The 115,343-nt window shown below is 60.8% G+C and carries 104 protein-coding genes, 2 tRNA genes and 3 pseudogenes (2 of these 109 only partly in view); 64 read left to right on the top strand and 45 right to left on the bottom strand.

Features of this window, described 5'->3' with window-relative positions:
• Both M8997_RS08580 and M8997_RS08575 read left to right on the top strand, forming a co-directional pair.
• A protein-coding gene (locus M8997_RS08580; RefSeq protein ID WP_250019094.1) for a DUF11 domain-containing protein crosses the window boundary here: on the top strand, positions 1–385 show its 3' end. 4,724 nt of this gene lie to the left of the window's left edge; only the last 385 of its 5,109 coding nucleotides appear in the window; the start codon falls outside the window, past its left edge; it ends in the stop codon at positions 383–385.
• A gap of 213 nt (positions 386–598) precedes the next feature.
• On the top strand, positions 599–2,266 hold the full coding sequence (locus M8997_RS08575) for a calcium-binding protein (protein ID WP_250019093.1): 1,668 nt from the start codon (positions 599–601) through the stop codon (positions 2,264–2,266).
• Positions 2,267–2,303: 37 nt separating this feature from the next.
• Here the strand turns inward: M8997_RS08575 and M8997_RS08570 are convergent, their stop codons facing one another.
• The 9 genes from M8997_RS08570 to mepA all read right to left on the bottom strand — a co-directional run bounded on the left by M8997_RS08570 (position 2,304) and on the right by mepA (position 11,809).
• Positions 2,304–4,940, bottom strand: a complete 2,637-nt coding sequence (locus M8997_RS08570) for a GH92 family glycosyl hydrolase (protein ID WP_250019092.1) — start codon at positions 4,938–4,940, stop codon at positions 2,304–2,306.
• Between the two features lie 246 nt (positions 4,941–5,186).
• Entirely contained in the window at positions 5,187–5,504 is a 318-nt protein-coding gene (locus M8997_RS08565) for a PepSY domain-containing protein (RefSeq protein WP_250019091.1), read from the bottom strand.
• 161 nt (positions 5,505–5,665) lie between these two features.
• A tRNA-Leu gene (locus M8997_RS08560) sits at positions 5,666–5,750 on the bottom strand.
• Positions 5,751–5,827: 77 nt separating this feature from the next.
• Entirely contained in the window at positions 5,828–6,448 is a 621-nt protein-coding gene (locus M8997_RS08555; protein ID WP_250019090.1) for a 2,3-bisphosphoglycerate-dependent phosphoglycerate mutase, read from the bottom strand.
• A 22-nt stretch (positions 6,449–6,470) separates the two neighbouring features.
• Positions 6,471–7,277 carry a 4-hydroxy-tetrahydrodipicolinate reductase gene (gene dapB / locus M8997_RS08550; RefSeq protein WP_371929560.1) on the bottom strand — a complete coding sequence of 269 codons (807 nt, stop codon included), beginning with the start codon at positions 7,275–7,277 and terminating at the stop codon, positions 6,471–6,473.
• Between the two features lie 17 nt (positions 7,278–7,294).
• The gene (locus M8997_RS08545) at positions 7,295–9,121 is read right to left on the bottom strand and encodes an ABC transporter ATP-binding protein (RefSeq protein WP_250019088.1); all 1,827 of its coding nucleotides are present in this window, start codon (positions 9,119–9,121) and stop codon (positions 7,295–7,297) included.
• A 151-nt stretch (positions 9,122–9,272) separates the two neighbouring features.
• Positions 9,273–10,301: a glucokinase gene (locus tag M8997_RS08540; RefSeq protein ID WP_250019087.1), complete on the bottom strand. Its 1,029-nt coding sequence runs from the start codon at positions 10,299–10,301 to the stop codon at positions 9,273–9,275.
• Entirely contained in the window at positions 10,301–10,720 is a 420-nt protein-coding gene (locus tag M8997_RS08535) for a methylglyoxal synthase (protein WP_250019086.1), read from the bottom strand. The genes M8997_RS08540 and M8997_RS08535 overlap by 1 nt, the downstream gene beginning before the upstream one ends.
• 90 nt (positions 10,721–10,810) lie before the next feature.
• Positions 10,811–11,809: a penicillin-insensitive murein endopeptidase gene (gene mepA, locus M8997_RS08530; protein ID WP_250019085.1), complete on the bottom strand. Its 999-nt coding sequence runs from the start codon at positions 11,807–11,809 to the stop codon at positions 10,811–10,813.
• A 116-nt stretch (positions 11,810–11,925) separates the two neighbouring features.
• On the opposite strand from mepA, the gene M8997_RS08525 reads away from it, so the two are divergent.
• Positions 11,926–12,966 carry a zinc-dependent alcohol dehydrogenase family protein gene (locus M8997_RS08525; protein ID WP_250019084.1) on the top strand — a complete coding sequence of 347 codons (1,041 nt, stop codon included), beginning with the start codon at positions 11,926–11,928 and terminating at the stop codon, positions 12,964–12,966.
• Between the two features lie 4 nt (positions 12,967–12,970).
• On the opposite strand, the gene M8997_RS08520 is transcribed toward M8997_RS08525, so the two are convergent.
• From M8997_RS08520 to M8997_RS08510, 3 genes are all read right to left on the bottom strand, one after another.
• Positions 12,971–13,840, bottom strand: a complete 870-nt coding sequence (locus tag M8997_RS08520) for an SDR family NAD(P)-dependent oxidoreductase (RefSeq protein ID WP_250019083.1) — start codon at positions 13,838–13,840, stop codon at positions 12,971–12,973.
• Positions 13,840–14,982, bottom strand: a complete 1,143-nt coding sequence (queG, locus tag M8997_RS08515; protein WP_371929539.1) for a tRNA epoxyqueuosine(34) reductase QueG — start codon at positions 14,980–14,982, stop codon at positions 13,840–13,842. Before queG ends, M8997_RS08520 begins: the two co-directional genes overlap by 1 nt.
• Before the next feature lie 99 nt (positions 14,983–15,081).
• The gene (locus tag M8997_RS08510) at positions 15,082–15,774 is read right to left on the bottom strand and encodes a glutathione S-transferase family protein (RefSeq protein WP_250019081.1); all 693 of its coding nucleotides are present in this window, start codon (positions 15,772–15,774) and stop codon (positions 15,082–15,084) included.
• Positions 15,775–15,921: 147 nt separating this feature from the next.
• Between M8997_RS08510 and M8997_RS08505 the strand changes: the two genes are divergently transcribed.
• Entirely contained in the window at positions 15,922–16,728 is an 807-nt protein-coding gene (locus M8997_RS08505) for an undecaprenyl-diphosphate phosphatase (RefSeq protein ID WP_250019080.1), read from the top strand.
• A gap of 32 nt (positions 16,729–16,760) precedes the next feature.
• Here the strand turns inward: M8997_RS08505 and M8997_RS08500 are convergent, their stop codons facing one another.
• The 5 genes from M8997_RS08500 to aroA form a co-directional block, all read right to left on the bottom strand.
• A complete protein-coding gene (locus tag M8997_RS08500) occupies positions 16,761–17,729 on the bottom strand; it encodes a complex I NDUFA9 subunit family protein (protein WP_250019079.1) in 969 nt (322 codons plus the stop codon).
• A 188-nt stretch (positions 17,730–17,917) separates the two neighbouring features.
• Positions 17,918–19,618: a 30S ribosomal protein S1 gene (rpsA, locus tag M8997_RS08495; RefSeq protein WP_250019078.1), complete on the bottom strand. Its 1,701-nt coding sequence runs from the start codon at positions 19,616–19,618 to the stop codon at positions 17,918–17,920.
• A 129-nt stretch (positions 19,619–19,747) separates the two neighbouring features.
• A complete protein-coding gene (gene cmk, locus M8997_RS08490) occupies positions 19,748–20,404 on the bottom strand; it encodes a (d)CMP kinase (protein WP_250019117.1) in 657 nt (218 codons plus the stop codon).
• Positions 20,405–20,718: 314 nt separating this feature from the next.
• The gene (locus M8997_RS08485; protein WP_250019077.1) at positions 20,719–21,066 is read right to left on the bottom strand and encodes a hypothetical protein; all 348 of its coding nucleotides are present in this window, start codon (positions 21,064–21,066) and stop codon (positions 20,719–20,721) included.
• Positions 21,067–21,075: 9 nt separating this feature from the next.
• Entirely contained in the window at positions 21,076–22,431 is a 1,356-nt protein-coding gene (aroA, locus tag M8997_RS08480; protein WP_250019076.1) for a 3-phosphoshikimate 1-carboxyvinyltransferase, read from the bottom strand.
• 260 nt (positions 22,432–22,691) lie between these two features.
• Here aroA and M8997_RS08475 point away from each other — a divergent pair, with 260 nt between their 5' ends.
• Positions 22,692–23,075 (top strand): TIGR02300 family protein, encoded by a 384-nt coding sequence (locus M8997_RS08475; protein ID WP_250019075.1) that lies wholly within the window; start codon positions 22,692–22,694, stop codon positions 23,073–23,075.
• 144 nt (positions 23,076–23,219) lie between these two features.
• Positions 23,220–23,295, top strand: a tRNA-Ala gene (locus M8997_RS08470).
• 45 nt (positions 23,296–23,340) lie between these two features.
• Here the strand turns inward: M8997_RS08470 and M8997_RS08465 are convergent.
• Positions 23,341–23,721: a hypothetical protein gene (locus M8997_RS08465; protein ID WP_250019074.1), complete on the bottom strand. Its 381-nt coding sequence runs from the start codon at positions 23,719–23,721 to the stop codon at positions 23,341–23,343.
• Positions 23,722–23,910: 189 nt separating this feature from the next.
• Between M8997_RS08465 and M8997_RS08460 the strand changes: the two genes are divergently transcribed.
• A complete protein-coding gene (locus tag M8997_RS08460) occupies positions 23,911–24,882 on the top strand; it encodes a DMT family transporter (protein ID WP_250019073.1) in 972 nt (323 codons plus the stop codon).
• On the opposite strand, the gene M8997_RS08455 is transcribed toward M8997_RS08460, so the two are convergent.
• Positions 24,879–25,073: a glutathione S-transferase gene (locus M8997_RS08455; RefSeq protein WP_250019072.1), complete on the bottom strand. Its 195-nt coding sequence runs from the start codon at positions 25,071–25,073 to the stop codon at positions 24,879–24,881. The genes M8997_RS08460 and M8997_RS08455 overlap by 4 nt on opposite strands.
• 162 nt (positions 25,074–25,235) lie before the next feature.
• Between M8997_RS08455 and M8997_RS08450 the strand changes: the two genes are divergently transcribed.
• Positions 25,236–25,526, top strand: a complete 291-nt coding sequence (locus M8997_RS08450) for a Dabb family protein (protein WP_250019071.1) — start codon at positions 25,236–25,238, stop codon at positions 25,524–25,526.
• A gap of 10 nt (positions 25,527–25,536) precedes the next feature.
• On the opposite strand, the gene M8997_RS08445 is transcribed toward M8997_RS08450, so the two are convergent.
• The 3 genes from M8997_RS08445 to M8997_RS08435 form a co-directional block, all read right to left on the bottom strand.
• The gene (locus tag M8997_RS08445; RefSeq protein ID WP_250019070.1) at positions 25,537–28,023 is read right to left on the bottom strand and encodes a heavy metal translocating P-type ATPase; all 2,487 of its coding nucleotides are present in this window, start codon (positions 28,021–28,023) and stop codon (positions 25,537–25,539) included.
• 105 nt (positions 28,024–28,128) lie between these two features.
• On the bottom strand, positions 28,129–29,031 hold the full coding sequence (locus tag M8997_RS08440) for a bifunctional helix-turn-helix domain-containing protein/methylated-DNA--[protein]-cysteine S-methyltransferase (protein WP_250019069.1): 903 nt from the start codon (positions 29,029–29,031) through the stop codon (positions 28,129–28,131).
• Between the two features lie 69 nt (positions 29,032–29,100).
• A complete protein-coding gene (locus tag M8997_RS08435) occupies positions 29,101–29,607 on the bottom strand; it encodes a DUF2244 domain-containing protein (protein ID WP_250019116.1) in 507 nt (168 codons plus the stop codon).
• A 22-nt stretch (positions 29,608–29,629) separates the two neighbouring features.
• Between M8997_RS08435 and nth the strand changes: the two genes are divergently transcribed.
• Positions 29,630–30,403: an endonuclease III gene (gene nth, locus M8997_RS08430; protein WP_250019068.1), complete on the top strand. Its 774-nt coding sequence runs from the start codon at positions 29,630–29,632 to the stop codon at positions 30,401–30,403.
• 4 nt (positions 30,404–30,407) lie between these two features.
• Here the strand turns inward: nth and M8997_RS08425 are convergent, their stop codons facing one another.
• A complete protein-coding gene (locus M8997_RS08425) occupies positions 30,408–31,124 on the bottom strand; it encodes a sulfate transporter family protein (RefSeq protein WP_250019067.1) in 717 nt (238 codons plus the stop codon).
• Between the two features lie 142 nt (positions 31,125–31,266).
• Between M8997_RS08425 and M8997_RS08420 the strand changes: the two genes are divergently transcribed.
• The gene (locus tag M8997_RS08420) at positions 31,267–32,259 is read left to right on the top strand and encodes an adenosine kinase (RefSeq protein WP_250019066.1); all 993 of its coding nucleotides are present in this window, start codon (positions 31,267–31,269) and stop codon (positions 32,257–32,259) included.
• Here M8997_RS08420 and M8997_RS08415 read toward each other — a convergent pair.
• The 3 genes from M8997_RS08415 to hrcA all read right to left on the bottom strand — a co-directional run bounded on the left by M8997_RS08415 (position 32,251) and on the right by hrcA (position 34,885).
• A complete protein-coding gene (locus M8997_RS08415) occupies positions 32,251–32,904 on the bottom strand; it encodes a trimeric intracellular cation channel family protein (RefSeq protein ID WP_250019065.1) in 654 nt (217 codons plus the stop codon). The two genes, M8997_RS08420 and M8997_RS08415, sit on opposite strands and share 9 nt — an antisense overlap.
• 116 nt (positions 32,905–33,020) lie before the next feature.
• Positions 33,021–33,734, bottom strand: coding sequence for a nucleotide exchange factor GrpE (gene grpE, locus M8997_RS08410; protein ID WP_250019064.1), 714 nt, complete (start codon positions 33,732–33,734; stop codon positions 33,021–33,023).
• An 86-nt stretch (positions 33,735–33,820) separates the two neighbouring features.
• The gene (gene hrcA / locus M8997_RS08405; protein ID WP_250019063.1) at positions 33,821–34,885 is read right to left on the bottom strand and encodes a heat-inducible transcriptional repressor HrcA; all 1,065 of its coding nucleotides are present in this window, start codon (positions 34,883–34,885) and stop codon (positions 33,821–33,823) included.
• 117 nt (positions 34,886–35,002) lie between these two features.
• Here hrcA and rph point away from each other — a divergent pair, with 117 nt between their 5' ends.
• The 13 genes from rph (at position 35,003) to M8997_RS08340 (ending at position 45,724) form a co-directional block, all read left to right on the top strand.
• Positions 35,003–35,719, top strand: a complete 717-nt coding sequence (gene rph / locus M8997_RS08400) for a ribonuclease PH (protein WP_250019062.1) — start codon at positions 35,003–35,005, stop codon at positions 35,717–35,719.
• Between the two features lie 10 nt (positions 35,720–35,729).
• Positions 35,730–36,143 carry a VOC family protein gene (locus M8997_RS08395; RefSeq protein ID WP_250019061.1) on the top strand — a complete coding sequence of 138 codons (414 nt, stop codon included), beginning with the start codon at positions 35,730–35,732 and terminating at the stop codon, positions 36,141–36,143.
• The gene (gene rdgB / locus M8997_RS08390) at positions 36,143–36,787 is read left to right on the top strand and encodes an RdgB/HAM1 family non-canonical purine NTP pyrophosphatase (protein ID WP_250019060.1); all 645 of its coding nucleotides are present in this window, start codon (positions 36,143–36,145) and stop codon (positions 36,785–36,787) included. Before M8997_RS08395 ends, rdgB begins: the two co-directional genes overlap by 1 nt.
• Positions 36,787–37,962 (top strand): radical SAM family heme chaperone HemW, encoded by a 1,176-nt coding sequence (gene hemW, locus M8997_RS08385; protein WP_250019059.1) that lies wholly within the window; start codon positions 36,787–36,789, stop codon positions 37,960–37,962. The genes rdgB and hemW overlap by 1 nt, the downstream gene beginning before the upstream one ends.
• On the top strand, positions 37,959–38,885 hold the full coding sequence (rsmI, locus tag M8997_RS08380) for a 16S rRNA (cytidine(1402)-2'-O)-methyltransferase (protein WP_256473214.1): 927 nt from the start codon (positions 37,959–37,961) through the stop codon (positions 38,883–38,885). Before hemW ends, rsmI begins: the two co-directional genes overlap by 4 nt.
• A 31-nt stretch (positions 38,886–38,916) precedes the next feature.
• Positions 38,917–39,294, top strand: a complete 378-nt coding sequence (locus M8997_RS08375; protein ID WP_250019058.1) for a YraN family protein — start codon at positions 38,917–38,919, stop codon at positions 39,292–39,294.
• Between the two features lie 279 nt (positions 39,295–39,573).
• Entirely contained in the window at positions 39,574–41,025 is a 1,452-nt protein-coding gene (gene cysG / locus M8997_RS08370) for a siroheme synthase CysG (protein WP_250019057.1), read from the top strand.
• Positions 41,026–41,030: 5 nt separating this feature from the next.
• Complete coding sequence (locus M8997_RS08365; protein WP_250019056.1) at positions 41,031–41,345, top strand: DUF2849 domain-containing protein; 315 nt, start codon at positions 41,031–41,033, stop codon at positions 41,343–41,345.
• A 19-nt stretch (positions 41,346–41,364) separates the two neighbouring features.
• Positions 41,365–43,035, top strand: coding sequence for a nitrite/sulfite reductase (locus tag M8997_RS08360; protein WP_250019055.1), 1,671 nt, complete (start codon positions 41,365–41,367; stop codon positions 43,033–43,035).
• Complete coding sequence (locus M8997_RS08355) at positions 43,025–43,780, top strand: phosphoadenylyl-sulfate reductase (RefSeq protein WP_250019054.1); 756 nt, start codon at positions 43,025–43,027, stop codon at positions 43,778–43,780. Before M8997_RS08360 ends, M8997_RS08355 begins: the two co-directional genes overlap by 11 nt.
• A complete protein-coding gene (locus M8997_RS08350) occupies positions 43,777–44,313 on the top strand; it encodes a DUF934 domain-containing protein (RefSeq protein WP_250019053.1) in 537 nt (178 codons plus the stop codon). Before M8997_RS08355 ends, M8997_RS08350 begins: the two co-directional genes overlap by 4 nt.
• A 38-nt stretch (positions 44,314–44,351) precedes the next feature.
• Positions 44,352–45,377, top strand: coding sequence for an NAD(P)/FAD-dependent oxidoreductase (locus M8997_RS08345; RefSeq protein ID WP_250019052.1), 1,026 nt, complete (start codon positions 44,352–44,354; stop codon positions 45,375–45,377).
• On the top strand, positions 45,377–45,724 hold the full coding sequence (locus M8997_RS08340) for a 2Fe-2S iron-sulfur cluster-binding protein (RefSeq protein WP_250019051.1): 348 nt from the start codon (positions 45,377–45,379) through the stop codon (positions 45,722–45,724). The genes M8997_RS08345 and M8997_RS08340 overlap by 1 nt, the downstream gene beginning before the upstream one ends.
• A 15-nt stretch (positions 45,725–45,739) precedes the next feature.
• Here M8997_RS08340 and M8997_RS08335 read toward each other — a convergent pair whose 3' ends face one another.
• Positions 45,740–46,678, bottom strand: coding sequence for a nucleoside hydrolase (locus M8997_RS08335; protein WP_250019050.1), 939 nt, complete (start codon positions 46,676–46,678; stop codon positions 45,740–45,742).
• Between the two features lie 135 nt (positions 46,679–46,813).
• Between M8997_RS08335 and M8997_RS08330 the strand changes: the two genes are divergently transcribed.
• A complete protein-coding gene (locus M8997_RS08330; protein WP_250019049.1) occupies positions 46,814–47,236 on the top strand; it encodes an Hsp20 family protein in 423 nt (140 codons plus the stop codon).
• A gap of 54 nt (positions 47,237–47,290) precedes the next feature.
• Positions 47,291–47,548, top strand: coding sequence for a DUF1150 family protein (locus M8997_RS08325; protein ID WP_250019048.1), 258 nt, complete (start codon positions 47,291–47,293; stop codon positions 47,546–47,548).
• Positions 47,549–47,588: 40 nt separating this feature from the next.
• Here the strand turns inward: M8997_RS08325 and pncB are convergent, their stop codons facing one another.
• Positions 47,589–48,896 carry a nicotinate phosphoribosyltransferase gene (gene pncB, locus M8997_RS08320; protein ID WP_250019047.1) on the bottom strand — a complete coding sequence of 436 codons (1,308 nt, stop codon included), beginning with the start codon at positions 48,894–48,896 and terminating at the stop codon, positions 47,589–47,591.
• A gap of 265 nt (positions 48,897–49,161) precedes the next feature.
• Between pncB and M8997_RS08315 the strand changes: the two genes are divergently transcribed.
• From M8997_RS08315 to preA, 4 genes are all read left to right on the top strand, one after another.
• Positions 49,162–50,316, top strand: a complete 1,155-nt coding sequence (locus M8997_RS08315; protein WP_250019046.1) for an efflux RND transporter periplasmic adaptor subunit — start codon at positions 49,162–49,164, stop codon at positions 50,314–50,316.
• Positions 50,317–50,325: 9 nt separating this feature from the next.
• Entirely contained in the window at positions 50,326–53,460 is a 3,135-nt protein-coding gene (locus M8997_RS08310) for an efflux RND transporter permease subunit (RefSeq protein WP_371929538.1), read from the top strand.
• Between the two features lie 195 nt (positions 53,461–53,655).
• A complete protein-coding gene (locus tag M8997_RS08305) occupies positions 53,656–55,110 on the top strand; it encodes an NAD(P)-dependent oxidoreductase (protein ID WP_250019045.1) in 1,455 nt (484 codons plus the stop codon).
• 11 nt (positions 55,111–55,121) lie between these two features.
• On the top strand, positions 55,122–56,432 hold the full coding sequence (gene preA, locus M8997_RS08300; RefSeq protein ID WP_250019044.1) for an NAD-dependent dihydropyrimidine dehydrogenase subunit PreA: 1,311 nt from the start codon (positions 55,122–55,124) through the stop codon (positions 56,430–56,432).
• A gap of 12 nt (positions 56,433–56,444) precedes the next feature.
• Here preA and rutR read toward each other — a convergent pair whose 3' ends face one another.
• Positions 56,445–57,098: an HTH-type transcriptional regulator RutR gene (gene rutR, locus M8997_RS08295; RefSeq protein WP_250019043.1), complete on the bottom strand. Its 654-nt coding sequence runs from the start codon at positions 57,096–57,098 to the stop codon at positions 56,445–56,447.
• Positions 57,099–57,300: 202 nt separating this feature from the next.
• Between rutR and M8997_RS08290 the strand changes: the two genes are divergently transcribed.
• The 7 genes from M8997_RS08290 (at position 57,301) to M8997_RS08260 (ending at position 65,335) form a co-directional block, all read left to right on the top strand.
• Positions 57,301–58,626, top strand: coding sequence for an aspartate aminotransferase family protein (locus M8997_RS08290; protein WP_250019042.1), 1,326 nt, complete (start codon positions 57,301–57,303; stop codon positions 58,624–58,626).
• A gap of 17 nt (positions 58,627–58,643) precedes the next feature.
• Complete coding sequence (locus M8997_RS08285; RefSeq protein ID WP_250019041.1) at positions 58,644–59,891, top strand: Zn-dependent hydrolase; 1,248 nt, start codon at positions 58,644–58,646, stop codon at positions 59,889–59,891.
• Between the two features lie 58 nt (positions 59,892–59,949).
• Positions 59,950–61,404 carry a dihydropyrimidinase gene (gene hydA, locus M8997_RS08280; protein WP_250019040.1) on the top strand — a complete coding sequence of 485 codons (1,455 nt, stop codon included), beginning with the start codon at positions 59,950–59,952 and terminating at the stop codon, positions 61,402–61,404.
• Positions 61,404–62,243 carry an ABC transporter ATP-binding protein gene (locus M8997_RS08275; protein ID WP_250019039.1) on the top strand — a complete coding sequence of 280 codons (840 nt, stop codon included), beginning with the start codon at positions 61,404–61,406 and terminating at the stop codon, positions 62,241–62,243. The genes hydA and M8997_RS08275 overlap by 1 nt, the downstream gene beginning before the upstream one ends.
• A gap of 79 nt (positions 62,244–62,322) precedes the next feature.
• Positions 62,323–63,222 (top strand): ABC transporter permease, encoded by a 900-nt coding sequence (locus M8997_RS08270; protein ID WP_250019038.1) that lies wholly within the window; start codon positions 62,323–62,325, stop codon positions 63,220–63,222.
• Positions 63,219–64,316: an ABC transporter permease subunit gene (locus tag M8997_RS08265; protein ID WP_250019037.1), complete on the top strand. Its 1,098-nt coding sequence runs from the start codon at positions 63,219–63,221 to the stop codon at positions 64,314–64,316. The genes M8997_RS08270 and M8997_RS08265 overlap by 4 nt, the downstream gene beginning before the upstream one ends.
• Positions 64,317–64,342: 26 nt before the next feature.
• A complete protein-coding gene (locus M8997_RS08260) occupies positions 64,343–65,335 on the top strand; it encodes an ABC transporter substrate-binding protein (RefSeq protein WP_250019036.1) in 993 nt (330 codons plus the stop codon).
• 44 nt (positions 65,336–65,379) lie between these two features.
• Here the strand turns inward: M8997_RS08260 and ilvD are convergent, their stop codons facing one another.
• Together ilvD and M8997_RS08250 are read right to left on the bottom strand one after the other, a co-directional pair.
• Entirely contained in the window at positions 65,380–67,233 is a 1,854-nt protein-coding gene (gene ilvD, locus M8997_RS08255; RefSeq protein WP_250019035.1) for a dihydroxy-acid dehydratase, read from the bottom strand.
• Between the two features lie 172 nt (positions 67,234–67,405).
• On the bottom strand, positions 67,406–67,642 hold the full coding sequence (locus M8997_RS08250; protein ID WP_250019034.1) for an Lrp/AsnC ligand binding domain-containing protein: 237 nt from the start codon (positions 67,640–67,642) through the stop codon (positions 67,406–67,408).
• A 329-nt stretch (positions 67,643–67,971) separates the two neighbouring features.
• Between M8997_RS08250 and M8997_RS08245 the strand changes: the two genes are divergently transcribed.
• Both M8997_RS08245 and M8997_RS08240 read left to right on the top strand, forming a co-directional pair.
• Positions 67,972–69,900 carry an autotransporter assembly complex family protein gene (locus M8997_RS08245; protein WP_250019033.1) on the top strand — a complete coding sequence of 643 codons (1,929 nt, stop codon included), beginning with the start codon at positions 67,972–67,974 and terminating at the stop codon, positions 69,898–69,900.
• 140 nt (positions 69,901–70,040) lie between these two features.
• Positions 70,041–74,543 (top strand): translocation/assembly module TamB domain-containing protein, encoded by a 4,503-nt coding sequence (locus tag M8997_RS08240; protein ID WP_250019113.1) that lies wholly within the window; start codon positions 70,041–70,043, stop codon positions 74,541–74,543.
• Positions 74,544–74,612: 69 nt separating this feature from the next.
• Here the strand turns inward: M8997_RS08240 and M8997_RS08235 are convergent, their stop codons facing one another.
• From M8997_RS08235 to denD, 10 genes are all read right to left on the bottom strand, one after another.
• Positions 74,613–75,947: an MFS transporter gene (locus M8997_RS08235; RefSeq protein ID WP_250019032.1), complete on the bottom strand. Its 1,335-nt coding sequence runs from the start codon at positions 75,945–75,947 to the stop codon at positions 74,613–74,615.
• 155 nt (positions 75,948–76,102) lie between these two features.
• Entirely contained in the window at positions 76,103–76,942 is an 840-nt protein-coding gene (locus tag M8997_RS08230) for a fumarylacetoacetate hydrolase family protein (RefSeq protein ID WP_250019031.1), read from the bottom strand.
• Between the two features lie 31 nt (positions 76,943–76,973).
• Complete coding sequence (locus M8997_RS08225; protein ID WP_250019030.1) at positions 76,974–77,726, bottom strand: SDR family NAD(P)-dependent oxidoreductase; 753 nt, start codon at positions 77,724–77,726, stop codon at positions 76,974–76,976.
• Between the two features lie 13 nt (positions 77,727–77,739).
• Positions 77,740–79,542 (bottom strand): IlvD/Edd family dehydratase, encoded by a 1,803-nt coding sequence (locus M8997_RS08220; RefSeq protein ID WP_250019029.1) that lies wholly within the window; start codon positions 79,540–79,542, stop codon positions 77,740–77,742.
• Between the two features lie 39 nt (positions 79,543–79,581).
• Complete coding sequence (locus M8997_RS08215; protein ID WP_250019028.1) at positions 79,582–80,475, bottom strand: carbohydrate ABC transporter permease; 894 nt, start codon at positions 80,473–80,475, stop codon at positions 79,582–79,584.
• Between the two features lie 18 nt (positions 80,476–80,493).
• Positions 80,494–81,405: a carbohydrate ABC transporter permease gene (locus M8997_RS08210; protein ID WP_250019027.1), complete on the bottom strand. Its 912-nt coding sequence runs from the start codon at positions 81,403–81,405 to the stop codon at positions 80,494–80,496.
• Between the two features lie 159 nt (positions 81,406–81,564).
• A complete protein-coding gene (locus M8997_RS08205; RefSeq protein ID WP_250019026.1) occupies positions 81,565–82,881 on the bottom strand; it encodes an ABC transporter substrate-binding protein in 1,317 nt (438 codons plus the stop codon).
• Positions 82,882–82,993: 112 nt separating this feature from the next.
• Positions 82,994–84,058 carry an ABC transporter ATP-binding protein gene (locus M8997_RS08200; RefSeq protein ID WP_250019025.1) on the bottom strand — a complete coding sequence of 355 codons (1,065 nt, stop codon included), beginning with the start codon at positions 84,056–84,058 and terminating at the stop codon, positions 82,994–82,996.
• Between the two features lie 54 nt (positions 84,059–84,112).
• Positions 84,113–84,886 (bottom strand): SDR family oxidoreductase, encoded by a 774-nt coding sequence (locus tag M8997_RS08195; protein ID WP_250019024.1) that lies wholly within the window; start codon positions 84,884–84,886, stop codon positions 84,113–84,115.
• Positions 84,883–85,872 carry a D-erythronate dehydrogenase gene (gene denD / locus M8997_RS08190; protein ID WP_250019023.1) on the bottom strand — a complete coding sequence of 330 codons (990 nt, stop codon included), beginning with the start codon at positions 85,870–85,872 and terminating at the stop codon, positions 84,883–84,885. Before denD ends, M8997_RS08195 begins: the two co-directional genes overlap by 4 nt.
• Before the next feature lie 137 nt (positions 85,873–86,009).
• Between denD and M8997_RS08185 the strand changes: the two genes are divergently transcribed.
• The 15 genes and pseudogenes from M8997_RS08185 to M8997_RS08115 all read left to right on the top strand — a co-directional run.
• Positions 86,010–87,035, top strand: coding sequence for a LacI family DNA-binding transcriptional regulator (locus M8997_RS08185; protein WP_250019022.1), 1,026 nt, complete (start codon positions 86,010–86,012; stop codon positions 87,033–87,035).
• A 98-nt stretch (positions 87,036–87,133) separates the two neighbouring features.
• Positions 87,134–87,898, top strand: coding sequence for a DeoR/GlpR family DNA-binding transcription regulator (locus M8997_RS08180; RefSeq protein WP_250019021.1), 765 nt, complete (start codon positions 87,134–87,136; stop codon positions 87,896–87,898).
• 127 nt (positions 87,899–88,025) lie between these two features.
• Positions 88,026–89,552, top strand: a complete 1,527-nt coding sequence (gene glpD / locus M8997_RS08175) for a glycerol-3-phosphate dehydrogenase (RefSeq protein ID WP_250019020.1) — start codon at positions 88,026–88,028, stop codon at positions 89,550–89,552.
• A 49-nt stretch (positions 89,553–89,601) separates the two neighbouring features.
• The gene (locus M8997_RS08170; protein ID WP_250019019.1) at positions 89,602–90,684 is read left to right on the top strand and encodes an ABC transporter ATP-binding protein; all 1,083 of its coding nucleotides are present in this window, start codon (positions 89,602–89,604) and stop codon (positions 90,682–90,684) included.
• 8 nt (positions 90,685–90,692) lie between these two features.
• Entirely contained in the window at positions 90,693–91,757 is a 1,065-nt protein-coding gene (locus M8997_RS08165) for an ABC transporter ATP-binding protein (protein ID WP_250019018.1), read from the top strand.
• A 2-nt stretch (positions 91,758–91,759) separates the two neighbouring features.
• Complete coding sequence (locus M8997_RS08160; RefSeq protein WP_250019017.1) at positions 91,760–92,626, top strand: carbohydrate ABC transporter permease; 867 nt, start codon at positions 91,760–91,762, stop codon at positions 92,624–92,626.
• A gap of 82 nt (positions 92,627–92,708) precedes the next feature.
• On the top strand, positions 92,709–93,527 hold the full coding sequence (locus M8997_RS08155) for a carbohydrate ABC transporter permease (protein ID WP_250019112.1): 819 nt from the start codon (positions 92,709–92,711) through the stop codon (positions 93,525–93,527).
• Positions 93,527–93,808 (top strand): DUF2160 domain-containing protein, encoded by a 282-nt coding sequence (locus M8997_RS08150; protein WP_250019016.1) that lies wholly within the window; start codon positions 93,527–93,529, stop codon positions 93,806–93,808. Before M8997_RS08155 ends, M8997_RS08150 begins: the two co-directional genes overlap by 1 nt.
• A 61-nt stretch (positions 93,809–93,869) precedes the next feature.
• The gene (locus M8997_RS08145) at positions 93,870–95,594 is read left to right on the top strand and encodes an ABC transporter substrate-binding protein (RefSeq protein WP_250019015.1); all 1,725 of its coding nucleotides are present in this window, start codon (positions 93,870–93,872) and stop codon (positions 95,592–95,594) included.
• Between the two features lie 45 nt (positions 95,595–95,639).
• Positions 95,640–96,141, top strand: a pseudogene (locus M8997_RS08140) (aldehyde dehydrogenase family protein); the annotation flags it as partial.
• 98 nt (positions 96,142–96,239) lie between these two features.
• Positions 96,240–97,487: an ABC transporter substrate-binding protein gene (locus M8997_RS08135; RefSeq protein WP_250019014.1), complete on the top strand. Its 1,248-nt coding sequence runs from the start codon at positions 96,240–96,242 to the stop codon at positions 97,485–97,487.
• Between the two features lie 89 nt (positions 97,488–97,576).
• On the top strand, positions 97,577–98,455 hold the full coding sequence (locus tag M8997_RS08130; protein ID WP_250019013.1) for a carbohydrate ABC transporter permease: 879 nt from the start codon (positions 97,577–97,579) through the stop codon (positions 98,453–98,455).
• Entirely contained in the window at positions 98,452–99,333 is an 882-nt protein-coding gene (locus tag M8997_RS08125; RefSeq protein ID WP_250019012.1) for a carbohydrate ABC transporter permease, read from the top strand. Before M8997_RS08130 ends, M8997_RS08125 begins: the two co-directional genes overlap by 4 nt.
• Before the next feature lie 5 nt (positions 99,334–99,338).
• Positions 99,339–100,454, top strand: coding sequence for an ABC transporter ATP-binding protein (locus M8997_RS08120; RefSeq protein ID WP_250019011.1), 1,116 nt, complete (start codon positions 99,339–99,341; stop codon positions 100,452–100,454).
• Positions 100,455–100,557: 103 nt separating this feature from the next.
• Positions 100,558–100,889 (top strand): annotated as a pseudogene (locus M8997_RS08115) (GMC oxidoreductase); the annotation flags it as partial.
• A gap of 75 nt (positions 100,890–100,964) precedes the next feature.
• Here the strand turns inward: M8997_RS08115 and M8997_RS08110 are convergent.
• Together M8997_RS08110 and M8997_RS08105 are read right to left on the bottom strand one after the other, a co-directional pair.
• A complete protein-coding gene (locus M8997_RS08110; protein ID WP_250019010.1) occupies positions 100,965–101,222 on the bottom strand; it encodes a DUF982 domain-containing protein in 258 nt (85 codons plus the stop codon).
• Positions 101,223–101,358: 136 nt separating this feature from the next.
• A complete protein-coding gene (locus tag M8997_RS08105; RefSeq protein ID WP_250019009.1) occupies positions 101,359–102,267 on the bottom strand; it encodes a LysR substrate-binding domain-containing protein in 909 nt (302 codons plus the stop codon).
• Between the two features lie 113 nt (positions 102,268–102,380).
• On the opposite strand from M8997_RS08105, the gene argH reads away from it, so the two are divergent.
• The 5 genes from argH to M8997_RS08080 all read left to right on the top strand — a co-directional run bounded on the left by argH (position 102,381) and on the right by M8997_RS08080 (position 106,872).
• Entirely contained in the window at positions 102,381–103,829 is a 1,449-nt protein-coding gene (argH, locus tag M8997_RS08100) for an argininosuccinate lyase (protein WP_250019008.1), read from the top strand.
• Positions 103,823–104,722 (top strand): amino acid ABC transporter permease, encoded by a 900-nt coding sequence (locus M8997_RS08095; protein ID WP_250019007.1) that lies wholly within the window; start codon positions 103,823–103,825, stop codon positions 104,720–104,722. The genes argH and M8997_RS08095 overlap by 7 nt, the downstream gene beginning before the upstream one ends.
• Before the next feature lies 1 nt (position 104,723).
• Complete coding sequence (locus tag M8997_RS08090; protein ID WP_305884368.1) at positions 104,724–105,488, top strand: amino acid ABC transporter ATP-binding protein; 765 nt, start codon at positions 104,724–104,726, stop codon at positions 105,486–105,488.
• Positions 105,489–105,515: 27 nt separating this feature from the next.
• Positions 105,516–106,346, top strand: a complete 831-nt coding sequence (locus M8997_RS08085) for an ABC transporter substrate-binding protein (RefSeq protein WP_250019006.1) — start codon at positions 105,516–105,518, stop codon at positions 106,344–106,346.
• A gap of 106 nt (positions 106,347–106,452) precedes the next feature.
• Entirely contained in the window at positions 106,453–106,872 is a 420-nt protein-coding gene (locus M8997_RS08080) for an N-acetyltransferase family protein (RefSeq protein ID WP_371929559.1), read from the top strand.
• Between the two features lie 3 nt (positions 106,873–106,875).
• On the opposite strand, the gene M8997_RS08075 is transcribed toward M8997_RS08080, so the two are convergent.
• Positions 106,876–108,084 (bottom strand): MFS transporter, encoded by a 1,209-nt coding sequence (locus tag M8997_RS08075; protein WP_250019004.1) that lies wholly within the window; start codon positions 108,082–108,084, stop codon positions 106,876–106,878.
• A 124-nt stretch (positions 108,085–108,208) separates the two neighbouring features.
• On the opposite strand from M8997_RS08075, the gene M8997_RS08070 reads away from it, so the two are divergent.
• From M8997_RS08070 to M8997_RS08050, 5 genes are all read left to right on the top strand, one after another.
• Complete coding sequence (locus M8997_RS08070; protein WP_250019003.1) at positions 108,209–109,267, top strand: histone deacetylase family protein; 1,059 nt, start codon at positions 108,209–108,211, stop codon at positions 109,265–109,267.
• A gap of 23 nt (positions 109,268–109,290) precedes the next feature.
• Entirely contained in the window at positions 109,291–110,604 is a 1,314-nt protein-coding gene (locus M8997_RS08065; protein ID WP_250019002.1) for an MFS transporter, read from the top strand.
• Between the two features lie 111 nt (positions 110,605–110,715).
• Entirely contained in the window at positions 110,716–112,659 is a 1,944-nt protein-coding gene (locus tag M8997_RS08060; protein WP_250019001.1) for a DUF4139 domain-containing protein, read from the top strand.
• Between the two features lie 394 nt (positions 112,660–113,053).
• Positions 113,054–113,572: a DUF992 domain-containing protein gene (locus tag M8997_RS08055; RefSeq protein WP_250019000.1), complete on the top strand. Its 519-nt coding sequence runs from the start codon at positions 113,054–113,056 to the stop codon at positions 113,570–113,572.
• 120 nt (positions 113,573–113,692) lie between these two features.
• Positions 113,693–114,289, top strand: coding sequence for a DUF922 domain-containing protein (locus M8997_RS08050; RefSeq protein ID WP_250018999.1), 597 nt, complete (start codon positions 113,693–113,695; stop codon positions 114,287–114,289).
• A gap of 25 nt (positions 114,290–114,314) precedes the next feature.
• Here M8997_RS08050 and M8997_RS08045 read toward each other — a convergent pair.
• A pseudogene (locus M8997_RS08045) lies at positions 114,315–114,950 on the bottom strand (protein-L-isoaspartate(D-aspartate) O-methyltransferase); the annotation flags it as partial.
• A gap of 241 nt (positions 114,951–115,191) precedes the next feature.
• On the opposite strand from M8997_RS08045, the gene M8997_RS08040 reads away from it, so the two are divergent.
• Positions 115,192–115,343, top strand: partial view of a hypothetical protein gene (locus M8997_RS08040; protein WP_371929537.1) — the beginning only. It continues 832 nt past the right edge of the window; only the first 152 of its 984 coding nucleotides appear in the window; it begins with the start codon at positions 115,192–115,194; its stop codon lies beyond the right edge, outside the window.

Below are 115,343 nucleotides of genomic sequence, written 5' to 3'. Positions count from 1 at the left end.
CCAGATATTGTCGCTCGATGTCGATTATGAATTGCTTTCATGGCTTTCAGTCGGTGCCAAATATGGCTTTCGCATTGGCCAGACGCGGCAGCATGCACTTGCCGATGGCGCATCCCGCCTGTGGCAGCACTCTTCGGCGCATCTCGGCATTCTGCGTGCCGATCTCGATTTCGGCCACGGGTTCAGCTTGCTCGCGGAGGGGAGGGTGTTGGGCATGCCGGAGGCCGCAACGACCGACTACGGCGCCTTGCTGGCCCTCTACAAGGGCGTGGGTAACAATTTCAAGGTGGGGGCCGGATATAATTTTGGTCGTTTTTCGGATGATCTGCGTGACCAGACGCTCGATGACCGCGGTGCCTTTATCAATCTCGTCGGCAAGTTCTGACATGACCAATCGATTAGATGCTCGAAAAGCCCCATGTTAGAGGTGAATTACGTCAGTCGAAGTAAATTACTTCATGATTTGAAATATATTGCTTTGAGTTTACAGGAATAGTTCGCAATAAAAAATTCATTTGGAATTTGTCGTAAGTTGTAGTTCATTTTCGCAAATATTATGGAGCCGTTTTGCTCTGATCTCTGTTGGACGAGGACCGCCGTGGCTATAGATCAATCCCTGCTCGATCTCCTGAATGTGAATCCTGATAATGGAAAGGATCAAATCATCATCGGCAGCAATGCTGATGATACGGTCTTCGGAGGCAGCGGCAATGATTTTGTCGAGGCCAAGGGCGGTTCGGACCTCCTCATGGGAAATGAGGGGATCGATACCCTCGCCTATGCGGGTTCGTCCGAAGGGGTCATGGTTCGCCTCGGCGGCTATAATGGATCCGGCGCGCTCGGCAGCTGGAATGGCGATGCCGAGGGCGACAGGCTGGCGGTCGGCTTCGAAAACGTCGTCGGCTCGGTCTTCGATGATATCATTTCCGGAGATGCGGGCGACAATGTCCTTGTCGGTCTCGCCGGTGATGATGGCCTGTCGGGCGGTGCCGGCAATGATACCTTGGTCGGCGGCTCCGGCAATGACTGGATGGATGGCGGTTCCGGCAACGACCGGCTTCTTGGCGGCGAGGGCGAAGACCATCTCTTCGGCGGCAATGGCGACGATATCCTGGACGGTGGCGATGGAGCCGATCGTCTCGGCGGTGGCAATGGCAACGACAGATTGCTCGGCGGCAGCGGGGATGACTGGCTCAGTGGCGGCCGTGGCGACGATTATCTCAACGGCGGCGCGGGTGCCGACTATCTTCGCGGCGGCAATGGCAATGACACCCTGATCGGTGGCGACGGCGACGACCGGATCAATGGCGGTAACGGCGACGACAATATCAATGGCGGCGACGGCGATGACTATATCCTGGGCGGTCGCGGCACCAACTGGATCCTGGCTGGCGGCGGCGATGATCGCGTGGAGACCGGAGACGGTGCAAACTGGGCCTATGGCGGCGACGGTGGAGACACGCTGATCGGCGGCAGCGGCGAGGACCGTTTCAGCGGCGACGCGGGCAATGATCAATTGCTGGGCGGTGCAGGCTCCGACTGGCTCGACGGCGGCGATGGTGCGGACCATCTGCTGGGCGGCGACGGCGATGATTCCCTCGCGGGCGGCGCCGGCAACGACATCCTCAGCGGCGGCGCCGGTGAGGACATTGTCAATGGCGAAGCGGGCGATGACCTTATTTTCGCAGGCAATGGCGGCGATTGGATCGATGGCGGAGCAGGTATCGACACCGTGAGCTATGGCGAAGCGGTGGATGGAGGCACGATCGACCTGTCGACCGGCGAAAACTCCTTCGGCGATACGCTCCTCAATGTCGAGAACCTGACCGGCAGCCAATATGATGATTTCATCACCGGCAATGCCGGCAACAATGTCCTCGATGGCTATTGGGGCAATGACGTGCTGACCGGCGGCGCCGGCGCCGATCTTTTCACCTTCCATGCCGCTGAAAGAGCGTTTCAGGAAGGCGACGATCAGAATTACGCGGACTACATCACCGATTTCAGCGCTGCCGATGGCGACAAGGTCGATCTGAGCCGGGTCGACGCCAATACCAATACGGCAAGCAATGAACCGTTCCATTTCATCGGAGAAAGCGGCTTTTCGGGCACGGCTGGCGAATTGCGCGTGGTCGTGCCGGAAAATGTCTCCGAGCCGACCTATCTGCAGATCGAGGCCGACAACAATGGCGACGGCATCGCCGACCTGATCATAGCGGTCAACGATAGCGGCCATGACTGGGCGGCCGATGATTTCATCCTGTAAATGAGGAAGGGGCGGCAAAAGCCGCCCCTTTTATTCGTCATTGTACCATCTGCACCGATGAAGGCGGCTTGCCGGTCGCCTCGCCATAATCGGCCGCCGGCCCGGACGGCGGTGTCAGCGCGTCACCCGAGCCCCAATCCGTAGGCTGCGCGTCGAGGACATAAGACAGTTTTCCGCCATCCTTTATCTTGTTCAGCGGCAGCCAACTGCCCTTATAGGCTTCACCGTTCAGCTTCATGTCCTTGATGTAGCGGACATTATCGATCAGGGCTTGCACGCCCGTTTCCAGACGCAGGTTTTCGCCATTGCCCAGCCATAGCGTTATGCCGTCGAATTGCGGAGTTGAGACCGCAAAGCCAGGCTCCGAGGGGATCACGGGGTAGAGACCGAGCGCCGCCCAGACATACCAGGCAGAGGTGGCCCCCATATCGTCATTGCCCGGCAGCCCGTCCGGCCCCAACGAGAAATTCTTGTTCATGATCACTGGTATGATGTACTGGGCATATTTCGGCGCTCCGGCCCAATTATAGGCCCAGGGCGTCTGGAATGCTGGTTCGTTGCCTATATAGTAGTGTTCCGAACTCTCACCTCCGTTCAGGCTTTTCCCGCTTGGCTGGTCCCTCCTGGCGAATGATCTGAACGAGAACAGCGTGTTCAGGCGTGTTATCGCTGCCGCCTTGCCACCCAGCTTCTCGATGACAGCCGCCCAGTCATGCGCGATCGTCCAGATGTAGTTGGGCTCGGTCGATTCGTGGAAGTTAGACTTCCTCCAGTTACCGTCCACCCATTCACCGGTGCTATTCTTTGCCCGGAGAGCCTTCTTCTCGTCGTCGAAAATGTTGTTCCAGTTCTTCGAACGCTCGATGAGCGAGGCGATGAGCACGGAATCGGCTTCCCTGGTCGGCAGTCTGTTCAGGAAGGCTGCTGCCGAACGGTCGCTGGTGATCATCTCCAGCGTGCTCGACGAAGCATGCCAGCCATTCTCCTCAAAGGGGATATATCCAAGCTTCCGGTAATTATCGAGGTTAAGCTTTCCGACGCTCGGTTTATCATTGCATGCGCTCGCGGGATCATTAACGGACTGCATTGTGAATTTGCGCGCCTTCATCAGGTCGAACTTCGTCGCGCCAAACGCATGGGAACCGGCAATAACGTTGAGCGCGTGGTCGCCTTCCATTGGCGTCGTGTCCTCGCTTCCATCCACCCAGTGCGGAAACGCTCCGCATTGCTCAGCGTCGGCGACGAGCGACTGCATCATCTCGCTGGCTTCATCCGGCGCGATCAGGGCCAGCATTTGCGCCTGGGAGCGATAGGTGTCCCACATCGAGAAGCCGGAATAATGAGTCGTGTAACCGGCATCCTCGCCATTCACCTTGAACTTGTAGTCGGCGACATTCCTGGTTTCCCGTTGAGGCAATGTTGACTTGTCGAGCGCGAGGTCAACCTGTTTCAAGCTCCGATATTCACCGTTGACGTCGCTGAAAATCGTCGGGCCGCTGAAGACGCGGTAGAGGGCGGTATAGAACTTGGTGAGATTGGTCCGCTGGCTATTTGACAGTTGATCAGCGGGCGTCTTCGCCATATCGATCTGGATCGTATTCAACCGGCGGTTCCAGTCGTCTGACGCCTTGGCCTTCAAGGCATCGAACGACCAGTCCTTGTTCTCGGTTTCGAGGTTCAACCGCGCATTGGCCTCGCTCACCGAGGAAATACCGATCTTGACGAGCACTGTCGTTTCACCGGCCGGCAGGTCGAATTGCAACTGAGCTGCCTTGTCCACCGGCTGCGATATCGGTTTCAGCTTCTTGTCGAACGTCGCATGGAAAAAGACCGGCTGGTTCCATTTGCCGCTGCAGAAGTCGGACGCAATGGCTTTCCCGCTGACCGACTGTCTGTCTATGTTGATCGCTATTTCGGCGAGGGCGGCGACGGGACGCCTGAGGCCCGGGAGGCCGGTGTAGTCGTTCCGGTCGATCCCGGTCTGGAACTTGTTGTTTCTGGCCACATCGATGACGAGAAAGGCATTCTGCGCGTCCGTATAGGTGAACCGCGCCATTACTGACCGGGCAGTCGCCGTCAACTCGCTCTTGATGCCACTATCAAAGGTGAGGCTATAGTAGCCGGGCGTGGCGATTTCGTCTGGATGCGGAAATTCGGCTCCCTGGTCGCCGATGGCCCCTTTCCGGTCCATGGGCAGCAGTGCTACGGCACCTTGTCCACGGCAGCCCGGCCCATTGAGATGCGTAAGGCTGAAGTGGTTGATATTCGTGTCCTTGTGAGAATATCCGCCGGAGCCCTCACCCCATTCTCGTCCACTGCCTGTCGTGTCAGGACCGAAACTCACCATGCCGAACGGCGTCTGAGCACCCGGATTGACATTGCCCGCATGCCCGCTCCCCGTATCGCTCTCTTTGGTACCAACAAAGAGGTTGACGTAATCCGTCAACTTCATGTCGACACGGACAGGCTTGGTCGGCTCCTGCGGTGCCGGAACCGTGACCAAAACTTCCTTGGTTTGAGCAGGCTGTTCCACCGCAGCTACCGGCGGCGGCGCCGGCAGGGGCAGAACGCCTTGAACTGCGGCGCTTTTATCCGTCGTCGTATCGGACTCGTGGCAGCCGGCAAGCATGGTACAGCCGAGCATGGCTGTGAATATGGCATTTCTGAAATGCATCATCTCCTCCAATGGCATTTGTAAAAATCGAATAAAATATGGTCGCGTCGAAACGGCGCCCGGCCTTGCCCATATGCGAGGCCGGCTCTGATGATGATCCTCCCTGTTCATCAAGGTCAGGCGAATTATCGTTCGCAGGCTTGCTCTGTCAATTGGCCTAAAGTTTAGGCCTGAACACGCGTCGGCGCGTTCAGGCCTGCTGAGAATCTGTCCGGTTCATCCCGCTATTGCGGAAACGAAGCGTCGTTAGTCTACCGACAGGACGTCGCCGCTGCGCCGATCGATACTGACTTCGATATCGCGCCCCCTGCGGTCCATGCCCTCGACGATGTAGCGGGATCGTGTGCGCCGCACGTCATCCACCATTCGCACGCCTTCGGCACGCGCTATCCGAACCGCCTGCCTTTCGCTGATCTCGTCGCGTCGGCTCATCCGGTCGCGGCGGTCGGGCTCGACGAGCCTCACGCCCCCTGGGCCGATCTCGACCGACTGCGCGAATGTCTGCGGAACCGCGGTCAGCGACAAGACAGCCGCAGCTCCTGCTATTACCAATTTTCTCAACATGGCCTGCTCCTCCATATTTTTCTGTCACCCGCCGATGAAGGAAACGCCCGGCGAGCAATAGCGTTCCCTCGGCGGCGTCCGGGCGCTTGCTGCGGGTGGCGCCGAAGCAACAAAAAAGCCCGCTGGCGCGGGCTCTTTGGAGTTCTGTAATATAAAGGAAATGGTGCCCAGAAGAGGACTCGAACCTCCACGCCTTGCGGCACACGGACCTGAACCGTGCGCGTCTACCAATTCCGCCATCTGGGCAGCGCGTTCCATCTAAGGGGCGGCTTCGGCCCTGTCAATCCATTTGTGACGGATTTATCGGGGAAGCCGCCTGATGATTATCCTTCGAGCACGTCTTTCGACGCAACGGTGGAATCTGCGTTCAGCTTGTAGACGATCGGAACCCCCGTCGCGAGTTCGCGCGCAACGATTTCCTCGCCGCTCAGACCCTCGAGGGCCATGATCAGGGCGCGCAGCGAATTGCCATGGGCGGCGATGAGAACGGTTTCGCCGCGGAGCACATGCGGCTGGATGACATGCAGGTAATAGGGCCAGACGCGTGCACCGGTATCACGCAGGCTTTCGCCGCCCGGAGGTGGCACGTCATAGGAACGGCGCCAGATATGGACCTGGTCCTCACCCCATTTTGCCCGCGCATCATCCTTGTTCAAGCCAGAAAGATCGCCATAGTCGCGCTCGTTCAGCGCCTGGTCCCGCAGCGTCTCCAGTTCGGTCTGGCCGACCTCTTCCAGAATGTGCTGCAAGGTGATCTGCGCGCGCGACAGTACCGAGGTGAAGGCGATGTCGAAATGCAGTCCCTTCGCCTTCAGCCGCTTGCCGGCATCCTTCGCTTCCTGATGGCCAAGCTCCGTCAGCGCGGGGTCGCGCCAGCCGGTGAAAAGGTTCTTCAAGTTCCATTCGCTCTGGCCATGACGGACAAGCACGAGGGTTCCGGACATTTCAATGCTCCTTTGGGATGGATTATTCGCTGAGGCCGAGGACGTCGAGCATGGAATAGAGCCCGGGCTTGCGGCCCTTCGCCCAGAGCGCAGCCTTGACGGCTCCGCGGGCGAATATGGTCCTGTCTTCGGCGTGGTGGGAGAGGGTGATGCGTTCGCCCGATCCGGCAAGGATGACGGAATGATCGCCGACGACAGAACCGCCGCGTAACGTCGCAAAACCTATGTCGCCCGCATTGCGTGGGCCCGTATGGCCTTCGCGGACCCGCACATCATGGCCGGCGAGTTCGATCCCTCTACCCGCGGCGGCGGCCTGGCCGAGAAGAAGTGCCGTCCCGGACGGCGCATCCACCTTGTGCTTGTGGTGCATTTCGACGATCTCGATGTCGAAATCGTCGCCACCCAATGCGCGTGCCGCCTGCTTGACCAGAACGCCCAGCAGATTGACGCCAAGGCTCATATTGCCGGATTTGACGATGATCGCATGGCGGGCCGCAGCTCTTATCTTCGCGTCGTCTTCGGCAGAACAGCCGGTTGTGCCGATGACATGGACGATGCGCGCCTGCGCCGCGAGTTCCGCAAACTCGATCGTCGCCGCCGGCGCGGTGAAATCGAGCACACCCTGAACGTTGACGAAGACCGAGAGCGCATCATCGGTGATGGGAACGCCAAGCGTGCCGACGCCCGCGACCTCGCCCGCGTCCCGCCCGATATGCGGCGAACCGGAGCGCTCGATGGCGCCCGCAAGCATTGCGCCCGGCGTCTCGACGATAGTGCGGATAAGCGTTTGACCCATGCGCCCGGCAGCACCCACCACCGCCAGCTTCATCGCCGCCTGCTCATCCGTCATTGCGCTCTTCCTGTCAGTTCGCCATCTTCGCCTGCCATGTCGATGATGGGTGAGTCCTCGCGTCCTTGCAACTGGTAGAACCTGGCGTAAGTGCCATTCGGCCGTTTCAACAGCGTTGCATGCACGCCTTCTTCGATCACGCGGCCGGCTTCCATGACGACGATATGGTCGGCGTTGACGATGGTGGAAAGGCGGTGCGCTATGACGATGGTCGTGCGGCCCTGCATGATCCGGTCGAGTGCCTGCTGGACGCGTTTTTCCGATTCATTGTCCAGCGCCGACGTCGCTTCGTCCAGCAGCAATATCGGAGCGTTGCGAATAATCGCCCGCGCAATGGAAAGACGCTGCCGCTGGCCACCCGACAGGGTTGCGCCGTTCTCGCCGACTTCCGTCGCGTAGCCGTCGGGCTGCTGACGGATGAACTCGTCCGCATTGGCGAGCTTTGCCGCTTCGATCACGTCTTCGTCGGTAGCGTCGGGCCGGCCATAGCGGATATTGTCGGCGATCGTCCCTTCGAACAGATAGGGTTGCTGCGAGACATAGGCGATCGACTGGCGCAGCGTCCGCTTGCTGACATGGGCGATATCCTGACCGTCGATCAATATGCGCCCGTCATCGAGGTCGTAGAAGCGCTGGATGAGGCCGATGAGCGTCGATTTTCCGGCACCGGAGGCCCCGACGATTGCCGTCGTCTTGCCCGCTTGCGCCGTGAAGGTCACGCCATGCAGCACCTTTGCTTCGGCGCCATAGCTGAAATTCACATTGTCGAACTGCACTTCGCCGGTCGGCACGGTGAGCGGCACGGCGCCAACGCTATCGGCCTGGCGCGGCTCCACGTCGAGAATTTCGTAGATCATCCGGGAATTGACCAGCGCCCGCTCCACCCCGACCTGGACCCGCGCCAGCCGGCGCACCGGATCATAGGCCAGGAGCACGGCAGTGATGAAGCTGAACATTGCGCCGGGCGGCTCGGCATCGTTGACGGCCCTGTAGCCCGTATAGGCGATCATCGAAGCGATCGCGATGCCGGCGATGAGTTCCGTGACGGGCGTGAGCCGTTCGGACACGCGCGATATCTTGTTGGCGCGCCCCTCGGCACGCGAGATCAGAGTGCTGATCTTGTCGCGGAGCTGCCCTTCCATGGTGAAGGCCTTGACGATTGCGATGCCTTGCGTGGCTTCCTGCATCGCTCCGAGCAAATGGGAGTTGAGCGTGACGGATTCGCGGTGAATCACGCGCAGTCTTTTCGTCAGGTAGCGCACCGTCATGATAACGGGCGGGCCGATGAGCAGGGCAAAGAGAGACAAGAGCGGATCGAGCAGGATCATCGTTCCCACCAGCGACAGCAAGGTCGGGACGTCCTTGCCGATTGTCGTCACCACGATGTCGAGCAACTCGCGCACGCCGCCGATATTCTGGTTTATCCGGGCGGCAAGCTGGGCGGAGCGGGTATCCTGGTAGAAATCGAGGCCGAGCTTCATCAGGTGATCGAATATCCGGCGCTGGTAGCGCGCGACGATATTGTTGCCGACGCGGGCCATGGTGACCGACTGCACATAGGTCGCGACGCCGCGAAGGACGAATGCGCCGAAGATCGACAGGCTGATCGGCATGATCAGATCGCCGCGCCGTTCGTAGTAGATCTGGTTGATCACATCCTTGAAGACATAGGCGACATAGGCGGTCGAAAACGCCACCGCGAGCATGGCAATCACGGCAATGGCGTAGGACCCGCGATATTCCCGCAGATTTTCACCAAGGACCCGACCAACGACGCGCCGCGCTTCTGTAGAATTGATCTTCTTCTTGGATGCACCATTCATCAGGGCGGCAACTCGCTACTCAAATGGATATCGGGCAATGTCTTGCCGCTCAATCCTGTCCCTATAGCCTCATTGCGGCGGCTTGGCTATCGCTTTTGCCCGCAATGATGAATCCGCACCGACCGAAGCCGCCGTAGAAAATCGTGCCGTTTCAGGCACGCCGCCACCGCCGCCCTTCCGTTGCGACGCCGAAGCGGGCCGGGGTACGGGCGAAGGCAGACAAGCCGCTGAGCGCCGCCAGAGGATGGGTGATGACGTAGACCGGCGTTTCGCGCAGGATGCCGTTATGCGGCGCCTTGTCCTCGAAAGCCTCGCGGAATGACGGGTCCTTGAGCGGTTCCAGGATCTTCTGGACGATGCCTCCGGCAAGATAAACCCCGCCGCGAGCCATGAAAGTAAGGGCGAAATCGCCGGCCAGCCGCCCGAGATAGGTGACGAAGAGCGACAGCGTCTCGGCAGCTTCCGCCGATTCGCGCGACAGCCCTGCCGCAGTGATCTCTGCGGGCGTCGTCAGCACCGGTTCGGTACCGCCGACCTTGCAGATTGCACGGTAGATATTCTGCAACCCGCGACCGCACAGCAGCTGTTCGCCCGAGATCCTGCCTTCGATATGCTCGATATGCGGGAATATTTCGAGATCGCGCGCCGTCCGCGGTCCCATGTCGACATGGCCGCCTTCACCGGGAACCGGGACCCAGCTGTTGCGGGCGCGCACCATTCCGGCAACGCCGAGGCCGGTGCCGGGGCCAAGCACGGCGCGGCTGCCATGGGGATCGCCTGCGCCACCGCCGAGCTTTTCGAGGTGCTTTGCCTCCAGCGAAACGACGGCAAGGGCCTGGGCTTCGAAATCATTGAGGACGGTTATGTCGGAAAGCCCGAGCGTTTCCATCATCTTGCGGGGCTTCACGACCCAGGGGCAGTTCGTCAGGTCGATCTCGTCGCCCTCCACCGGGCCGGCAATGGCCAGGACCGCCGAGCGTGGCTGGATCGACGTATGGTCGAGGATCGCATTCTGGATGGCATCGTCGATCGTCTGGTAGTCCGCCGTCTGCAGGATGGGGAATTCCTTCGGTTCCGCATAGGCGTCGACGAGGATTGCAAAGCGCGCATTGGTGCCGCCGATATCGCCGACCAGAATTGGAAATTTCATGATGTGGTCGAGATCTGCCTGTGTCACCATTATCGCTTCCCTAACGTATTTTCCGCTGCGTCGTCCCGCAGCAAACCTCTTTTTTGCACCAGAACCTCGGCTGTGGCCCGGTTCAGCGCCATTGGTATGTCGTAGACACTTGCAAGGCGCATCAATGCCTTTACATCCACATCATGTGGTAAGGGTGACAGCGGATCGACAAAGAAGATCAGGCCGTCGATCTTGCCTTCCGCGATCAGGGCGCCGATCTGCTGGTCGCCTCCCAGCGGTCCGCTTTTCACGCGGCGTACCGTCAGGCTCGGACAGGCGTCCTGGATGAGCCCGCCCGTGGTGCCCGTTGCCACAATATCGCAAGGCGCGAGCAGCGCCTCATAGTTGCGCGTGAAGGCAACCATGTCATCCTTTTTCTGGTCGTGGGCTATCAAGGCAAGGCGAAATGGCTGTGTCATGAAACTCTATTTGGGTTTGAATCCCTAAATCGATTAAATCCCTATAGCCAATTCAAGGCAGCATGAAAAGGCCACGGCACAACAAAGCATTCACGGCCGCGGGCTCGGAACAGGCACGTCGCCTTCGGGCGCCGCAGGGCCTGCAACTGCCTGAACGGGCGCGGCGATGCGGCCGCCACCATCATAGGTCACTTCATCTGCCGTCTGGGGTCCCGGGGCCCGCAATATCATGGCGCAGGCGCGCGGCAGGTCGGAGAGCATGGTGATCTTCGGCTTCACCGGCTTGGTGGGTTTGGGGGCCTTGCGCCAGGGTTCGTCGGTGAACCACCAGGCCAGTGGCTTGCCGCAGCCGTCATCGGCGCCGATCGGCTCCTGCGGCTTGCACTGCGGCGATCCGGGCTGGCATTTGATACGCACGTGAAAATGGTAGTAATGGCCCCAATAGGGACGGACCTTCGCCAGCCAGCCGCGGTCGCCCTTTACCGTGTCGCAGAGCTTCTTCTTGATGCCGGGATGCACGAATATCCGCTCGACATCGGCATAGCTTGCGGCGCGCTTGAGCAGCGCGGTACGGCTCGGCGACCATTTGTCGGGATCGACATACAATGTATCGTCCTTGAGCATCGAGGTCGCCGCGAGGTTCTCGCGCTCCTCGTAGCTGAGGGGGCGTGCGGGCATGGGCGTCAGCCAGATATCGGCATCGAGGCCGACCTGATGCGATGCATGTCCCGTCAGCATCGGCCCACCGCGAGGCTGGGAAATGTCGCCGACAAGCAGGCCCGGCCAACCATCCTTGGCGGCCGCATCGCGGGCAAGCCGCTCCAGCAGGCCGATCATGCGGGGATGGCCCCATCGGCGGTTTCGCGATAGCCGCATCACCTGCCAGGCATCTCCATCCACCGGCAACGCGACGCCGCCGGCAAGGCAACCCTTGGCGTAGAAGCCTGCCGATACAGGCGCGCCGAGCGATGGCAGGGTCTGTGACCCGAACAATTGCTTGGCGGGGCCGTCTTCGGCCAGGGCCTGTGCACCGAGCGAGATTGCAATAAGCGCGCCGAGTGCGAGACGAAGCAGCGGTTTCGATATCATCGCGATCACCCACATGGATCGACGGCGACTAATTCGCCGATAATCAGCTTAATGATGGCCAGATTCGGCCGGAAGCCGCAATATGCAAAGATGATCCGATTCGGCGGAGGACAGGAATGAAAGCAGTTATTTTTGAGCAGTTCGGGCAGGCGCCGCAGCTGCGCGAGGTGCGGGATCCTTCACCCTCGCCACTTGGCGTTGTGATCAAGGTCGAGGCGACGGGCCTTTGCCGCAGCGATTGGCATGGCTGGATGGGCCATGATCCCGATATTCGCCTGCCGCATGTTCCGGGCCACGAACTCGCGGGCACGGTGCTGGCCGTTGGAAAACATGTCACCTCCTGGCGACCGGGGCAGCGAGTGACCGTGCCATTCGTTGGTGGTTGCGGCCGCTGTTTCGAATGCAATTCGGGAAATCATCAGGTGTGCGAGAACCAGTTTCAGCCGGGCTTCACCGCCTGGGGCTCGTTCGCCGAATATGTGGCTGTGGATTTCGCCGATACGAATCTCGTCGAGCTGCCGGATATGCTCGATTTTGCCACCGCCGCCAGTCTTGGCTGTCGCTTCGTCACCTCGTTTCGGGCTGTCGTCGACCAGGCGAAGGTGAAGCCGGGCGAATGGGTCGCGGTGCATGGCTGCGGCGGCATCGGATTGTCGGCGATCATGATCGCGGCAGCCATGGGGGCGAATGTGGTCGCGATCGATATCACGGCAGAAAAGCTCGAATTCGCCCGGACTTTCGGCGCGGTGGCAACGATCAATGGCGGCGCCGGCACCAATGTGATCGAAGCAGTTCGCGACGTCACGAAGGGCGGCGCCCATGTCTCGCTCGACGCGCTCGGCCATCCGTCCACATGCTTCAATTCCATCGCATGCCTGCGTCGGAGGGGACGGCATGTGCAGATAGGGCTGATGCTGGGCGATCATGCCCATCCGCCGATCCCGATGGACAAGGTGATTGCGCATGAGCTGGAAATCTATGGCAGCCACGGCATGCAGGCCTTCCGATACAAGGCGCTCATGAACATGCTCGAGACGGGCCGCCTCGAGCCGCAGAAGCTCATCGGGCGGCGGATTCGGCTGGATCAGGCTCCAGATGCGCTCATGGCGATGGACCGGTTCGAGGGCACCGGTATCGACGTGATCACCAGCTTCTGATGGCTTATTTCCAGCTCCCGTCGCGCCACATGGCGGCAAAGGCGGTGCCGTAATCCGGATAGCGGAAGGTGAATCCGAGTTCCTTTATCCGCTTGTTCGAGACGCGCTTGTTTTCCCCGTAGAACGAGCGCGCCATCGGTGTCAGCTGCGCAGTCTCGAAATCCGCCTCTTCCGGCGGCTCTATACCCATGAGTTCGGCGGCATAGGCGACCACGTCCTGCGGCGGCGCCGGCTCGTCATCGGTGATGTTGAATATGCCGCCCTGGTTGTTCTCGCCGAGGAACAGCAGCGCCCGGGCGATATCATCGACATGAATGCGATTGAAAACCTGGCCGGTCTTGTTGAGGCGGCGCGCCGTGCCATTGGAAAGATTGATGAAGGCATTGCGCCCCGGCCCATAGATGCCGGAAAGCCGCAATATCGCCAATGGAACCCGCCTTGCATCGGCGAGAGCCTGCCAGGCGGCTTCTGCCTCCGCGCGCTCCGTAGACCGCACCGACACCGGATGGCACGGCGTGCCCTCGTCGACCCAGGCGCCGCCATGATCGCCATAGACGCCGACCGTCGACAGGTAGCCGATCCATTGCAGCTTCGGCATGTGGCGCCTGATGGTATCGCCGAATACGCCGATGACGGGATCGCCCGATTTCGCGGGGGAGGTCGAGATGACGAGGTGGGTGACAGTCTCCAGCGCGTCTTCGATCTCCTGGGAAGTATGGCTGCCAAGAAAGAGGAATGGCGTGATCCCTTCGGCCTCCAGCGTTGCGAATTTCGTCGTGTCGCGGGTAGTTCCGCCGATAAAATCAGCCTTTTTGTTCGCCAGCCTTGCAAAAACGCGGGCCGAATAGCCCGCTCCGAAAAGGAAAATACGCATTATTGATTGTTTGCCCCATTGTGCCATTCGGTCAAGACAGCGGCGTCATTTTCTTGCGCCGCATGCGCAAGGCGGAGCTGTTCGAAAGAGGCTTCGTCGAGAAGCTGGCCGAGCGCCCAGACGGCCGCTCCGCGCACCAGGGGCGAGGGATCGAGAAGCTGCTGCCGGACTTGGTCGCAAAGCTCCGGCCGTCCGGAATTGCCGCAGGCGATCAGGACATTGCGCATAAAACGGTCGCGTCCGATGCGTTTGATCGGCGATCCCGCGAAAAACTGGCGGAATGCCCCGTCGTCGAGAGTAAGGAGGAACGCAAGCGAGGGGGAATTGAGATCGTCCCGAGCCTGGAGCTTCGTCTCCCGTGCCGCCTCGGCAAATTTGTTCCAGGGGCAGACGGCAAGGCAATCGTCGCAGCCATAGATGCGATTGCCGATCGCCTTGCGAAACTCCGGCTCGATCGGCCCCTTGTGCTCGATCGTCAGATAGGAAATGCAGCGGCGCGCATCCAGCTGATAGGGCTGCGGGAAGGCCCGTGTCGGGCAGGCATCGAGGCAGGCGCGGCAGGAGCCGCAATGGTCGTCTTCGCGCTCGTCCGGCGGCAGGTCCGCCGTCGTGAAGATAGTGCCGAGGAACAGCCACGAACCATGCGTCCGGCTGACGAGATTGGTGTGTTTGCCCTGCCAGCCAAGCCCTGCCGCCTCGGCAAGCGGCTTTTCCATCACCGGCGCGGTATCGACGAAGACCTTCACGTCCTCGCCGCTGGTGCGGGCGGCGAACCTGCCGGCTATGCCCTTGAGCTTGCCCTTGATGATATCGTGATAGTCCCGGTTCCTCGCATAGACCGAGATCGCGCCTTCGCCGGGCTTGTCGATCTGCGCCAGCGGGTCGGTCTCCGGGCCATAATTCATGGCGAGCACGACAATCGAGCGCACATCCGGCCATAAGTGCGCCGGGTCGGCGCGGCGATCCTCGGTCTCCAGCATCCAGTCCATGCTGGCATGCCGTCCGAGTTGCAGATATTCGTGTAAACGTTCAGCGGCGAGGGGAATGGCGTCCGGCCGGGTGATCGCAACGAGATCGAAACCGGCGGCGCGCGCCTCCTCGATTATGAACCGTTTCAGCTTCTCTTGCCTCGTGGCGTCCATCGCGCGTGAACCTCGCATGGGTTCGACAGAACTAGGCATGAAGGAAGGTATTGTCGGGCCGGATGTCAAGCGCTCGTAGCCCGGATGTCGCCACGGATGTCAAAAGTCGAGGTCGCTATAATGGGACGAAGGCGGCAGGCCGCGGACCCGGTCGCCAAGCAAGGGCCGGAAGGAGGGGCGAGATTTCATGCGCGTATACCAATCGCGCGCCGCCTTGTATTCGGCCCATTTGATCTCCCCGAGATAATCGAGGATCGAGAGCGATGCCCCAGCCGCCATGTCGGCATAGCTCGGAGCCGGGCCGGCCAGCCAGTTGCGGGTCGCCGTCAGCCAATCGATATATTTCATATGCTGCGTGATGTTGGAGCGTGCCGCACGGATGGCCGAGGAATCCGGCGCTCCGCCGCCCTGTTCCGGCGTCATATGCAGTTTGAAGATGCGCTCCCGCGCCATATGGCGGGTCACTTCATTCTCCAGTTTCACCAGGAACCATTCCACGAGGCGGCGAACCTCGGCACGATTGAGGGAATCCTCCGGGAACAACCTGCGGCTGCGCTTGAGGGCGCCACGCGTCTCGTCGATATATTCCGCGATGACGGAGGCGCCGGCAACGGGAACGTCGCCTTCGGCAAGGAGCACCGGCAGCGTGCCGGCCGGATTGAGCGAAAGAAACTCCTTGCGGCGTGCCCAGCTGTTTTCTTCGATCAACTCCACCTCAATATCGTATTCATTGAGGATAAGCCGGGCATAACGCGACCCGGTGGACATGGGATGATGAAAAAGCGTCAACATTTTTGCGGTTAAATCTTTCGAACTGGTATTTTGTCAACCGGCGGCGTATGGCACACGGGCTTCATGGTTGCGTCATCCTATAGGCGCAACTTTAGTCCGATACAAGAATTGCACCGCCACAGCCCGCCGACCGCCGAAAGTGATATCATGGAAACACAGACGATTGTCGAAGCCCTTATGCTCGGACTGCTGGAAGGGTTAACAGAGTTTATACCGGTGTCCTCGACCGGCCATCTCCTGCTGGCGGCGCACTTCCTCGGCTTCGAGACCAGCGGCAAGACATTCGAAGTTCTCATCCAGCTCGGCGCCATCCTTGCCATTCTCAGCGTCTATTCCGCGCGGCTTTTCAAGATCGCACGCGACCTGCCGACCGATCCTTCGGCACGGCGTTTCGTGATCGGGGTGCTGATAGCCTTCCTGCCCGCCGTCATCATCGGTGTGCTTGCCCATGGCATCATCAAGGCCGTGCTTTTCGAAACGCCCATGCTGATCTGCATCATGCTGATCCTTGGCGGTCTGGTGTTGCTGTGGGTGGATCGGCTCGATCTGAAGCCGCGTTATACGGATGCGATGAATTATCCGCTGCCGCTCTATTTCAAGATCGGCCTGGCCCAATGTTTCGCGATGATCCCGGGTACGTCCCGTTCGGGAGCAACCATCGTCGGTGCATTGCTGCTCGGCGCCGACAAGCGTTCGGCCGCCGAGTTTTCCTTTTTCCTGGCGATGCCGACGATGGCGGGAGCCTTTGCGCTCGATCTGTTTAAGAATCGCAACCTGCTGACGGCCGATGATCTATCGCTGATAGCGGTCGGTTTCGTCGCCGCCTTCGTAGCGGCCGTAGTCGTCGTGCGTTACCTGCTCGATTACGTTTCGCGCCATGGCTATGGCCTGTTCGCCTGGTGGCGGTTGATCGTCGGAACGATCGGGCTCATCGCCCTGATCGTGATGCGCTAGATCAGGCGAAACGCGCTGCAGGCGGATCGGGGTCAGGCCGGCTTCTGACTGGAATATTGCCCCTGGACGCGGAAGCGCCACAGATAGGATGGCAGGATCGCCTCGATGCTCTGAGGCCGGATGCCCATTCCTTCGAGCGTGCGTCCTTCGGCACTGGCTTCGTCGGAGACGATATTGTCGTGCTTGAGCTGGACGACCTGGTCGCTCGTCAGCAGCGGCTTGGGCAGGAGGCCAAGAATTGATCCCTGAATGGAAGCCAGCCAGAACGGAATCGGCAGGAACAGGCGCTTGCGCCCGATCACCCGCAGCATTTCCTCCATGCACTGGCGGAAGGTCAGGACTTCGCCGCCGCCCAATTCGTAGATCGTGCCCGGCTTCAGTGTGCCATCGACCGATCGCGCGATCGCCTCGGCCACATCGCCGACATAGACGGGCTGGAACTTCGTCTTGCCGCCGCCGATGGCGGGAAGGAAGGGCGAAATCCGCGCCATTGCGGCAAATCTGTTGAAGAAGCCGTCTTCCGGGCCAAATATGATCGACGGACGCATGACGATGGTTTCAGGAAGGATTTCGCGCACCGCGTTCTCTGCCCGTCCCTTGCTGCTCGCATAGCCCGATGCCGAATTGGCATCGGCGCCGAGCGCGGAGACATGCGTGAGAGGAACGCCGGCAGCGCGCGCAGCTTCTGCCACGGCGCGAGCGCCGAAATCATGAACGGCATTGAACCGCTGTCCACCGCCCTCATAGAGAATGCCCACGAGGTTGATGACGTGATCGGCGCCGGCAACAGCGCGGTCGATGGACCAGCGGTAACGCAGATTGGCCTGTACCGCCTGAATCTGGCCGACGCCGCCCAGGGGCTGGAGATGGGGTGCCAGATCGGGGCGGCGAACCGCGACGCGAACGCGATAGCCGCGCTTGGTCAGGGCCCGAACCACATGGCGGCCGACAAAGCCGGAGCCTCCAAAAACGGTAACAAGTTTGGGCTTCCTGATGGTCATGGTCGGTCTCCTGCAAGGTCCTGCGGAAATAGCGGTATTTGCATGCTGTTTACTGGGTTTTCGTCCTGCCGCAAAGTCCTCTTTTAGCGGCGCGTTGCCGCGTCGGGGCTCCGCATGAGAGTATCCCGGCAACGAAAAAGCCCGCCGGTTCGCACCGGCGGGCTTTCGATCTTCCAGTTGGAAGAAGCTTAGTTCTTCTCTTGCTTCTTCAGCGCTGCGCCGAGAATGTCGCCGAGCGACGCGCCGGAGTCGGTGGAACCGTATTGTGCAACGGCTTCCTTCTCTTCGGCGATCTCGAGTGCCTTGATGGAGACCTGCAGCTTGCGGGTCTTCTTGTCGAAGGCGATGACGCGGGCGTCAACCTTCTGGCCAACGGTGAAGCGCTCGGGACGCTGGTCGTCACGGTCACGCGACAGGTCCGCACGGCGGATGAACGTCTCGAGATCGTGATCGACAAGACGCACTTCGATGCCGCCATCGGTGATACCGGTGACTTCGACGGTCACGACTGCATTCTTGCGCAGTTCGCCGGACGAGGCTGCTTCGCCGACCTTGTCGCCGGTGAGCTGCTTGATGCCGAGCGAGATACGCTCCTTCTCGACGTCGACGTCGAGAACCTGCGCCTTGACCACGTCACCCTTGTTGTATTCCTCGATGACCTGTTCGCCGGGGCGATTCCAGTCGAGGTCCGAAAGGTGAACCATGCCGTCCACGTCGCCGTCGAGGCCAATGAAGAGACCGAATTCGGTCTTGTTCTTGACTTCGCCTTCGACGATCGTGCCGACCGGGAACTTGTCGGCGAAGGTCGTCCACGGATTGTCGAGCGTCTGCTTGAGACCGAGGGAGATGCGGCGCTTGACCGGATCCACTTCGAGGACAACCACTTCCACTTCCTGCGTCGTCGACAGGAGCTTGCCGGGATGCACGTTCTTCTTGGTCCACGACATTTCCGAAACGTGGATCAGGCCTTCGATGCCCGGCTCGATCTCGACGAATGCACCGTAATCGGTGATGTTCGTGACCGTACCGGTGATCTTCTTGCCGATCGGATACTTCGCGCCGATACCATCCCAGGGATCGCTTTCGAGCTGCTTCATGCCGAGCGAAATACGATGGGTTTCCTGGTTGATGCGGATGATCTGAACCTTGACCGTCTGGCCGATGCTCAGGATCTCCGAAGGATGGTTGACGCGGCGCCATGCCATGTCGGTAACGTGAAGAAGACCATCGATGCCGCCGAGATCGACGAATGCACCATAGTCGGTGATGTTCTTGACCACGCCCTCGACGACCTGACCCTCTTCGAGGTTCTGGACGATTTCGGAACGCTGTTCCGCACGGCTCTCTTCAAGAACCGTACGACGCGATACAACGATGTTGCCGCGACGCTTGTCCATCTTGAGGATTTCGAACGGCTGCGGATTGTGCATCAGCGGGGTCACGTCGCGGATCGGACGAATGTCCACCTGCGAGCGCGGAAGGAAGGCAACTGCGCCGTCGAGATCGACCGTGAAGCCGCCCTTGACCTGGTTGAAGATCACGCCGTCGACGCGTTCACCGCGGTTGAACTTCTCTTCGAGACGGACCCAGCTCTCTTCGCGGCGTGCTTTTTCGCGCGACAATACGGCTTCGCCGAGTGCGTTTTCGATACGCTCGACATAGACTTCGACGAGATCGCCCGGCTTCAGCGAGCCGTCCTTGGCTTTCGCGCCGAATTCCTTGAGCGGAACGCGACCCTCGACCTTGAGGCCTGCATCGATGATTGCCATGTCTTTTTCGATGGCAACGACACGGCCCTTGACGACATAACCTTCGGCGAGGTCATTGGTAGCAAAGGATTCAGCGAGAAGAGCTTCGAAATCTTCGCGCGTGGGATTGGCTTCAGACATAAATACTCCTGGGCGCCCGGCTATCAGCGATAGGAAAGGGGGCGCAAGCACCGGTGGTTCGTGTTTCGGATCGTCCGCTGTGAGCCCGCCCTTGCGGGCAATCCGGTGCAGGGGCTACGGCAGACGCTATCAGTTTGTTCGGCGCGCCAAGGCCTGGTCTATGAGGCTTTTGGCGTTAAGAAACGCGGTCTCTATATCCATTTCCGTCGTATCTATCAAGTGCGCGTCCGCCGCGGGCTTCAGCGGCGAGTCCGTGCGGTTCATGTCGCGGTCGTCGCGGCGCTTCAGATCGGCGAGCATTTCATCGAAATCGGCCGAGCCTCCGGCGGACCTTACCTCGTCAAAGCGCCGCTGCGCCCGCGCTTCCGCCGACGCCGTGATATAGAGCTTCACCTGCGCATCGGGGCAAACCACCGTTCCGATATCGCGCCCGTCTAGAACCGCGCCGGGCGGCGTCGCAGCGAAGCCTTGCTGCGCGGCGACAAGGGCCCGGCGGACAGCAGGCATGACCGCGATCTTCGAGGCTGCTTCACCCACATCATGGGCCGACAATACCGACCGGTCGAGCTTGGACAGGTCGAGCGATCGCGCTGCCTTCTCCGCCAGGAACTCGTCGTCGAGCGGCGCACCCTGGTCGAGCAGGCATTTGGCAACGGCGCGATAGGTCAGTCCGGTATCGAGATGGTGATAGCCATAGGCGGCGGCTATGCGCCGGGCGAGCGTTCCCTTGCCGGAAGCCGCAGGACCATCGATAGCGATGACGAGTTGCGGCGGCGTTGCCCGCACCTCGGCATCGCGGTCGAAAAACCATTGCCAAAGGGCGAAAAGCAGGTAGGCGGCGGCGAGGACGACCGTGATGAGCGGCGTGATCCCGAGCGTGACGAGCAGGAATCCGCCAAGCGTGGTCATGATCGAATCCAGCCAGACCGGGAGATATGCCGACAGGTTCTGAAGCAGCGTATCGACCGCCAGGATCATGGCGAACTGGAACAGGAAAAGCCAGAACAGCAATGCGAACAGCCCGAAACGGACGCGCAGGCCAATACGCTCTATCGCATACAAGATGACAAGGATGGCAAACGACGCCAGAAGGAAATACATCAGCGCTTTGTCCTCGTACCCATGAAGAAACCTATGACGTAGCCAGCCAGCGATCCAACCGCCGGCGGGAGCAGCAGAAACTGATACGGCGTCCATCCGCTGGCGCCAGCGGACACGATCGAGGGCGCACTTCTACCGCCAATGGTGTTCCAGGCATAGAGCAAGATGAGCGCCAAAGGAAGAACGACACGGAAAATCGTGCTGGAAACCCCGGGCCAGGCCCGAAGGCCGCTTTCGCCATGCGCCACCGTGCCGCGATAGGCGCTGCGCCCCGCCCAGACGATGAACGGCACGCTCGACATCGCATAAAGCCCATAGACGGTGATGACGGAAAACAGCGTTCCCATGGCTGAGGATCAGCTGGGCGCTGTCGATTGGCTGATTTCAGCACCCATCCCGGTCATCATGGCCATGAATTCGGGAAAGCTGGTCGCGATCATCGTGGAATCGTCGACCGTTACGGGCTTCTCGGCGACGAGGCCCATGACGAGGAAGCTCATGGCAATGCGGTGGTCGAGATGGGTTTCGACCAGGCCGCCGCCGAGCCCTTTGCCGTCGGGCCGGCCACGCACGCTCAATGTCTCCTTGCCCTCCGTGCAATCGACGCCATTTGCCTTGAGGCCATTGGCGACCGCCGACAATCTGTCGGATTCCTTGACGCGAAGTTCCTCGAGGCCGTTCATTATAGTCTCACCCTCGGCGAAGCAGGCGGCAACCGCCAGTACGGGATATTCGTCGATCATCGATGGCGCACGCTCCGGCGGGACATTGACGCCCTTGAGCGGCGAATGGCGGACGCGAAGATCCGCCACATCCTCGCCGCCTGCCAGCCGGGCGTCGAGGATATCGATCTCGGCTCCCATTTCCTGCAAGGTCAGGATGAGGCCCGTCCTTGTCGGATTCATCAATACGTTGCGGATGGTCACGTCGGAGCCGGGTACGAGCAGCGCGGCAACCAGCGGGAAGGCCGTGGAGGAGGGGTCGCCCGGCACGTCGATGGTCTGGCCGGTAAGCTGTCCCTGCCCCTCGATCCGTATATGGCGCACATTGTCCCTGTCGGTCTCGACCTCGAGCTTCGCACCGAACCCCTGCAGCATCTTCTCCGTGTGATCGCGGGTCATGATGGGCTCGATGACTGTCGTCACACCCGGCGTGTTCAAGCCGGCAAGAAGGACGGCGGATTTCACCTGCGCGGAGGCCATGGGCACCCGATAGGTGATCGGCGCTGCGGTCTTGGGGCCGCGCAAGGTGAGGGGCATGCGGTCGCCCTCCGAGGCTTCGACCTGCACGCCCATCTGCCGCAGCGGATCGAGCACGCGCCCCATCGGGCGCTTGGACAGCGACGCATCGCCGATGAAGCGCGTTTCCATCGCATAGGTGCCGACCAGCCCCATGGTCAGGCGCGCGCCCGTGCCGGCATTGCCGAAATCCAGCGGCGCCTCCGGCTGCAGGAGACAGCCATTGCCCGTGCCGTGGATGACCCAGACATCGCCCTCCCTGGTCATCTTCGCGCCCATCGCCTGCATGGCGCGGCCGGTATTGATAACATCCTCGCCCTCGAGCAGCCCCGTGATGCGGGTGACGCCGGAGGCGAGGCCGCCGAACATGAAGGAGCGGTGCGAGATGGATTTGTCGCCCGGAATGCGGATATCTCCGGTCAGGGCCTTGGAGCGGCTGGCGGTCGCTGGTTTGGGGACTGAAACATGGGACATGGCGGGTCAATCGTGATGATGGAGTGGGTGGCGAAATCGTGCCGATAGGTGGCCGACCTCCTAACACAGCTTCTCTGTGCGGTCATCTTGCAAATGCAATCCAAAAACACATTCAGCGCCACGGGATTTTTTCACTTTGACAAACGCTCAAAATTGCGTTTATGGGACCACGATTTTTTTTGATGAGCGCCAACCGCGGGGTTGCCGTTCCAATATGATGTCAGCAGAATGCAGGCTATCGCAGCAAGACGAGGCAAAACGTGGCAAATCCAAAACTTGGCACCAAGCGGGTCGATCCGGAAACCGGTCAGAAATTCTATGATCTGAACCGCGATCCGATCATCTCGCCGTACACGGGAAAAAGCTATCCGCTGAGCTATTTCGATTCCAACGCCAGCTCTGCCCTCGAGGACGAGGAAGAGGTCGAGACGGAGGAACTGGACGAGGCTCTCGAAAAACCGGAATTCGTTGCGCTTGAAGACGCGGATTCGGATGGCGATGCCGACGTTCCGGATCTGGGCGACGATGTTGAAGTCGACGATTCGGACGATGACGACACGTTCCTCGCCACGGAAGACGAAGATGAAGACGATGATGTGACCGACATTCTGGGCGGCGGCATCGGTGACGACGACGAGAATTGATAATCTGCCCCGAATGCTGAAAATAGCAGCTTTCGGGGCTTGATCTTCCCTTCGGCGGGGGCTAAGAACCCGCCCGTGCAAGCATCCAGAGCTTGCGCATTGTTAGCCGGACTATTCGGCGCGGTCGATGAGGCCGCTCGGTTTGGGGCCATAGCTCAGCTGGGAGAGCGCTTGCATGGCATGCAAGAGGTCAGCGGTTCGATCCCGCTTGGCTCCACCAAACTCTCCAAATCGTTCTACCGTCTGCCTGGTTGTGCCCGCTGTATCAAGCCGCCGGTGCGTCGCGTGAGAACACCACTGCCGCAAAGGCCAGTATTCCTGCAAAGACGATGATCGAGCCCACGCCGACGAGCGGCTCGAGCGCGGCATTGCCGAGGTTCATGAAATACAGCGCCGGTATCATGATGATCAGCCCGGTCGTAAAGACGAAGAAATGCGCTTTCGGCAGAACGCCCGCCGCCTTTGCCGGATTGAGCGCATAATAGATCGCGAAGATCGCGCTGCTGACCCAACCGAGAAGATTGAGATGCGCATGTGCCGGAAAGGGTGCGTGATTTCCGGTGATCCCCATGTAAAGCCCCATGCTGACGCCCAGCACCAGGAATATCGTGGCGCTCTTGAAGAAATGTCGTGCAATCCGCGGCATGATGTTCCCCTCCCCAGCCGCTGCCGAGATTAAGGCATTTCGCTCCGGGCTTCCAGCAGGCGACCATAATCACTTCGGCGGAATGAACCGGCCGAGGCCGGGGCTGCTATCGCGCATTTTTGCGTTTTTCCGCTGGATTGCGCGCTGAAAATGTCCCAAAGCAGAGCAAAACATACCGGGAAACGTTCAATGCCCACCAATTCGGCCTCTATTGCCCCCGCTCACGACAGTTCTGCGGGTCGTACCGGCGTCCTGCTGATGCTGCTCGGCATGCTGATGTTCGCGCTCAACGATGTGATGGGCAAATGGCTGGTCTCGACCTATTCCGTCGGCCAGGTCGTGCTGATCCGCAGCGCGGCGGCGCTGATCGTCCTCGCGCCGTTCATCTGGTTCAACGGGCCGCGCAAGATCGTGGCCGTCGATCGTCCCTGGACGCAGGCGGCGCGGGTGGTACTGTCGACGGCAGAGGTGTTCGCTTTCTATTTCGCCGTGGTCTATCTGCCGCTTGCCGATGTGATGACCTATTGGCTGGCCGCCCCGATCTATGTTGCCGCCATCTCGCCGCTTGTTCTCAAGGAGCCGGTCGGCTGGCGGCGCTGGACCGCCATCATCATCGGCTTCATCGGCGTGGTGATCGCGCTCGAGCCTTCGTCCCAGGCGCTGACGCCGCAGGCGGTGATCTCGGTGCTAGGAAGCATGGCCTTCGCCTTCATGCTCCTGCTCGGACGGACGTTGCGCGGCACGCCCGATACGACCCTGGTCTTCTGGCAGATCGTCGGCGCCGGCCTTGCGGGGCTGGTTTCGGTCAGCTTTGACTGGACACCCGTGACCATGCGCGACCTGGTGCTGCTGGCGTTGCTCGGCATCGTCGCCATGCTTGCCCATGTGCTCGTAAACCGGGCACTGAAGCTCGCCGACGCGGCAACGGTGGCGCCGCTGCAATACACGCTGCTTTTCTGGGCCATCATCTTCGGCTGGCTCGTCTTCGGCGATGTTCCGCGCCTGTCCATGCTCATTGGCTCGGTTTTCATCATCGCCTCCGGTCTCTTCATCTTCTTCCGTGAGCAGCAGTTGAAGCGGCAGGGCCGGCTGCTGGCACCGGCCGAAGCGGTCGTTACCGGCTCGGGCGACACTACTTACGCCGACGGCAACAAGGACTAGACTGCGTCGTGTCGGCGATGCCCTAGTTCGGCGTCGAAATGATTGATGGCTTTTTCGAACTTGTCGCGGCAGCCGGGATTGCAGAAGCCGACCACCGACCCGTTATAGAGCGTCAGGCTGTCCTCCCTGATCGGATCGCCGGACCACGGGCACGTGGTGTTTATCGCGTCACTGAGCTTGAGCTGTGTCATTGGGCCTGTCCTCCTTTGGTAGGGTCGATTCCGGTGCAGTACAAGCTTGTCAAAGCGCTACGCGAATGTCGATGGGGCAATGTGGTGCGACAGCACAGCTATTGACGTGAGTGGCCGGACGTGGAAAGTCCGCCCGAACGAAAGCATCAGGATTGTGTAACCGTGATACGCCATATCGTCTTCTTCAGCGCCCGCGACAAAGATAATGTCGAGGCAATTGTGAGCGGCTTGTGGAAACTGGGCGAGATTCCCCACTCCACCGTTTTCGAAGTGATGAAGAATACCAAGACCGATCCGATTTCCGACGAGATCGACGTTGTCGTCTATGCGGAATTCAAGGACGCCGAGGCCCTGGCCGCGTACAAGGCCCATCCGACCTACGCGGCGACGACGGCGCTGGTGCGTCCGATGCGCGAACTGCGCATCTCGGCCGACGTCGTCTCCACGCTGTAGATCGGGCGCCTCACAGGCGGATCGAGCGCAGCCGCAGCGCGTTGGCGATCACCGAGACCGATGAGAGGCTCATGGCCGCGGCGGCGATCATTGGCGACAACAGGGTTCCGAACAACGGGTAGAGCACGCCCGCCGCGACCGGAACGCCCAACACATTGTAGATAAAGGCGAAGAACAGGTTCTGCCTGATGTTGCGGAGCGTCGCCTCGGCCAGGTGCCGGGCCCGCACGATGCCGTTGAGATCGCCCTTGACCAGGGTGATGCCGGCGCTTTCCACGGCCACATCCGCGCCCGTGCCCATGGCTATGCCCACATCGGCGGCGGCGAGAGCGGGAGAGTCGTTTATGCCGTCGCCCGCCATGGCCACCCTGGCGCCTCTTGCCCGCAGGCTGTCGACCAGTTCCTTCTTCTTTTCAGGCAGCATGTCAGCCCGCGCATCGTCGATGCCCAGACGCTCGGCGACCGCCTTTGCCGTGGTGGCATTGTCCCCGGTCGCCATGATGATCCTGAGCCCGGCCCGGTGAAGGCTCTTGATGGCGTCATGCGTCGTCGATTTGATCGGATCGACCACGGCGATGATGCCGGCGGCTTTGCCGTCCACGCCGATGAACATGGCGCTCTTGCCATCGCGCCGGATTTTCTCCGCGCTCTGTTCCAGCGCCGAAACATCGATATCGGCGCCTTGCATCATGGTGCTGTTGCCGATCAGCACCGTATTGCCGTCGATAGTGCCGGATACGCCTTTTCCCGTCGCTGCCTCGAAATCAGAGACGTCACCGAGAGCAAGGCCGCGCTCCTTCGCAGCCGCCAGGATTGCTTCCGCCAGCGGATGTTCCGAGCCCTTCTCAAGGCTCGCCGCCAATGCCAGGACCTCGTTCTCATCGAAGCCTTCGCCGGTCACGATGTCGCTCAGTTTCGGCTTGCCTTCGGTCAATGTGCCCGTCTTGTCGACGATCAGCGTATCGACACCTGCAAACCTCTCCAGCGCCTCCGCATCCTTGATCAGAACGCCCGCATGGGCGCCGCGCCCCGTTGCCGTCATGATCGACATCGGCGTCGCGAGGCCGAGCGCGCAGGGGCAGGCGATGATGAGCACCGAAACGGCGGCGACAAGCCCGTGGATCATGCTCGGCTCCGGTCCGAACATGGACCAGACGATGAAGGAGAACACTGCGACGGCAACCACCGCCGGGACGAAAAAGCGGGATACGCGATCGGCGAGACCTTGAATGGGTGCCCGCGAACGCTGCGCGGAAGCCACCATGGCAACGATCCGGGAGAGCACCGTATCGGCCCCGACCTTCTCGGCGCGGACAAGAAGCGAGCCGTTGCCATTGAGCGTGCCGCCGGTCACCTTGTCGTCCTTGATCTTCTCGACAGGCACGGGCTCCCCGGTCAGCATGGATTCGTCGACCGCCGACCGGCCCTCCAGGACGATGCCGTCCACCGGCAGCCGTTCGCCCGGCCGCACCCGGAACTGGTCGCCGGCAACGACGCTCTCGAGCGGAACGTCGAGTTCCTCCCCGTCCGGGCCGATCTTGCGTGCGGTCTTGGGCGCGAGATCGAGCAGGGCGCGGATGGCCGAACCGGTCCGCTCTCTCGCCTTCAATTCCAGGACCTGGCCGAGGAAGACCAGCGTGACGATCACTGCTGCCGCCTCGAAATAGACCGGTACGCCGCCGTCATGCATGCGGAAGGAGTGCGGAAAGATGCCCGGGAACAGCGTCGCAGTGACGCTGAAAAGATAGGCCGCGCCGACGCCGATGGCGATCAGCGTCCACATGTTCGGACTGCGGTTGACGAAGGAGGTCCAGGCGCGCTCGAAGAATGGAATCGCCGCCCAAAGCACGACGGGCGTCGCGAGCGCGAACTCGATCCACCGGGCCAATCCTTCCCCGACCCAGGCGCCGATCGGCAGTCCGAGCATGGGACCCATCGCCATGATGAAGAGCGGGATCGAACAAAGTGCGCTCAACCGCAGGCGATGTGTGAAGTCGACCAGTTCGGGATTCGGCCCCTCCTCGCCGGTGGGGAGGCCCATGGGTTCAAGCGCCATGCCGCATAGCGGGCAGGAACCCGGCCCGTCGCTGACGATTTCGGGGTGCATGGGGCAGGTATATTGCGTGCCTGCGGGGGCAGGATTCGGCTTCTCGTCGCCGAGATAGACCTGCGGCGCGACTTCGAACCGGGACATGCACCCGGCCGAACAGAAGTAGTGATTATGACCCTGGTGCCTCAGCATGTGCCGGGCGGAAGCGCGATCGACTTTCATGCCGCAGACGGGATCGCTCGCCTCGATATAGCGCTCGGGTTCGGCCTGGAACCTGTCACGGCAACCGGCGCTGCAAAAATGGAAATGCCGGCCGCCATGATCATAGGCTGGCTTGCCCGCATCAGGGTCGACCAGCATGCCGCAGACCGGATCGCGGGTGATCGTCCTGTCGTGATCCGGAGTACCGTGATGGGCGTGATGAGCGTGGTCGTGTTGGTGGGTCATGATGTACCTTTCTTCAAGCACATCGGACCTTACGCCTTCCAACCGTTGGAAGGTCAACCCCCGTTGCTGCGCCGGGAAACGAAGCCGGGATCTGGCATGCGGGCTCTAACCCGCATCGCTCAAACTGGCGCTGCCATCGCCGATCTGGCCGGCTTCCCATCCGAGGATCGCCCGTTTCCGGGTCAAGCCCCAATGATATCCGGTCAAGGCGCCGGACTTGCCCACGGCCCGGTGGCAGGGCACGACGAAGCTGACCGGATTGGCGCCGACGGCGGCGCCCACGGCTCGGGAAGCCTTTGGTGCACCAATGTCGGCCGCGATGTCGGAATAGGAGACGCATTTGCCCATCGGTATCTTCAGCAGCGCCTCCCAGACCCGGAGCTGGAAGTCGGTTCCGATCGTAACGACCTTCAGCGGCCTGTCGGCCCGCCATTCGGAAGGGTTGAAGATGCGCGCGGCATAGGGCGCCGTGGCTGCCAGATCTTCCACATAGGTGGCGTTGGGCCAGCGCCCCATCATATCGGCGAGTGCATCCCGCTCCTTGCCTGCATCGGCGAAGGCCAGCCCAGCCAGGCCGCGATCGGTAACCATGACCAGCGCGAGGCCGAATGGCGAGATCAGAAAGCCGTAGCGGATCGTCAATCCGGCGCCGCGTGTCTTGTAGTCGCCGGGCGACATGCCCTCATGCGTGACGAACAGGTCGTGCAGACGGCCGGGGCCGGACAATCCGGTCTCATAGGCGGTTTCCAGCAACGGCATGCCCTCGTCGAGAAGCCGTCTCGCGTGATCGATCGTCACCGCTTGCAGGAAGCCCTTGGGCGACAGGCCTGCCCAGCGCGTGAACAGCTTCTGCAGGCCGGTCGGCGTCAGTCCGGTATCCCTGGCCAGTGTTTCAAGGGACGGCTGATCGCGATAGTCCTTGCTGATGCGCTCGATGATATGGCTGACGATGGCATAATCGTCGCCCGTGGGCGTGATGTCCTTTTTCAGTATTGCCTGTGGTTTCATAGCGCGTACCTCTCTGCTTGAGGGACATATGGCCATGATACTCCGCGTCTCGCCACCCGATTCTTGCCGTTACCGGCCCTTGGCCGTAGCCAGGGCCAGTTGGAACGCCGAGGCGAATGTTTCGCGGTCGTCCGGGTTGAGGAAGGAGCCGATGTTCACCGCTTTTCCCTGACCCTCGACACGCATCGAGGTGATGCCGATCTCGGAATGGCGGGCCACGCGAAACCGCGCCCAGAAGGGGTTGAACTCGTGCAGTTTTGCCCGGCCGGAAGGCGCAACCTGCCTGATATTGACCGCCAACCTCGAAATGCTGACTTCCTCATGGGCCTTGGCCGAGCGGTAGTTCAGGCGGAACGCGCCATATACCAACAGGACATCGAGGCCGAAGAAACCGAAAACGGGCCAGGCGCCGAGCGAGAGGAAGAAGAGCCCGGTGATCAGACTGCTCAGGCCGAGCGTTGCCATCAGAAGCAGGAACCCCGTTCTTCCCAATGAACGATGAGGCACGAGAAGCGCGCGGAAAATCTCTTCCTCGTTCTGCCTGCTCGCGTCAAATGGCTCGATTGTCTGGTTCATGGGGTTTGAGTATAGAAGCGTCATGGAAAATCCCAAGTCGAAAATCGATCAGAATGCCGTGAATTCGGTTGCCGTGTCGCGGCCACGCCGGGTTCGCGGCACACGCTATACGGCCGCCGAGATCCATGAGATTTTCAGGCGTTTCTCCATTCAGCGCCCCGAACCGAAAGGCGAGCTCGAACACGTCAACCCGTTTACGCTGCTCGTGGCCGTGGTCCTGTCCGCCCAGGCAACCGATGCCGGTGTCAACAAGGCGACGCGCGCATTGTTCAAGGTGGCGGATACGCCGGAAAAGATGCTGGCGCTCGGCGAGGAGGAAGTGGGCTCCCATATCCGCACGATTGGACTATGGCGCAACAAGGCCAAGAATGTCATCGCGCTTTCGCGCGATCTGGTCGAACACCATGGCAGCGTGGTGCCGAATGACAGGGACGAACTGGTGAAGTTGCCGGGTGTCGGTCGCAAGACCGCCAATGTGGTGCTCAGCATGGCCTTTGGCCAGGCGACGATGGCTGTCGATACCCACATTTTTCGGATCGGCAACCGTCTCGGCCTTGCACCGGGCAAGACTCCCGACGAGGTCGAAGCGAAGCTGATGAAGATAATCCCGGCCGAGTTCCTCTATCACGCCCACCATTGGTTGATCCTGCATGGCCGATACACCTGCAAGGCACGCCGGCCGGAATGCCCGGAATGCGTCATCGCGGATCTGTGCAAGGCAGCTGTAAAAACGGCCGATATACCAGCGCCGCTGGTTCCGCTGCCGCCGCAGATCATCGCAGCGGAGCAGGATTGACGATCTACGCCCTCCGCCCGGTCGCATCGCGGCGGGCAACCGCCTTGTGCAGGTGAACCATCATCGCCGCCGCGAAGAGGGGCGTGAGTAGGTTCAGGATCGGGATCGCCATGAAACCGGCGATGACAAGCCCGGCGAGAAAGACGGTGCCGGCATTGTTCGTCCGCAATGCCTTGGCATCCGCTTCCGGGTGAAAACGCATGGCGGCGAACTCGAAGAATTCCCGTCCGAGCAGATAGCCATTGACCATGAAGAACGCCATGATGTTGATGCCGGGAACGAGCAGCAGGAGCAGCGCGACGATATTTCCGGCAATCACCACGCCGAAAAACTTCACCGACAGCACGAAGGACCGGACGGTCGGCAACGGCTTGCCCGGCATATCGCTCGGATAGTCCTCTTTTTCGACAAGTTCAGCCACATCATCGAGGAATATGCCGGCAATCATGGCAGTTACCGGCGCAATGAGCAAAGCCAGGCCGATGGCGAGGCCGATGCTGGCGAGAATCCCTGCAACAAGGCCGACCCAGCCTGCCCATTGCGGCAGCGAGGCGACCATCTGGTCCATGAACGGCCAGGCCAGCGCCTCGAAGATGGCCCGCAGCCCGAACCAGGCGCCAATGAGCAGCAGCAGCGTCAAACCGAGCGATTTCCACAGGACGCTGCGGAACTCGGGACGGAAGAGGTGCCCCGCCGCGGCGCGGGCGCTTGCGAAGATCATCGGCTTGATACTCCATAGTTTTTTCAGTCGTGGACATAGGCGCGGCCGACGCCGCAGACAAGATGGGTGCAGAAATCGGGGGTGGCCAATTCCGGTTTGAAAGGCTAGAGCAGATCACCAGGCTCGACCAACCGGAGTTTTCATGTCCAGCTATGACGTGCTTTGCATCGGCAATGCTATTGTCGATATTCTTGCCCGCACCGACGAGGAATTCATCGTCAAGAACGGCATCATCAAGAACGCAATGAATCTCATCGATGCCGATCGCGCCGAGTTTCTTTACGAGCGGATGGGCCCGGCAATCGAGGCATCGGGCGGCAGCGCGGGCAACACGGCGGCAGGCGTCGCCAGCCTTGGCGGGCGTGCGGCTTATTTCGGCAAGGTCGCGGACGATCAGCTGGGCCACGTGTTCACCCATGATATTCGTTCCCAGGGCGTCGCCTTCGATACGAGGGTGCTGCAATCGCCCCCGCCGACCGCCCGTTCGCTCATATTCGTGACACCGGACGGTGACCGTTCGATGAATACCTATCTCGGCGCCTGTGTGGAGCTTGGCCCGGAGGATGTGGAGAGTTCCAAGGTTGCCGAAGCCAAGGTTACCTATTTCGAGGGTTATCTCTGGGATCCGCCCCGGGCGAAGGAAGCCATTCGCCTGGCCGCGAAGATCGCCCACGAATATGGCCGCGAAGTCTCGATGACTCTGTCGGACCCATTCTGTGTCGATCGCTATCGCGACGAATTCCTCGACCTGATGCGCTCCGGCACGGTCGATATCATCTTCGCCAATGAAGCCGAGCTGAAGTCGCTCTACCAGACCGATGATTTCGACAAGGCGCTGGACCTGGTCAGGAAGGATAGCAAGCTCGCCGCGGTGACCCGCTCCGAAAAAGGTTCGGTCGTGGTGCGCGGCGACGAGACGGTGGTTGTCCCCGCGATCGAAATTGCGGAACTGGTCGATACGACGGGCGCCGGCGATCTCTACGCGTCCGGCTTCCTGTTCGGCTACACCAATGGCCGCAGCCTCGGTGATTGCGGACGTCTCGGCTCGCTCGCCGCCGGCCTGGTGATCCAGCAGATCGGGCCGCGCCCGCAGCAAAACCTCAAGCTCGCCGCAGAGCAGGCAGGCCTAATCTGAACGGATGACGCCGTCACGCTTGAGTTCCTCGTCGTTCCGGCCGGGTCTATGGTAGTTCGGGAGCGTCCAGCCGAAATAGAGCGCACCGCCGCGCACGACGAACGCGGCGGCAAAAGCGGCAAGGGCAGCGAATGCCGGCGCCGCATCCAGCCGGAACAGCAGCGTATAGGTGGCGGAGCCGGCAAAGGCCGCCGTGACATAGATTTCCCGCCGCAACAGCACCGATGGCTCGCCCGCGATGATATCGCGCAATATGCCGCCGAACGTCGCGGTCAATATGCCCGTGACAATGGCAATGGTGGAATCGAAGCCCAGAGCCAGCCCTTTTGCGGAGCCCATGACGCTATAGGCGGCAAGCCCCATCGCATCCAGCCATAGCAGCAGGCGATAGCGCGATTCCACGAGATTGGCGGTGAAGTAGATGAGCAGCGCGGCTGCGGCACAAACGAGAAGGCTGCGCGGGTCCTCCACCCAGAATACGGGAACGTCCAGGATCAGGTCCCGCAAGGTGCCTCCGCCGACGCCGGTCGCAGCCGCCAGGAACATGAACGCGATGATGTCGAGCTGCCGGCGCGAAGCCGCGAGCGCTCCGGTGGCCGCAAAGACGAAGATGCCCGCATAATTGAGGAGCTGAATGGTCGACATCGACGTCCCCCCTTGGACGAATTGCGCTCAAGCAGGATTAAGCACGGGCCTTGCGAAATGAAAAGGGCCGCGTCCCGATCCGGGATGCAGCCCTCTATCCAGATATGCGCAGATTGTCAGGCGTCTTTTTCGGCCTGCGGATTGATCGGGCCGGGCTCCGGCTGGCCCTCGGCTGCCGCCTGCTTCGGACCGCCCTTCGATACGCCGACGAGAGCCGGGCGCAGCATGCGGTCGCCAATGACAAAGCCGCTCTGTGCTACCTGCAGCACCGTATTGTGCGGTACCTCGGCATTCGGGATTTCGAACATGGCCTGATGGAAATTCGGGTCGAAGCGCTGGTTGAGCGGCTCGATCTTCTTCACGCCGTGGCGTTCCAGCGCCGACATCATCGACCGCTCGGTCATTTCGACGCCCTCGGCGAGGCTCTTGAAGCCGGCCTCGCCATTTGCCAGGGCTTCGGCCGGAATGGCCTCGAGCGCGCGGCGCAGATTGTCCGAAACCGAAAGCATGTCACGGGCGAAATTGGCGACGGAATAGGAGCGGGCGTCATGAACATCGCGCGCCGTCCGCTTGCGCAGGTTCTCCATTTCGGCGGCAAGCCGCAGCAATTGATCCTTCAGATCGGAATTCTCCGCCCGCAATGCATCGAGTTCGGCGCTTCCAGCCGCCTGCGCGGCTTCGTCGTCTTCCTGTGCAAGCGCGTATTCCTCCGCCTTGCGCGCTTTCAGAAAATCATCCGCCGCCCGCTTCAATGCGTCGCGATCGCGCGGATTCTTCAGGTCCCGCTGATCGAGATCGGGCGCGTCCTGATTATTCTTGTCTTCAGCCATCGATACTGTCCGTCCTTATTGCGTAAGTTGGGCTGGATATCGAGCTTTAGCCACGGAAAATCAAGTCTTAATGCCGTGGATGCGGCTTATCGCAACAGCCGGGAGACGAGCTGCGCCGTATAATCGACGACAGGGACCACACGGGCATAATTCAGGCGGGTCGGGCCGATCACGCCAAGCGCGCCGATGATCCTCTGCTCGGAATCCCGGTAGGGCGCTATGACCAGCGACGAGCCGGAGAGCGAAAACAGCTTGTTCTCCGAACCGATGAATATCCGCACGCCGGGCCCCGCTTCCGCCAGATCGAGCAGTTGCAGCGTGCCTTCCTTGGTTTCAAGATCGTCGAACAGGTGCCTCAGGCGCTCGAGATCGGCTTCCGCATGCATCGACTCCAGGAGATTGCCGCGACCGCGCACGATCAATCGCGCCGGCTGGCCGCTGCCATCGCCGCCCCATACCGCAAGCCCCTGTTCGACGAGATGTTGCGAGAGCGCATCCAGCGCCTGCTGCGTCTCCTCCTTCAGCCGCGATACTTCATGGCGCGCCTCGGTAATGGTGCGCCCCTGGATATGGGCATTGAGGAAGTTTGATGCCTCGATCAGCTGCGAGGTGGTGACGCCGGCAGGCAGTTCGATGATGCGGTTTTCCACATCCCCGCTCTGGGTGACGAGAACGGCGAGCGCCCGCGAGGGCTCCAGCCGGACGAACTCGATGTGTTTGAGCGCGCCTTCGGCCTTTGCGGCCAGGACCACGCCGGCGCCGCGCGATATGCCGGAAAGGATCTGGCTGGCCTGCGTCAACACGCTTTCCGGCGTCTGCGCTTCAGCCCGAACCTGCGCTTCGATGGAATTGCGTTCCGAAGAGGTCAGATCGCCTACTTCCATGAAAGTATCGACGAAGAACCTCAGGCCCTGCTGCGTCGGCAGCCGCCCGGCCGAAATATGCGGCGCATATACGAGGCCGAGATGTTCGAGATCGCTCATCACGTTGCGGATCGTGGCCGGCGAGAGCGCCATCGGAAGGAGACGGGAAAGGTGGCGGGAACCGACCGGTTCGCCATCGCCCAGATAGCTTTCGACGATACGCCGGAAAATGTCTCGCGATCTCTGATCGAGCGATTGCAATGCTTCCGGGGTTACAGTCTTGTTCATTCTGCCTCACGTCTATTGTCGCCCGCAGATATAAGCATTCCCGATCGAATCATCAAAGCCTTTGCTTCGAACGTCCTTTCCTCTAAAAGACCGCAACATATCAAAAAGAGGTTTTCCATGCGTCACTCCAAACGGGCTCCCGACGAAATGCGCGCAATATCCTTCGAGCGCGGTATTTCCAAACATGCAGAGGGCTCGTGCCTGGTCAAATTCGGCGACACCCATGTCCTGTGCACGGCAAGCCTCGAGGAGAAGGTGCCGGGCTGGATGCGCAACACCGGCAAGGGCTGGGTTACGGCGGAATATGGGATGCTGCCCCGCTCTACCGGCGATCGCATGCGTCGCGAAGCCTCCTCGGGCAAGCAGGGCGGTCGCACGCTGGAGATTCAGCGCCTCATCGCGCGGTCGCTCCGGGCCGTGGTGGACCTGCAGGCGCTCGGCGAAGTGCAGATCACCGTCGATTGCGACGTGATCCAGGCCGACGGCGGAACCCGCACTGCGGCGATCACCGGCGGCTGGGTGGCCCTCCATGAATGTCTGACCTGGATGGAAAATCGCCAGATGCTGAAGGTCGACAAGGTGCTGAAAGACCATGTGGCTGCCATTTCCTGCGGTATTTCCAACGGAACGCCGGTGATCGATCTGGACTATCTCGAAGATTCCACGGCGCAGACCGATGCGAACTTCGTCATGACGGGCAAGGGCGGCATCGTCGAGGTCCAGGGGACCGCCGAGGGCGAGCCATTTTCGGAACAGGAACTATTGGCCATGATGACGCTGGCGCGTGCCGGGATTTCCCGGCTCGTTTCGCTGCAGAAGATGGCTGTCAGCTGAGGCAAGACAGATGCGACCGGCCGCGATACTGGAAACAGCGCTCTACGTCACCGATATAGAGGCGGCCGCGCGGTTCTATGGCGGGGTTCTCGGTCTCGAATGCATCTTGCGCGCCGGTGACGAGTCGGTGTTCTTCCGCTGCGGCGCCGGCGTTCTCATCCTTTTCGATGCGGAAAAGCTGAAGGCCCGGCCGGAGGGTGGCTTGCCCATTCCCTCGCATGGAGCCATCGGGCCCGGCCATGTCTGTTTCCGGGCCGACAGGCAGGAGATCGCACGCTGGAAGGCGCATCTCGAAGCCGAAGGCATTGCCATAGAGAGCGAGTTCGATTGGCCGAACGGCGCCCACTCGCTTTATTTCCGCGATCCGTCGGGCAATTCGATAGAATTCGCCGAGGCCGCGCTTTGGAACACAGGAACGAAATGATGCGAAAGCTCGAAAAAGGCAAGCTGCTGGTCGCCAGCCACAACAAGGGCAAGATCGGCGAAATGATGGATCTGCTCGGCCCGTTCGGATTCGAGGTTGTGTCGGCGGCGCAGCTCGGCCTGCCCGAGCCCGAAGAAACGGGCACGACATTCGAGGAAAACGCCTATATCAAGGCCTTTGCCGCCGCGAAGGCGACTGGTTTGGTGGCGCTTTCGGACGATTCCGGCCTTTGTGTCGATGCGCTGCACGGAAATCCGGGCGTCTACACCGCCAACTGGGCGGAACTGCCGGACGGAACGCGCGATTTTGCCCATGGCATGCGCAAGGTTCAGGACGCATTGCAGGAGAAGAACGCACTTGATCCGGGCCAGCGTCACGGCCGGTTTGTCTCCGTCATATGCCTCGCCTGGCCTGACGGCGAGGCGAATTACTACCGCGGCGAGGTCGAAGGCGAGATCGTCTGGCCACCGCGTGGTACGGCCGGTTTCGGTTTCGATCCGGTTTTCCGCCCGCATGGCCATGATCGCACCTTCGGCGAGATGACGGCGGAGGAAAAGCATGGCTGGAGCCCGGGCAAGCCCGATGCGCTTTCCCACCGCGCCCGGGCGTTTCAACGCCTGGCACAAGACTGCCTGGAAGCCTGATGACCGACCAGGGCATTCGTCCCGATAATGGCGAGGCCGGCTTTGGTGTCTATGTCCACTGGCCGTTCTGCATGGCCAAGTGCCCCTATTGCGATTTCAACTCCCACGTGCGTCACCAGCCCGTCGATCAACCGCGTTTCGCCGCGGCTTTCGCCCGGGAAATGGCGACGATGCGTGAACGGACAGGACCGCGCAGCGTGTCCAGCATCTTTCTCGGCGGCGGAACGCCATCCCTGATGCAGCCGGAAACCGTGGCTGCAATCCTTGATCAAGTAGCCCGGCAGTGGCATGTGCCGGATGGCATCGAGATCACTTTGGAGGCCAATCCGACAAGCGTGGAGGCCGATCGGTTTCGGGGTTATCGCGCGGCAGGCGTCAATCGCGTGTCGCTCGGCGTGCAGGCGCTCAACGATCCAGATCTGCGCCGCCTCGGCCGGATGCACAATGTCGATGAAGCGCTTGCCGCCATTAGGCTGGCGCGCGAGATCTTCCCGAGACTGTCGTTCGACCTGATCTATGCGCGGCCGGACCAGAGCGTCGAAGCCTGGCGCGAGGAATTGGGCAGGGCGATCTCCTATGCGGCGGACCACCTGTCGCTGTATCAACTGACGATTGAAGAGGGCACGCCCTTTTTCAATCTATGGAAGGCAGGAAAGCTCGTGACGCCCGAACCGGATCAGGCCGCCGCACTTTTCGACGAGACGCAGAATGTCACGGCGCAGCGCGGATTGCCGGCCTATGAGGTTTCCAACCATGCTGCTCCCGGTGCGGAATCCCGGCACAATCTGGTCTACTGGCGCTATGGCGAATATGTCGGCGTCGGCCCGGGCGCCCACGGCCGTTTCGTCGAGAACGGCACGCGTACGGTCACGATAACGGAGCGCCATCCGGAGCAATGGGTGGAGACGGTCGAGCGCACCGGGCACGGCATTGTCGAGGAGGAGCTTCTGACCAGCGAGCAGGAGGGCGATGAATTCCTGCTGATGGGCCTGCGGCTCGCCGAGGGAATCGATCTCGGCCGCTATGAAAGCCTCACCGGCCATGGCCTCAAGGAAAACCGTGTCGTGGCGCTGGCCGAACAGGGGCTGATCGAATATGTCGGCAATAGCCGGATACGCACCACGCCGGAAGGGGCGATCGTGCTCAACTCCGTCATCGCGGATCTCGCGGCATGAACGAGCGCATCACGGAAAAATCGCAGCCCAACGACCGGAATTACCAGATCGGCACGGCGTCGTTCCGCGCGCGGCCCATCGAACCCGGTCTTTATATCGTTGCGACGCCGATAGGAAACCTGGGCGACATGACATTGCGGGGCATCGAAGTGCTTGCCGCCGCCGATATCATCGCCTGCGAGGATACGCGGGTTAGCCGGGTCCTGCTCGATCGCTATGGCATTGCACGCCGCCCCTATGCCTATCATGAACATAATGCGGAAACGGTTGGGCCGAAGCTTGTCGAGGCATTGCTCGCCGGCAAGAGCGTGGCTCTCGTCTCGGATGCCGGAACGCCGCTGATATCGGATCCTGGCGGGCGGCTGGTACCGGAGGCCAAGGCGGCGGGAATCAGGATCGTGCCCATTCCGGGGCCTTCCGCCGTACTGGCTGCGCTGACGGCTTGCGGGCTCCTGAAAGACAGTTTCTTCTTTGCAGGGTTTTTGCCCTCGAAACAGGGTCAAAGGCGCACGAAGCTCGAACAGCTCAAGCCACTGGACGCTGCATTGGTGTTTTTCGAGTCGCCCAATCGCGCCGCGAATACGCTTCTCGACATGGTCGCGGTTTTCGGCGGGTCGCGAAAGGCGGCGCTATGCCGGGAACTCACCAAGACGTTCGAAACGATCGTAACGCTACCTCTTTCCGAACTGGCGGCGGAGTTCGATAGCGAAGACAGAATCCGCGGCGAGGTCGTTCTCGTCGTCGGTCCGCCCGAAGTCGATGCCCTTGCGCCGCGCTCTGATGAAGACGTCGACAATGTCCTGCGGGCGTTGAGCCTTGAAATGTCGCCGTCAAAGGCTGCGGGAGAGGCATCCCGTATGACCGGGCGGCCGAAGGCGGAGCTTTACCAGCGTCTGCTCTCCATGAAACAGGTAGGGCCATGAAGCAGTGTAGGGCCACGAAGCAGGGTAGGGAATGACTGGCTCCCCGCGCCGGCGAGCCTATTTTCGCGGCCATGCTGCAGAACGGCTTGCCGCCGCCGCGCTGATGCTGAAGGGCTATCGTATTGTCGCCCGCCGCTATCGCACGCGCCTCGGCGAAATAGATATCATTGCCCGGCGCGGCAGGCTTGTTCTGATCGTCGAAGTGAAGGCGCGCGCCAATCTGGCCCAGGCGATGGATGCACTCGGCACGGCGACGATGCGCCGTATCGAAGCCGCCGCAGATCTATGGCTGGCCCGCCAGCCCGACCATGCAGCGCTTTCCATCCGCTTCGATCTCGTGGCGATCCTGCCCTGGCGCTGGCCCGTGCATGTTCCTGCCGCCTATCTTGCGTCCGACAGGCTCCGCTGAGAGGTCGGAACGAGCGAGCCAAAAATCACTCGCGCCAAAAAACACTTGCAATGGAAGATAAACCCTATAAGAATAGTCGTGTATAAGTGGGCCGATCCGCGGAACCTGGGTTCCAGCGGAATGATTGGCCTGCCATGCGCGTTGTTGGAATTAAAAATTCGCGCACACCGGCTTTTTCAGAAATTCCATGCTCCCCGTTCCGATTTGACGCATTTCTGTTTCTTATAAACTTCGGCAAGATACCGGATAATCCTTCCGAGCCATCAGGATTGTCCCTATATGTCTGATAAAAAACACCTTCTGTCGGTCTTTCCCGCCTTCTTCCGCGTAAGCAACGAAGTGCTCGTTGTCGTGGGCGATGGCGAGGAGGCGCTGAACAAGGCCCGTTTGCTGACGCAGACGGAGGCGACAATCCGCGTCGTGTCGGCCGAACCCGAGTCGGAACTGGCTCGATTTCTCGAAAATTCACCCATCCAGCATGTGGCGGAAGCGTTTTCGCCCCATCATCTTCATGGTGCGAAGCTCGTCTTCGCTGCGACGGGCGACGCCGATCGCGACGCTGCCATTGCCGATGAAGCGCGGCGCCAGTCGGTTCCGGTCAATGTTGTCGACCGGCCCGAACTCTGCGATTTCTTCACGCCGGCGCTGGTCAATCGCGCCCCGATCGCCATTGCCATCGGATCCGAGGGAACGGGTCCCGTCCTGACGCAACTGATCCGGGCGAAGATCGACGCGATGTTTTCGCCGCGCCTCGGCGAGCTTGCACGGCTCGCCAATCTCTACCGCCCGGTGGTCGAGAATGCCGTGAGCAAGGGCCTGCCGCGCCGCCTGTTCTGGCGTTCCTTCTTTGCCGGCGACGTGGCCAGCAAGGTCTACAATGCCGATATTGCCGGCGCCCATGATGCAGCCGCCGATCTTCTCGGCGACCAGTCGCGGCCGCAGGGCTATGTGTGGCTGGTGGGCGCGGGCCCCGGCGCCGAAGACCTGCTGACGCTTCGCGCGCACCGGGTCCTTATGGAGGCCGATGTCATCGTCTATGATGCTCTCGTGCCTGAGGCCGTCGTCTCCATGGGCCGGCGCGATGCCGAGCGGCTCGGCGTTGGCAAGCGCAAGGGTTGCCATTCGAAGAGCCAGAGCGAGATCAATGCGCTTCTCGTGACGCTCGGGCGCCAGGGCAAACGTGTCGTTCGGCTGAAATCGGGCGATCCCCTGGTCTATGGCCGGGCGGGCGAGGAAATGGCGGCGCTTCGGGATGCCGCGATACCTTTCGAAATCGTGCCCGGCATAACGTCGGCATTCGCCGCCGCGGCCGATATGCAGCTGCCATTGACCCTGCGCGGCGTCGCATCGTCACTCGTATTCACCACAGGCCACGACATGTCGGGCGATATCCTGCCCGACTGGGCACGGCTTGCCATCTCTGGTGCAACGATCGCGGTCTATATGGGCCGCAGCGTTGCCGCCTCGGTTGCCGAACGGCTCATGGAGGCGGGTCTGCATGCCGACACCGGCGTTGCCGTGATCGAGAATGCAGGACGGCCGGAAAAACGCATGTTCCATGGCACGCTCAAGGATCTGCCGTCGCTCGAACGGCGAGACGATCTGACCGGGCCGGTCATGGTGGTGATTGGAGATGCGGTGGCCGGAGCCGCCGTCGAAAAGGCCGAGGCGCTCACCGCAGCCCGGCAGGACTCGCCACGCCAGGTCCAAACCGCAGAACTGGAAGGATGAAGCACATGACAGTCAAGGTTTTAACCGCCAACCGCCTGACAGACGGCGAGGCCGTCTGGCTCGGAGCCAATGGCGAATGGCTCGACCACATCGATGGAGCGCTGATCGCGCGGCATGCCGAAGCCGTAAGCGCGCTTGAGGAGGCTGGAAAGGCCGCGATCAAGTCGAACCTCGTGATCGACGTCAATGTCATCGATGTGGAAGAACGGGGTACCAGCCTTTATCCGATCCGCCTGCGCGAGCGCATTCGCCAGCTCGGCCCGACCATACGACTAGACCTTGGCAAGCAGGCCGAAAAGCCCAGCGCCAACGCCGCCTAAGACTGAAGGTTCGCATTCCATGTATCGTTATGACGAGTTTGACCACGCGTTCGTTTCTGCCCGCGTCGAGCAATTCAAGGATCAGGTAGAGCGCCGCCTGGCGGGAGAGCTGACGGAAGAGCAATTTCGTCCGCTCCGGCTGATGAATGGCGTCTACCTGCAGCTGCACGCCTACATGCTCCGCGTCGCCATCCCCTATGGCACTCTGTCGAGCCGGCAGATGCGCAAGCTCGCCCATATCGCCCGCCATTACGATCGCGGCTACGGCCATTTCACCACGCGGCAAAACCTGCAGTACAACTGGCCGGCGCTCGCGGATATGCCCAAGGTGCTGGATGAGCTCGCATCGGTCGAGATGCATGCCTTGCAGACGTCCGGCAATTGCATTCGCAATGTCACGGCCGACCATTTCGCCGGCGCTGCTGCCGATGAGGTAGCGGACCCGCGCCCCTATGCCGAGATCCTGCGGCAATGGTCGTCAATGCATCCGGAATTTTCCTATCTTCCCCGCAAGTTCAAGATTGCCGTGACAGGCGCCGAGCGCGACCGCGCGGCGATCCAGGTGCACGATATCGGTCTGCAGCTGAAGAAGAACGAGGCCGGGGAACTCGGGTTCGCCGTCTATGTGGGTGGTGGCCAGGGCCGCACCCCGATGGTGGCGAAGAAGGTGCGGGATTTCCTGCCGGTCGAGGATCTGTTGACCTATACGACCGCGATCGTCCGCGTCTACAATCTGAACGGGCGCCGTGACAACAAGTACAAGGCGCGGATCAAGATACTCGTCCACGAAACCGGCACCGAGGAAATCATCCGGCAGATCGAGGCGGAATGGGAAGCCATTCGCGACACGGACCTCAAAATGCCGCAGCGCGACATCGACGCGATCGACGAGTATTTCCGCGCTCCCAATCTGGCGCAGCGGCCGGAAGGCTGGTCCAAACTGGCAAGCGAGCGCAAGGCCGATCCTGCCTTTGCCCGCTGGGTCGACCAGAATGTCACGCCGCACAAGAACCCGGACTATGGCGTCGTCACCATCTCCCTGAAGCCGATCGGCGGCATCCCAGGCGATGCGACCGATGCCCAGATGGACCTCGTGGCCGAGATTGCCGAGAAGTTCTCGCAGGACGAGATTCGCGTCAGCCATGAGCAGAACCTCGTCCTGCCACATGTCGCCATCGCCGATCTGCGCATCGTCTACGATCTCCTGTTGACCGATGGCCTGGCGACGGCCAATGCCGGCTTGATTACCGACATCATCGCCTGCCCCGGTCTCGATTATTGCGCTCTGGCCAATGCGCGCTCCATTCCCGTGGCGCAGCGCATTTCGGAGCGCTTCGGTTCGCCCGAGCGGCAGTCCGACATCGGCGAACTCAAGATCAAGATTTCCGGCTGCATCAATGCCTGCGGTCATCATCATGTCGGCCATATCGGCATTCTCGGCGTCGAGAAGAAGGGCGAGGAACTGTACCAGATTTCGCTCGGCGGCTCCGGTGATGAAATCTGCACGATCGGTGACATCACCGGCCGTGGCTTCTCGTCGGAAGAGATTGTCGATGCGGTGGAAACCATCGTCGATCGCTATCTGGAAATAAGGGCGGACAAGGAAGAGAGCTTCCTTGCCACCTACAGGCGGCTTGGCGCGGCCCCGTTCAAAAATGCGCTTTATGGCGAGACCGCAAATGCTGCTTGAACTCACCGAGGAAAGCGTGGCCGACGAGGCGCGCGCGCTTCAGGCCCGTTACGGCAATCTGGAGCCGCTCGATATCATCGAACTGGCGATAGATCACCTCTTCAACGAGGAGATCGCCGTCGTTTCGTCGTTCGGGGCGGAGTCCTCCGTATTGCTGCATCTGATCGCAAGGGTCGATCGCGCGACCCCGGTCCTGTTTCTCGATACGGGCAAGCATTTTCCGGCGACGCTGCGCTACCGGGATGATCTGATCGCCGATCTGGGCATGACCGACGTGCACAATATCCATCCGCTCCAGCAGAGCCTGAAGCAGGAAGACCCCTATGGCGCCATGTCGATGACCGACAAGGACAGATGCTGCTATCTGCGCAAGGTCGAGCCCATGGCCCGCGCCGTTGCGCCATACCGCGCATGGATGACCGGCAGGAAGCAGTTCCAGGCCGCGACACGCACGGCGTTGCCGGTATTCGAGGCGGTTGGCGAGCGTATCAGGATCAACCCCCTGGCGCATTGGAACTCGGCCGATCTCAAGGCCTATATGATCGAGAACCATCTGCCGCCGCATCCATTGGTTGCCGAGGGCTATCTTTCCATCGGATGTATGCCCTGCACCCAGCCGGTCAGGGATGGCGAAGATGCACGTTCCGGCCGTTGGGTCGGCTCGGACAAGACCGAATGCGGCATCCACCTGACCGGACTGACCGACCAATTGAGCAATATTTCACTGACGGATTCCAACCTATGACCGAGACTACAGAACAGGCGAAGGAAGGGCTCTGGGGGCGCGAAGGCTTCCGCGAGGATCCCTATGTCACGGCCGAATCGCTGGAGGATGCCGGTGATGCCGCAGCGGTCATCCTGCCGCTGGCTGCGTGGCTCGCCCTGCCCGAGGATGTGCGCTTCGACACCAACCGCAAGATCGGTGTCAGCATTGCGCCGGGCGAAAAGATCGATCCGCTGTTGCCTTCGCTCGATCGCATCCCGCTTATTGCCCTGCAGTTCCCGGCCTTCAATGACGGCCGCTCCTACTCAAAGGCGGAACTGTTGAAGAGCCAGCACAATTTCAAGGGCGAGCTGCGCGCCGTAGGGGATGTTCTGATCGATCAGGTCGCCTATATGCTGCGCACCGGCTTCGATACGCTGAAGGTTGCCCACGCCGTCACGCTCTCCCGCCTCGCCGCGCATAATCTTCATGACGCGCCGGTCTATTATCAACCAGGCCGGGGTTCGCACACCGTCCCCGGCGCCTATAGCTGGCGCCGCATACCGGGCGCTTGAATTCAAAGCTCAGTCGATCTCGTTGGAAAAGCACGCACATGTCCGAAATCATTGAAACAGACGTTGTTATCGTGGGCGCAGGCCCGGTAGGCCTCTTTGCCGTGTTCGAGCTTGGATTGCTCGATCTGCGCGCCCATGTCATCGACATTCTGGATCGTCCCGGTGGACAATGCGCGGAACTCTATCCGGAAAAGCCGATCTACGACATTCCGGGGCTGCCGGAGGTCACCGGCCAGCAATTGACCGACAATCTCATGAAGCAGATCGCTCCCTTCGATCCGCAATTCCACTTCTCGACCATGGTGAATTCCCTGGAACGGCTGGAAGATGGACGGTTTCGCGTGCAAACCGATGCCGATGAAGTGTTCCTGACCAAGATCATCGTCATCGCGGCTGGTGGCGGCTCCTTCCAGCCCAAGCGTCCGCCGGTGCCCGAGATCGAGCATTACGAGGGAACGAGCGTTCACTACGCCGTCCGCAAGATCGAGGCTTTCCGCGACCATGACGTGGTCATCGTCGGCGGTGGCGATTCCGCCCTGGACTGGACGCTGAACCTCGAACCGGTGGCGAAATCCGTCACCCTCGTGCACCGCCGGCCGGAATTCCGTGCCGCTCCCGATAGCGTCAACAAGATGTGGGCACTGGAAAAGGAGGGTCGCGTCAAGTTCCGCATGGGGCAGGTTGCCGGCCTTGAGGGCGCGGATGGCCAGATCACGAAAGTCATCCTGAAGGGCAGCGATGGCGAAGAGGCGCTGGATGCCGGCCGGCTGCTGCCGTTCTTCGGCCTGACCATGAAGCTCGGCCCGATTGCCGATTGGGGGCTCAATCTCGACCAGAACCTGATCGCCGTCGATACCGAGAAGTTCGAAACCTCCGAGCCGGGCATTTTCGCCATTGGCGACATCAATACCTATCCCGGCAAGCTGAAGCTCATCCTGTCGGGCTTCCATGAGGCTGCCCTGATGTCCCAGGCGGCCAAGCGCATTATTGCGCCTGACGAACGGATCATCTTCCAGTATACGACCTCATCCACCTCCCTGCAGAAGAAATTGAAAGCGGCCTAGTGACTTCTGAAGCGTTATATATCCACGTTACCGATCAGCACGGCAAACGCCATACACTGGAAGCGCTCGAAGGCTTCCGGGTCATGGAGGTCATCCGCGACTGGGGATTGGACATCAAGGCCGAGTGCGGCGGCGCCTGTGCCTGCGGCACATGCCATGTCTATGTGGATCAGGATTGGACGGAGAAGCTCTTTGCCCCGCTCGACGAGGAAGTCGATCAACTCGACGTGACGTTTCACGTCGAGGAGAATTCGCGCCTGTCGTGCCAGCTGATCATGACCGAAGAGCTCAACGGGCTCGAAGTTACCCTGGCGCCGGGAACACAGAAGGACAGCGTCGCCGCCTGACGCCGCCCGGTTCCGTCAGGGCAGCGTCGCTATGCGCTCGATGAGCAGGTCGAAGAAACCTTCATCATCGATGTCGCGCACATAGATCGCGTTCTTTGCGCGGTCGGTAACGCCCCACCAGTCGACAACGGTCATGCCCAGCGTCAGCTCGTTCGCTGTTTCCACCTCGACATTGCATTTGCGCCAGCCATAAAGCTCCGGCCTCAGAATATAGGCGATGACGTTGGGATCGTGCAGCGGGCCGCCATCGCTGCCGTATTTTTCCTCGTCGAACCGTTCGAAGAACTCGAGCAGCGCGACGCAGGCATCGCCGCAACGGCTTTTCATTGCGCGGAACCGCTCGATTCGTGCGGCGGTGGTAAGCGCCTTGTGCGTGACGTCGAGCGGATGGATGACCACGGGGACGCCGGACTTCAAGACGAGCTGTGCGGCTTCAGGGTCCACATAGATATTGAACTCGGCGGTGGGCGTAATATTGCCGCCTTCGAAAAAGCCGCCGCCCATCAGCACGATTTCCTGGATTTTCGACGCGAGCTCGGGTGCGCGGATCAGGACCTGGGCAATATTGGTGAGCGGCCCGAGCGCGCAGAGCGTAACGCTACCCGCATCTTCCGTTTGCAGTGTGTCGAGGATGAAATCGACCGCATGCTGTTCTTCGAGCAGCATGACCGGTTCCGGCAGGACCGGTCCGTCAAGCCCGGTTTTGCCATGCACATGCTCGGCGGTGATCAGCGGCCGCATCAATGGCTTGCCTGCCCCCGCGAAGACGCGAACGTCGTTTCGCCCCGCCAATTCGCAGATCTTGCGCGCATTGACCTGTGTCAGCGGCAAGGGGACATTGCCCGCGACGGCTGTGATACCGAGAACCTCGAGTTCAGGACTGGCCAGGGCCAGCATGATCGCCAGGGCATCGTCCTGGCCGGGATCCGTGTCGATTATGATTTTGCGTGTCATTTTGTACTTTCATCAGGGCGCAGTGCGGGGATCACTTGAACTCTCGGCGCAGATTGACCATATCAGAAGGCAAAGGCGGGATGCCATTGTTCGACGGGTTTCGCTTTTAGGTCGCTTTGCTAAAGGACTGCTTAAATGACACGAATGACACCGTTTTCAAGCCCGTTGCTGCTTGGCTTCGATTCGATGGAAAAAACGCTGGAACGCATCGCCAAATCCGGCGATGGCTATCCGCCCTACAATATCGAGCGCGTCCGCAGCAATAATGACCGTGAGCAGCTGAGAATCATCCTGGCCGTGGCCGGCTTTTCGAATGACGATCTCGAAGTCACGACCGAAGATAATCAGCTCATCATTCGCGGCAGGCAAGCAGACGAAGAAGCACGCGAATATTTGCATCGCGGGATCGCTGCCCGTCAGTTCCAGAGAATATTCGTTCTCGCGGACGGCATGAGGGTAAGCGGCGCGACATTGAAGAATGGGCTTCTGTCGATCGATCTCGATCGCCCGGAACCCGAACGATTGGTCAAGCGTATCAACATAGCGGTACAGGACTGATCGTAGCTCTAACTGGACAGGGCTCGACGAGACTGTCCGATCATGGAGGCTGACATGCGTAACACAGTTGAAAAGAATCCTCTGAGCGAACTCGAATTCTCCCGTCTGGGCGCAGGGCAGGTTGCCTATCTGCGCAAGATGAAGACGGATGAACTTGCCACCAGCTTTCCGGCCCTCCCGCCGATGACGCCGGGGGTCGAGTTGTGGGCGCTCTTTGCCGCCAATGGTGATCCGATCGTTCTTTCGGACGAACGTGACAATGCGCTGGTCGGCGCCCGCGAGCATGAGCTGCAAACGGTAATGCTGCAATAGGTTTGATCCCGGGGCGGGCCTGCACGGCTCGCCCCCGATCCTAGACTTTGACGGCCTGTTCCACCCGGTCTTCCGCACCGAATATCTGCAGATATCGCTGAATCTCGGCGGGATCGCCGGTCGCCTTCTTCGGATTGTCCGAGAGTTTCACAGCCGGACGCCCATTCGCCTCGCTCACCTTGCAGACCAGTGAGATCGCATTGAGCCGGTCGTTGAAGCGCGGCGCGCAATCCTCGAAATCGTTGGTCAGGTTGGTTCCCCAGCCAAAGCTCATGCGCACCCTGCCGTCGAAATGGCGGTAGGTCGCCTCGATCGTATCGACGTCGAGTCCGTCGGAAAAGACCAGCAGCTTCTCCCTGGGGTCCTTGCCCTTGGAGCGCCACCACGAAAGGATCTTTTCACCACCTTCGATCGGGGGCGCGCTGTCAGGCCGGAATCCGGTCCAGTCGGCCACCCAGTCCGGCGCATCGCGCAGGAAAGCGGCTGTCCCGAAGGCATCGGGGAGGACGATGAGCAGATTGCCGCCATAATAGCGGTTCCAGTCCTGCAGCACCTTGTACGGCGCCGCGAGCAGTTCCTTTTCGTTTGTGGCGAGTGCAGCCAGGACCATCGGCAGCTCATGCGCATTGGTGCCGAGCGCCTCCAGATCATTGTCCATGGCCATCAGCACATTGCTGGTTCCGGTGAAGGCCGGCCCAATCCCTTCCTTGAGGGCCTCGACGCACCAGCGCTGCCACAGAAAGGAATGCCGCCGCCTTGTGCCGAAATCGGAAATGCGGATGTTCGGCAGCGCGCGCAGCCGTTCTACCTTGTCCCACATCTTTGCCTTTGCCCGCGCATAGAGGACATCGAGCTCGAACCGGCCCATCCGCTTCATGGCGGCGCGCGAGCGCAGTTCGTTGATGATCGTCAGCACCGGAATTTCCCACATGGTCGTATACATCCAGGGACCGTGGAAATTCAGTTCATACTGGCCGTCGCGCTTGATCAATTCATAGTCCGGCAGCTGGAAATTGGCGAGCCAGGCAAGGAAATCCGGTTCGAATATCTGCTTCTTGCCGTAGAATGTATTACCGCCAAGCCAGATCATCTCCTTCTTCGAGAAGCGCACGGTGCGGGCGTGATCCAGCTGCGCCCGCAATTCCTCTTCGTCGATTTCCTCGGCCAGCCGTACCCGCGTGGTACGGTTGATCAGGGTGAAAGTGGCGTCCACATCCGCATAGACCCCCCAGATCATCTGAAGCATGAGCAGCTTGTAGAAATCCGTATCGAGAAGGCTGCGCACGATCGGATCGAGTTTCCACGTATGGTTGAAAACGCGCCGAGCTATATCGGTTTTGGTCGCCATTCATCATGTCCCTGCGAAATTCTGCCTGCCATGTTGCACGTCAGGCCCGCTCCATCAAGAATGCTGCATCAAATTGCGCATGCCATAGGGGAGCATTGCTTCCATTAAATCTTTGTAATCTAACCAACTTGTCATTACCCAGGTCATAAATGCGTTCTATTCTGCTACTAAAGGCGAGTTGCGCCGCCTGCTATTCGCAGCGCGACCGATGAGCTAGTATCGCGATGATCCCGCTTCCGCGTAGGATCACCATCTGGAGTAGTGCATGAAGGTAATGAAGCAGCTGTTTCTCGCTGTGCTGGTATTGGCCCTGGCCGGGGCCGGCTGGTTGTACTTTGCGCCCGGCGGCAGCGAGGTGCTCAAGAAGGCAGGCCTGGACACAGCGCCGACGGCTGCAACTGCACCTACGGGCAACAATGGCGGTGAACGAAGTGCGGCGCTCGTCGTCGTGCGCGCCGCCGCGGAAGCGAAGATCAACGACAGGCTGTCCGCCATCGGGACGGGCAAGGCCAAGAGTTCCGTTTCGGTCACGCCCTATGCCGCCGGTCGCCTGATGGAGCTGCTGGTCACTTCGGGGACGAAGGTCAATGCGAACGATATCATCGCGAAGCTCGATTCAGAGGCGGAGATCATTACTGCCGACAAGGCGCGGACGACGCTGAAGGACGCGGAAACAAAGCTGGCGCGGGCGAAGAACCTGCGGACGACGAATACCGTATCCGCCGTGCAGGTTTCGGATGCCGAACTCGCGGTCGAGAATGCCCGGCTGGACCTGCGGGAGGCGGAACTTGCGCTTGACCGCCGCGATATCCGCGCCCCGATCAATGGCATAGTGGGCATTCTTCCGGTCAATGCCGGCAATTACATCACCACGTCCACGCAGGTTGCTACGATCGACGATCGCTCGGAAGTGCTGGTCGATTTCTGGGTGCCGGAAAAATTCGCGCCGTCCATCATGGTGGGGGCGCCGGTCTCGGCAACGTCGGTGGCGCGTCCGGGCGAAACGTTCACGGGCGAGGTCAGCGCGATCGACAACAGGGTGGACCCCGCCAGCCGCACATTGCATGTGCAGGCCCGCATCACCAATCCGAGGGATACGCTGCGCGAGGGCATGGCTTTCCAGATTTCCATGACCTTTCCAGGAAACACCTACCCGACCGTCGATCCGTTGGCGATACAATGGGGCACCGATGGCGCCTTTGTCTGGAAGATCGTCGACAACAAGGCCGAGCGCGTGCCTGTCCGCATCGTCCAGCGCAACACGACCAATGTGCTGGTGGATGCGAATATCAAGCCCGGCGATGAAATCGTAGCCGAGGGCGTGCAGTCGGTTCGCCCCGGCGGCACGGTGCAGATCATGGGCCGGCCGCAGCAGAATACCGATGCGGGCCCGTTGGCTTCCGTCGGCGAGTCTGGTTGAGGGCCGACCGTGAACAACGAAAAAGCCGATGCCAGCTTTACCGCCCTTTTCATCCGGCGCCCCGTCATGGCGCTGGTGCTCAATGCGCTGATCGTCGTCGCCGGCCTTGCCGCCTATTATGGCGTCGATGTGCGCGAGCTTCCCGATGTCGATCGTCCGGTGGTCACGGTCAGCACGATCTTCGAATCGGCAGCGGCCGAAACCGTCGACAGGGAATTGACCTCCGCCATCGAAGGCGCTGTCTCGCGCGTCTCGGGCGTGAAATCGATTTCGTCGAGCTCGTCCTTCGGCCAGAGCCGCGTCACCGTCGAATTCAATGATGGCGTCGATCTGAACGTGGCGGCGGCGGACATGCGCGATGCGATCAGCCGCATCACCAATACTTTGCCGGACGAAGCCGATCCGCCGCAGATCGTGAAGGCCGATGCCAATTCCGACGCCGTCATGCGTCTTGCCGTTACCTCGGATACGATGGCGGTGGAGGATATGACGGTGCTGGTCGAGGACCAGATCGAAGACGTCCTCGCCTCGGTGCCCGGGGTTGCCGACGTCCAGGTCAATGGCGACCGCAACAAGATCTTCCGCATTGACATCGATCAGGACAAGCTGGCGAGCCTCGGCATGAATGTTGCCGATGTCCGCAACGCCCTGACGACGATGGCGTTCGATACGCCGGCCGGGCAGCTCAACAGCAATACGCAGAGTATCGTCGTGCGCGCTACCGCGCCGGTGACGACGCCAGAGGAGTTCGAGGACATCTTCATCAAGGGGCAAACCCGCATCCGCGATGTCGCCACGGTGACGCTCGGCCCCGATATCGGCACGTCCAGCCTGCGCGCCAATGGCAAGACTGGTATCGGCCTCGGCATCATCCGCCAGGCGCAGTCCAATACGCTCGACATTTCCAAGGGCGTGCGTGCAGCCGTCGCGCAATTGCAGCAGACCCTGCCGGACGGTGTGGACATCCGGGTGACGAGCGACGACGCCGATTTCATCAATGGCGCCGTCCACGAGGTCGAGATCGCTCTCGGCGCCTCGGTCCTGATCATCATCCTCATCATCTATCTGTTTCTCTGGGATTTTCGCGCCACCCTCATTCCGGCGGTGAGCATGCCCGTGGCGCTGATCGGCACCGTCTCAGCCATCTACCTCGCCGGTTTCTCGGTCAATATCCTGACGCTGCTTGCCCTCGTGCTCGCCACCGGCCTCGTGGTCGACGACGCCATCGTCGTCCTAGAGAACATCGTTCGGCGGCGGAACCAGGGAATGGGACCGCGCGCCGCGGCAGTGCTCGGAACGGAAGAAGTGTTCTTCGCCGTCATCGCCACGACCGTCACCCTGGCGGCTGTGTTCGTGCCGCTGTCCTTCCTGCCCGGCCAGACAGGCGGGCTCTTCCGCGAGTTCGGCTTCGTGCTGGCGATCTGCGTGCTTCTCTCGGCTGTCGTCGCCTTGACGCTCTGCCCGATGCTCGCGTCGCGTCTTCTGAGTGCCAGCGAGGCGAAACATCATGATGTCGCGCATGCGCCCGGTATCGTCGGCCGCGTCGGCGCCAGCCTCGGCAATGCCTATAAGCATATCCTGCACGCATGTCTGGCGGCGCCATGGATCGTCATTCTCGTCTCCGTCCTGTTCGCAGGGGCGGCATTCGGGGCATTTTCATTGCTGAAACAGGAATTGACGCCGACCGAGGACCGTTCGGCCGCCTTCCTGCGCATAACCGCGCCGCAAGGCGTCAGCCTCGAATATCTGACCGACGAGATGCGCCAGATCGAAACACTGATCCAGCCGCTGCGCGATTCCGGCGAGATATCCAACACTTTCTCGATTGCCGGCCAGGGCGGCAATACCAATCGCGGCTTCATGGTTCTCAGCCTCGCATCCTGGAGCGACAGGACGAGGACGCAGCAGGAAATCGTCGCGGACGTGTCCAAGCGCGTGCGGGGCATTCCGGGAATCCAGGTCTTTGCCGCCCAACCGAATTCGCTCGGCATCAGAGGCGCCGGCAACGGGCTGCAATTCGCCGTCGTAGGAACAAGCTATGCGGAACTCGGTACCGCGGCCGCCAAAATCGTCTCGGAGCTGGAGAAAGACCGGCGGTTCGACCGGCCCCGCCTCACCAACGAGCCGACCCAGCCACAGCTCGCCGTCTCCATCGACCGCGAGAAGGCCAGCGATCTCGGCATAGAGATCACCGGACTTGCGGAAGCGCTGCAATCCGTGCTGGACGGCTACAAGATCGGCTCGGTCTATATCGAGGACCGCAGTTTCGACGTTAAGCTCGTCTCGACCACGAATCCCATCAACGACCCGACCGATCTGGAAAACGTCTTCCTGCGGACGCAGGACGGACGGTTCGTTCCGATGTCCACCATCGCCCAGCTGAAGGAAGTGGCGGTGCCGCCGGCATTGACCCGCGAACAGCAGATGCGTTCGGTGGCGATCACGGCCAGCCTTGCGCCTGATTTCGCCCTTGGCGATGCCTATGCCACGGCACAGGAAGTAGCCGCACCGCTGCTGCCAGCCGGTTATCGCATCATTCCGCTCGCCGAGGCGGCGACGCTCGGCGAAAACACTTCCAGCATGATGGTGACGTTCGGTTTCGCCATCCTCGTCATTCTGCTCGTGCTTGCCGCCCAGTTCGAAAGTTTCATCAGCGCACTGATCGTCATGGCCACGGTGCCGCTTGGCCTCGCCTGTGCGGTCTTCGCCATGGTGATGACCGGGACGAGCATGAACGTCTACAGCCAGATCGGGCTTGTCCTGCTCGTCGGCATCATGGCGAAGAACGGCATCCTCATCGTGGAATTCGCCAATCATCTCCGAGATCAGGGGCGCTCCGTGCGCCAGGCGATCGAGGAAGCCGCGACGATCCGGCTGCGTCCCGTTGTGATGACCATGCTCTGCGCCATACTTGGCGGCGTGCCGCTTGTGCTCGCCAGCGGCGCGGGCGCGGAAGCGCGTATCGCGCTTGGCTGGGTCATCGTCGGCGGATTGGGCCTGGCGACCGCATCCACCCTCTTCCTGACCCCCGTGGCCTACCTGCTCCTTGCCGGCTTCACCAAGCCGAAGATCGAGGAAGAAGCGCGGCTGCAGCGGGAATTGAAGCAGGTGGCCGATCAGGCGGCGGCCCTGCCAGCCGAATAGACTGCTGCGCCGCGCTCCATCACCGCCAATGCTCAGGCAAAGAGCGCGCCAGTTCTTGACCATTTGATAAAAAATTTGACCTTTTGAGAAAATATGCCATTCTTTTCTCAAGAGGAGCCGGACGAACCGGCCCGTCATGAAACGGTGGCGATCCATGGGAACTGGACGTCACCCTCATATGGGAGATGCCATTTCATGGGATCTATGGAGTCTGGTATCCGCGACGTCAGGGCCGGCCGGCTTGCGCCAGAGGCTTATGACGATGTGTTTTCCGATCTGCATCCGCCGCTGACGCGCCACGAAGCCTTCGTGGAGGCCGATCGCTGTTACTTCTGCTACGACGCTCCCTGCATGAACGCCTGTCCGACGGGCATCGACATTCCCCTGTTCATCCGGGAGATTGCCGCCGACAATCCCACGGGATCGGCCAAGACGATCCTTGCGGAGAACATACTGGGTGGAATGTGCGCCCGCGTCTGCCCGACGGAAACGCTGTGCGAGCAGGCTTGCGTGCGCGAGGCCGCGGAAGGCAAACCGGTGAAGATCGGGCTGCTGCAGCGCTACGCCACGGATCATCTGATGGCAAATGGCCAGCATCCGTTCAAACGTGCCGCTCCCACGGGGAAAACCGTGGCGGTGGTTGGCGCTGGTCCGGCCGGGCTCGCGGCCGCTCACCGGCTGGCCATGAATGGCCATGACGTAACGATATTCGAAGCGCGGCCCAAGGGCGGCGGTCTCAACGAATTTGGCATCGCCGCCTATAAGAGCGTCGATGACTTCGCCCAGAAGGAACTCGACTTCATTCTCCAGATCGGCGGCATCACCATTCAATATGACAAGGCGCTTGGCCGCGACGTCAGCCTTGACGCGTTGCGCGCCGGTTTCGACGCGGTGTTCCTCGGCATCGGCCTGCCCGGTGTCAATGAGCTCGGACTTGAGGGCGAGGACGCGGCAGGCTGCATCGATGCGGTCGATTTCATCTCGGTATTGCGCCAGAGCAACGACCTTTCGGAGATCGCCGTCGGGCGAGACGTCGTCGTCATCGGCGGTGGCATGACCGCCATCGACGTGGCGGTCCAGACGCGGCTCCTTGGCGCTGAGAACGTCATCATCGCCTATCGGCGCGGGCCCGAGCACATGAATGCCAGCGCCTATGAACTGGAGCTGGCGCTGAAACACGGCGTCATCATCCGGCATTGGTTGCAGCCGCGCGCCCTTACACGCAACGAGCGGGGCGAGGTCTGCGGCATCACCCTGGACTATACGCGATTGAAGGACGACCGTCTGGAACTGTCCGGCGAGAGCATCACCCTCGCCAGCGACCAGATATTCAAGGCAATCGGCCAGATGCCGGCCTCCATGCTGCTTGCCGAGACCGGCATCGCCCTGTCGCGCGGCCGCATCAGCGTCGATGAAGAGGGGCGCACATCCATTCCTGGTATCTGGGCCGGAGGCGATTGCGTGGCGGGCGGCCAGGACCTGACCGTTGCGGGCGTCCAGGACGGAAAAATCGCAGCCGAATCCATCCACCGCAAGCTGACGCAGCAGGCAGAAGCGGTACCCGGTTTCGCCGAGGCCGTGATGGCGGGCGGGAGCCAGCCAGCTTCGACGCCGAAACCAGTTGCCGATCAAAGCCATGTAACTGGCTGAAGGAACAAACCATGGCCGACCTCACATCGAACTTTCTTGGCATCAAATCTCCAAACCCGTTCTGGCTGGCCTCGGCGCCGCCGACAGACAAGGCCTACAATGTCGAACGCGCCTTCAAGGCCGGTTGGGGCGGAGTCGTCTGGAAAACGCTCGGCGAGGAGGGTCCGCCGGTCGTCAACGTCAATGGGCCGCGCTATGGCGCGATTCATGGTCCCGACCGTCGTTTGCTCGGCCTGAACAATATCGAACTGATTACCGATCGGCCGCTTGAAGTGAACCTGCGGGAAATGACGGAGGTCAAGAAGAGGTGGCCCGACCGGGCGATCATCGCTTCGATCATGGTTCCGTGCGAGGAGAATGCGTGGAAGGCGATCCTTCCGCGCGTTGAAGAAACCGGCGCGGACGGCATCGAGCTCAATTTCGGCTGCCCCCATGGCATGTCCGAGCGCGGCATGGGCGCGGCGGTCGGCCAGGTGCCCGAATATATCGAGATGGTGGTGCGCTGGTGCAAGCAATATTCACGGATGCCGGTGATAACCAAGCTGACGCCGAACATTACCGATATCCGCAAGCCGGCGCGGGCTGCCCGGGCGGGCGGCACGGATGCTGTTTCCCTCATCAACACCATCAATTCCATCGTGTCGGTCGATCTCGACAATTTCTCACCGACGCCATCCATCGACGGCCGGGGTTCCCATGGCGGTTATTGCGGCCCCGCGGTCAAGCCGATCGCGCTGAACATGGTGGCGGAAATCGCCCGCGACCCTGAAACGCGGGGCCTGCCGATTTCCGGCATCGGCGGCATCACGACATGGCGCGACGCAGCCGAGTTCATTGCTCTCGGTTGCGGCAATGTCCAGGTCTGTACGGCTGCCATGACCTACGGATTCAAGGTGGTCCAGGAGATGATCTCAGGCCTATCCGACTGGATGGATTCGCGCGGCTTGCGCACGATAGAGGATTTCCGCGGGCTAGCCGTGCCCAATGTGACGGACTGGCAGTATCTCAACCTGAACTACGTCACGAAGGCCCATATCGACCAGGACCTCTGCATCAAATGCGGCCGGTGCCATATCGCCTGTGAGGACACGTCCCACCAGGCCATTACATCGATGGTCGATGGCGTGCGGCATTTCGAAGTGATCGACGAGGAATGCGTCGGGTGCAATCTCTGCGTCAATGTATGCCCGGTGGAGAATTGCATCGACATGGTGCCGATGCTCGCCGGCGTCGATCCGCGCACCAAGCAGCCCATCACGCCCGATTACGCCAATTGGACGACGCATCCCAACAATCCGATGGCGAAGGTCGCGGCGGAGTAGTCCCGCCGCAAGCTAGCTGCGCGGCCGGATGCCGTTGAGGATGATGGTCAGGACTGCCTGCGCGGTCTGTTCGCGGAATCCCGGCCGGCCAACCTGGCTTCCCATGATCGCGCGCACCTGCACGTCGAAATCGGCATAGTGCTGTGTCGTCGCCCAGATCATGAAGATGAGGTGGAAGGGATCGATCGGGGCGAGCTTGCCTGCACCGACCCAGGTGCGGATGATCGCGGCCTTTTCTTCTACCAGGGGCTTGAGGTGTTTCGTCAGGAATTCGCCGATCGCGGGCGCTCCGTGCAGGACCTCATTGGCGAATAGCCGCGATGCCTCCGGATGGCTTTCCGACATTTTGATCTTGGCGGTGATGTATTTGCGCAATTGTTCGATCGGATCGCCGTCCGCATCGATCTCCGCGAGGGGTGAGAGCCACTCCGCCAACGTCTCTTCGAGCAGCGTGACATAGATGTTCTGCTTGCGCGGAAAATAATAGAGCAGGTTGGGCTTCGACATGCCAGCCTTGTCGGCGATCTGGTCTATGGTCGTGCCGCGAAAACCATAGGTGGAAAAAATCTCTAGCGCCGCGTCCAGGATCAGGCGGCGATTTATCTCCTGGATCCGGGTCGTCTTTTCCGGCAGTTGCTCCGTTTTCCGCCTTGCAGCTTTCGCCATGCCTCAACCCCTTTTCGCCCCGCGACAAAATGGCAAATACTCAGTGCCATGGGGCGGCGAGAAACCCATACAAAGCGCTTGACCGCCTTCATACGCTCTTCTAGCCTGCATTTTGACCAAGTAGTCAAGTTTTTGATTGCGCTCATGCTCAATCATTCGGGAACACAAAAGCGGCAACGTCCGCCTGAAGGAGGCAAGTCACATGCTGAAGTCGGCATTGGCAACGAATAATCTCGAAGCGTTCTGGATGCCGTTCTCGGCCAATCGGCAGTTCAAGCAGAACCCGCGCCTCCTCGTCAGCGCAAAGGACATGCACTACCAGTCTCAGGATGGTCGTGAAATCCTCGATGGAACGGCCGGCCTCTGGTGCTGCAATGCCGGCCACGGCCGCCCGAGGATCGTCGAAGCGGTGCAGAAACAGGTCGCCGAACTCGACTACGCGCCGGCGTTCCAGATGGGCCACCCGAAGGCCTTCGAGCTTGCAGCCCGTCTCGCCGCCATGCTGCCTTCGCCGCTCGATCATGTGTTCTTCACCAATTCAGGTTCCGAATCCGTCGATACCGCGCTCAAGATCGCGCTCGCCTATCACCGGGCCAAGGGCAATGGCACCAAGGTCAAGCTGATCGGGCGTGAACGAGGCTATCACGGCGTCGGCTTCGGCGGCATTTCCGTCGGCGGCATTTCCGGCAATCGCAAGACCTTCGGCAATGCACTCGGCGGCATCGACCATATCCGCCATACCCACGATCTGGCGCGCAATGCCTATACCCGCGGCGAGCCTGAACATGGCGTAGAGTTCGCCGACGATCTCGAGCGCGTCATTGCGCTTCACGATGCCTCGAACATCGCCGCGGTCATCGTCGAGCCCGTCGCAGGCTCGACGGGCGTGCTCATTCCGCCGAAGGGCTATCTGAAGCGGCTGCGCGAGATCTGCACCAAGAACGACATCCTGCTGATCTTCGATGAGGTCATCACCGGATTTGGCCGCCTCGGCGCGCCGTTTGCCGTGGATTATTTCGGCGTCGTTCCCGATCTTGTCACCACGGCAAAGGGCATCACCAGCGGCGTCATTCCCATGGGAGCGGTCTTCGCCTCCAGCGAGATCTACAATGCCTTCATGACCGGCCCGGAAAATCTGATCGAGCTATTCCATGGCTATACCTATTCCGGCCATCCCGTCGCCTGCGCCGCCGCACTGGCGACGCTCGACACCTATGAGGAAGAAGGGTTGCTGACGCGCGCTTCCGAGCTTTCGGATTATTGGGCGGATGGCCTGCACGCGCTCAAGGGCCTGCCGCATGTCATCGATATCCGCAATCTCGGCCTTATCGGCGCCGTCGAGCTTCAACCCATCGAAGGTGCTCCGACCAAGCGGGCGTTCCAGGCGTTTCTCGATGCCTATGAGCGCGGAATACTGATCCGCACGACGGGCGACATCATCGCCCTGTCGCCGCCCTTGACGATCAGCAAAGGTCAGATCGACCATCTTTTCGACAGCCTTGCCGACGTGCTGAAAAATCTCGCTTAGTCCAGGGAAGGCGCGATATGGCTCTGACCGGAAATCTCAGGATAAACAGCGACCGTCTCTGGGACAGCCTGATGGACATGGCCAAGATCGGCCCCGGCCTGCGTGGCGGCAATAACCGGCAGACCCTGACGGACGAGGATGGCGAAGGTCGCCGCCTTTTCCAGTCCTGGTGCGAAAAGTCCGGTTTGACCATGGGCGTCGATACCATGGGCAACATGTTCTTCACGCGTGCGGGAACGGACCCGGAAGCGTTGCCCGTCTATGTCGGCAGCCATCTCGATACGCAACCGACCGGCGGCAAATATGATGGCGTGCTCGGCGTCCTGGGCGGGCTCGAACTCGTCCGCACGCTCGATGACCTCAATATCAGGACCAAACATCCGATCGTCGTGGTCAATTGGACCAATGAGGAAGGCACGCGCTTTGCCCCCGCGATGTTGGCGTCCGGCGTTTTCGCCGGCGTCCACGAGGAGGACTGGGCCCTCGGCCGCGAGGATGCCAAGGGCAAGAAATTCGGCGATGAGCTCGAGCGCATTGGCTGGAAGGGTGCCGAGAAGGTCGGCGCGCGCAAGATGCACGCGCTGTTCGAGCTTCATATCGAACAAGGGCCGATCCTGGAGGCCGAAGGCAAGGATATCGGCGTCGTCACCCACGGCCAGGGCCTCTGGTGGCTGCAGGTCACTCTCACCGGCAAGGAGAGCCATACCGGCTCGACGCCCATGCCGATGCGCCGCAATGCCGGTCTCGGTCTCGCCCGCATCACCGAACTTGTGCATGAGGTGGCCATGAAGCACCAGCCGAATGCGGTGGGCGCTATCGGCCATGTCGATGTCTACCCGAATTCGCGCAATGTCATCCCGGGCAAGGTCGTCTTCACGATCGATATCCGTTCGCCCGACCTCGCGACGCTGACGGCGATGAAATCCGAAATCGAATCGAGGGCTCCCGCAATAGCCAGGGAGCTCGGTCTCGGCATCGACATCGAGGAAGCCGGTCATTTCGATCCGGTGACCTTCGATGAGGGCTGCGTCACGGCGGTGCGCAATGCCGCCGAGAGGCTGGGCTATTCCCATCGCAATATCGTCTCCGGCGCCGGCCATGACGCCTGCTGGATCAACCGCGTCGCGCCGACGGCGATGGTGATGTGCCCTTGCGTCGACGGTCTCAGCCATAATGAGGATGAGGAAATTTCCAAGGAATGGGCGGCCGCAGGCGCCGACGTTCTGCTGCACGCGGTTCTCGACAAGGCGGAGATCGTGACGTGACGGGCTGAGCTACGATCTGGCACGCGTTCGGCACAAGACCAAAAAAGGGGAACGAACAATGCTCAAGCAAGTGATAAAGGGCGGGACCATCATCGCCGCGGACCGCACCTACAAGGCGGACGTCCTCATCGAGGGCGAAACGATCGCTGCCATTGGTCCCGATCTTTCGGGCGGCGACGTCATCGACGCTTCCGGCTGCTATCTGATGCCCGGCGGCATCGATCCCCACACCCATCTCGAAATGCCGTTCATGGGTACCCATTCGACCGATGATTTCGATACGGGAACCGCCGCCGCCCTTGCCGGCGGCACGACGATGGTGGTGGATTTCGTCCTGCCCGGACAGGACGGCCTGCTGGCGGCATTGCAGGATTGGTTCCAGAAGGCGGGCAAGGCCCGGACGGATTATTCGTTCCACATGGCCATCACCGGCTGGAACCAGCAGGTGTTCGACGAGATGCCGAAAGTCGTCGAGCGGGGCATCAACACCTTCAAGCATTTCATGGCCTATAAGGGCGCCCTGATGGTCGATGACGACGAGATGTTTGCATCGTTCCTGCGCTGCGCCGAGATCGGCGCCATGCCGCTGGTCCATGCCGAGAATGGCGACGTGGTGGCGCATCTCCAGCAAAAGCTGCTGGCCGAGGGCAATACCGGACCCGAAGCGCATGGCTATTCGCGGCCGCCGGAGATCGAGGGCGAGGCCACCAACCGCGCCATCATGATCGCCGACCAGGCCGGCGTACCGCTCTATGTGGTGCATGTTTCCTGCGAGCAGTCGCATGAAGCGATCCGCCGCGCCCGCGCCAAGGGCATGCGCGTCTTTGGCGAGCCGCTGATCCAGCATCTTGTCCTCGACGAGAGTGAATATCGGAACGAGGACTGGGACTATGCCGCACGGCGCGTGATGTCGCCGCCCTTCCGCGACAAGGCCAATCAGAACAGCCTTTGGGCCGGCCTTTCCTCCGGCAGTCTTCAGGTGGTGGCCACGGATCATTGCGCCTTCACGACCGAGCAGAAGCGTTTCGGCGTCGGTGATTTCACCAGGATACCGAACGGGACGGGAGGGCTGGAGGACCGGATGCCGGTACTCTGGACCAAGGGCGTCAGGACGGGGCGTCTGACGCCCAATGAGTTTGTCGCCGCGACCTCGACGAATATTGCGCAGATCCTGAATATCTACCCCAGAAAAGGCGCGATCCTGCCCGGATCGGATGCCGATATCGTCATCTGGGACCCGAATGCCACGAAAACGATCTCGGCCAGCACGCAGAAATCGGCGATCGACTACAATGTGTTCGAGGGTATCGAAGTGACAGGCCTACCGAAGATGACGCTCTCGCGCGGCCGTATCGCCTATCGGGACGGCGAGGTCGTCGCGCCGACGGGTAGCGGGCGCTTCATCGAACGCGAGGCCAATCCTTCCGCCAATCGCGCCCTGTCGGCATGGAAAGAACTGACGGCTCCACGTAAGGTGGAGCGCGATCCGAACAACATACCGGCAGGCGTATGATGGCTGTCGTTGCATTACAGCAGAAGACGAGGGCGGCGGCGGATTTGGCGAGGCGCAATGTCATCGAGGTGAAGGATTTGTCGCTGGTCTTCCAGACCAGTGACGGGCCGGTCAATGCCCTGTCGAATATCGACCTCGAGGTGGAAGCAGGGGAATTCGTCTCGTTCATCGGCCCCTCCGGCTGCGGCAAGACAACCCTGCTGCGCGTCATAGCCGATCTGGAACAGCCGACATCCGGCGCGATCACGGTCAATGGCATGAGCCCGTCCGAGGCGCGGGAAAAGCGCGCCTATGGCTATGTTTTTCAGGCGGCGGCGCTCTATCCCTGGCGCACCATCAGCGGCAATATCTCGCTGCCGCTGGAAGTGATGGGCATATCGAAGGAGGAGCGGCGCCAGCGCATTGCGCGCAATCTCGAACTCGTCAACCTGTCCGGATTCGAGAAGAAGTTTCCCTGGCAGTTGTCGGGCGGCATGCAGCAGCGGGCCTCCATCGCGCGGGCGCTTTCGTTCGATCCGGACCTGCTCCTGATGGACGAGCCTTTCGGCGCGCTGGACGAGATCGTCCGCGATCATCTCAACGAACAATTGCTGAAACTTTGGGCGAAGACGCAGAAGACAGTCATTTTCGTCACCCATTCCATCCCGGAGGCAGTCTTCCTGTCGACGAAGATCGTGGTCATGAGCCCGAGGCCGGGTCGGATCCACGAGATCATCGACTGCGATCTTGGTGCCGAGCGCCCGCTCGACATCCGCGAGACGCCTAAATTTCTGGAGATCGCGCACCGCGTCCGCGAGGGGTTGCGGCACGGCCATTCCTACGACGAGGTCCATGCGTGATGTCGAACGCGGGAACATGCAAGATCGCCGATCCATGCTCCCGCGGCGGGGTTGAGCGGATAGCGGCAAGGGGTGCCTCATGACCGAAGCGCGGGGCCCCATCGTCCAGTTCTGTTTCGACAGGGTAATTCCTGTCGGTACCATTCTGCTGGTAATCATCGCCTTGTGGTACGTCTTTTCCGTCGTCCTCAATGCCCCTTTCGAGCGTGATCAGGCGGCTCGCGCCGGGACGACGATCGCCACCAGCCAACTCCTGCACAATACGATGTGGCAGGAGCGGCCGGTGCTGCCGGCGCCGCACCAGGTGGCGGAGGAGATACGCAAGACCGTGTTCGATCTACGGCCGACGTCCAAGCGCAGCCTGGTCTATCACGGCGCCGTGACCCTCTCCTCCACGCTCCTCGGTTTCGTGCTCGGGACCCTGCTCGGAATATTGCTCGCCGTCGCCATCGTCCATTCCCGCACATTGGACAAGAGCCTGATGCCATGGATCATCACTTCGCAGACCGTGCCGATCCTCGCCATCGCACCGATGATCATCGTCGTCCTCAACGCGGTCAATATTACCGGCCTCCTGCCGAAAGCGATCATTTCGACCTATCTTTCGTTTTTCCCGGTGGCCGTCGGGATGGTAAAGGGCCTGCGCTCGCCCGAAATCATGCATCTCGACCTGATGCGCACCTATAATGCTTCGCGCAGCCAGATATTCTGGAAGCTGCGCTGGCCAGCGTCGATGCCCTACCTCTTCACTTCGATGAAGATCGCCGTGGCGATCAGCCTTGTCGGCGCGATCGTCGGCGAGCTCCCCACCGGAGCGGTCGCAGGTATCGGCGCCCGTCTTCTGGCGGGCTCCTATTACGGCCAGACGGTGCAGATCTGGGCGGCCCTGATCGCAGCGGCTCTCATGGCTGCGGTGCTCGTCAGCCTGATCGGAATTGTCGGCAGTCTGGTCAACCGCCGGATGGGAGTACGCTCGTGAAACGTTCGCCGCTCGCCATCCTGTCGCTGTTGCTGGCCCTCGGCGGGCTGATCCTGCCGGCGGGCGGCGATGGCGGCGTGCTCGCGCAGATGGCGCCGACCGTGATATTCGTCGCTGCCGCGGTTGCCGTCTTCGTTGCCCGCTCGACGTTTTCGCTCGTCGCCCTGCTTCTGCTGGTGCATGTCGGCGCGTTCATGCTGCTTGGCATGCTTTCCTCGTTTGCTGCAGCGCCGCCGCTGCTTGGCTATTGGTGCATGGTCGTTGCGGCATGGCTGCTGGCATGGCTCGCCGTGCAGCGCCTTGCGGAATTTACCGTTACGTCGCGGCAATTGCAGAAGCTGGTGAATCTCGCCCTGCCGCTGCTGTTCGGCGCCTGGCTGCTGATCCTCTGGGAGCTTGTCGTGCGAGGCTTTGGCGTACCGACGATCCTTCTGCCGCCGCCGTCGATGATCGCTTCACGCATTGCCGCCTCGGTTCCGACGCTCTGGGCCGATTTTCAGCAGACCTATCTGAAGGCAGCGCTCGCAGGCTATGCCATGGGCTGCGGCGCCGGGTTCGTCGCCGCCATAATCGTCGATCGGGTTCCGTTCCTGCGCAACGGCCTGTTGCCGATCGGCAATCTCGTCGCCGCTCTTCCGGTTGTCGGCATCGCCCCGATCATGGTCATGTGGTTCGGCTCCTACTGGCAGTCAAAGGCGGCTGTCGTGGTTATCATGACCTTCTTTCCGATGCTGGTGAATACCGTCGCCGGACTTGCCGCGTCTGGCGCGATGGAGCGCGACCTGATGCGGACATACGGGTCGAGTTACTGGCAGACACTGGTGAAACTGCGCCTGCCCGCCGCGATGCCCTTCATCTTCAACGCCCTGAAGATCAATTCGACGCTCGCCCTTATCGGCGCCATCGTCGCGGAATTCTTCGGTTCGCCCATCGTCGGCATGGGGTTCCGCATTTCGGCGGAAGTCGGCCGCATGAATGTCGACATGGTCTGGGCCGAGATATTCGTTGCGGCGCTCGCCGGCTCGCTGTCCTACGGGCTGATCACGCTGGTCGAGCGCGCCGTCACCTTCTGGCATCCTTCTTACCGAACCTAAAAACAAAAACAGAGGAGAACGAAAACATGAAAAGGATAATCGGATTGTCGTCGGGGGTCGCCCTCGCCATGGTGATGGCTGCGGGCACGGCGTTTGCGGCGGACAAGCTGACATTGCAGCTGAAATGGGTCACGCAGGGCCAGTTCGCGGGCTACTATGTGGCAAAGGACAAGGGCTTCTACGAGGAGGCCGGTCTCGAGGTCGAAATCAAGCCGGGCGGCCCGGATGTCGCCCCGCCCCAGGTGATTGCGGGCGGCGGCGCCGACGTGGTCGTGGACTGGATGCCATCGGCGCTGGCCACGCGCGAAAAGGGCCTTCCGCTCGTCAATATCGCCCAGCCGTTCAAGCGCTCCGGCATGATGCTGACCTGCCGCAAGGAGACCGGGATCACCAAGCCGGAAGACTTCAAGGGCAAGACGCTGGGCGTCTGGTTCGGCGGCAATGAATATCCGTTCCTGTCGTGGATGAGCCATCTCGGACTGAAGACCGATGGCGGGCCGGACGGGGTTACCGTGCTGAAGCAGGGTTTCAACGTCGACCCGCTCATTCAGAAGCAGGCGGACTGCATCTCGACCATGACCTATAATGAATATTGGCAAGTCATCGATGCGGGCATCCCGGCCGATCAGCTCGTCACGTTCAAATATGAGGACGAGAAGGTGGCGACGCTCGAGGACGGCCTCTACGTCCTGCAGAAGAGCATCGATGATCCCGCAATGGTCGAAAAGCTTGCCCGTTTCGTCAAGGCCTCGATGAAGGGCTGGGAGTATGCGCGCGCCAACCCGGACGAGGCGGCGGATATCGTGCTTGAAAACGATGCGAGCGGTGCGCAGACGGAAAAGCACCAGAAGCGCATGGTCGCCGAGATAAACAAGCTGACCGAGGGCTCGGATGGCGTGCTGGACGTCGCGGCGGCAGAACGTACGGTCGAGACCCTATTGGAAGGCGGTTCCGATCCGGTGATCACCAAGAAGCCGGAAGGCGCCTGGACCACCAAGGTCACCGACGCCATCAAGTAGCGGACCGGTGCAGCCCTTCGGTTCGAGGGGCTGCATCCGTCTGATTATTCCCAATGATCGGGAATCTGGCGCACGGCGCCGCGCGCGGCACTTGTCGCCATTGCGCCATAGGCGCGCAATGCCGTCGTCACCTTGCGCTTGCGCTTTTCCGCCGGCTTCCAGGCCGCCGTTCCCTTGGCTTCCATGGCAGCGCGGCGCTCGGCAATGATCGCGTCGTCGACCGCGAGGTGGATCTTGCGGTTCGGAATGTCGATATCGATGATATCGCCTTCCTCGACCAGACCGATCAGCCCGCCTTCCGCGGCTTCGGGAGAGACGTGACCGATGGAGAGGCCCGACGATCCACCCGAGAAACGGCCATCGGTGATCAGCGCACAGGCCTTGCCGAGGCCCTTCGATTTCAGATAGCTCGTCGGATAGAGCATTTCCTGCATGCCGGGGCCGCCGCGCGGACCCTCGTAGCGGATCAGCACGATATCTCCCGGCGCTACGCCACCGTTCAATATGCCGAGGACGGCACTGTCCTGGCTTTCGAAGATGCGCGCCGGTCCGGAGAATTTGAGAATGGACTCGTCGACGCCCGCGGTCTTGACGATACAGCCGTCCTCGGCAAGGTTGCCGTAGAGCACCGCCAGGCCGCCATCCTTCGAATAGGCATGTTCGGCATCGCGGATGACGCCCGTCTCGCGATTCAGATCGACAGAATCGAAGCGACGCTCCTGACTGAAGGCGACCTGCGTCGGCACGCCGCCGGGTGCAGCCTTGTAGAAATCGTGCACCGAAGCACTCTTCGTGCGCATGACGTCCCAACGGTCGAGCGCGGCACCGAGATTTGCGGAATGGACGGAATAGACCGATGTATCCAGAAGGCCCGCACGATCGAGTTCGCCGAGGATGGCCATGATGCCGCCGGCGTGATGCACGTCTTCCATGTGGACATTGGCCACGGCGGGAGCGACCTTGCACAGCACCGGAACCCGCCGCGACAGGCGGTCGATATCGCTCATGGTGAAATCGACTTCGCCCTCATGGGCGGCGGCCAGTAGGTGCAGCACCGTATTGGTCGAGCCGCCCATGGCGATGTCGAGCGTCATGGCGTTTTCGAAGGCCGCAAAGCTGGCGATGGTACGGGGCAGGGCCGTTTCGTCGTCCTGCTCGTAATAGCGCCGGGCCAGATCGACGATGAGATGGCCGGCCTCGACGAAAAGCCGGCGCCGATCGGCATGCGTCGCCAGCGTCGACCCATTGCCCGGGAGCGAAAGGCCGAGAGCTTCCGTCAGGCAGTTCATCGAATTGGCTGTGAACATGCCGGAGCATGAGCCGCAGGTCGGGCAGGCGGAACGCTCGATGGCCGTAACTTCCTCATCCGAGATACGGTCATCGGCAGCGGCGACCATGGCATCGACCAGGTCGAGCTTTTTCTCCTTGTCCTCCCAGACCACCTTGCCCGCTTCCATCGGGCCGCCCGAGACGAAAACGACCGGAATGTTGAGCCGAAGCGCAGCCATCAGCATGCCGGGGGTGATCTTGTCGCAATTGGAGATGCAGACCATGGCATCGGCGCAGTGCGCATTGACCATATATTCGACGCTGTCGGCGATGATCTCGCGGCTCGGCAGCGAATAGAGCATGCCGTCATGGCCCATCGCGATACCGTCATCGACGGCGATCGTGTTGAACTCCTTGGCAACGCCGCCGGCGCTCTCGATCTCGCGCGCCACCAGCTGGCCGAGGTCCTTGAGATGCACGTGGCCTGGAACGAACTGCGTGAACGAATTCACCACCGCGATAATCGGCTTGCCGAAATCCCCATCTTTCATTCCGGTGGCGCGCCAGAGCCCGCGGGCTCCAGCCATATTGCGGCCGTGTGTAGTCGTTCTTGAGCGATAAGGAGGCATTTTTCGATTATCCCGATATTATCTCAGCAGCAGTTTACGCCACGGCCGTCTCTCTGGCAAAGATTGGCATTATGTTGCGCAAATGCGGTTCTTTTGTTGCACTTGTTACATAAGACATCGAATGACCGCATGAAACGGGGCGTAATGTCTCGGCTGCGAATATTTCCTTTATTCAGAAGGCGGTGAAGGTCATGGTGGTCAGCGATCGCGCAATACCCTGTATGTCCAGCACATTGTCATTGATGAATTTTCCCACGTCCTGGCCTTCGGGAATGTAGATCTTCATCAGGAGGTCGTAGTCGCCGCTGGTGGAATAGAGTTCCGACACGATCTCACGTTCGTAAAGTTCAGCCGCAACCGTGTAGGTCTTGCCGGGAAAACACTGGAGTTGCAGGAATACGGGTTTCATACTTATCTCCGACGCGAAACTATTTGCTGGTCCATTAGCCTATTTGGCTTGGAAATGCAGCGCAATCTATTGTGTTCGGGCCAATCGCCCAAATGTCGTGGCGGAAACGGCAAATATTGCAGAATGCCAAGAAAAGTGATGCTGAATGGGTCGGATATTGTGGCCGCGGTGCCACAAGGGCGGCCTATGGGGCGGGCGGGCCGAGCTTTGCGGGTTGGCCCGGCACGATGCAGCATGTTATCGTTTTCTTAATGCCGAGAGGTGAATTTTAGCGACTGCAGTCGATCTGCAGTTTTTCGTGGTGTTTTGCGTAGGGAATTTGCTGGTTGATGGACTTCAAGCGCCCACAGGCCAGTCTGCTTGGTGCCGTTTTGCTGGCTTGCACAGCACTTGTATCGCCCGCTACCGCGTTCGAGCTTTTCGGGATTCACCTCTGGGGTGAAAAGAAGGAGGCGGACGAAGACGCGGTCATCGCCGACCCCCAGAAATATACGGTCGAGATCGCTCCTGGCGCTCCCGAGGAAACGGTGAAATTGATCGAGGGCGCTTCCGGTCTCGCGGCCGACAAGGAAAAGCCTGCTTCGGGCGCGGCTGGCCTCCTTGCCAAGGCGCGCGGCGACTATAGGCGTATCCTTGGTGCGCTCTACGCCGATGGCCGCTATGGCGGAACGATCAGCATCAAGGTCGATGGTCGCGAGGCCAGCGACATTCCTCCGGATGCCGAGCTTTCCGACCCGGCGCCTGTCGTTATTTCCGTCGATCCCGGGCCGCAATTCCTCTTTGCCTCGGCACGTATCCGGAATGTCGCCCCGCCACCGACAGACCCCAAGGATGTCGTTGAACTGCCGCAGGACGAGGGTTATCGCCAGGGCGATGTCGCGCGCTCCACCGCCATTGTCCGGGCGGAGCGGCTTGTCGTGGACGCATGGCGCGAGCAGGGCTATCCGAAAGCCCGGATCGTTTCGCGCGACGTTACCGCCGACCATGACCGCAACACGATCGATGCCTCGATCAATGCCGATCCGGGCCGCCAGGCTGCGTTCGGACCGACCGATGTCACCGGAACCGAGCGCATGGATCCCGAATACGTGGCCTTCGTCACCGGTCTGCAGCCCGGCCGGGAATATGACCCGGACGAGATCGAACGGGCAAAGAAGCGGCTGTCGCGTCTGGAAGTCTTCCGCTCGGCCCGGATCGAGGAAGCGGAAGCCGTCACGAATGATGGTCTCCTGCCGATCACCGTTGCCGTGCAGGAGCAGAAGCTGCGCCGTGTCGGCGTAGGCGGCAGTTATTCCACGCTGGACGGCGCCGGATTCGAGACCTATTGGCTGCACCGCAATCTTTTCGGCCATGCGGAGCGCCTGCGCCTGGATGCGAAGGTCAGCGGCATAGGCGGGCAGTCCTATGATCCGCAGGACTACAATTACACCGTCGGCGTCAGCTTCACGCGGCCCGCCATCTATACGCCGGACACGGATTTCATTGCTTCCATCATTGGCGAGCGCAAGGTTCTCGACGCCTATACCCAGACGTCGGTGACGGCCGAAGCCGGCTTTACCCATATTTTCTCCGACGAGCTGACAGGCAAGCTGACCGCAAACGTATCGAAGTCGCGCTTCGAAGACGATTATTTCGGTGAGCGCGAGTTCCTGACGGCGGGTCTCGTCGGCGGGCTGACCTATGACAGCCGCGACAGCAAGGTCGATGCGACGCGCGGCTATTATCTCGAGGGGCTGCTCTCCCCGTTCTATGAGTTCGAGTATGGCAGCTTCGCCACCAAGTTCACGGCGGAAGGCCGAACCTATTACGGCTTCGGCGCGGATAACCGCTTCGTACTCGCCGGTCGCCTGAAGCTCGGCACGATCGTCGGCGCCGAGATAGCCGAACTGCCGCCGGACCAGCTGTTCTTCGCCGGTGGCGGTGGCTCGGTCCGCGGCTATGCCTATCGCAATATCGGCGTGAACGTCGACAGGGATGGCGACAGTTATGTCATCGGCGGCCGCTCATTGATCGAGAGCTCGGTTGAAGCGCGAGTCCGCATCACCGATACGATCGGCGCGGTCGGCTTTGTCGACGCCGGCTATGTCGGCGAAGAGTCGTTTCCGGATTTCGCCGAGGATCTGCGCCTCGGCGTTGGTGCGGGCATAAGATACAATACGGGACTGGGTCCGATCCGGCTTGATGTGGCCGTGCCGCTCGATCGCACCGATGACGATCCGAGTTTTGCTTTCTACGTTGGAATAGGACAGGCATTTTGACCGGCATTGTGAAACATATCGAGGAAAAATGGCTGACGGCGTTGAAGACGCTGTCGGCTCTGCTTCTGCTGGTGTTTCTCGCGGTTCCAGCTCCGGCCCAGGACAATCCGGAAGCCGAGAAGTCCTATTTCCTCAGCTTCGTGGAAGAACAGCTTTCCACGCCGAACCGGCAGATCGTCATTTCGGACATACAGGGCGTCCTCTCCTCCGAAGCCAGCATCGGCAGCATCACGATCGCGGATCGTGAAGGCGTCTGGCTGAAGATAACCAATGCGCGCATCGTCTGGAGCAGGCTCGCCCTGCTGCGCGGCAGGCTCGACATCAATACGCTCGCCGCCGACCGGATCGATATCACGCGCCGGCCGCTGCCGGATGAAAGCCTGCCCGCGCCGGAAGCAAAGGGGTTCAGCCTGCCGGAACTGCCGCTTGCGGTCATCCTGCAGCAATTGCAGATCGGCCGCATCGCCTTCGGCGAGGAAGTATTCGGCCTCAAATCGGAAATCGAGCTGGCCGGCAACGTCCGGCTGGAGGATGGTTCGCTCGATTCGAACCTGCAGATCAAGCGCCTGGACGGACCGGGCGGAGAGTTCCATATCAAAGCCGCCTATGCGAACGAGAGCCAGCAGCTCGATCTCGACGTCAATCTCAACGAGCCCGCAAACGGCATCATCGCCAATATCCTGAACATCGAGGGACGCCCGCCGGTTCAGTTGGCGCTGCAGGGCTCGGGGCCGGTAAGTGACCTGTTGTTGCAGTTGACGCTCGATGCGGCGGGCCAGCGCTCGCTGACGGGCCAAATGAAGATCGAGCGGCAGGATGCGGGCCTCGCCTTCAACACCACGCTGAATGGCGAGATCGCGCCGCTCATTCCGCCCGTGTTCCGCGATTTCTTCGGCAATGAAACCGCGCTGGTCGCTGATGGCGTCATGCGCGATGCGGGCGGCGTCGCACTCAACAGGCTGAACATAAAGAGCAATGCCTTGTCGCTGGAAGCGATGGGGGAAACCACCAATGACGGCTTTCTGCGCCGCCTGAAGATCGATGCGGCGGTTGCCGATCCGACCGGCAAGAAAGTCATCCTGCCGGTCGCCGGAGGGCAGACGACAGTGGACAAGGCTACGCTTGCCGTCGGCTTCGGCACGACCGACAACAGCGCCTGGTCCGGCGCGCTGGATGTAGCCAATTTCACCAGCGACAGTGTTGCGGCGAAAACGATCAATCTCGTCGCCAAGGGGCTTGCCGAAAACATCGACAATCCTGCGACGCGCTCGATGACCTATGGTGTCAGCGGCGAGGTGGCCGGGATAACCGCAAAGCGGGCGGACGTGGCCGAGGCTCTCGGTGACAAGGTGCAGCTCAAGATCGATGGAGATTGGCGTTCAGGCGAGCCGGTGAAGCTGGCGCAGGCGGTCCTGGCTGCCAATGGTCTGAGTGCGTCGCTGGCCGGAACGATCGACGACTTCATCTATCGCGGCGACATCCTGCTGAAAGCATCCAGCCTTTCGCCATTCTCCGCGCTGGCAGAGCGCGATCTGGCGGGATCGATCGATCTTGATGCCAAGGGCTCGGTGGAACTGCTCACCGCGGGCTTCGACCTGCTTCTGGATGGCCATGCGGACGGGATGCAGCTTGGCTCGGATGCCGCGGATCGGCTCTTGCAGGGGCAGACCCGGATAACCGGCGGGCTGGCGCGTGGCGCACAAGGCTTGAGTGCCCGCGACTTCCGCATTGCCAATGCCCAGACCGAGATCAGCGCCAATGGCACGTTTGCCAGCGACGCAGCCAATTTCGACTTCGGGCTGAACCTCTCCGATCTTGGGCTGATATCCGACAAGGCCGGCGGCGCGCTGAAGGCGAAGGGAAGCGCGCGCGGCCAGAACGATATCATCGCCATCGCCTTCAATGCGGCGGTTCCGGACGGGCGGCTGGTCGAACGGAAACTGGCCGAAGGCGATCTGAGCTTCAATGGGACGCTCTACAAGGGCGCGCTGGATGGCAAGGTTACCGGCCTCGCCTTTCTCGACGGGGTCCGTGCCGACCTTGCGACCGAAATCGCCATACATCGGGACGAGAAGCGGCTGACCAACCTGCAGTTCATCGCGGGTGGCACACGCCTGCGCGGCGACGTGATGCAGGACAAGAAGAGCCTGCTGCAGGGTAATCTGACCCTGGCGTCGTCGGATGTCTCCACTGCCGCAGCGCTGTTTCTGGTCAAGGCGACGGGCAAGGCCGATGCAACGATCGCGCTCTCCCACGATAGCGACAAGCAGAATGTGGATATAAAAGGTCAGATCGACAGCCTGAAAGCGGATGCCGTCGCCGTTGGAAAGGCGGACATCGCACTTGCAGCCCAGGACATCTTCAACGTTCCCTCTGCCAGCGGCACCGTTACGGCAAGGGACGTTGCTGCGTCGGGCATCGACATGACCACGCTCGATGCGAACGCTTCGCAGGATGGCAACGCGACGAATTTCAATGCGTCCGCCGCATTGAAGAATGGCGCCAGGACGTCCGTGGCCGGTTCTCTGGCGCCTGTCGATGCCGGTTTCGCCCTGTCGCTGGCGCAGGCCGAACTCAGCCGCGGCGACGTCGCGGCGCGCCTGGTCCAGCCGGCAACGATCAATGTGGCGGGTAGTAACCTGTCATTCGGCGACATACTCCTCGATGTCGGACGCGGCAGGGTCGCCATCAAGGGCGCCGTAGCCGAACAGCTGGATCTCTCGGTCGCCATCGAGAGGCTTCCGCTCGACATAGCCAATGTCGTCAAGCCGGATCTCGGCTTCGGCGGCGAAGTCAATGGTACTGCCAGAATCGCCGGCACCAAGGACAATCCCGACGTAAACTTCGACCTCAACGCCCGCGCCATCACCGCTGCTGCCTTGAAGAAGGCCGGGTTGGGCGAATTCAATCTCGACGCCAAGGGCCGCTCCACCACCGACACGCTGAACGTGGATGCGCATCTCGTCGGTGACGGCGGCATCGACACCTATGCCAAGGGCGTGGTTCCGTTGAAGCAAGGACAGCTTGGCGTCGACGTAAACCTCGCCAATCTTCCGCTCGGCGCCTTGAATGGGCTGGTGAAAGATCAGAATCTTGCCGGCAAGGTCACCGGTACCGCGCGTGTGACGGGAACGCTGCAGAAGCCGAACGCCGAGTTCGACCTCAAGGGTGCTGGCATTTCGGCTCGGGCGCTGCAGGAATCGGGCCTTGCACCGCTGCAACTGACCGCCGCGGGGCGCTTCGCCAATGAGCGGCTCAGCCTGACATCGGCAAAGGTAGACGGTCCTCAGGGCTTCACCGCCACCGCGAGCGGCGATGTTCCTCTGTCCGGCTCGGGCCTGGGCGTAAATGTGAGCGGTACGATCCCCCTGTCGCTTGCCAATCGGTTTCTTGCCGATCGCGGCACGCAGGCAAAGGGTACCATCGACGTGACGGCGGCCGTCAGCGGCAGTATTTCCCAGCCGCAATTGCGCGGCATGTTCTCGACCAGCGGTGCGGAGATCATCGATCCCGCGGCGAATCTGCGGCTGCAGAGGATCAATCTCCTCGGTAGCATGGAAGGAACCACGATCACCATCCGCACGCTGAATGCCGGGCTCTCGACCGGCGGCACGATCAGCGCGACGGGAACCATATCGACGGATGCCGCCGCCAACTTCTCGGCCAATATCGATATTCGCCTCGACAAGGCGCGCTATGCCGACGGCAATCTCGTGGTGGCGACGGTCACCGGCGCATTGGGCGTCAATGGCCCATTGACGCGCGATCCGGTCATCTCGGGCAACATCAATATCGACCGGGCGGAGATAACCGTCCCCGAGACGTTCGGCGGTCCCGCCGCTGTTATCGATGTGAAGCACAAGGACCCTTCAAGAGGCGTACAACAGACGCTGAAGCGGGCAAAGGCCGATGAGCGCGAAGTGGCGACGCCGACGGAACGGCCGAGCGTGGTGCGGCTGGATATCAACGTAACCGCACCAAACAAGATCTTCGTGCGTGGCCGCGGGCTCGATGCGGAAATCGGCGGTTCGGTCCGGTTGACAGGACCCGCCACAAACATCCAGCCGGTCGGTGGCTTCGAACTCATTCGCGGGCGGCTCGGGATCCTGGGCCAGCGCATCACCTTCACCGAAGGTCAGGTGACGCTTGTGGGTGATCTCGACCCGGATATCAATTTCGTTGCGACCACGCAGAGCAGCGACATCACGGTGAATGTGATGGTGAAGGGCCGGGTCTCCGACCTGCAGATCACCTTCGCCTCTCAGCCGGAACTGCCGCAGGACGAGGTAATGGCCCGGCTGATCTTCAATCGCTCCATCAGCGAGCTCAGTCCCATGCAGATCGCACGTCTGGCGGCCGCGGCGGCGGAACTTGCCGGCGGGTCCAATTCTTCCCTTATCGATAGTCTGCGCAAGAATACCGGACTCGACGATCTGGATGTCGTGACGGACAGCGAGGGCAATGCCGGCGTGCGTGCCGGGCGCTATATTCGCGACAATGTCTATCTTGGCGTGGAAGCGGGTGCCGGGGGCAATACCAAAGGTACCATCAATCTCGACATCACGCCCAGTCTCAAGGCCAAGGGATCTGTCGGCAGTGACGGCGATTCCGGTGCCGGGCTGTTCTTCGAAAAAGATTACTGAGCCGAGCTCGGACGACCGGTACAAAAAAGGGCGGCATGTGCCGCCCTTTTGCTTTGTATGGTCGAACCGTCAGCCGCGCGGCTTCAGCACCGGAAGAGGTTCTGCGCGACCTACCACGAATGCGTAGTTGAACGCACCGATGACGGCGACACCGGCAGCCATGGCGAATGACGGGACATAATTGCCGCTGAACATATCGAGCAGGAAGCCGAACAGGAACGGGCTGATGATGCCGGCAATGTTCGATGCGAAGTTCTGGATGCCGCCGATAGACGCCACATGATGGGAGCTTGGCGCGACGTCGGCCGGAAGCGACCAGATCGCCGTGGCAGCGACAGCCAGGCTGCTATAGGAGATCGCCAGGAAGAACAGCGCCGAATAGACCGACGATACCAACGCGGCGGGCAGGATGGCGGCGCCACCGAGCAGACCGCCCACCATGATCGTCTTGCGCACGAGGGTGACATCGGCGCCATTGCGGATGCGTCGGTCGGCCCAGATGCCCGCCGTCCATGCGGCAACGACGGCCGTCAATCCGGGAAGCATGCCCAGAGTGCCGAGCTCGGCGAGATTCAGGCCACGCGCATTCTTCAGATAGTCCGGGAACCAGGTCAGGAAGAAGTAGATGACGAAGTTCAGGCAGAAGAAGCCGATCATCATGCCCCAGACGGTGCGGTAGCGGAACAGGTCCCGCCAACGGATTTTGACCGCCTCGGCATCGTCATTCTCTTCCGTCCTTCCGCCATTGTCGCTGATATATTGGCGCTCGAGATCGTTGGCGCGGGGATGTTCGGAAGGATCGCGGTACATCCAGAACCAGAATGCCGCCCAGACGAGACCAAGCGCACCAAGAATGATGAACGAATAGTGCCACGTCGTCAGCGCGATGATCGACGTGACGACGGGCAGGGCGAGAACCGTACCGACGCGCGAACCCGAATCGATGACCGCGGTGGCGAACGCCCGCTCGCTGCTCGGAAACCAGCGGGATGCTGCCTTCGTCGCACTGGGATAGGCAGGCGCTTCACCGGCGCCGAGGGCGAAACGAACGCCGAAGAAGCCCCAGAAACTTGTTGCAAGCGGGGTCAGCGCCGTGAAGATCGACCACCAGACGGCGGCAATGGAAAATGAGCGCCGGGCTCCGACCTTGTCGGTGAACCAGCCGGCGATCAGCATCATTCCGTCATAGGCCCAGAAAAAGGCGCCGAAGATCAGGCCTTTCTCGGCATTGGTGAGCTGAAGATTCAGTTCAGCGTCGATATAAGGCAGGGCCACGCTCAGATTGGCGCGGTCCAGGTAATTCATGGTCAGGCCCAGGAAGCACATGACCAGGATGATATAGCGAACCTTGCTGGCGCCAGCCGGCGCCTTCTGCGGGGGATGCGCAGCTTTGGTTGATGACATTGAATATCTCCTCTGCCACATGGCCAATCGGCCAGGGCATCATTCACGAATGCGCGAAAGCGCGATTATCGCTATAGACGATAATTCCTCATGGAACGAGTGTGCCGATGCAAAAGCATCGGCACGGGTCGGTTCAGCAGGTTTGTGAGGGGTTTCTAGGCCTGGACGACCGTCTGGCGCTGCTCGCCAAGACCCTCGATGCCGAGCGTGATGACATCGCCGGCCTTGAGGAACACGTTCGGCGTCTGGCCGAGGCCAACGCCGGGCGGTGTGCCGGTCGATATGATATCGCCGGGATGCAGGCTCATGAACTGCGAAAGATAGGATACGAGGTATTGGACGCCATAGACCATCGTTGCGGACGTGCCGTCCTGGTAGCGGTGGCCATTGACCTCGAGCCACATCTTGAGGTCTTGCGGGTCCTTTACCTCGTCCTTGGTCACCAGCCACGGGCCGGTCGGGCCGAAAGTATCGCAGCTCTTGCCCTTGGTCCACTGGCCCTGGCGTTCTGCCTGGAACGCCCGCTCGGAAACGTCGTTGATCAGGCAATAGCCGGCAACGTAGTCCATTGCCTCGTCTTCACCGACATATTTGGCATGCTTGCCGATCACCACGCCGAGCTCGACTTCCCAGTCGGTCTTCTGTGAGCCCCTCGGGATCTCCACATCATCGTTCGGTCCGACGATGGCCGAGGTGGCCTTCATGAAAATGATGGGCTCCGGCGGCACGGTCGCGCCGGTTTCCGCCGCATGGTCGGAATAATTGAGGCCGATGCAGATGAATTTGCCCGTGCCAGCGACGCAGGGACCATAGCGATCGACCTGTACGAGAGGCAGCGAGGAAGGGTCGATCGCAGCCAGTTTCTTCAGGCCTTCGGGCGAGATCGCTTCGCCCGCTATGTCCTTGATATGTCCCGATAGATCCCGGACATTGCCGTCCTTGTCAACAAGGCCCGGCTTCTCCTGACCCGCAGGACCATAACGCAGAAGTTTCATATGTTAACCTTCTCTTCACTGGTGGGTATCGCTAATACGTAGCACGTCCGCCGGAAATATCGAAGACCGCACCGGTCGTAAACGAACATTCTTCACTGGCTATCCAGCTTATCAGAGATGCCAGTTCATCCACCTTGCCAAAGCGCTGCATCGGAATCTTCGACAGCATGTAATCGATGAACTCAGGCTTCAATTGCTGAAGAATGGGCGTATCGACGGTTGCGGGCGTGATCGCATTGACGGTTATGCCGTCAGCGACGAGTTCCTTGCCGAGCGATTTGGTCAATCCTATGACGGCTGCCTTGGAGGCACTATAGGCGGACGCATTGGGATTGCCCTCCTTGCCGGCGATGGAAGCGACATTGACGATACGCCCATAGCCGTTGCGCTGCATGATCGGCACGATGAAACGGTTGCAGTAGAACAACCCATTGAGGTTGATGTCGAAAACCCGCTTCCACTCTTCGATGGGGTAATCGGCAAGCTTGGCATTGGGGCCGGTGATCCCCGCCGAGCAGACGAGCACATCGACCTTGCCGAAGGCCGCTTCCGTCTCCTTCGCGGCCTTCTCCACCTGTTCGGGCGACGAGACGTCCAGGCTGATACCATGGGCGGAAGGGCCGAGGGCTTGGCGCGCGGCATCGATCTTGCCGGCATCGACATCCCAGAGGGTGACGGTGCCGCCCTCCGAGATGATCCTTTCGGCCGTCCTGAACCCGATCCCGGAAGCACCGCCGGTAATGACCGCGTGCCGTCCCTCATAACGCCTGATGATATTGGCCATTGCCGTCTTCTGCCTAGTGGTTGTCGCGGGGAAGGCCCTTGGTCTGGGCAATGCGCTGATAGCCAACCGCAGGTTCGAGAGTCATGCCTTCGGCCAACTGCCCTACCATGCCGCGCTGGATCTCCTGCCACGGCGTCTGGCTTGCCGGATATTTATATCCGCCGGCTGCCGTGAGCTGCTGCTTGCGAGCCTTGAGTTCCGCTTCGTCGATCAGGATGTTGGCCGAGCCGGCCCTCAAGTCGATCCGCAGGCGGTCGCCCGACCGGACGAGCGCCAGGCCGCCATTGACGGCCGCTTCCGGCGAGGCGTTGAGGATGGAAGGCGAGCCCGACGTGCCGGACTGACGACCATCGCCGAGGCATGGCAGTGCATGGACGCCGCGCTTGATGAGATAGGCCGGCGGCTGCATGTTCACCACTTCTGCGGCGCCAGGATAGCCAATGGGGCCGGTGCCGCGCATGATCAAGATGCTGTGCTCGTTGAGATTGAGCGCTGGATCGTCGATGCGGTGGTGATAATCCTCCGGCCCGTCGAACACCTCGGCAACGCCCTCGAAAGCCTCCGGATCTTCCGGATTGGAAAGATAACGTTCGCGGAACTCCGGCGAAATGACGCTTGTCTTCATGATGGCGCTGTCGAACAGATTGCCCTTCAGGTTGATGAAGCCGGCCTTCGTCTTGAGTGGCGCGTCAAAGGGCTTGATGACGTCGGTGTTGAGGTTTTCAGCGGTTTCGCAATTCTCGCCTATGCTGCGTCCATTGACCGTTACTGCGCCGGGATGAGGCAGGCGTCCGGCTTTGATCAATTCGGCGACGACGGCGGGCACGCCGCCAGCGCGGTGGTAGTCTTCGCCCAGATATTCGCCTGCAGGCTGCAGATTGACCAGCAGGGGAATGTCGTGGCCGATTTCCTGCCAGTCATCATTGTCCAGCGGCACGCCCAGGTGGCGGGCAATCGCATTCAGGTGGATGGGCGCGTTGGTCGAGCCGCCAATGGCCGAATTGATGACGATCGCGTTCTCGAAGGCAGCGCGCGTCATGATGTCCGAAGGCTTCAGATCCTCCCAAACCATGTCGACGATGCGCTTTCCCGTGTCGTAGGCGATCTGGCCACGCTCGCGGTAGGGGGCAGGTATGGCCGCGCCGCCGGGCAGTTCCATGCCCAGTGCCTCGGCAAGCGAGTTCATCGTCGTCGCCGTGCCCATCGTATTGCAGTAGCCGACCGATGGTGCCGAAGACGCAACGATGTCCATGAATTCATTATAGTCGATCTCGCCCGCCGCGAGCCTCTCGCGTGATTTCCAGACGATCGTGCCGGAACCGGTCCGCTCGCCGCGATGCCAGCCATTGAGCATGGGGCCGACGGAGAGGGCGATGGCAGGAATATTGACCGTTGCCGCGCCCATCAGCATGGCCGGTGTTGTCTTGTCGCACCCGATCGTCAGGACGACACCGTCGAGCGGGTAGCCGTAGAGCAGTTCGACGAGGCCGAGATAGGCGAGGTTGCGGTCGAGCGCCGCGCCCGGCCGCTTGCCGGTCTCCTGGATCGGATGCACGGGGAACTCGAATGCGATGCCGCCGGCGGCGGTGATGCCTTCGCGGACCCGCTTCGCCAGTTCGATGTGATGGCGATTGCAGGGCGAAAGATCCGAGCCGGTCTGGGCAATGCCGATGATCGGCTTGCCGGACTGCAGTTCGCCCCGGGTCAGGCCGAAGTTCAGGTAGCGCTCCAGATAGAGCGCAGTCATCCCCGGATTGTCTGGATTGTCGAACCACTCCTGAGAGCGCAATTTCTTCGGGGCCTTGGTATTTGTCATTTGGTTGTTGCTCCTGAAAGGGGCTGTAGCCCCCATATCTTATTCCTTGACCGCGCCGGTCATGGACGAAACGTAATAATCGACGAAGAACGAATAGAGGATCACGACTGGCAGCGAGCCGAACAATGCGCCGGCCATGAGCGAGCCCCATTCGAAAACATCGCCCCTCACCAATTCCGTCAGGACGCCGACTGGCACGGTCTTGTTTTCCGAGGATTGGATGAAGGTCAGTGCGTAGATGAACTCATTCCACGACAATGTGAAGGCAAAAATCCCGGCAGAGATCAGTCCCGGCACCGCCAGCGGCAATATGACCCGGACAAGGATCTGCCAGCGCGATGCGCCATCCACGAGGGCACTTTCCTCGAGCTCGAACGGGATCGACCTGAAGTAGCCCATCAGCAGCCAGGTGCAGAACGGGATCAGGAAGGTCGGGTAGGTGAAGATGAGCGCGAGCTTCGTGTCGTAGATGCCGAACTTGAACACGATGACGGCAAGCGGAATGAACAGGATCGACGGCGGCACCAGATAGGCGAGGAAGATCAGGAGTCCGACGGATCTCGACCCGGAGAACCGGACGCGTTCGATCGCATAGGCGGCGAATACGGAAGCGGCGAGCGACAGGACGGTCGCACAGACGGACACGACGACCGTGTTCCACAGCCAGCCCGGATAGGAGGTCTCGAACAGCAGGTATTTGATATGATCCAGCGTCGGCTTCACCACCCAGAACGGGCTGTAGTTGGAGTAATCCGTCAGCTGCGAGTTCGGCTTAACCGCCGTGATCGCCATCCAGTAGAATGGGAACAACAGGACGAAAACGAAGACAAGCAACGGGAGGTAGATCACGACGATGCGCCGCGGCAGCCTGTTCAGGTAGCTCATGCCCTGTGCGTCGTCGGAGAGAGGCGCGTTCTGTTCTGCTATGCTCATGATTGGTTCCTCTCTCTCTCAATCCTGTCCGCCCTGCTGCCATTTGCGGCGCTGAAGGCCGAAGAAGCTGAACAGGATCGATGCGAGCAGGAATGGGATCATTGCCACGGCAATCGCCGCGCCCTCGCCAAGCTGGCCGCCGGGGATGCCGCGCTGGAACGACAACGTAGCCATCAGGTGGGTGGCGTTGACGGGTCCGCCCTTGGTCAGGACATAGATCAGCTGGAAATCGGTGAAGGTGAAGAGCACCGAGAACGTCATCACGACCGCGATGATCGGCGTGAGCATCGGCAAGGTTATGAAGCGGAAACGCTGCCAGCCCGTCGCGCCGTCCAGCGATGCCGCCTCGTGCAGCGATTGCGGTATCGTCTGCAGCCCTGCGAGCAGGGAGATGGCGACGAACGGGATGCCGCGCCAGACATTGGCGGCAATGACCGATGCTCGCGCATTGTTGGGATCGCCAAGGAAATTGATCGGTCCGTCGATCCAGCCGATCTGCATCAGGCTCCAGGAAAGGATCGAGAACTGCGCATCGTAAATCCACCAGAAGGCGAGCGCCGACAACACCGTCGGCACGACCCAGGGAAGAAGAATTATGGCACGGAAGAAGGATTTGAACGGCAGATGCTCGTTCAGGATGAGCGCAAGCCAGAGGCCGAAGCCGAATTTCAGCACCGACGCGATGAAAGTATAGAGCACTGTATTGTAGACGGCCATCCAGAAGACGGAGTCACGCGCCAGCGCCTGGTAGTTTTCGATGCCGATGAATATGCCGTCCCGCCCGATCTTGGCGTCGGTGAAGCCGAGCCATACGCCGAGGCCAAGCGGATAAGTCAGGAAGCAAAGAAGAAATGCGGCTGCCGGCAACATGAAAAAGAGGCCGACGGCCGTATTGCTTCTCGCAAAGGAATTGGATGAGACAGCACTCATTGGGCGGATCTCCCCTTGTGCAGCAGGGCTGCGGGCAATGGACTACGATCTGGATTTGCGCAAAGGAGGTGGAACAGGACATGGCGACAGGACATCGCGGCGCGATCTGCGTCGCCGCTGATCGGGTTTGCCCGCGTGCCTGTCGCCATGTCCGTCATCCTATACGTTGTAGTAGCGGTTTGCCCGCTTCTCCGCCTGGGCGATGGCTTCTTCTGCCGTCATCTGGCCGGTGACCGCCGTTGCGTACATGTCGACGAGCACATAGTCTGCCATTACGCCGGCCGAAGCCGTGCCGAGTGGTCCTGCATAGCCGTTGGGACGCAGCGTATCGGAAGCCTTGGCATAGGCGGCGTGGATCGGATTGGACTTCCAGACCGGGTTCGCCGCAAATTCCTTCAAAGGCTGGCAGCAATAGGCGCTGGCGCCTTCGATCCAGGCGTTCATACTGTCGGCCTGATACATGAACTGCAGGTAGGCCTTGGCTGCCTCCGGATATTTGGTGTGCTTGAAGATCGACAATGTCGATGCCTGGTGCAGTTCCACCGACTGGCCGACCGGACCGATCGGAAGGTTGGTGGAGCGCATGTCGTCCGCAATGTCCTTCATGCCGGGATCCTTGAGCGCCGTATAATAGGCCGAGACGCCATTGGCGGTCAGCGATACCTGGCGGGCGAGGAAGGCGCGGTTGTTGTTGACATCCTGCCAGCTCTCGGTGCCGGGGATGAAGGTCTTGTAGAGTTCCTGCGCATATTTGACCGAAGCCAGCGTTTCCGGGCTGTTGATCGTGACCTTGCCGCTTTCGTCGACCATCTTGCCGCCATGGCTCCACAGCAACCAGTGAGCGTAATTGTTTCCGTCGCCGACAGCCTTGCCGTGCGGGAAGCCGGCCGGCGTACCCTTCGCCTGCAATGCCTTGCACAATTCGAGGAAGCCTGCGGTGTCCTTCGGAAACTCGCTGAACCCGGCAGCCTTCATATGGCTCTCGCGGTAGATGACGGCATTGCCGATGGCGCAAAGCGGCAGGGCGATGAACTTGCCGTCCCGCTTGGCATAGCCTTCAAGGCCGGCATACCAACCGCCATGGGCGCCGCCGAGATATTCGCCCAGTTCCGTCAGGTCGACCAGCTTGTCCGGATATTGATGCGGATCGTCGAACCAGCTCATGACCATGTCCGGTCCCGAGCCCACATTCGCCGCAACGGCGGCCTTCGGGCGCACGTCTTCCCAGCTTTCCTTGTCGATGCGGACTTCGACGCCGGTCGCTTCGGTGAACTTCTTCGTATTGGCCAGCCAGGCGGCTTCTTCGGCCGGTACGAAAGGAACCCAGCGCAGGAGGCGCAGGCTGGCGCCTTCTTCCGGCTTGTATGCCGGTGCCGCACCCTGTGCAAATGCGGGGCTCAGTCCGAAACGGTTCAGGCCCGCGGCCGCTACAAGTCCGGCCGACGCTCCCAGAAGATGTCTTCTATTGATGGTCATTGATGCTCCTCCTTTGTTAAAGGCCGCTCAAAACGCTCCCACATTTTGAAGCCCGGTCTCGGGGACTCTCGTCCGGTTGCCGCTCCCCGAATGGCGGCCGCCGTCTTGTCGGTTATACCAGTCTCTTCCCCGTCTCGGCGTCGAAGAGGTAGGTGGCTTCGGCATGGATCGACAGGCCGATCTTCTCGCCGGGTTTGGCGCTGATGCGTTGATGGAATACGCCGGTGACGAGATCGGTGCCGACACGCATGATCATCTGCGTCTCCGACCCGGTCGGCTCGATAACCACCACCTCGGCCGGAATGCCGCCGGCGGCGATCGTCATGTGCTCCGGACGCAGGCCGTAGATGAGGTTGCGGCCCTTGGCGCTTTCCGGCGCTTTGGCGACCGGCAGCTCGACACCGCTTTCAGACTTGAATTTCAACGCACTGTCGGGATCGAGCTTGCCCTTGATCATGTTCATGGCAGGCGACCCGATGAAGCTTGCCACGAAGAGATTGGCCGGCTGGTCGTATAGTTCCAGCGGCGCCCCGATCTGCTCGACAATGCCATCATGCATCACCACGATCTTGTCGGCCATGGTCATGGCTTCGATCTGGTCGTGGGTGACATAGACGGTGGTCGTTTTCAGCCGCTGGTGCAATTCCTTGATTTCGGCGCGCATCGCCACGCGCAGCTTGGCGTCGAGGTTGGAGAGCGGCTCGTCGAACAGGAACACTTGCGGGTCGCGCACGATGGCACGCCCCATGGCGACGCGCTGTCTTTGTCCGCCCGACAATTGCCGGGGAAAACGGTCGAGAAGCGGCGTCAGCCCAAGGATCTCGGCGGCAGGTTTCACCCGCTTGTCGATCTCCGATCGAGCCGCGCCTTTCAGCTTCAACGAGAACGCCATGTTGTCGGCTACCGTCATGTGCGGATAGAGCGCGTAGTTCTGGAAGACCATCGCGATGTCGCGTTCTTTCGGCGCCAGATTGTTCACCACCTGGCCGCCGATGCGTATTTCTCCGGCGGAGATGTTCTCAAGGCCGGCGAGCATGCGCAACAAGGTCGATTTCCCGCAGCCCGAGGGGCCGACGAGAATAACGAATTCGCCATCGGCGATCTCGATGTCGACGCCCTTGATGACAGGGTGCGTCCCGAATGATTTCCGTACATTGGCGAATTCAACTGATGCCATGCGTTCTCCTCCGATTATGCCTGGACTGCATCTCTCCCATGCCGTCCATTCGTTTTATCCGCGTCCCACCAGGGGCATTTTGGTAGCCATTACGGTCATTGTCAGCACATTTGCGTCAAGCGGCAGGCTTGCCATGTAGACGACCGCATCGCCGACGTGTTTTGCCGGTATCGTCGGCTCCGCTGCCGTCTCGCCATTCGCCTGTAGAATGCCCGTTGCGATCTTCGATGTCATGTCCGTTGAAGCATTGCCGATATCGATCTGGCCGCAAGCGATATCGAATGCCCGCCCATCGAGCGCCGTCGATTTCGTCATACCTGTCACGGCATGCTTGGTCGCGGTATAGGGCGCGGTGTTCGGGCGCGGCGTCTGCGCCGATATCGAGCCGTTATTGATGATGCGGCCACCGCGCGGCGACTGGGACTTCATCAGCTTCACCGCCTGCTGGGTGCACAGGAATACGCCGGTGAGGTTGGCGCCGACAATGGCATTCCAGTGCGCGACGTCGAGTTCGTCGATAGGAACATTCGGGACATTGACGCCGGCATTGTTGACGAGCAGGTCAAGCCGGCCGAACTCCTGCTTGATGGAAGCGAACAGCGCCGCGACCGATGCGGCGTCGCTTACATCCGCCGTCAACGCCACCACCTTGCCCTTCGTCTCGTCGGCAAGCTGCTTGGCGGCAGCGTCAAGGACATCCTTGCGCCGGCCGGAAATGACGACCGTATAGCCGACGCCGAGAAGCGCCGTGGTGATGGCCTTGCCGACGCCGGTTCCGCCGCCGGTCACGAGGGCGATCTTGCCCTTGCCTGAATCTTGAATGCTCATGCAGGAATCTTTCCGCCAAGTTCGTCCTCGATATGGGCGCGAATGATTTCGTCGAAGGCGGTTTCAGCCTTGAAGCCCAGTTTTGCCGCACGGGTGGCGTCGAAATCGGTCGCCCAGCCCGCAACGATCTTCTGGATCGTCGGGTCCGGCTCCCGGCGGATGAGGCGCACGGCCTTTTCACCGGCAACGCGTTTCAAGGCTTCTATTTCTTCGCCGACGAGTGCGGAAAGGCCGGGCATCGACAGGTTGCGGCGCGGGCCGACCTTTTCGAGGTCCAGCGTCGCGGCATGGATGAAGAAGCCGACGGCCGCGCGCGGAGACGCGAACCAGTGCCGCACGCTCTCGTCGACCGGCAGAACGGCTTCCTGTCCCGACAATGGCTCGCGCAATATGTTGGAGAAGAAGCCGGATGCTGCCTTGTTGGGCTTTCCGGGACGGATGCAGATCGTCGGAAGCCTGATGCCGATACCATCGAAGAAGCCCCTGCGGCTGTAATCCGACAGCAGGAGTTCGCAGATCGCCTTCTGAGTGCCGTAGCTGGTCAGCGGCGTGGTGAAGAATTCGTCGCCGATCTTGTCGGGGAAGGGCGTGCCGAACACCGCGATGGAAGACGCGAAGATCACGCGCGGACGGTACGGAGCCTTCCTGGATTCGAGCCGGATCGCTTCGAATATGGCGCGCGTTCCGTCCAGATTGACCCGGTAGCCTTTCTCGAAATCAGCCTCGGCTTCGCCGGATACGATGGCCGCCAGGTGGAATATCACGTCCGGGCGCGCCGTGATTAATTGCTCCGCGACGCCGGGATCGGCCAGATCGGCGGCCTTTGATATGCAATTGCCTGCAAATCCGGCTGGCGCGAGCGGCTCGATGACGTCGACGAGCGTCAGTTTCTCTATATCCCCGCCAAGTATTCCCGCCTCTGCGGCAAGCTTGTCGAGCAGTTTGCGGCCAACCATACCGGCTGCACCGATAACCATCACATGCATGAACGAATTTCCTCCCGGCGCGCACCACAAGTCTCGCTATGACAGCGCTGCCACAAAGTTATGCACACTGGCTAGCATTCATCAAGGGCTTTATGGTAGCGCTGTCATTATTCTTTTTTAAGGCTCTGGGTCTGTCTATGCAGCGCAAACGCAACGGGTACAACGACACGGATGTGCCGACGCTTGCCGACGTCGCGAGGCTGGCCGGAACGAGCGAAATCACCGCCTCGCGCGTCGTGCGCAACCAGGGCCCCATCGCCGATGCCACGCGGGCGCGGGTGCAAAGAGCGATCGCCGAACTCGGCTACATTCCCAATCGGGCTGCGGGGAGCCTCGCATCTGCGGCGTCGACGCTCATGGCGGTGGTTCTGCCTTCGCTGTCGAACATCGTGTTCCCCGACGTGCTGCGCGGCATTCATACCGCCATTACCGAGACGGCGTTCCAGCCGGTCATCGGCGTCACGGACTATGATCCGGTGGTCGAGGAGCGGATTCTTCTGTCCTTTCTTGCATGGAAACCGGCCGCGGTGATCGTCGCAGGGCTGCATCATACCGCCACCGCTCGGCGCTATCTTGAGCGAGGCCGTTTCCGCGTGGCCGAGGTCATGGATATCGATGGAGATCCGGTCGATATCGCAGTGGGCATGTCCCACCATGAAGCGGGCCATGCCACCGGGCGTCACCTCATCAGCCGGGGCTACCGCAATTTCGGCTATGCCGGCCATATGATCGAAACCGACGATCGGGCCAGCGCCCGCTATAACGGTCTCCGCGCGGCCCTGCAGGAGGCAGGCCTGTCGCTCGTTGCCGAACACCGCACGCCCGGCGGGAGTTCCACCAAGATCGGCCGCGACAGTCTTGAAATCCTGCTGGCGCAGCATCCGGAGCTCGATGTCGTCATCTTCCCCAATGACGACATGGCGCTCGGCGGCATATTTCACTGCATGCACGCGGGAATACCGGTAAAGGAAAAGCTCGGCATCTTCGGCTTCAATGGCCTCGACATCGGCCAGGCGCTGCCCATGCCGCTTTCGACCATTTTGTCGCGGCGCTTTCTCATTGGCCGAACGGCAGCGGAAAAACTCCTCGAAAGCAGGGTCAGGCCGGAGGACAAGACGATCATCAATACCGGATTCGACATTATCGAGGGTGAGACGGCCTGAAGGCGGGAAAGACGCCGCTTTCGAGTGCCGGATAATTGACACAGGGCGATTTTCGTTTTCGTATAGGCTGCGCCAAAACGAAAACGAAGGTGAATTTCATGTTCCTGCCCCCGCGACACGCCGAGATACTGGAAATGGCGAAGGAGCAGGGGCGCGTTCTCGTCGATGATCTTGCCGTTCATTTCAATGTCACGCCGCAAACGATCCGCAAGGATCTGAATGATCTGTGCGAGCAGCGCTTACTGAGCCGCATTCATGGTGGCGCACTGTTTCCTTCGGGCGTCCAGAACCTGGAATATGAAGCCCGCCGGTTGATCGCAGCGGGCGAGAAGGAGGCAATCGGGCGCGCGGCCGCCGATCTCATCCCCGACAATGCCTCGCTCTTCGTCAATATCGGTACGACGACAGAGGCCGTCGGCCAGGCCTTGCTCGACCGCAAAGGCCTGATGGTCATCACCAATAACATCAATGTTGCCAATAGATTAAGGTTGTATCCCGACATCGAAGTGGTGATTGCCGGCGGCGTGGTGCGCGGATCGGATGGCGGCATCGTCGGCGAGGCGGCAGTGGATTTCATACGCCAGTTCAAGGTCGATTTCGCCGTTATCGGAACTTCGGCGATCGATCATGACGGGGCTTTGCTTGATTTCGATTTTCGAGAGGTCAAGGTGGCCCAGGCGATCATGGCCAATGCGCGTCATGTCATTCTGGTTTCCGATTCGACCAAGTTCGAGCGCACCGCGCCCGTACGCATCGGCCACCTGTCGCAGGTCAATACCTTCATCACCGACCGCTGTGAAAGCGAGGGTATAAGGCAGATCTGCAGGGACGCCGATGTCCGCCTGATCGAGACCTCCGTTTAGGCACTTGTGCCCGATCTCGTTGCGAAGTATATTCGTTATTGTTTCGTATTGCTTTCGAAATTGTGGCAGTCACCTTTCGCATTTGCGAATGGATGGTGCGGTGCGAAATCACGGGAGAATGTTCAGCTTGGCGGGCGAAGTCCACGACATATTCATCATCGGCGGCGGCATAAATGGCTGCGGTATTGCCCGCGATGCTGTCGGGCGCGGATACTCCGTTTTCCTCGCCGAGATGAACGATCTGGCCAGCGGAACCTCGTCCGGATCGACCAAGCTCATCCATGGCGGGCTGCGCTATCTGGAATATTACGAGTTCCGGCTTGTGCGCGAGTCGCTCATGGAGCGGGAAGTGCTGTGGGCGTGCGCGCCTCATATCATCTGGCCCATGCGCTTCGTTCTTCCCCACCATGCGGGCTTGCGGCCGGCATGGCTGCTTCGTCTCGGGCTTTTCCTTTATGATCATATTGGCGGGCGCAAACTGCTTCCGGCCACGAAAACGCTCGATATGCGCAATGATCCGGCGGCGCGGCCGTTGAAGTCGCTCTACACCAAGGCGTTCGAATATTCCGATTGCTGGGTGAACGATGCGCGGCTCGTCGCGCTGAACGCACGCGATGCGGCCGACAAGGGCGCCATCCTGCGCACGCGCACCAAGGTCGTCGGTGCGCGCCGCGATACGGATCGCTGGACGCTGACCGTGCAGGACATGTTGAGCGGCGCGAAGGAAGAGATACAGGCGCAGCTGGTGGTCAATGCGGCCGGCCCGTGGGTGGACGATGTTCTCAGCGGCGTCGTCGGCAGCAACCAGCCGCATAATGTGCGTCTTGTCCAAGGCAGCCATATCGTCGTGCGCAAGAAATTCGACGATCCACGCGCCTATTTCTTCCAGAATACCGATGGCCGGATCATTTTCGCCATCCCTTATGAGCAGGATTTCACGCTCATAGGCACGACCGACCAGGATTATCACGGCGATCCGGCCAAGGTGACTATCAGCGACACCGAAATCGACTATCTTTGTGCCGCTGCCAGCGAGTATTTCGCGGCTCCGGTACAGCGGGAAGATGTCGTCTGGACCTATTCCGGCGTACGTCCGCTCTATGATGATGGTGCGTCGAAGGCGCAGGAGGCGACGCGCGACTACGTGCTGAAGGCCGACGGGCCGGAGGGCATGGCACCGCTCCTCAATATTTTCGGCGGCAAGATCACGACGTTCCGGCGTCTGGCCGAACATATGCTCGAGAAGATCGAGGAACGGCTCGGAAAGCGCGGCGATCCATGGACGGCACGGAGCACTCTGCCCGGAGGCGATTTGGCCGTCGATGGATTCGACAGCGAGTTGCGCAGGCTGATGGGCGATTATCCATTTCTCGACCAGCGTCATGCTTGGCGCCTGCTGCGCCTTTACGGCACGAAGGCGCGCCTCCTTCTGGGCGAGGCAAGGGCGCTTGCCGATCTGGGGCGGCATTTCGGTTCCAATCTTTATGAAGCCGAAGTTCGCTATCTTATCGACCGGGAATGGGCGATCGTGGCGCAGGACATTCTCTGGCGCCGTACCAAGATGGGGCTGCACCTGAATGCCAGCGAAGCCGATGCCCTGGACCAGTTCATGAAAAGTGCGGTTGAGCGCCGGCGGCAGATTGCAGCGGAATGATTGAGAACGGGATCGGCGCGGTGCCGTACCGTCTCTGGGAGGAGAAGTGATGTTGGAATTGCGTGATGTTTCCAAGGTGGTCGGGGGCAAGCCCCACCTCAGCGATATTTCGCTGACCCTGGAACATGCAACATTGAACGTCCTGCTTGGCCCGACCCTGTCGGGCAAGACCAGCCTCATGCGGATCATGGCCGGTCTCGATGTGCCGACCTCGGGCTCTGTCTGGTTCGACGGCGAGAATGTGACTGGCGTCGCAGTGCAGAAGCGTTCCGTCGCGATGGTATACCAGCAGTTCATCAACTACCCGGCCTTCACCGTCTACGAGAACATCGCATCCCCCATGCGGGTGGCGGGCGTTGATGCGCAGACGGTCGATCGCGAGGTGCGCAAGGCAGCCGAACTGCTGAAGCTGACGCCGTTTCTGGACCGCACGCCGCTCAATCTTTCCGGTGGCCAGCAACAGCGCACAGCACTCGCGCGCGCCATCGTCAAAAAGGCGAAACTGGTGCTTCTTGACGAGCCGCTCGCCAATCTCGACTACAAGCTGCGCGAGGAACTGCGTCAGGAACTGCCGAAAATATTCGCGGAGACCGGAGCGATCTTCGTCTACGCCACCACCGAGCCGCATGAGGCGCTGCTGCTGGGCGGGAACACCGCTACGCTATCCGAGGGGCGGATAACGCAGTTTGGCCCGACGATCGACGTCTTCAGGCGCCCCGACGATCTGATAACCGCGCAGACATTCGCCGATCCGCCGCTGAACACGATCAGGCTCACGAAGGCCGGCACCTCGCTGCAACTGGACGGTGAATTGCGGCTCGCCGTACCGGCCCATCTCGGTGCGCTCGCCGATGGCAACTACACGATTGGCTTCCAGCCGCACCATGTCGATACGTCCAGCGGCGGCTCCGACCATATCGCGCTGAGGGCCAAGGTCATCGGCACGGAAATCACCGGCTCCGAGAGTTTCGTGCACCTCGCTTTCGCCGATGCGCGCTGGACCATGCTCACCCACGGCATTCATATTTACGCCGCCGATGAAGAAATCGACATATTCATCGACCCACGCAATCTCATGCTGTTTGCCGATGACGGCCGGTCCGTCGCATCGACAGCGAAGAAAGCGGCCTAGGAACGAAGATGGCAAAGATCGACCTCAATCATATTCGCCACGCCTACGGCCCAAATCCACAATCGCCGAAGGATTATGCGCTGCGCGAAGTGCATCACAGCTGGGACGATGGCGGCGCCTATGCCTTGCTCGGCCCCTCGGGCTGCGGCAAGACCACGCTGCTCAACATCATTTCAGGCCTGATACATCCGTCGCACGGGCAATTGTTGTTCGATGGCCAGGATGTGACCAATCTGTCGACCCAGGAACGCAATATTGCTCAGGTGTTCCAGTTTCCCGTCATCTACGACACGATGAGCGTCTACGACAATCTTGCCTTCCCCTTGCGCAATCGTGGGGTGCCGGAGGCCGATATCGATCGCAAGGTGCGCGAAACGCTGGATATGATCGATCTGGCCGATTGGGCGAAAAAGAAGGCGCGGGGCCTTACCGCGGACCAGAAGCAGAAGATCTCGCTTGGCCGGGGTCTCGTGCGTTCCGACGTCAATGCCATTCTCTTCGACGAACCATTGACGGTGATCGACCCTCACATGAAATGGATGCTGCGTTCGCAGCTCAAGCAACTGCACCGTCGCTTCGGCTATACCATGGTCTACGTCACTCACGATCAGACGGAAGCACTGACCTTCGCCCAGAAGGTCGTCGTCATGTATGAGGGCGAGATCGTGCAGATCGGCACGCCGGAAGAGCTGTTCGAGCGGCCGAAACATACGTTCGTCGGCTATTTCATTGGCTCTCCCGGCATGAATGTCATGCCGGTGAAGCTGGCTGGCGCAATCGCCAGTCTCGGCAGTCACCGGATCGAGCTTCCAGCTCCCGCCAAGCTGGGCGATGCCACGAAAGTCGAGCTTGGCATCAGGCCGGAATATGTCCGGCTCGGCCGGCAGGGCATGCCCGTTACCATCGCCAAGGTTGAAGATATCGGCCGCCACAAGATCGTCCGCGCGCGGCTGGAAGGCCAGGAACTCGCAATCATCGTCGGCGAAGGCCAGGAGATTCCGACGGAGCCGCACGTCGCCTTCGACCCGCGAGGCATCAATATCTACGCCGATAGCTGGCGGGTGGAGGGCTGATCATGGAAAAGACCTGGAATAACAAAGCTTGGTTCATGGTCCTTCCGGTGCTGTTGCTGGTCGCATTCTCCGCGGTGATACCGCTCATGACGGTGGTGAATTATTCGGTCCAGGACACGTTCGGCAATAATCAGTTCTTCTGGGCCGGTGCCGAGTGGTTCGAGGAAATCCTGCATTCGGACCGTTTTCATGCGGCGCTGGGGCGAAATCTCTTCTTTTCGCTGGTCATATTGCTGATCGAGATACCCCTTGGCATAGTCATCGCCTTGAACATGCCGCGGCGCGGATGGGGCGTTCCCGTCTGCCTCGTGCTGATGTCGCTGCCGCTGCTGATCCCGTGGAACGTCGTCGGTACGATCTGGCAGGTGTTCGGCCGCGTCGATATCGGCCTGCTGGGCCGTACGCTCGAGGCATTGGGCATCAATTACAACTACGTCCAGAATCCTGTCCATGCCTGGATCACGGTCTTCATCATGGATGTGTGGCACTGGACCAGTCTCGTGGTTCTGCTGTGCTATGCCGGCCTGGTTTCCATTCCGGACGCCTTCTACCAGGCAGCCAAGATCGACGGCGCTTCGCGCTGGGCGGTGTTCCGCTACATTCAATTGCCGAAGATGAACCGCGTCCTGCTGATTGCCGTACTGTTGCGCTTCATGGACAGTTTCATGATCTATACCGAACCGTTCGTCGTCACCGGCGGCGGCCCGGGCAACTCCACGACATTCCTGTCGATCGACCTGGTGAAGATGGCCGTCGGCCAGTTCGACCTCGGCCCGGCGGCTGCCATGTCGATCATCTACTTCCTGATCATCCTGCTGATGTCATGGGTATTCTATACCGTCATGACGAATTACGATGCGGAGCGCTGACATGAGCGAAACAGTTGCCCGCGGATCCGCCGCGACCCACACAGCAGAACAGCGCCGCATCGACAAGGCCCTGGCACGCCGCATGCGCAAGCGCGGCGACGAGTCGAAGCTGTGGTGGCTGGTGCCGACCCTCTACATCATATTCCTGATGCTTCCGATCTATTGGCTCATCAATATGAGCTTCAAGACAAACCAGGAAATCCTGGGGACTTTCTCGCTTTGGCCCCAGAACCCGACCCTGAACAATTATGCGGTCATCTTCACCGATCCGTCCTGGTACAAGGGCTACATAAATTCGATCATCTATGTGGTGATGAATACCGTCATTTCCGTACTGGTGGCGCTGCCGGCCGCCTATGCGTTCTCGCGCTATCGCTTCCTCGGCGACAAGCATCTGTTCTTCTGGCTGCTCACGAACCGGATGGCACCGCCCGCCGTATTCGCGCTGCCCTTCTTCCAGCTTTATTCGGCGTTCGGACTGATCGACACGCATATCGCGGTGGCGCTCGCGCATTGTCTTTTCAACGTTCCGCTCGCGGTCTGGATCCTTGAAGGCTTCATGTCGGGCGTGACGAAGGAGATCGACGAGACCGCCTATATCGACGGCTACTCCTTCCCGCGCTTCTTCGTGAAGATATTCGTGCCGCTCATCGCAAGTGGCATCGGCGTCGCCGCCTTCTTCTGCTTCATGTTCTCCTGGGTCGAACTGCTGATTGCCCGCACCCTGACGACGACGGACGCCAAGCCGATCGCCGCGATCATGACCCGCACCGTATCGGCATCCGGCCTCGACTGGGGCGTGCTGGCGGCTGCCGGCGTGCTGACGATCATTCCGGGCGCGATCGTGATCTACTTCGTCCGGAACTATATCGCCAAGGGCTTCGCCCTGGGGAGGGTATGATGAATTTCTCATGGATGGCGTGGACATTGCCGACGGCGCTCTTCTTCCTGACGATCCTCCTGTTGCTGATCGGCATGGCGGTCTGGGAATATTTCTCCCCCGGCGGCAATCCGCGCGTCGGGGTACTGCATTTCGAAACCACGCGCGGCGACAGGCTTTTCGTGTCGCTGCTCGGCAGCGCTTTCATCCATCTCGCCTGGCTTGGCCTCGTCGGTCCCAATCTATGGTGGGCTCTTGCTCTATCGGTGGTCTACGCCATTGGCGTGTTCCGCTTCGTCTAGAATTCCACCGCCGGCAGGTGCCGGTGGTGAAAGATGCAATCGCAACTCTGGGAGGACAATCATGCGAACGCGACTATTGACGGCAACAACGGCTCTGGCGCTGCTCTTCGGCGCTGGAGGGGCCTATGCAGGCATGGATGAGGCCAAGGCCTTTCTTGACAAGGAAATCGGTGATCTCTCCTCGCTGCCGCGCGCGGACCAGGAGAAGGAGATGCAGTGGTTCATCGATGCCGCGAAGCCATTCGCCGGCATGGAGATCAAGGTGGTTTCGGAAACGATCACGACCCACGAATATGAGTCCAAGGTCCTCGCCAAGGCATTCAGCGACATCACCGGCATCAAGATCACCCATGATCTGATCGGCGAGGGTGACGTCGTCGAAAAACTGCAGACGCAGATGCAGTCGGGCGAAAACGTCTATGACGCCTATGTCAACGATTCCGACCTCATCGGCACGCATTGGCGCTACCAGCAGGCCCGCAGCCTGACGGACTGGATGGCCAATGAGGGCAAGGACGTCACCAATCCGGGTCTCGACCTCGCCGACTTTATCGGCACGAAGTTCACCACCGCGCCGGACGGAAAACTCTATCAGCTGCCGGACCAGCAATTCGCCAATCTGTACTGGTTCCGCTACGACTGGTTCAACGACGAAAAGAACAAGGCCGATTTCAAGGCCAAGTATGGCTATGATCTCGGTGTTCCGGTCAACTGGTCGGCCTATGAGGACATTGCCGAATTCTTCACCGGCCGTGAAATCGACGGCAAGAAGGTCTATGGCCACATGGACTACGGCAAGAAGGACCCGTCGCTGGGCTGGCGCTTCACCGATGCCTGGCTGTCGATGGCAGGCAATGGCGACAAGGGCCTCCCCAACGGCCTGCCGGTCGACGAATGGGGTATCAAGGTCAACGAGAAGTCCCAGCCGGTGGGCTCGTGCGTTGCACGCGGCGGCGATACGAACGGACCTGCGTCGGTTTACTCCATCCAGAAATATCTCGACTGGATGAAGGCCTATGCACCGCCGGAAGCCCAGGGAATGACCTTCTCCGAATCCGGTCCCGTTCCCGCACAGGGCAATGTCGCCCAGCAGATCTTCTGGTACACGGCTTTCACCGCTGACATGGTGAAGAAGGGACTTCCCGTCATGAACGATGACGGGACGCCGAAATGGCGCATGGCTCCCTCGCCCCATGGCGTCTACTGGAAAGACGGCATGAAGCTCGGCTATCAGGACGTGGGTTCCTGGACATTGCTGAAGTCCACGCCGGACGATCGCGCCAAGGCCGCCTGGCTCTATGCGCAGTTCGTCACGTCGAAGACCGTCGACGTCAAGAAGAGCCATGTCGGCCTGACTTTGATCCGCGAAAGCTCGATCCAGCACGAAAGCTTTACCAAGCGCGCGCCTGAACTCGGCGGGTTGATCGAATTCTACCGGTCGCCGGCTCGCGTCCAGTGGTCGCCGACGGGCACCAACGTTCCGGATTATCCGAAACTTGCCCAGCTCTGGTGGCAGGCAATCGGCGATGCTTCTTCCGGCGCGAAAACACCGCAGGAAGCCATGGATTCGCTTTGCGCCGAGCAGGAAAAGGTCATGGAACGGCTCGAACGGGCTGGCATCCAGGGCGATATCGGCCCGAAACTGGCTGAAGAGCAAGATCTCGAATATTGGAACAAGGACGCCGTTGCCAAGGGCAATCTGGCTCCTCAGCTCAAGATCGAGAACGAAAAAGAAAAGCCGCAGACCATCAATTACGACGAACTGGTCAAGAGCTGGAACAAGTAAGCCCTTCGCTGGGTAAGGAAAGCGGCGCTTCGGCGCCGCTTTTTTATTCGCGCTATCATCACGCCGGAACATCTTGCGAAGATCGCCACTTATGTTCGCACGGCGGAAACTTCCGGCGCGCAGATCCGCCATGGCGGCGAGCCGCTCGATCTCGGCATCGGGCAATATCTGGCGCCGACAATTCTTTCCGCCGTGCAGCCGGATGTGGCGGTGGCGCGGGAAGAGGTGTTCGGTCCCGTCCTGTCGGTGCTCACATTCGAAACGGCGGAAGAAGCAGCGACGATAGCCAATTCGATCGACTATGGCCTGTCGGCGGGTGCTGGAGCCGCGACTTCGATACGCACCTTTGCATGGGGCGCAAGATCAGGGCCGGAACGATCTGGATGAACACGTTCATGAACGGCGCTTCGGAGCTGCCTTTCGGCGGCTACAAAAACAATCGGGGCTCGGACGCGAGCTCGGACGTCACGCCGTGGAGGATTATACGGAAACCAAGACGCTCAACACGCAGCTAGGTAGGCGGAAAGTAGTATGGTCAGGCGATTAAATCGATTGTATGGGTCATTCTGCATCATGTATTGATGTAGCGGACTCTGGGAAACTGCAGTCGGTTATTTTTATCATTTTTTCTCGTGGGAGGCTTGAATGAGAAATTTAATTAATACGGTTGCCGCATCGGCAATGCTGCTTGGCGTCGCTTCGGCCGCGCATGCAGCCGAGAATGTGGAAGTATTGCATTGGTGGACCTCCGGCGGCGAGGCCACGGCGCTTGAAGTATTGAAGAAAGACCTCGAATCCAAAGGCATCAGCTGGTCGGACATGCCCGTTTCGGGCGGCGGCGGCACGGAGGCCATGACGGTTCTGCGCGCGCGCGTCACCGGCGGCAATGCACCGACTGCCGTCCAGATGCTCGGCTTCGATATTTTCGATTGGGCAAAGCAGGGTTCGCTCGGCAATCTCGACGAAGTCGCCGCCAAGGAAAAATGGGATGACGTGATCCCGACGGCGCTGCAGCAATTCTCCAAATATGACGGACATTGGATCGCCGCGCCGGTGAACGTCCACTCCACCAACTGGATATGGATCAACAAGGCCGCATTGGACAAGGCCGGCGGCAAGGAGCCGCAGAACTGGGACGAGCTCATCGCGCTTCTCGACAAGTTCAAGGAGCAGGGTATCACCCCTGTCGCCCATGGCGGCCAGCCCTGGCAGGATGCGACGATCTTCGACGCGGTCGTTCTCTCGCTCGGCAACGACTTCTACAAATCGGCGTTCATCGATCTCGATCCGGCTACACTTGGCGGCGAGAAGATGAAGGAAGCCTTCGACCGCATGACGAAGCTGCGGACCTATGTCGACGACAATTTCTCGGGTCGTGACTGGAACCTTGCTTCGGCCATGGTGATCGAAAACAAGGCCGGTCTCCAGTTCATGGGCGATTGGGCCAAGGGCGAGTTCGTCAAGGCCAAGAAGGAGCCGGGCAAGGATTTCGTCTGCATGCGCTTCCCGGGGACGCAGGGTTCAGTAACCTTCAACTCCGATCAGTTCGCCATGTTCAAGGTGAGCGACGACAAGACCAAGGCCCAGCTCGTCATGGCATCCGCCATCGAGAATCCGGAATTCCAGTCCGCGTTCAACGTGGTCAAGGGTTCGGCCCCGGCACGCACGGACGTTCCGGACACAGCGTTCGATGCCTGCGGCAAGAAGGCGATCAAGGATCTGGCCGAGGCGAACAAGGCCGGCACGCTCTATGGTTCGATGGCGCACGGCCACGCCAACCCGGCAGCGGTGAAGAATGCGATCTATGACGTCGTTACGCGTCAGTTCAACGGCGAACTCAGCTCCGAGGACGCCGTCAAGGAACTGGTGGCAGCTGTAGACGCCGCCAAGTAATACCAGTCCCGCCCGAGCCGACAAGGCCCGGGCGGGCTCTCCGCGGGAACGCGGCAATTACAAGCATGCATATTTAAGGGGGCGAGGCTATGGATACCCGCAGCCGCATTCAGGATCTCATACCAAAGCTGGTATTGGGCCCGACATTTCTTATCGTACTCATTTTTGTCTATGGCTTCATCGTCTATACGGGCATCCTGTCCTTCACGGACAGCAAGATGCTGCCGACCTATGGTTTCGTCGGTTTCGAGAATTACCGCAAGCTCTGGGCGCTGCCGCACTGGTGGCGCGCGATCACCAATCTCGGCATCTTCGCCTCACTTTACATCATCATCTGCAGCGTCATCGGTCTCGGCCTCGCCATTCTTCTCGACCAGAAGATACGCATCGAAGGCTTTCTGCGCCCCATCTATCTTTATCCCATGGCGCTGTCCTTCATCGTGACCGGCGTTGCCTGGAAATGGTTTCTCGACCCGGGTATCGGCCTTGAAAACACGATGCACCAATGGGGCTGGGAGAGCTTCTCCTTCAACTGGATCAAGGATTCCAAGATGGCGATCTATACCGTCGTCATCGCCGCCGTCTGGCAGTCCTCCGGCTTCGTCATGGCCATGTTCCTGGCCGGGTTGCGCGGCGTGGACAATGAAATCATCAAGGCAGCGCAGATCGATGGTGCATCGACGACCATGATCTACAGGCGGATCATCATTCCGCTGATGCGCCCGGTCTTTCTTTCGGCCTTCGTCGTCCTGGCGCACCTTGCCATCAAGGCCTACGACCTGGTCATCGCGCTCACCGGCGGCGGCCCCGGCCAGGCCACGGAACTGCCTGCGACCTTCATGTATTCCTATACGTTCACCCGCAATTCCATGGGCATTGGTGCGTCGTCGGCAATCATCATGCTGATCATGATCTTCTCGATCATCATCCCCTATCTCTATTCCGAAATCAGGGGGAGCAACAAATGAGCCATCCGAACCCCGACAACGCGATCACGAGCGGCCGCCTGACCCGGGCGCTGATCTACACCGCCCTGCTGCTGTTCGCCTTCTATTACCTGCTGCCGCTCTACGTCATGGTCGTCAATTCGTTGAAGACGCTCGACGAGATACGTCGTGGCGGCATGCTTTCCCCGCCCAGCGAATGGACGATCGAGCCATGGCTCGCCGCCTGGTCGACGGCGCAGATCGGCGTGCAGCCCACCGGCTTGCGGCCCTATTTCATCAATTCGATCATCATGGTCGTGCCCGCCGTCGCCATTTCGACCATCCTCGGAGCGCTCAATGGCTACGTGCTGACGAAGTGGCGCTTCCGCGGCTCGAATATCATCTTCGGCATGCTCCTGCTGGGCTGTTTCATCCCGTTCCAGATCGTGCTCATCCCGATGGCGCGGATGCTGCGCCTCCTCGACCTTGCGGGAACCATACCCGGCCTCATCCTCGTGCATGTCATCTACGGCCTCGGGTTCACCACGCTCTATTTCCGCAATTACTACGAGAACTTTCCAACTGAGCTGGTGCGTGCGGCCCAGATCGACGGTGCCGGATTCTTCCAGATATTCCGGCGGATATTGTTGCCGTCCTCGGGCCCGATCATCGTCGTCTCCGTCATCTGGCAGTTCACCAATATCTGGAACGACTTCCTGTTCGGGGCATCCTTCTCCGGCTTCAACAGTACGCCCATGACCGTCGCGCTCAACAATCTCGTCAATTCATCGACGGGCGTAAAGGAATACAACGTGCATTTCGCCGGTGCCATTCTCGCAGCACTGCCAACACTCATCGTCTACATCGTCTCCGGGCGCTATTTCGTCCGCGGCCTCATGTCCGGCGCCGTAAAGGGATAAACCAAATGTCATTTCTCAAAATCAGCAATCTGCACAAGTCCTACGGCAATGTAGCCATCCTGAAGGATATAAATCTCGAGATCGATGAGGGCGGCTTCCTCGTTCTCGTCGGTCCTTCCGGCTGTGGCAAATCCACCTTGCTGAATACGATAGCCGGACTCGAGCCGATCACGTCCGGTGATATCTCCATCAAGGGAAACTCGATCAGCGGACTGCATCCGTCCAAGCGCGATATCGCAATGGTGTTCCAGTCCTACGCGCTTTATCCGAATATGACCGTGGCGGGAAATATCGCCTTCGGCATGGAAATCCGCGGCATACCGAAGCCGCAGCGGGAAAAGGCCATCAAACAGGTCGCGGACATGCTGCAGATCGGCCACCTGCTCGACCGCAAGCCGAGCCAGCTTTCCGGCGGTCAGCGCCAGCGCGTGGCAATGGGGCGCGCGCTGGTGCGCAATCCTCAGGTGTTTCTCTTTGACGAACCCCTGTCGAACCTCGATGCGAAGCTGCGCGTGGATATGCGGACCGAGATCAAGCGGCTGCATCAGCGTATGAAGACGACTATCGTCTATGTCACGCACGATCAGATCGAAGCCATGACGCTCGCCACCAAGATCGCTGTTCTCAAGGATGGCGTCTTGCAGCAATTCGGTACACCGGCCGAAATCTACAACAGCCCCAACAATCTCTTCGTTGCCGATTTCATGGGCTCGCCCGCGATGAACCTGCTCGAAGCCAGGATAGAGAATGGCGGTGGCGATCTGCATGTAAGGCTCGAGCGGCCCGACGCCGAGCCGCTGCGCCTGCCCATTGGATCGACCGGCAATCTCCTCGCAGATTACGTCGGCAAGGATGTCATATTCGGCATCCGCCCGGAAGCATTGACCGATCCGGACGGTGCGGATCGTGCCGGCCTGCTGGCCGAAGGCGAGTGTCTCATCGAGGTCGTGGAACCGGCGGGCTCCGACACATTCGCGGTAACGAAACTCGGCGGCAAGGAGGTCGTAGCCCGGCTGCGTGCCGATGCGCAGATTCTGGCGGGGCAAACGGCGCGTTTGGCGTTCAACCTGAACAAGGCCGTGTTCTTCGATCCGAAGTCGCAGCTGCGAATCGGCGCCTGAAGGGTCGAGCGTACGGACATGCGGGCAAGCAAGACCGCTGATATCGTCATCATCGGTTCCGGTATCGGCGGCGCGACAGCCGCCGCCGGAAAACCCCGTCGCATCCGGCGTCACACTCAATTCGGCCTATCTACATCCCCGGTCGCGCGGCACGGTCCGGCTGAGATCGTCGAACCCGTTAGACGCGCCCCTGATCGATCCGAATTACTGGAGTGATCCGCACGACCGCAAGATGTCGATCTCGAACTGAGAGTCCGCGGATTGGAAGGGCTGCGCGTATGCGACAGTTCGGTGATGCCGCGTGTTCCTTCATGCAACACCAATGCGCCGACGATCATGATGGGAGAAAAAGGCGCTGATATCATCAGGGGGCGGGAACCATTGCCACCGGCCATCTTCGCCGATGAACGCAGCGAGAGGCGCCCGCGCGCTCGGGGCGTCGATCTCCTGACAGCCGCCAACGATCCGGCGGCAAGCCGCCCGGTAAGGGTAGGCGCTTGGTCAGTGCGGCTATTGCCGCAACCGGGTGTCGAGAAAAATACCAGCCTCGCGCGCCGCGGTTATGAACGCATGCCGCGCCTTGTGGGCAGGCTTCCATCCGTCGAGTGCGTCGAGGCAGGCTTGCAGGGCGCGGCGATAATTCGGGCCCTTTTTCGTGGGCCAATAGCTTCGCAGGCATTCGATCGCTTCCCAGACGCTGGAAACAGCTCTTTGACCGGCAGCACCAAGGGTCACCGTCACTGGAATGGGAAAACGCTTGTCGTTCATCACTTCCTCCATATCGATGATTTGCAGGCGCGGCAGCCGCGAATCTGGAATGCACAAATAGTTACCGCAGTTCCGTGACAAGCGAATGATATTTTTGTGTCGATGGTGGGGTATCGAGCGCCGGTGGCAGCCATGACTAGCGCAGTTCCGGCGGCATGGATTCCACCTGGGCCAGCAGCCAGTCGCGGAAGAGCAGCATGGCCGGGCGCTGAGGGCGTTCCTGCGGGTAGGTCAGCCAATAGGCATGCTTGCTTACAAAGCCGAAATTTCCCGGATTGACCAGTTTTCCCGCGGCGATCTCGTCGGCAATCAGGCCCCGCGGCACGAGCGCCAGCCCTTGCCCGGCAATGGCGGCGCGGATGACGAGCGCGTAATAGCCGAAATGCGTGATCCGTCCCGGCTCGAAGCTGGACAGGGCGTGCGCCTCGGCAAATTCGCTCCATCGCAGCGGCGTGTGCCGGTGATCGAGCAGGGGAAAATTGGCGATATCTGCCGGACGGACGATGCCGCCGAGCCGGGCGATGAAGCCGGGAGCACCCACCAGCGCTACCTGCCGCCCAAAGAGATAGTGCTGGACCTGCCCTTCCCAATCGCCCTCGCCGAACCGGAAGGCGGCATCTGCCTGATTGATCAGATCGCTATTGGCGAAGGTCGATAGCTCCACCTCGATCTCGGGGTGGGCTTCGGCGAAACTCGCAAAACGCGGGATGACCCAGCGATCGCCCATGATCGGCAGGATATGAAGCTTGATGGCGTTGGGAGAACTGCCAAGGGCGGCGATGCGCAATGTGGCATTCTCCAGCGCGCCGAGGGCGGTGCGTGCCTCCGATATGTAGATGCGGCCGGCTTCCGTGGGCGAGAGTCCGTAGGGGGTACGGCGGAAGAGGGCCGCCCCCGCCATTTCCTCGAGCGCCAGCAACTGCTTGCTGACCGCGCTCTGGGTCATGTTGAGAGCCCTGGCGCAGGCCGTCGTGCTACCCTGCTCGGCGATCATGACGATGACCTGCAGCGCGCGCGTCGAAGGATATGTGCGGTTCGAAACCATTGGGCCTATCGGGGAGCGGGTATTCCTTTTTGGAATGGATATGGGAATTCATTTCGTTTGTCGCGAAAAAAACGCGCAAATAAGCTGCCGGGAAATAAAAATGGGAACATGCCATGGCCAATGAACCTTCAGCCCGATTGTGGGGCGCCCGATTCAGGGCGAGCCCCGCGCCTGAACTCGTTGCATTCTCGCGCTCTGAAAGCAGCTATTTCCGGCTTGTCCCCTATGACCTTGCATCATCGATGGCCCATGCGCGCGAACTGGTGCGGGCAGGCATCCTGACGGAAGCCGAAGCGGAAGAGGCCTGCGCGGCGCTCCGCCAGATTGGCGAAGATTATCGGGATGGCCGCATCGTACCTTCGCCGGCGGACGAGGATATCCATACTTTTCTCGAGCGTGTTCTCGGCGAGCGAACCGGGGTCCTTGGCGGCAAGCTGCGCGCCGGGCGTTCGCGGAATGACCAGGCCGCCAATGATCTGAAGCTTTATCTGCGCGATGTCGCGCGATCGATCGGCTCGGATCTGCTGGCGCTGCAGTCTGCGCTGCTGGAACAGGCTTCGCGCCACGTCGAAACCGTGACCGCTGGCTTTACACATCTGCAGCCGGCGCAGCCTGTGAGCTTCGCCCATCAGCTTCTGGCCCATGCGCAGACATTTGCACGCGACTTCGATCGGCTGCAGGATTGGGACCGCCGTGCGGCACGTTCTCCGCTTGGCGCGGCTGCGCTCGCCGGATCGGCCATAGCCTTGCAGGCCGAACTCTCGGCTGCCGAGCTCGGCTATGATGCACCCTGCGAAAACTCCATCGATGCCGTGGGCAGCCGCGATCATGTGGCGGAGTTCCTCTTCGTCACGGCGATGTTCGGCGTGCATCTGTCGCGCCTGGCCGAAGAACTGTTCCTCTGGTCGTCCCGCCAGTTCCGCTGGATCGAGATGGACGATGCCTATGCCACCGGCTCCTCCATCATGCCGCAGAAGAAGAACTGCGACATTGCGGAACTGACCCGCGGCAGGTCCGCCCGATTGATCGGCAGCCTCTCGACGATGCTCGTGGCGCTGAAAGGGCTGCCCTTTGCCTATAATCGCGACCTTGCCGAAGACAAGCATGCCGCTTTCGATACGGTCGATGCTTTGAAGCTGATGGTCCCGGCGATGGCCGGACTCGTGCGGACCATGCGGGTGAACACCGAGAGAATGGCGCAGCAGTCGCTCGAAGGCTTTACGCTCGCCACCGAGGTGGCGGACTGGCTGGCGCGCAGCGGCGTGCCCTTCTCCGAAGCGCATGAGATAACGGGCGCATTGGTGCGCTATTGCGAGGATCGTTCGCTCGGACTTGAAGATCTGACGGAGGCCGATCTTGCCGCCGTCGACCCGCGCCTGTTGCCGCCGATCATGGATTGTCTCTCGGCTCGCGCCGCCATTGCAGCGCGCAGTGGCTATGGCGGCACGGCGCCGCAACGCGTATCGGAACAGATCGCGCGTCTCGCCAGCCTCTTGAACGATCAGCGCCAATGGCTGCATGATTACTCGGGGCCAAGCTTCGAAGAGGTGGCGAAATGGTGAAACCTGAGAGCGGTGCCGGCGTGGCAGCCGGCAAATATTCGATCGCGCATCTGACACACCAGCCGCGTCGCCATTATGGCCGCTGGCTGGCCGCCACGCTGATAGTGATTGCCCTTGCCATGATCGTGAAAGCCTTCGCGCAAGGCCAGATCGCCTGGCCCGTCGTCGGGCAGTTCTTCACTGCGCCTGCGATCATTTCCGGCCTGTGGAACACAATCCTGATGACGATCTGCGCCATGGCACTCGGATTGGTGCTGGGTGTCATCTTTGCCATCATGATCATGTCGCCGAACCCGGTGCTGAAATATGTGGCCGTCTTCTATATCTGGTTCTTTCGCGGAACCCCGCTGCTGCTGCAATTGCTGCTCTGGTTCAACCTGGCGCTGATCTTTCCGACGCTCGGCATACCGGGGCTGTTCGAGATGCGCACGGTGGACTTCATGACGCCGTTCATGGCCACGTTGCTGGGCCTCGGCATCAACCAGGGCGCCTATACCGCCGAAGTCGTGCGCGGCGGCATCCTGTCGGTCGATAACGGGCAGATCGAAGCGGCCAAGGTGATAGGCATGACACGCCTGACAATGCTGCGCCGTATCATATTGCCCCAGGCAATGCGCGTTATCATCCCGCCTGTCGGCAATGAAGTCATCAGCATGGTGAAGCTGACATCGGTGGCAAGCGTGATCCAGTATTCCGAAATATTGCGCAATGCGCAGGCGGTCTACTATGCCAATAACCGGGTCATGGAACTGCTCATCGTCTCGGCTATCTGGTATCTCGTCGTTGTCACCGTTCTGTCGATCGGACAGCACCTGCTCGAAAAATACTACTCGCGCAGCGAGGGGCGCCGCGGTGCCAAGCGCGTGCAAGCGGCTGCTGCGGAGGGCGCGTAACATGTGTGCAATGGTGGTCATCGCCGATATCGACAAGCATTTCGGCAACTTCCAGGCCCTGAGCAAGGTTTCGCTGGAAATCGAGCAGGGCGAGGTCCTTTGCATCATCGGCCCGTCCGGTTCGGGCAAGAGTACGCTCCTGCGCTGCATCAATCAGCTGGAGCGGATCGATGCCGGAGCGATCTGGATAGAGGATGAGCTTGTCGGCTTCCGCCAGGAGGGCAATCGCCTTTACGAACTGACCGAGCCGCAGATTGCGCGGCAGCGTCTTGCCAGCGGCATGGTATTCCAGCGTTTCAACCTTTTCGCCCACATGACCGTCCTGGAAAATATCATCGAAGGTCCGGTGGTCGTCCAGAAGCGTCCCAAGAGCGCGGTCGTACCGGAGGCGCTCGCCCTGCTGGACCAGGTCGGGCTGCGTGACAAGCGCGATGCCTATCCAAGCGAATTGTCGGGAGGGCAGCAACAGCGGATCGCCATTGCCCGTGCCCTTGCGATGAAGCCCAAGCTGATGCTCTTCGATGAACCGACGTCTGCGCTGGATCCGGAACTCGTGAGCGACGTGCTGAATGTGATGCGTGATCTCGCCAGGAGCGGCATGACCATGGTGGTCGTCACGCACGAACTCGGCTTTGCCCGGGAAGTGGCCCACCGCGTCGTCTTCATGGATCAGGGGCGCATCGTCGAAAGCGGCCCGCCGCAGCAATTGCTGAGCCATCCGACCGAAAAGCGCACCCAGGATTTCATAGCGGCAGTCTTGAGCTGACCGCGCAACAAGAAGAGAGGAACTCACATGACCCGCCTTGCCACGATCGCCGCCATCGGTGCTGCCACCCTTTTCAGCCTGCCCGCCTTTGCCCAGGAACTGCCTGCGCGCATCAAGGATGCCGGGAAGATCGTCATCGCGACCATGCCGAATTACCCGCCGATCACCTTCAAGGATCCGGCCACCAACGAGCTCCAGGGCTTCGACATCGATCTTGGCGAGGCCATCGCCAAGGAGCTGGGCGTCAAGGTGGAGTGGCAGGAAATTGCATTCGCCCAGATGCTGCCTTCGCTGCAGACCGGGCGGGTCGATCTCGCCATGGCAGGCATGAGCGACAAGAAGGCGCGTCAGGAGACGGCCGACTTCGTCGATTACATGATGTCCGGTGCGCAGTTCTATACGTCGAAGGCCCTGTCGGAGGAGATCAAGACGGTGGATGACCTCTGCGGCAAGTCCGTAGGCGCCAGCCGGTCTACCGATTGGCCGGCGCAGATCACGGCCTGGAGCGAGACAAACTGCGTCGCTAAAGGCAAGGCCGCCATCAATGTCATAGGAACGGAAGGTTCCGCCGACGCCCGCACCCAGATCAAGAGCGGCCGCCTTCAGGCTGCGGCGCAGGGCAATGAAACGCTGCCCTACAATCAGAAGCTCGAACCCGATACCTATGTCGCCATTGGCACCGCCTTCAGCCAGTCGCTTGCAGGGATTCCGGTGCTGAAGACGGAGACCGAGCTGCGCGATGCAGTAAAATCTGCACTCGACAAGCTGCAGGCGAACGGCACCTACGATCAACTCCTGGACAAATATGGCTTGAAGGCGAACAAGCTGTCGCCGATCACCATCAACAAGGGCGAGTGATGCCGGCAGGAGAAGACGGCGCCAACCGTCTTCTCCGCCTATGGAGGTTCGGGAATTGATAAGGACGAAACTGGCCGCGGCTTCGGATCACCCGGCGCTCGCTTCGATGATGGAAGAAATGCAGGCCCATTACAATGCGGCCTGCCCGCCTCGCGAGATACTGCTGGAGCGCCTGAAAACTGCGCCGAACGGGTCGGAAATTCTGATTGCGGAAGGTCCGGAATTGTTGGGATTCGCTGCATTCTCCTCGCATTTTCCCGGTCCTGCACTGCAATCGGGACTTTTTCTCAAGGAGCTTTACGTCGGAAGAGAGCACCGGGGCAGGGGCGTCGGCACCGCCTTGATGACCGCAATGGCTGCCCTGGCGGTCGAACGCGGCCATAGCCGCGTGGACTGGACCGCCGACCGCGACGATGAAAGGCTTCGAAACTTCTACGATACGCTCGGCGGATCGGCCAAGCCGGAAAAGCTGTTTTATCGGCTGGATGGCGCAGCGCTGTTGCAGGCCGCATCGAACCGGCGCTGAAGCCTATTGCTGGCCGCGGGGCCGCGCCAGCCAGCCATAAATCGCCGAGAGCCCCAGAATTGCAGACGTGCCGAGAAACACCGCCTGCATGCCGATATGGCCGCCGATGAAGCCGCCGGCCAGAGGGCCGACGACCTGGCCGGCATATTGCGATGAAGTCGCATAGCCCAATATGTTGCCTGCCACCCGGTCGGGCACATTGTGCCTTATGACGCTGGTGATGCAGGGAAGCAGGCCGCCGAGCGAAAGTCCCATCAGGAAACGCAGCAGCACCAGTTGCCAGCCCTCGGTGACGAAAGCCTGCGGTATGAGCAGCAGCGCCGAAACGGCCAGCGCGGCCACGATCACGTTCCAATGGCCGATCGTATCCGCAAGCTTGCCGAGGCGGGACGCCGAGAGGATGCTGCCGAGCGCCGCGGCAGACATGACGATGCCGGCGACCATGGTGACTTGCGCCGGGTCGGAAACGAGTTGAGCCACATAAACCGTGATTATCGGCTCGATGGACATATTCGCCAGCATGAGCAGCATTCCGGCCAGCAGCATGAGGATGACGGGCCGCTTGTCTTCGATTGCGGACCAGCCGCCACTTTCCGCATGCCGCCGTGCGGTAGGCCGGCGTTCCTCCCGGATGAACGACATCGTCGCGAGGAAAGTAATGAAGATCACGCCGCCGGCGAGCCAGAACGTCTGTCGTATCCCGATCAGCGGCGGCAGCGCGCCTCCGATGAGCGGACCGACGAGATTGCCGGCCATGATCCCGGACGCCAGCGTGCCGAGGGCCCAGCCGGTGCGCTCCCTTGGCGTCTGGGTGGCGACGAGCACGGTGGAACCGGAGGCGTAGCCGCCAAGCAGTCCCGTCAACAGGCGCAGCGCGATCAGATGCCAGACTTCTGTCGCCATCCCCATCAGCGACATCGCAATGGCCATGCCAAGGCTGGCGCGTATCAGCATGAGCTTGCGGCCATAAAGATCGGCAAGCTTGCCCCAGAGCGGTGCGACGAGAGCGGCTGTGAAGAATGTGGCGCCGTAGGCAACGCCGGACCACTGGACGACAAGCGCATGCTCCGTTTCGCCCAATTGCTCGATGTAGAGCGGCAGGAACGGCAGGATCAGGGTCATGGCGACAATGGTCGTGAAGGAGCCGAGCAGGCAGACGACGAGGTTCTGCCGCCAGTACAAAACGTCGGGGGTGTTCGTAGCTTCGCTCATTTCGCCTGTAGTTTCAGTTCGAGGACTTGCGTGCGGATTCATCTTTTCGCAACGCCGACTTGCATTGCCGGACTGAGTGAATAGGCTTCAACGCGATTCTCCGCAAACCATAAGAAGCAAATCCATGAAACTGTTTTTCGATAGCCGGCAGATGGCGCACCGCCCGACGCAATACATGATCAATGGTGTGATTACCGATCCGCTGGAAAATCCGACACGGGCCGACACTCTGATCAAGGCGCTCGCTGCACTCGGGCTCGAGCAGGAAAAACCGGCGGATGCGGGCCTTGCCGCCATCCATGCGGTGCACCCGGAACATTATGTGTCGTTCCTGCGCACCGCCTATGAACGCTTCATGGAACTTCCCAATCACGGGCCGGAGGTGCTGCCGAATGTCAGCGCCTATCAGGGCGCTGCGCCCGATTACGGTCCCCGCCCGCTGCCAAGACCGAGCGGCATACTCGGCCAGGCGGGCTGGTACATCAATGGCCTGTCCTGCGCCATGATGGAACAGACTTATGAGGCGGCCTATGCCTCGGCCCAGACGGCCATCGCGGCCGGCAACGAGCTTTTGAACGGCGCGAGCGACGTGTTTGCGCTGTGCCGTCCGCCTGGCCATCATGCCTATGCGGACCGGGCCGCGGGCTTCTGCTACTTCAACAATGCGGCGATCGTCGCGCAGCAGTTGCGCGGCAAATATGACCGTGTCGCCATCATCGATTTCGATACGCATCATGGCGACGGCACGCAGGCGATCTTCTATACGCGCGACGACGTATTTTTCGGCTCCACCCACACCGACCCTTCCAATTATTACCCGCATTTCAGCGGCTATGCGGATGAGACGGGCGCCGGCAAGGGAGAGGGCGCGAACCTCAATCTGCCGCTGGCGGAGGGGAGTGGCGACGAGGCCTTCATCGAGGCGAACCGCAAGCTCGCCGCCGCCGTGGCCGCGCATGGTGCCCAGGCGCTGGTCATTTCTGCTGGCTGGGATGCACATCATCAGGATCCGCTGTCGAAGCTTGCCGTGACCACCGAAGCCTATGCGGAAATCGGCGCCATCTGGGGGGATGTGCGCCTGCCGACGGCGTTCGTGCAGGAGGGCGGCTATTCGTTGAGCGCGGTGGCCGAGGCGGCGCCGCGGTTTATCGCGGCCTACCGTAATCGCCGCCAGATGATTTGACAGCCAGAACAGGAGATGAGGGGATGAGTCGGATCGACGCAAAGAGGCAGCCCGTGCGCGCTGCCATAGGTGCCTTTGTCGGCACCATGATCGAATGGTACGATTTTTACATCTATGGCACCGCCGCCGCCCTGGTGTTCGGCGATGTGTTCTTTGCTTCGCAGGACCCGATCATGGGCATATTGGCATCGCTCGGCACCTTCGCGATCGGCTTTGTGGCCCGTCCCGTCGGCGCGCTGCTTTTCGGCCATTTCGGCGACAAGGTCGGCCGCAAGAAATCGCTCATCATCACGCTCCTCCTCATGGGCGCCGCGACGGTGCTGATCGGGCTTCTGCCCGGCTATCAATCCATAGGCGTCTCGGCCGCCGTCCTCCTCGTCGCGCTCCGGTTGGTACAGGGCGTCGCGGTCGGCGGCGAATGGGGCGGGGCAGTATTGATCGCGGCGGAACACGCACCGCCGCGCTGGCGCACGTTCCTCGCATCGGCGCCGCAATATGGCAGCCCCATCGGCCTTATCCTCGCAACCCTTGCCTTCCGCACGGTCTCCGACCTGCCGCAGGAGGATTTCCTCAGCTGGGGCTGGCGGGTTCCCTTCCTCCTCAGCGGAATATTGATCATCCTCGCCTTCATCATCCGCGCCGGCATCAATGAAAGCCCGGAACTTGAGGAGCGGTTGAAGGAACAGTCGGTGCAGAACGTGATCCCGGCCAAGGAGATCTTCCTGACCCGCAAGACGTCCCTGGCGCTCGGCATGGGTCTGTGCCTGCTCGGTGTGGCCGGATTCTACTTCATCACCACCCTCATGATGACCTTCACGACGACCTCGCTCGGCATCAGCCGCTCGGACATGCTGGAACTGGTTTCGTGGGTCGGCGTCATAGAACTGATTGCCTTCCCGGCGGGCTCCTACATCGCCACCCGCTTCGGCGAACGGTTCCTGCTGGTGATAACGTCCGGCGCGGCCTTGCTGTTCGCGGTGCCGATGATGATGCTGATCATCACCGGCGACCTCACCAATATCTATATCGCCATCCTCACGGCCACGCTGTTCCTGGCCGCGCACTATGCCGTCATGGCGCCTTTCCTGACGCGGGCATTTCCCGTCCATCTGCGCTATACCGGCATTTCGCTCAGTTCGTCGTTGAGCGGTGCGATCTTCAGCGGCCTGACCCCCGTCATCGGCGTCTGGCTTGTGCATGAATTCGGCGTGCAATGGGCACCATTGGCGAGCCTCTTCATATTCATCGCCGGGGTAAGCTTCCTGTGCAGCATCTTCCTTCCCGTGGAAGACAAGGAGTCCGAATCCTTTGCGGCGCGGGCGGCGGAAAGAGCCTAGCGCCGAACAAAAGCCCGATTGCTGGTGGAGCGCTGGCAATCGGCATGTGCGGATGGGATTAGACCCCGTGCGCGTGAATGCGTTCGAGATCGAGGCTTCGGGAGGAAAATCATGGTTCATCGTCGGCGTCGCATGCTTTCCGCTATCATTCTGCCGCTGTGGGCTTCGACCGCCATGGCGGCGGGCAACGGCCCGGTAAAATCCGTCACTATTTCTTCGGGAGGGCTGGTCGAGGTCGTTCGCACCGCCGATATCGATGAGAGGAACGCGGTCAGCATCGACGTGCCGCTCGACCAGGTGGACGATATTCTCAAGAGCCTCATCGTCCGGGACGACAAGGGGCAGGTGAAGAGCATCGTCCTTGCCGGGCCGAACCCTGTCGAAGAGACTTTCCGCACGCTGCCATTCACCGCCGACGATATCGGCGCTCTTCCGCGCCTGCTCGATGCGATCAAGGGAACGAAGGTCAGGTTGACCGGTGCCCGTGAAATCGAAGGCGTGGTGCTGGGCGTCGAGCAGCGGCCGGCAGCGGAGGGTGCGACGATCCCCATGCTTGCCATTCTGCCCGACAGCGGCGCCATGACGACGGTTCCCCTCGATAGTTCGGTCTCTGTGCAGATCGTCGATACTGCGCTGGCAGCCAGGATCAGCGACGCTGCGCTCGTCGCGGGACGGGCCGCGGCCGACCGCGCCCGCACCATCGAGATCGGTCTCGACGGCCAGGGCAGCCGGCAGGTGGACATATCCTATGTGGTGGCCGCTCCGATCTGGAAGACCAGCTATCGCATGATCACCGGCGACCAGGGGAAGGCAAGGCTCCAGGCATGGGCGGTCTTCGAAAATGCCTCCGGGGAAGATTGGCGCGATGTCGCGGTCACGCTTTCGTCAGGCAAGCCGGTGACGCTGCGCCAGAGGCTGCATCAGCGCTATTGGGCGGACCGTACGGAGGTGCCGGTCGAGGCTGGACGAGACTCGCGGCCAATGGCGGATATGGAAATGGCTGCAGCGCCAAGGCCTTCGCGCCGCTCCGTGGCTGGATTTGGCGGTGCGGCGGCCGAGCCGCAGGCCGAAGCTCCCATCGAGATGGCGGGCGTGGATGCGGCGGCGATCGACGAACAGGCGGTCATCGCGAATTTCGCGCTTCCCGGCAGCTATGATGTGAAGAACGGCGATACGATATCGGTGCCGCTGATCGACAAGGAGGTGAAGGCCGAGATGGTCTCGGTGTTCCGCGTGGGGAGCGACAGCGAACATCCGACGGCTGCCGTGATGCTGGACAATGATACGGGCGTCAGCCTGCCGCGCGGCATTCTCACCGTCTATGACGATAGGTCGGGCTATATCGGCGACGCGCAGATATCGGCGGTGCCGACCGGAGAAAAACGTGCCGCGCATTTTGCCACGGACCAGAAAGTCAGCGTCGCGGTCGAGGCAAAGCCGCAGCATACCATCCTGTCGATCAAGGTGAACGACGGCATGATCCATGCCAGGACGCAGATTCGTGATGTCTCCACCTTCAAGCTCAGGGGCGCCGGCGATGCCGACCGGACATTGATGATCGAACAGTCGAAACGGCCGGGCTGGACCTTCGCGGCAGGCGATATGGGTGAGCCGACCACGACACATGAGAGGATAAGGGTGGCGCTGAAGGCGGGTGAGACGAAGGAAGTCGAAACCGCGTTCGAGCAAACCCGGGACGAGACTTTCGCACTGGCCGATGCCGATCCGCAGATGATACTGAGTTGGGCCGATACCGGCGCCGACGACGAGACGCGGACGAAGCTGAAGGAACTCGGGGACGCGCGCCAGAAACTGCTCCAAGCCCAGGACGCGCTTGAGAAGATCCAGCGGGAATACGACCAGCTTGCGGAGGCACAGGATCGCACGCGGGACAATCTCCGCGCTGTGCCGAATGGCGATCTGCAGGCGCGCTATATTCAGCAGATGGCGCGGGAGGAGGACGAACTTGCCGTCTTGCGCAAGGAGCGTGCGGATGCGCAAGAAATCATCGACAGGTTCGGAGGCAGGGTGTCCGAGATCATCAGGACCTTCTGACGAGTCGCCGGAGCGCGGCGGTCATCGCCTGGCGACGGTATGTCTTCCGACGAAGGTCGCGAGCTGTGCGCAATGGCCACGTTTTGCATCGAGTTGGATTTTCGATCGATTGGCGAAATTTGTAGAGACCCGGTGTGGCGGAACGACAACAGCTCCGCCGCGTTATGGTGATGTCGCATGCCTGCTGGCTTCGAAATGGTGCGACGGGGGTTCGGCGCCCTTAAAATGTCCCAAAGTGGACCGAACGCTGCCCTGTCTGTCCTGCGCAATTCGGACAGCCTCTGCCAATCAGGCTTCGGCACGGTGACGTCGTATGCGACGGAGTCCGGGCTGCCATGGTTGGGGCGGCGAAATGTTAGCGGCGCATAGGTCACGACTGTAGAAGGAGAGAATTATGAAGAAGACTCTTGCGATGGCGCTTGCTGCTGCGTCTCTCGCTGTTATCGGTGGAACGGCTGCGAAGGCTGCCGACGTGCCGGTATATAGGGAGGAGCCTGACGAGCGTAATGGCGTCAGGATCGGCTATCTCGATTGCGCCATCGGTGGTGGTGTGGGCTATGTCCTGGGTTCGGCCAAGGAGGTCGATTGCGTTTTCCGTTCCACCATGGGCGGCGAGCGCGTGGATCATTATAGCGGTGCGATCAGGAAGCTGGGCGTCGACCTTGGCTTCACGACGCGTAGCCGCCTGATCTGGGCAGTCTTCGCCCCGACCGCGGGCTACCACCATGGCTCGCTCAGTGGGCTCTATCGGGGCGCCACTGCCGAGGCAACCGTTGGAGCCGGCGTTGGCACCAATGTCCTGTTCGGCGGAACCTCCGGATCGATCCATCTGCAGGCGATCAGCCTTACCGGCCAGCTTGGTCTCAATCTGGCGGCAACCGGCACATCGATGACGTTGGCTTCCACCAACTGAGTACACTATCCCGGCTACCCCTCCGTCATGGCGGGGTGGCCGTTCCATCATTCCCGCCATTGCCCCTGTGCAGCAAGTCAGGCATGTTCCGGCGACGACCAATGCGGAACGGAATGGCCTGTGGTGAAATATCTAATTGCTGGCTTGGTGGCCCTCATCCTCGCCGCGTCGTCGCAATCGGCAAGCGCCGACTGGCAAGCGGTGGAAAAGATCGATCCCTATCTCATTTCCGGCACGACGCCGCCAGAACTCTACGCTTCGATCGGCGACAAGGGTCCGAAGCTCCTCGGCACGTCGAGCGCCATAGCACATACCAATTTCAAGCTGACCTGGACGCGGAAATATCAGGCGACGGATGCAGGCTGCAGCATCGTGGTTGCCAGGCCAAAGCTGATCATAACCTACACGCTGCCCAAACCTTCGCAGAAGCTCCCGCCCGACACGCAGCGCCGCTGGGATCGCTTCATTACCGGAGTCGAAGCGCATGAGCGCGTGCATGGCGACATGATCAAGGACCTGGTACGAAAGATAGAAGCCGTCAGCCTTGGCATGACGGTGCCGGACGACCCGAAGTGCAGCAAGATCAGGGCGCAGCTGACGCAGCGGCTGGCGCAACTATCCCAGGAACAGCGCCAGCGCAGCCGGGATTTCGATCGCCTGGAAATGAGTAATGGCGGCAATATTCATCAGCTGATCCTCCAGCTTCTCAATCCGTAGAACCAATCCTGCGTTTACCGGCTCATTCTCCCCATCCTTCCACGCCGATCAGCGGCACGAAAGCCACGGCTCCAAGGTCCTCCTCGTCATATTCCGTTTCGTTTATCCGCGTGATTCGCCGCAGCCGCTGCTGGAAATCGCTTGGCCCGACGGGAATGACGAGGCGCCCGCCAAATGCCAGCTGGCGCTCGAGCGATGCCGGAGGCTCCGGCGCACCGGCGGTGACGAGTATGGCGTCGAAGGGTGCCGCCTCGGGCCATCCGAGAGTGCCGTCACCGGTTCGGTAGGAAATATTGCCGTAATGAAGGTCCTCAAGGCGTCGCCGCGCCGTTTCGAGGAGTTGTTCGTGCCGCTCGATGGTGAAGACCTGCCGCACGATCCGGCTCAGAACCGCCGCGGAGTAGCCGGAGCCGGTACCTATCTCCAGCACGCAGTTGCCGCGTTCCAGTTCCGCCGCCTCAAGCATCAGGGCGACGATGTAGGGCTGCGATATGGTCTGCCCACTGCCGATCGGCAGGGGACCGTCCTCATAGGCTTCCTCCTCGAACCCGCTTTCCACGAAAGCCTCGCGCGGCACTTCGCGCAGGGCCGCCAGTATCGCCGGAGCCCCGATGCCGCGCCGTTCGATCTGCTCTCGCACCATCCTCAGGCGCAATTCCATCGCACGTTCCGGGCTGATCGCACCGTTTCTGCCAGGGTTTTTCATGGCGATGACCTCCCAGGAACGGGCAACGCGCCGCCGCCGCCGAGGGTTCCGAGACCGGCTGAAACAGGCGCGCCGGCATGAAATGCCAGGACGCGTCGATGCTGGCGAAGGCAGATTTCCATTGACCCGGAATGACGAATGGAATGTACTGCCAGTTGCATGGTTGAGAATATTCAACCACTTGAGGGAGCGAAGCATGTCGATGATCCGAAATCTTTTATATGCTGGTGTGCTGGCTTCGGCATCCTTTGCCGTTGCGCCGGCCTATGCCTTGACCGCCAAGGAATGCAGCGTGAAGTACCAGGCTGCCAAGGAGGCGGGAACGCTTGGCGACTTGAAATGGAACGA

The organism is Phyllobacterium sp. 21LDTY02-6 (genome assembly GCF_023554255.2).
Classification (GTDB): domain Bacteria; phylum Pseudomonadota; class Alphaproteobacteria; order Rhizobiales; family Rhizobiaceae; genus Phyllobacterium.
Note: the sequence above shows the minus strand (reverse complement) of the source record. Positions and strands in the feature narration are given on the sequence as shown.

Excerpts from the sequence above, each read along its gene's own strand:
- M8997_RS08570 (WP_250019092.1), bottom strand. The coding sequence starts at position 4,940 with ATGCATTTCAGAAATGCCATATTCACAGCCATGCTCGGCTGTACCATG.
- M8997_RS08565 (WP_250019091.1), bottom strand. The coding sequence starts at position 5,504 with ATGTTGAGAAAATTGGTAATAGCAGGAGCTGCGGCTGTCTTGTCGCTG.
- M8997_RS08555 (WP_250019090.1), bottom strand. The coding sequence starts at position 6,448 with ATGTCCGGAACCCTCGTGCTTGTCCGTCATGGCCAGAGCGAATGGAAC.
- dapB (WP_371929560.1), bottom strand. The coding sequence starts at position 7,277 with ATGAAGCTGGCGGTGGTGGGTGCTGCCGGGCGCATGGGTCAAACGCTT.
- M8997_RS08545 (WP_250019088.1), bottom strand. The coding sequence starts at position 9,121 with ATGAATGGTGCATCCAAGAAGAAGATCAATTCTACAGAAGCGCGGCGC.
- M8997_RS08540 (WP_250019087.1), bottom strand. The coding sequence starts at position 10,301 with ATGGTGACACAGGCAGATCTCGACCACATCATGAAATTTCCAATTCTG.
- M8997_RS08535 (WP_250019086.1), bottom strand. The coding sequence starts at position 10,720 with ATGACACAGCCATTTCGCCTTGCCTTGATAGCCCACGACCAGAAAAAG.
- mepA (WP_250019085.1), bottom strand. The coding sequence starts at position 11,809 with ATGATATCGAAACCGCTGCTTCGTCTCGCACTCGGCGCGCTTATTGCA.
- M8997_RS08525 (WP_250019084.1), top strand. The coding sequence starts at position 11,926 with ATGAAAGCAGTTATTTTTGAGCAGTTCGGGCAGGCGCCGCAGCTGCGC.
- M8997_RS08520 (WP_250019083.1), bottom strand. The coding sequence starts at position 13,840 with ATGCGTATTTTCCTTTTCGGAGCGGGCTATTCGGCCCGCGTTTTTGCA.
- queG (WP_371929539.1), bottom strand. The coding sequence starts at position 14,982 with ATGGACGCCACGAGGCAAGAGAAGCTGAAACGGTTCATAATCGAGGAG.
- M8997_RS08510 (WP_250019081.1), bottom strand. The coding sequence starts at position 15,774 with ATGTTGACGCTTTTTCATCATCCCATGTCCACCGGGTCGCGTTATGCC.
- M8997_RS08505 (WP_250019080.1), top strand. The coding sequence starts at position 15,922 with ATGGAAACACAGACGATTGTCGAAGCCCTTATGCTCGGACTGCTGGAA.
- M8997_RS08500 (WP_250019079.1), bottom strand. The coding sequence starts at position 17,729 with ATGACCATCAGGAAGCCCAAACTTGTTACCGTTTTTGGAGGCTCCGGC.
- rpsA (WP_250019078.1), bottom strand. The coding sequence starts at position 19,618 with ATGTCTGAAGCCAATCCCACGCGCGAAGATTTCGAAGCTCTTCTCGCT.
- M8997_RS08485 (WP_250019077.1), bottom strand. The coding sequence starts at position 21,066 with ATGGGAACGCTGTTTTCCGTCATCACCGTCTATGGGCTTTATGCGATG.
- aroA (WP_250019076.1), bottom strand. The coding sequence starts at position 22,431 with ATGTCCCATGTTTCAGTCCCCAAACCAGCGACCGCCAGCCGCTCCAAG.
- M8997_RS08465 (WP_250019074.1), bottom strand. The coding sequence starts at position 23,721 with ATGCCGCGGATTGCACGACATTTCTTCAAGAGCGCCACGATATTCCTG.
- M8997_RS08460 (WP_250019073.1), top strand. The coding sequence starts at position 23,911 with ATGCCCACCAATTCGGCCTCTATTGCCCCCGCTCACGACAGTTCTGCG.
- M8997_RS08455 (WP_250019072.1), bottom strand. The coding sequence starts at position 25,073 with ATGACACAGCTCAAGCTCAGTGACGCGATAAACACCACGTGCCCGTGG.
- M8997_RS08445 (WP_250019070.1), bottom strand. The coding sequence starts at position 28,023 with ATGACCCACCAACACGACCACGCTCATCACGCCCATCACGGTACTCCG.
- M8997_RS08440 (WP_250019069.1), bottom strand. The coding sequence starts at position 29,031 with ATGAAACCACAGGCAATACTGAAAAAGGACATCACGCCCACGGGCGAC.
- M8997_RS08435 (WP_250019116.1), bottom strand. The coding sequence starts at position 29,607 with ATGAACCAGACAATCGAGCCATTTGACGCGAGCAGGCAGAACGAGGAA.
- nth (WP_250019068.1), top strand. The coding sequence starts at position 29,630 with ATGGAAAATCCCAAGTCGAAAATCGATCAGAATGCCGTGAATTCGGTT.
- M8997_RS08425 (WP_250019067.1), bottom strand. The coding sequence starts at position 31,124 with ATGATCTTCGCAAGCGCCCGCGCCGCGGCGGGGCACCTCTTCCGTCCC.
- M8997_RS08420 (WP_250019066.1), top strand. The coding sequence starts at position 31,267 with ATGTCCAGCTATGACGTGCTTTGCATCGGCAATGCTATTGTCGATATT.
- M8997_RS08415 (WP_250019065.1), bottom strand. The coding sequence starts at position 32,904 with ATGTCGACCATTCAGCTCCTCAATTATGCGGGCATCTTCGTCTTTGCG.
- grpE (WP_250019064.1), bottom strand. The coding sequence starts at position 33,734 with ATGGCTGAAGACAAGAATAATCAGGACGCGCCCGATCTCGATCAGCGG.
- hrcA (WP_250019063.1), bottom strand. The coding sequence starts at position 34,885 with ATGAACAAGACTGTAACCCCGGAAGCATTGCAATCGCTCGATCAGAGA.
- rph (WP_250019062.1), top strand. The coding sequence starts at position 35,003 with ATGCGTCACTCCAAACGGGCTCCCGACGAAATGCGCGCAATATCCTTC.
- M8997_RS08395 (WP_250019061.1), top strand. The coding sequence starts at position 35,730 with ATGCGACCGGCCGCGATACTGGAAACAGCGCTCTACGTCACCGATATA.
- rdgB (WP_250019060.1), top strand. The coding sequence starts at position 36,143 with ATGCGAAAGCTCGAAAAAGGCAAGCTGCTGGTCGCCAGCCACAACAAG.
- hemW (WP_250019059.1), top strand. The coding sequence starts at position 36,787 with ATGACCGACCAGGGCATTCGTCCCGATAATGGCGAGGCCGGCTTTGGT.
- rsmI (WP_256473214.1), top strand. The coding sequence starts at position 37,959 with ATGAACGAGCGCATCACGGAAAAATCGCAGCCCAACGACCGGAATTAC.
- M8997_RS08375 (WP_250019058.1), top strand. The coding sequence starts at position 38,917 with ATGACTGGCTCCCCGCGCCGGCGAGCCTATTTTCGCGGCCATGCTGCA.
- cysG (WP_250019057.1), top strand. The coding sequence starts at position 39,574 with ATGTCTGATAAAAAACACCTTCTGTCGGTCTTTCCCGCCTTCTTCCGC.
- M8997_RS08365 (WP_250019056.1), top strand. The coding sequence starts at position 41,031 with ATGACAGTCAAGGTTTTAACCGCCAACCGCCTGACAGACGGCGAGGCC.
- M8997_RS08360 (WP_250019055.1), top strand. The coding sequence starts at position 41,365 with ATGTATCGTTATGACGAGTTTGACCACGCGTTCGTTTCTGCCCGCGTC.
- M8997_RS08355 (WP_250019054.1), top strand. The coding sequence starts at position 43,025 with ATGCTGCTTGAACTCACCGAGGAAAGCGTGGCCGACGAGGCGCGCGCG.
- M8997_RS08350 (WP_250019053.1), top strand. The coding sequence starts at position 43,777 with ATGACCGAGACTACAGAACAGGCGAAGGAAGGGCTCTGGGGGCGCGAA.
- M8997_RS08345 (WP_250019052.1), top strand. The coding sequence starts at position 44,352 with ATGTCCGAAATCATTGAAACAGACGTTGTTATCGTGGGCGCAGGCCCG.
- M8997_RS08335 (WP_250019050.1), bottom strand. The coding sequence starts at position 46,678 with ATGACACGCAAAATCATAATCGACACGGATCCCGGCCAGGACGATGCC.
- M8997_RS08330 (WP_250019049.1), top strand. The coding sequence starts at position 46,814 with ATGACACGAATGACACCGTTTTCAAGCCCGTTGCTGCTTGGCTTCGAT.
- M8997_RS08325 (WP_250019048.1), top strand. The coding sequence starts at position 47,291 with ATGCGTAACACAGTTGAAAAGAATCCTCTGAGCGAACTCGAATTCTCC.
- pncB (WP_250019047.1), bottom strand. The coding sequence starts at position 48,896 with ATGGCGACCAAAACCGATATAGCTCGGCGCGTTTTCAACCATACGTGG.
- M8997_RS08315 (WP_250019046.1), top strand. The coding sequence starts at position 49,162 with ATGAAGGTAATGAAGCAGCTGTTTCTCGCTGTGCTGGTATTGGCCCTG.
- M8997_RS08305 (WP_250019045.1), top strand. The coding sequence starts at position 53,656 with ATGGGATCTATGGAGTCTGGTATCCGCGACGTCAGGGCCGGCCGGCTT.
- preA (WP_250019044.1), top strand. The coding sequence starts at position 55,122 with ATGGCCGACCTCACATCGAACTTTCTTGGCATCAAATCTCCAAACCCG.
- rutR (WP_250019043.1), bottom strand. The coding sequence starts at position 57,098 with ATGGCGAAAGCTGCAAGGCGGAAAACGGAGCAACTGCCGGAAAAGACG.
- M8997_RS08290 (WP_250019042.1), top strand. The coding sequence starts at position 57,301 with ATGCTGAAGTCGGCATTGGCAACGAATAATCTCGAAGCGTTCTGGATG.
- M8997_RS08285 (WP_250019041.1), top strand. The coding sequence starts at position 58,644 with ATGGCTCTGACCGGAAATCTCAGGATAAACAGCGACCGTCTCTGGGAC.
- hydA (WP_250019040.1), top strand. The coding sequence starts at position 59,950 with ATGCTCAAGCAAGTGATAAAGGGCGGGACCATCATCGCCGCGGACCGC.
- M8997_RS08275 (WP_250019039.1), top strand. The coding sequence starts at position 61,404 with ATGGCTGTCGTTGCATTACAGCAGAAGACGAGGGCGGCGGCGGATTTG.
- M8997_RS08270 (WP_250019038.1), top strand. The coding sequence starts at position 62,323 with ATGACCGAAGCGCGGGGCCCCATCGTCCAGTTCTGTTTCGACAGGGTA.
- M8997_RS08260 (WP_250019036.1), top strand. The coding sequence starts at position 64,343 with ATGAAAAGGATAATCGGATTGTCGTCGGGGGTCGCCCTCGCCATGGTG.
- ilvD (WP_250019035.1), bottom strand. The coding sequence starts at position 67,233 with ATGCCTCCTTATCGCTCAAGAACGACTACACACGGCCGCAATATGGCT.
- M8997_RS08250 (WP_250019034.1), bottom strand. The coding sequence starts at position 67,642 with ATGAAACCCGTATTCCTGCAACTCCAGTGTTTTCCCGGCAAGACCTAC.
- M8997_RS08245 (WP_250019033.1), top strand. The coding sequence starts at position 67,972 with ATGGACTTCAAGCGCCCACAGGCCAGTCTGCTTGGTGCCGTTTTGCTG.
- M8997_RS08235 (WP_250019032.1), bottom strand. The coding sequence starts at position 75,947 with ATGTCATCAACCAAAGCTGCGCATCCCCCGCAGAAGGCGCCGGCTGGC.
- M8997_RS08230 (WP_250019031.1), bottom strand. The coding sequence starts at position 76,942 with ATGAAACTTCTGCGTTATGGTCCTGCGGGTCAGGAGAAGCCGGGCCTT.
- M8997_RS08225 (WP_250019030.1), bottom strand. The coding sequence starts at position 77,726 with ATGGCCAATATCATCAGGCGTTATGAGGGACGGCACGCGGTCATTACC.
- M8997_RS08220 (WP_250019029.1), bottom strand. The coding sequence starts at position 79,542 with ATGACAAATACCAAGGCCCCGAAGAAATTGCGCTCTCAGGAGTGGTTC.
- M8997_RS08215 (WP_250019028.1), bottom strand. The coding sequence starts at position 80,475 with ATGAGCATAGCAGAACAGAACGCGCCTCTCTCCGACGACGCACAGGGC.
- M8997_RS08210 (WP_250019027.1), bottom strand. The coding sequence starts at position 81,405 with ATGAGTGCTGTCTCATCCAATTCCTTTGCGAGAAGCAATACGGCCGTC.
- M8997_RS08205 (WP_250019026.1), bottom strand. The coding sequence starts at position 82,881 with ATGACCATCAATAGAAGACATCTTCTGGGAGCGTCGGCCGGACTTGTA.
- M8997_RS08200 (WP_250019025.1), bottom strand. The coding sequence starts at position 84,058 with ATGGCATCAGTTGAATTCGCCAATGTACGGAAATCATTCGGGACGCAC.
- M8997_RS08195 (WP_250019024.1), bottom strand. The coding sequence starts at position 84,886 with ATGAGCATTCAAGATTCAGGCAAGGGCAAGATCGCCCTCGTGACCGGC.
- denD (WP_250019023.1), bottom strand. The coding sequence starts at position 85,872 with ATGCATGTGATGGTTATCGGTGCAGCCGGTATGGTTGGCCGCAAACTG.
- M8997_RS08185 (WP_250019022.1), top strand. The coding sequence starts at position 86,010 with ATGCAGCGCAAACGCAACGGGTACAACGACACGGATGTGCCGACGCTT.
- M8997_RS08180 (WP_250019021.1), top strand. The coding sequence starts at position 87,134 with ATGTTCCTGCCCCCGCGACACGCCGAGATACTGGAAATGGCGAAGGAG.
- M8997_RS08170 (WP_250019019.1), top strand. The coding sequence starts at position 89,602 with ATGTTGGAATTGCGTGATGTTTCCAAGGTGGTCGGGGGCAAGCCCCAC.
- M8997_RS08165 (WP_250019018.1), top strand. The coding sequence starts at position 90,693 with ATGGCAAAGATCGACCTCAATCATATTCGCCACGCCTACGGCCCAAAT.
- M8997_RS08160 (WP_250019017.1), top strand. The coding sequence starts at position 91,760 with ATGGAAAAGACCTGGAATAACAAAGCTTGGTTCATGGTCCTTCCGGTG.
- M8997_RS08155 (WP_250019112.1), top strand. The coding sequence starts at position 92,709 with ATGCGCAAGCGCGGCGACGAGTCGAAGCTGTGGTGGCTGGTGCCGACC.
- M8997_RS08150 (WP_250019016.1), top strand. The coding sequence starts at position 93,527 with ATGAATTTCTCATGGATGGCGTGGACATTGCCGACGGCGCTCTTCTTC.
- M8997_RS08145 (WP_250019015.1), top strand. The coding sequence starts at position 93,870 with ATGCGAACGCGACTATTGACGGCAACAACGGCTCTGGCGCTGCTCTTC.
- M8997_RS08135 (WP_250019014.1), top strand. The coding sequence starts at position 96,240 with ATGAGAAATTTAATTAATACGGTTGCCGCATCGGCAATGCTGCTTGGC.
- M8997_RS08130 (WP_250019013.1), top strand. The coding sequence starts at position 97,577 with ATGGATACCCGCAGCCGCATTCAGGATCTCATACCAAAGCTGGTATTG.
- M8997_RS08125 (WP_250019012.1), top strand. The coding sequence starts at position 98,452 with ATGAGCCATCCGAACCCCGACAACGCGATCACGAGCGGCCGCCTGACC.
- M8997_RS08120 (WP_250019011.1), top strand. The coding sequence starts at position 99,339 with ATGTCATTTCTCAAAATCAGCAATCTGCACAAGTCCTACGGCAATGTA.
- M8997_RS08110 (WP_250019010.1), bottom strand. The coding sequence starts at position 101,222 with ATGAACGACAAGCGTTTTCCCATTCCAGTGACGGTGACCCTTGGTGCT.
- M8997_RS08105 (WP_250019009.1), bottom strand. The coding sequence starts at position 102,267 with ATGGTTTCGAACCGCACATATCCTTCGACGCGCGCGCTGCAGGTCATC.
- argH (WP_250019008.1), top strand. The coding sequence starts at position 102,381 with ATGGCCAATGAACCTTCAGCCCGATTGTGGGGCGCCCGATTCAGGGCG.
- M8997_RS08095 (WP_250019007.1), top strand. The coding sequence starts at position 103,823 with ATGGTGAAACCTGAGAGCGGTGCCGGCGTGGCAGCCGGCAAATATTCG.
- M8997_RS08090 (WP_305884368.1), top strand. The coding sequence starts at position 104,724 with ATGTGTGCAATGGTGGTCATCGCCGATATCGACAAGCATTTCGGCAAC.
- M8997_RS08085 (WP_250019006.1), top strand. The coding sequence starts at position 105,516 with ATGACCCGCCTTGCCACGATCGCCGCCATCGGTGCTGCCACCCTTTTC.
- M8997_RS08080 (WP_371929559.1), top strand. The coding sequence starts at position 106,453 with ATGATGGAAGAAATGCAGGCCCATTACAATGCGGCCTGCCCGCCTCGC.
- M8997_RS08075 (WP_250019004.1), bottom strand. The coding sequence starts at position 108,084 with ATGAGCGAAGCTACGAACACCCCCGACGTTTTGTACTGGCGGCAGAAC.
- M8997_RS08070 (WP_250019003.1), top strand. The coding sequence starts at position 108,209 with ATGAAACTGTTTTTCGATAGCCGGCAGATGGCGCACCGCCCGACGCAA.
- M8997_RS08065 (WP_250019002.1), top strand. The coding sequence starts at position 109,291 with ATGAGTCGGATCGACGCAAAGAGGCAGCCCGTGCGCGCTGCCATAGGT.
- M8997_RS08060 (WP_250019001.1), top strand. The coding sequence starts at position 110,716 with ATGGTTCATCGTCGGCGTCGCATGCTTTCCGCTATCATTCTGCCGCTG.
- M8997_RS08055 (WP_250019000.1), top strand. The coding sequence starts at position 113,054 with ATGAAGAAGACTCTTGCGATGGCGCTTGCTGCTGCGTCTCTCGCTGTT.